General features: G+C 46.1%; 78 protein-coding genes (1 of these 78 only partly in view). 36 read left to right on the forward strand and 42 right to left on the reverse strand.

The genetic code is table 11. The features are described 5' to 3' along the window. The 21 genes from ACYVE4_RS33650 to ACYVE4_RS33750 all read left to right on the forward strand — a co-directional run. Positions 1-784, forward strand: the 3' portion of a protein-coding gene (locus tag ACYVE4_RS33650) for a cytochrome c3 family protein (RefSeq protein WP_461044811.1). 467 nt of this gene lie to the left of the window's left edge; 784 of the gene's 1,251 nt are visible here — the last part of the coding sequence; the start codon falls outside the window, past its left edge; it ends in the stop codon at positions 782-784. 57 nt (positions 785-841) lie between these two features. Then, on the forward strand, positions 842-3,952 hold the full coding sequence (locus ACYVE4_RS33655; protein ID WP_461044812.1) for a TAT-variant-translocated molybdopterin oxidoreductase: 3,111 nt from the start codon (positions 842-844) through the stop codon (positions 3,950-3,952). Between the two features lie 68 nt (positions 3,953-4,020). After that, positions 4,021-5,451 carry an NrfD/PsrC family molybdoenzyme membrane anchor subunit gene (gene nrfD, locus ACYVE4_RS33660; RefSeq protein ID WP_461044813.1) on the forward strand — a complete coding sequence of 477 codons (1,431 nt, stop codon included), beginning with the start codon at positions 4,021-4,023 and terminating at the stop codon, positions 5,449-5,451. Positions 5,452-5,522: 71 nt separating this feature from the next. After that, a complete protein-coding gene (locus ACYVE4_RS33665; RefSeq protein WP_461044814.1) occupies positions 5,523-6,056 on the forward strand; it encodes a DUF3341 domain-containing protein in 534 nt (177 codons plus the stop codon). A 14-nt stretch (positions 6,057-6,070) separates the two neighbouring features. Continuing rightward, a complete protein-coding gene (locus tag ACYVE4_RS33670; RefSeq protein WP_461044815.1) occupies positions 6,071-6,676 on the forward strand; it encodes a c-type cytochrome in 606 nt (201 codons plus the stop codon). A gap of 91 nt (positions 6,677-6,767) precedes the next feature. Continuing rightward, complete coding sequence (locus tag ACYVE4_RS33675) at positions 6,768-8,078, forward strand: quinol:cytochrome C oxidoreductase (RefSeq protein WP_461044816.1); 1,311 nt, start codon at positions 6,768-6,770, stop codon at positions 8,076-8,078. Between the two features lie 19 nt (positions 8,079-8,097). After that, complete coding sequence (locus ACYVE4_RS33680; protein ID WP_461044817.1) at positions 8,098-9,216, forward strand: cytochrome c oxidase subunit II; 1,119 nt, start codon at positions 8,098-8,100, stop codon at positions 9,214-9,216. Positions 9,217-9,244: 28 nt separating this feature from the next. Continuing rightward, entirely contained in the window at positions 9,245-11,128 is a 1,884-nt protein-coding gene (locus ACYVE4_RS33685) for a cytochrome c oxidase subunit I (protein WP_461044818.1), read from the forward strand. Further along, a complete protein-coding gene (locus ACYVE4_RS33690) occupies positions 11,103-12,122 on the forward strand; it encodes a COX15/CtaA family protein (protein ID WP_461044819.1) in 1,020 nt (339 codons plus the stop codon). The genes ACYVE4_RS33685 and ACYVE4_RS33690 overlap by 26 nt, the downstream gene beginning before the upstream one ends. Beyond that, on the forward strand, positions 12,115-13,002 hold the full coding sequence (cyoE, locus tag ACYVE4_RS33695; protein WP_461044820.1) for a heme o synthase: 888 nt from the start codon (positions 12,115-12,117) through the stop codon (positions 13,000-13,002). The genes ACYVE4_RS33690 and cyoE overlap by 8 nt, the downstream gene beginning before the upstream one ends. A 9-nt stretch (positions 13,003-13,011) precedes the next feature. Continuing rightward, a complete protein-coding gene (locus ACYVE4_RS33700; RefSeq protein ID WP_461044821.1) occupies positions 13,012-13,602 on the forward strand; it encodes a cytochrome c oxidase subunit 3 in 591 nt (196 codons plus the stop codon). Between the two features lie 15 nt (positions 13,603-13,617). Then, on the forward strand, positions 13,618-14,415 hold the full coding sequence (locus ACYVE4_RS33705) for a cytochrome c oxidase subunit 3 (protein WP_461044822.1): 798 nt from the start codon (positions 13,618-13,620) through the stop codon (positions 14,413-14,415). 16 nt (positions 14,416-14,431) lie between these two features. Next, entirely contained in the window at positions 14,432-14,761 is a 330-nt protein-coding gene (locus ACYVE4_RS33710; RefSeq protein WP_461044823.1) for a cytochrome C oxidase subunit IV family protein, read from the forward strand. A 3-nt stretch (positions 14,762-14,764) separates the two neighbouring features. Continuing rightward, positions 14,765-15,481, forward strand: a complete 717-nt coding sequence (locus ACYVE4_RS33715) for an SCO family protein (RefSeq protein ID WP_461044824.1) — start codon at positions 14,765-14,767, stop codon at positions 15,479-15,481. 2 nt (positions 15,482-15,483) lie between these two features. Further along, positions 15,484-16,026, forward strand: a complete 543-nt coding sequence (locus tag ACYVE4_RS33720) for a DUF420 domain-containing protein (protein WP_461044825.1) — start codon at positions 15,484-15,486, stop codon at positions 16,024-16,026. Between the two features lie 13 nt (positions 16,027-16,039). Next, the gene (locus ACYVE4_RS33725) at positions 16,040-16,321 is read left to right on the forward strand and encodes a hypothetical protein (RefSeq protein WP_461044826.1); all 282 of its coding nucleotides are present in this window, start codon (positions 16,040-16,042) and stop codon (positions 16,319-16,321) included. Between the two features lie 52 nt (positions 16,322-16,373). Then, positions 16,374-16,643 carry a DUF983 domain-containing protein gene (locus tag ACYVE4_RS33730; protein WP_461044827.1) on the forward strand — a complete coding sequence of 90 codons (270 nt, stop codon included), beginning with the start codon at positions 16,374-16,376 and terminating at the stop codon, positions 16,641-16,643. A 269-nt stretch (positions 16,644-16,912) separates the two neighbouring features. Beyond that, positions 16,913-17,533 (forward strand): RNA polymerase sigma factor, encoded by a 621-nt coding sequence (locus tag ACYVE4_RS33735; protein WP_461044828.1) that lies wholly within the window; start codon positions 16,913-16,915, stop codon positions 17,531-17,533. Next, a complete protein-coding gene (locus ACYVE4_RS33740; RefSeq protein ID WP_461044829.1) occupies positions 17,502-18,425 on the forward strand; it encodes a hypothetical protein in 924 nt (307 codons plus the stop codon). Before ACYVE4_RS33735 ends, ACYVE4_RS33740 begins: the two co-directional genes overlap by 32 nt. Continuing rightward, entirely contained in the window at positions 18,422-19,429 is a 1,008-nt protein-coding gene (locus ACYVE4_RS33745) for an outer membrane beta-barrel protein (protein WP_461044830.1), read from the forward strand. The genes ACYVE4_RS33740 and ACYVE4_RS33745 overlap by 4 nt, the downstream gene beginning before the upstream one ends. 3 nt (positions 19,430-19,432) lie before the next feature. Then, entirely contained in the window at positions 19,433-20,266 is an 834-nt protein-coding gene (locus ACYVE4_RS33750) for a Rossmann-fold NAD(P)-binding domain-containing protein (protein WP_461044831.1), read from the forward strand. On the opposite strand, the gene ACYVE4_RS33755 is transcribed toward ACYVE4_RS33750, so the two are convergent. Together ACYVE4_RS33755 and ACYVE4_RS33760 are read right to left on the reverse strand one after the other, a co-directional pair. Further along, positions 20,261-21,409 (reverse strand): glycosyltransferase family protein, encoded by a 1,149-nt coding sequence (locus ACYVE4_RS33755; RefSeq protein WP_461044832.1) that lies wholly within the window; start codon positions 21,407-21,409, stop codon positions 20,261-20,263. The two genes, ACYVE4_RS33750 and ACYVE4_RS33755, sit on opposite strands and share 6 nt — an antisense overlap. Positions 21,410-21,509: 100 nt before the next feature. Further along, positions 21,510-22,328 (reverse strand): UDP-2,3-diacylglucosamine diphosphatase, encoded by an 819-nt coding sequence (locus tag ACYVE4_RS33760; RefSeq protein ID WP_461044833.1) that lies wholly within the window; start codon positions 22,326-22,328, stop codon positions 21,510-21,512. Positions 22,329-22,440: 112 nt separating this feature from the next. On the opposite strand from ACYVE4_RS33760, the gene ACYVE4_RS33765 reads away from it, so the two are divergent. After that, the gene (locus tag ACYVE4_RS33765; RefSeq protein ID WP_461044834.1) at positions 22,441-23,073 is read left to right on the forward strand and encodes an acetyltransferase; all 633 of its coding nucleotides are present in this window, start codon (positions 22,441-22,443) and stop codon (positions 23,071-23,073) included. A 74-nt stretch (positions 23,074-23,147) separates the two neighbouring features. Here ACYVE4_RS33765 and fcl read toward each other — a convergent pair whose 3' ends face one another. After that, positions 23,148-24,089 carry a GDP-L-fucose synthase gene (gene fcl, locus ACYVE4_RS33770; protein ID WP_461044835.1) on the reverse strand — a complete coding sequence of 314 codons (942 nt, stop codon included), beginning with the start codon at positions 24,087-24,089 and terminating at the stop codon, positions 23,148-23,150. A gap of 115 nt (positions 24,090-24,204) precedes the next feature. On the opposite strand from fcl, the gene ACYVE4_RS33775 reads away from it, so the two are divergent. Further along, entirely contained in the window at positions 24,205-25,227 is a 1,023-nt protein-coding gene (locus ACYVE4_RS33775; protein ID WP_461044836.1) for a toxin-antitoxin system YwqK family antitoxin, read from the forward strand. A gap of 15 nt (positions 25,228-25,242) precedes the next feature. On the opposite strand, the gene ACYVE4_RS33780 is transcribed toward ACYVE4_RS33775, so the two are convergent. The 3 genes from ACYVE4_RS33780 to ACYVE4_RS33790 form a co-directional block, all read right to left on the reverse strand. Next, positions 25,243-26,037, reverse strand: coding sequence for a tetratricopeptide repeat protein (locus tag ACYVE4_RS33780; protein WP_461044837.1), 795 nt, complete (start codon positions 26,035-26,037; stop codon positions 25,243-25,245). Positions 26,038-26,113: 76 nt separating this feature from the next. After that, entirely contained in the window at positions 26,114-27,541 is a 1,428-nt protein-coding gene (locus tag ACYVE4_RS33785; protein WP_461044838.1) for a DEAD/DEAH box helicase, read from the reverse strand. Between the two features lie 84 nt (positions 27,542-27,625). Continuing rightward, the gene (locus ACYVE4_RS33790) at positions 27,626-28,516 is read right to left on the reverse strand and encodes a fructosamine kinase family protein (RefSeq protein WP_461044839.1); all 891 of its coding nucleotides are present in this window, start codon (positions 28,514-28,516) and stop codon (positions 27,626-27,628) included. Between the two features lie 54 nt (positions 28,517-28,570). On the opposite strand from ACYVE4_RS33790, the gene ACYVE4_RS33795 reads away from it, so the two are divergent. Next, the gene (locus ACYVE4_RS33795) at positions 28,571-29,767 is read left to right on the forward strand and encodes an anhydro-N-acetylmuramic acid kinase (protein WP_461044840.1); all 1,197 of its coding nucleotides are present in this window, start codon (positions 28,571-28,573) and stop codon (positions 29,765-29,767) included. An 8-nt stretch (positions 29,768-29,775) separates the two neighbouring features. On the opposite strand, the gene mog is transcribed toward ACYVE4_RS33795, so the two are convergent. The 5 genes from mog to ACYVE4_RS33820 all read right to left on the reverse strand — a co-directional run bounded on the left by mog (position 29,776) and on the right by ACYVE4_RS33820 (position 33,922). Further along, entirely contained in the window at positions 29,776-30,300 is a 525-nt protein-coding gene (gene mog, locus ACYVE4_RS33800; protein ID WP_461044841.1) for a molybdopterin adenylyltransferase, read from the reverse strand. A gap of 16 nt (positions 30,301-30,316) precedes the next feature. After that, on the reverse strand, positions 30,317-30,514 hold the full coding sequence (locus ACYVE4_RS33805; protein ID WP_461044842.1) for a hypothetical protein: 198 nt from the start codon (positions 30,512-30,514) through the stop codon (positions 30,317-30,319). 7 nt (positions 30,515-30,521) lie between these two features. Next, positions 30,522-31,013 (reverse strand): DUF6932 family protein, encoded by a 492-nt coding sequence (locus tag ACYVE4_RS33810; protein ID WP_461044843.1) that lies wholly within the window; start codon positions 31,011-31,013, stop codon positions 30,522-30,524. A gap of 2 nt (positions 31,014-31,015) precedes the next feature. Next, complete coding sequence (locus ACYVE4_RS33815) at positions 31,016-32,836, reverse strand: glycosyltransferase (protein ID WP_461044844.1); 1,821 nt, start codon at positions 32,834-32,836, stop codon at positions 31,016-31,018. 90 nt (positions 32,837-32,926) lie between these two features. Next, the gene (locus tag ACYVE4_RS33820; protein WP_461044845.1) at positions 32,927-33,922 is read right to left on the reverse strand and encodes an isoaspartyl peptidase/L-asparaginase family protein; all 996 of its coding nucleotides are present in this window, start codon (positions 33,920-33,922) and stop codon (positions 32,927-32,929) included. Between the two features lie 80 nt (positions 33,923-34,002). On the opposite strand from ACYVE4_RS33820, the gene purU reads away from it, so the two are divergent. Then, entirely contained in the window at positions 34,003-34,866 is an 864-nt protein-coding gene (gene purU / locus ACYVE4_RS33825) for a formyltetrahydrofolate deformylase (protein ID WP_461044846.1), read from the forward strand. A 4-nt stretch (positions 34,867-34,870) separates the two neighbouring features. On the opposite strand, the gene ACYVE4_RS33830 is transcribed toward purU, so the two are convergent. Next, the gene (locus tag ACYVE4_RS33830; protein WP_461044847.1) at positions 34,871-35,614 is read right to left on the reverse strand and encodes a copper homeostasis protein CutC; all 744 of its coding nucleotides are present in this window, start codon (positions 35,612-35,614) and stop codon (positions 34,871-34,873) included. A 356-nt stretch (positions 35,615-35,970) separates the two neighbouring features. Here ACYVE4_RS33830 and ACYVE4_RS33835 point away from each other — a divergent pair, with 356 nt between their 5' ends. Further along, positions 35,971-37,419, forward strand: coding sequence for a tetratricopeptide repeat protein (locus tag ACYVE4_RS33835; protein ID WP_461044848.1), 1,449 nt, complete (start codon positions 35,971-35,973; stop codon positions 37,417-37,419). 154 nt (positions 37,420-37,573) lie between these two features. Here ACYVE4_RS33835 and ACYVE4_RS33840 read toward each other — a convergent pair whose 3' ends face one another. The 3 genes from ACYVE4_RS33840 to ACYVE4_RS33850 all read right to left on the reverse strand — a co-directional run bounded on the left by ACYVE4_RS33840 (position 37,574) and on the right by ACYVE4_RS33850 (position 43,256). Next, positions 37,574-38,425 carry an FkbM family methyltransferase gene (locus ACYVE4_RS33840; protein ID WP_461044849.1) on the reverse strand — a complete coding sequence of 284 codons (852 nt, stop codon included), beginning with the start codon at positions 38,423-38,425 and terminating at the stop codon, positions 37,574-37,576. An 87-nt stretch (positions 38,426-38,512) separates the two neighbouring features. Further along, positions 38,513-39,829 carry a glycoside hydrolase family 2 TIM barrel-domain containing protein gene (locus ACYVE4_RS33845; protein WP_461044850.1) on the reverse strand — a complete coding sequence of 439 codons (1,317 nt, stop codon included), beginning with the start codon at positions 39,827-39,829 and terminating at the stop codon, positions 38,513-38,515. A 229-nt stretch (positions 39,830-40,058) separates the two neighbouring features. Next, positions 40,059-43,256, reverse strand: coding sequence for a TonB-dependent receptor (locus ACYVE4_RS33850; protein ID WP_461044851.1), 3,198 nt, complete (start codon positions 43,254-43,256; stop codon positions 40,059-40,061). 443 nt (positions 43,257-43,699) lie between these two features. Here ACYVE4_RS33850 and ACYVE4_RS33855 point away from each other — a divergent pair, with 443 nt between their 5' ends. Continuing rightward, positions 43,700-44,566: a porin family protein gene (locus tag ACYVE4_RS33855; protein WP_461044852.1), complete on the forward strand. Its 867-nt coding sequence runs from the start codon at positions 43,700-43,702 to the stop codon at positions 44,564-44,566. 418 nt (positions 44,567-44,984) lie between these two features. Here the strand turns inward: ACYVE4_RS33855 and ACYVE4_RS33860 are convergent, their stop codons facing one another. Further along, positions 44,985-46,604: a hypothetical protein gene (locus ACYVE4_RS33860; RefSeq protein WP_461044853.1), complete on the reverse strand. Its 1,620-nt coding sequence runs from the start codon at positions 46,602-46,604 to the stop codon at positions 44,985-44,987. A gap of 198 nt (positions 46,605-46,802) precedes the next feature. On the opposite strand from ACYVE4_RS33860, the gene ACYVE4_RS33865 reads away from it, so the two are divergent. Beyond that, positions 46,803-50,015: a ligand-binding sensor domain-containing protein gene (locus ACYVE4_RS33865; protein ID WP_461044854.1), complete on the forward strand. Its 3,213-nt coding sequence runs from the start codon at positions 46,803-46,805 to the stop codon at positions 50,013-50,015. 63 nt (positions 50,016-50,078) lie between these two features. Here the strand turns inward: ACYVE4_RS33865 and ACYVE4_RS33870 are convergent, their stop codons facing one another. Continuing rightward, a complete protein-coding gene (locus ACYVE4_RS33870) occupies positions 50,079-50,540 on the reverse strand; it encodes an Lrp/AsnC family transcriptional regulator (protein ID WP_461044855.1) in 462 nt (153 codons plus the stop codon). Positions 50,541-50,713: 173 nt separating this feature from the next. Between ACYVE4_RS33870 and metE the strand changes: the two genes are divergently transcribed. After that, entirely contained in the window at positions 50,714-53,014 is a 2,301-nt protein-coding gene (gene metE / locus ACYVE4_RS33875) for a 5-methyltetrahydropteroyltriglutamate--homocysteine S-methyltransferase (protein WP_461044856.1), read from the forward strand. 152 nt (positions 53,015-53,166) lie between these two features. Continuing rightward, positions 53,167-54,156: a methylenetetrahydrofolate reductase gene (locus ACYVE4_RS33880; protein WP_461044857.1), complete on the forward strand. Its 990-nt coding sequence runs from the start codon at positions 53,167-53,169 to the stop codon at positions 54,154-54,156. A 10-nt stretch (positions 54,157-54,166) separates the two neighbouring features. Here the strand turns inward: ACYVE4_RS33880 and ACYVE4_RS33885 are convergent, their stop codons facing one another. Both ACYVE4_RS33885 and ACYVE4_RS33890 read right to left on the reverse strand, forming a co-directional pair. Then, positions 54,167-54,556 carry a hypothetical protein gene (locus tag ACYVE4_RS33885; RefSeq protein WP_461044858.1) on the reverse strand — a complete coding sequence of 130 codons (390 nt, stop codon included), beginning with the start codon at positions 54,554-54,556 and terminating at the stop codon, positions 54,167-54,169. Between the two features lie 12 nt (positions 54,557-54,568). Continuing rightward, entirely contained in the window at positions 54,569-54,757 is a 189-nt protein-coding gene (locus tag ACYVE4_RS33890) for a hypothetical protein (RefSeq protein WP_461044859.1), read from the reverse strand. A 382-nt stretch (positions 54,758-55,139) separates the two neighbouring features. Between ACYVE4_RS33890 and ACYVE4_RS33895 the strand changes: the two genes are divergently transcribed. Beyond that, positions 55,140-55,478 carry a PadR family transcriptional regulator gene (locus ACYVE4_RS33895; RefSeq protein ID WP_461044860.1) on the forward strand — a complete coding sequence of 113 codons (339 nt, stop codon included), beginning with the start codon at positions 55,140-55,142 and terminating at the stop codon, positions 55,476-55,478. A 13-nt stretch (positions 55,479-55,491) separates the two neighbouring features. Next, complete coding sequence (locus ACYVE4_RS33900) at positions 55,492-58,191, forward strand: ABC transporter permease (RefSeq protein ID WP_461044861.1); 2,700 nt, start codon at positions 55,492-55,494, stop codon at positions 58,189-58,191. 34 nt (positions 58,192-58,225) lie between these two features. On the opposite strand, the gene ACYVE4_RS33905 is transcribed toward ACYVE4_RS33900, so the two are convergent. From ACYVE4_RS33905 to ACYVE4_RS33985, 17 genes are all read right to left on the reverse strand, one after another. Further along, a complete protein-coding gene (locus ACYVE4_RS33905; RefSeq protein ID WP_461044862.1) occupies positions 58,226-60,403 on the reverse strand; it encodes a beta-N-acetylhexosaminidase family protein in 2,178 nt (725 codons plus the stop codon). Between the two features lie 188 nt (positions 60,404-60,591). Beyond that, a complete protein-coding gene (locus ACYVE4_RS33910; protein WP_461044863.1) occupies positions 60,592-63,387 on the reverse strand; it encodes a PQQ-dependent sugar dehydrogenase in 2,796 nt (931 codons plus the stop codon). Between the two features lie 140 nt (positions 63,388-63,527). After that, positions 63,528-65,420, reverse strand: a complete 1,893-nt coding sequence (locus tag ACYVE4_RS33915; RefSeq protein ID WP_461044864.1) for a malate synthase — start codon at positions 65,418-65,420, stop codon at positions 63,528-63,530. 196 nt (positions 65,421-65,616) lie between these two features. Next, complete coding sequence (locus tag ACYVE4_RS33920; RefSeq protein ID WP_461044865.1) at positions 65,617-66,201, reverse strand: LutC/YkgG family protein; 585 nt, start codon at positions 66,199-66,201, stop codon at positions 65,617-65,619. Next, positions 66,201-67,589, reverse strand: a complete 1,389-nt coding sequence (locus ACYVE4_RS33925) for a lactate utilization protein B (protein ID WP_461044866.1) — start codon at positions 67,587-67,589, stop codon at positions 66,201-66,203. The genes ACYVE4_RS33920 and ACYVE4_RS33925 overlap by 1 nt, the downstream gene beginning before the upstream one ends. Next, positions 67,589-68,326 (reverse strand): (Fe-S)-binding protein, encoded by a 738-nt coding sequence (locus ACYVE4_RS33930; RefSeq protein ID WP_461044867.1) that lies wholly within the window; start codon positions 68,324-68,326, stop codon positions 67,589-67,591. Before ACYVE4_RS33930 ends, ACYVE4_RS33925 begins: the two co-directional genes overlap by 1 nt. 208 nt (positions 68,327-68,534) lie before the next feature. Beyond that, a complete protein-coding gene (locus tag ACYVE4_RS33935) occupies positions 68,535-69,794 on the reverse strand; it encodes an MFS transporter (RefSeq protein WP_461044868.1) in 1,260 nt (419 codons plus the stop codon). A 140-nt stretch (positions 69,795-69,934) separates the two neighbouring features. Further along, positions 69,935-71,407: an NAD-dependent succinate-semialdehyde dehydrogenase gene (locus ACYVE4_RS33940; protein ID WP_461044869.1), complete on the reverse strand. Its 1,473-nt coding sequence runs from the start codon at positions 71,405-71,407 to the stop codon at positions 69,935-69,937. A 2-nt stretch (positions 71,408-71,409) separates the two neighbouring features. Beyond that, a complete protein-coding gene (locus ACYVE4_RS33945; protein WP_461044870.1) occupies positions 71,410-72,537 on the reverse strand; it encodes a zinc-dependent alcohol dehydrogenase family protein in 1,128 nt (375 codons plus the stop codon). A 139-nt stretch (positions 72,538-72,676) separates the two neighbouring features. Next, on the reverse strand, positions 72,677-73,624 hold the full coding sequence (locus ACYVE4_RS33950) for a D-2-hydroxyacid dehydrogenase (RefSeq protein ID WP_461044871.1): 948 nt from the start codon (positions 73,622-73,624) through the stop codon (positions 72,677-72,679). A 94-nt stretch (positions 73,625-73,718) separates the two neighbouring features. Next, a complete protein-coding gene (locus tag ACYVE4_RS33955; protein WP_461044872.1) occupies positions 73,719-74,348 on the reverse strand; it encodes a NanQ anomerase/TabA/YiaL family protein in 630 nt (209 codons plus the stop codon). A gap of 231 nt (positions 74,349-74,579) precedes the next feature. Further along, positions 74,580-75,779, reverse strand: coding sequence for a YncE family protein (locus tag ACYVE4_RS33960; protein WP_461044873.1), 1,200 nt, complete (start codon positions 75,777-75,779; stop codon positions 74,580-74,582). Positions 75,780-75,974: 195 nt separating this feature from the next. Further along, entirely contained in the window at positions 75,975-77,417 is a 1,443-nt protein-coding gene (locus tag ACYVE4_RS33965; protein WP_461044874.1) for a RagB/SusD family nutrient uptake outer membrane protein, read from the reverse strand. 14 nt (positions 77,418-77,431) lie between these two features. Continuing rightward, entirely contained in the window at positions 77,432-80,956 is a 3,525-nt protein-coding gene (locus ACYVE4_RS33970; RefSeq protein ID WP_461044875.1) for a SusC/RagA family TonB-linked outer membrane protein, read from the reverse strand. A 578-nt stretch (positions 80,957-81,534) separates the two neighbouring features. Beyond that, a complete protein-coding gene (locus ACYVE4_RS33975; RefSeq protein WP_461044876.1) occupies positions 81,535-81,825 on the reverse strand; it encodes a hypothetical protein in 291 nt (96 codons plus the stop codon). 389 nt (positions 81,826-82,214) lie between these two features. Next, a complete protein-coding gene (locus ACYVE4_RS33980; protein ID WP_461044877.1) occupies positions 82,215-82,607 on the reverse strand; it encodes a hypothetical protein in 393 nt (130 codons plus the stop codon). A 495-nt stretch (positions 82,608-83,102) separates the two neighbouring features. Next, positions 83,103-84,422 carry a Gfo/Idh/MocA family protein gene (locus tag ACYVE4_RS33985; RefSeq protein ID WP_461044878.1) on the reverse strand — a complete coding sequence of 440 codons (1,320 nt, stop codon included), beginning with the start codon at positions 84,420-84,422 and terminating at the stop codon, positions 83,103-83,105. A 296-nt stretch (positions 84,423-84,718) separates the two neighbouring features. On the opposite strand from ACYVE4_RS33985, the gene ACYVE4_RS33990 reads away from it, so the two are divergent. Both ACYVE4_RS33990 and ACYVE4_RS33995 read left to right on the forward strand, forming a co-directional pair. Continuing rightward, the gene (locus ACYVE4_RS33990) at positions 84,719-85,054 is read left to right on the forward strand and encodes a hypothetical protein (RefSeq protein WP_461044879.1); all 336 of its coding nucleotides are present in this window, start codon (positions 84,719-84,721) and stop codon (positions 85,052-85,054) included. Then, positions 85,051-86,097: a radical SAM protein gene (locus ACYVE4_RS33995; RefSeq protein ID WP_461044880.1), complete on the forward strand. Its 1,047-nt coding sequence runs from the start codon at positions 85,051-85,053 to the stop codon at positions 86,095-86,097. The genes ACYVE4_RS33990 and ACYVE4_RS33995 overlap by 4 nt, the downstream gene beginning before the upstream one ends. Here the strand turns inward: ACYVE4_RS33995 and ACYVE4_RS34000 are convergent. The 5 genes from ACYVE4_RS34000 to ACYVE4_RS34020 form a co-directional block, all read right to left on the reverse strand. Continuing rightward, entirely contained in the window at positions 86,094-87,401 is a 1,308-nt protein-coding gene (locus tag ACYVE4_RS34000; RefSeq protein WP_461044881.1) for a Gfo/Idh/MocA family protein, read from the reverse strand. The genes ACYVE4_RS33995 and ACYVE4_RS34000 overlap by 4 nt on opposite strands. A gap of 82 nt (positions 87,402-87,483) precedes the next feature. Then, positions 87,484-88,254 carry a hypothetical protein gene (locus ACYVE4_RS34005; RefSeq protein ID WP_461044882.1) on the reverse strand — a complete coding sequence of 257 codons (771 nt, stop codon included), beginning with the start codon at positions 88,252-88,254 and terminating at the stop codon, positions 87,484-87,486. 358 nt (positions 88,255-88,612) lie between these two features. Then, on the reverse strand, positions 88,613-89,044 hold the full coding sequence (locus tag ACYVE4_RS34010; protein ID WP_461044883.1) for an ABA4-like family protein: 432 nt from the start codon (positions 89,042-89,044) through the stop codon (positions 88,613-88,615). Between the two features lie 54 nt (positions 89,045-89,098). Then, positions 89,099-89,476, reverse strand: coding sequence for a hypothetical protein (locus ACYVE4_RS34015; protein WP_461044884.1), 378 nt, complete (start codon positions 89,474-89,476; stop codon positions 89,099-89,101). Between the two features lie 4 nt (positions 89,477-89,480). Then, positions 89,481-90,689, reverse strand: coding sequence for a dipeptidase (locus ACYVE4_RS34020; protein WP_461044885.1), 1,209 nt, complete (start codon positions 90,687-90,689; stop codon positions 89,481-89,483). A 194-nt stretch (positions 90,690-90,883) separates the two neighbouring features. Between ACYVE4_RS34020 and ubiE the strand changes: the two genes are divergently transcribed. After that, the gene (gene ubiE / locus ACYVE4_RS34025; protein WP_461044886.1) at positions 90,884-91,612 is read left to right on the forward strand and encodes a bifunctional demethylmenaquinone methyltransferase/2-methoxy-6-polyprenyl-1,4-benzoquinol methylase UbiE; all 729 of its coding nucleotides are present in this window, start codon (positions 90,884-90,886) and stop codon (positions 91,610-91,612) included. Further along, positions 91,555-92,343 carry a type IX secretion/gliding motility protein PorT/SprT gene (porT, locus tag ACYVE4_RS34030; RefSeq protein WP_461044887.1) on the forward strand — a complete coding sequence of 263 codons (789 nt, stop codon included), beginning with the start codon at positions 91,555-91,557 and terminating at the stop codon, positions 92,341-92,343. The genes ubiE and porT overlap by 58 nt, the downstream gene beginning before the upstream one ends. Positions 92,344-92,433: 90 nt before the next feature. Here the strand turns inward: porT and ACYVE4_RS34035 are convergent, their stop codons facing one another. Further along, the gene (locus ACYVE4_RS34035; protein ID WP_461044888.1) at positions 92,434-94,179 is read right to left on the reverse strand and encodes a RagB/SusD family nutrient uptake outer membrane protein; all 1,746 of its coding nucleotides are present in this window, start codon (positions 94,177-94,179) and stop codon (positions 92,434-92,436) included. Positions 94,180-94,322 lie beyond the last annotated feature (143 nt).

A 94,322-nucleotide genomic window follows, 5' to 3' on the forward strand; every position in this document is an offset into this window, starting at 1 on the left:
AGAATTGTTCACCTTTGTACTGATTGCCTTATTAGTAGTTATGCTACTGGTATTGGGTGTCCTCCTCGTTATTGTAACGATCTTATCAAAGGCTGTTTCTCCTGCTACTACAGCAGAGGGAGTTGAAGCACCTTCGGCATTTGGACAACGGCTTAAAGCAGGTTTGTCGAGTGCGTTTAACAATCCAACGCTTCGTTCAATTGTTATCTGGTTGTTTTTATTAGTAGCTGCTAAAGAAACAATTGATGGTGCTTACGGCGTCGGTATCCAACAAGGCTATGCCCCTAAGCAACCGATCGCTTACTCGCACAAACTCCACGCTGGTCAGTATAAAATTGATTGTAACTACTGCCACACAGGAGCACAGAAAGGTAAGAATGCAACTATCCCTGCTGCGAACATCTGTATGAACTGCCATGGCGTTATCAAGAAAGAGTCGCCAGAGATTCAGAAGATTTATAAGGCCATTGAAGAAAATCGGCCTATCGAATGGATTCGGGTTCACAACCTGCCTGATCTGGCTTACTTCAACCACGCACAGCACGCCAATGTAGGTAACGTAGCGTGCCAGACCTGCCACGGAGAAATTGAGAAAATGGAAGTCGTAGAAGCACGTTCGTCGCTGACGATGGGCTGGTGTATCGATTGCCACCGGCGGACAGACGTCAATACGAAAGACAACGCGTACTATGACAAGCTCGTTGCCCTGCATAAGAAAGAAAGCAAAGAACCGCTGAAGGTAGCTAATATCGGTGGTCTGGAATGCTCTAAATGTCACTACTAATCCGCCGGGCCGTATAGGCCAGCTCAACCAATAGGGTACTTACCGCATACAACACGCATGGAAAATACATCTAAACGGTATTGGAAAGGGGTTGAAGAGTTACGTAACGACGCTTCATTTGTCAAAAACGCAAACAGCGAATTTGCTAACCCTGATCTGAGCGAATCGTCGAATGACCTGGAAGGTCTGCTCGGTGGCTCAAATACCCAACGCCGTGACTTCCTTAAAGTAATGGGCTTTGGCATGGCTGCCGTATCATTGGCAGCCTGCGAAACACCGGTTCATAAAGCCATTCCTTACATTAACAAACCGGAATTTACATTTCCTTCAATATCTGATTATTACGCATCTACATTCAGTGAAGGCGGAGATTACGCTGCGATTCTGGTAGAAACCCGTGAGGGTCGGCCTATTAAAATTGAAGGCAACCCATCATCGAGCGTATCGAAAGGAGGAACAACTCCCCGATCGCAGGCATCGGTTCTGTCGCTTTACGATATTGATAAACTGAAAGGTCCAAAACGGGGTGAAGCTGACATCGATTGGGATACTGCCGATAAAGAAATTCTAGCTCAACTCAGTTCAGTAGCGGCTAAAGGCGGAGCCATTCGGATTGTTACCTCAACGATTCTTAGCCCATCAACAAAAGCCGTTATCGCTGATTTCGTTGCAAAATACCCAACAGCGAGCCACGTTACTTACGATGCTAATTCAGTATTTGGTATTGTTCAGGCAAACCAGGCTTCTTTCGGTAAAGCAGTTATTCCTACTTACGATTTCAGCAAAGCGCAAACGATTGTTGGGATTGGCGCTGACTTCTTAGGAACGTGGGTTGCTCCTATTGAATACATGGGCGCTTATGTAAAAGGTCGTCAGATTGGTGCAATCGGCGGTGGTAAAAAAACCATGTCGCGGCACTATCAATTCGAGACTGGTCTTTCGCTTACGGGTGCAAATGCAGATTATCGTTCGGCTATTAAACCCTCACAAGAAGGTTTAATTGTTACCGCTCTGTATAATAAAGTAGCCGCTAAAATCGGTGGCGGTGCTATTAGCACTCCCTCTGTTGACGTTCCTCATCTGGATAAAGCAGCCACCGATCTAGCTAACTCAAGAGGAAAAGCATTAGTCGTATCAGGATCGAATGATCCGAACGTACAAACGGTTGTTAATGCACTTAACAATCTGTTAGGTAGCTACGGTACAACGATCGACATCAATGCGCCGGTTAATTACCGTCAGGGGAATGATCAGCAAATGAATGCCTTTATTGATGAGGCTAAAGGAGGTCGTGTTGGTGCAGTTCTATTCTTTGCTTGTAACCCAGTTTACGATCACCCTCGTGGAGCTGAATTAGCTGAGGCATTACCAAAAGCTCAGTTATCGGTTTCCTTTGCTGATCGCGCTGATGAAACAGCTTCTCTAGCGAAATACATTACACCAGCTCCTCATTTCCTTGAGTGCTGGGGCGATGCGGAACCTAAACCAGGTTTCTATAGTCTGGCTCAGCCCGCGATTACGCATATATTCAAAACTCGTCAGTTCCAGTCTAGCCTCTTGAAGTGGTCTGGAAAATCGAGTGATTTCCAGGCATACCTGAAAAATTACTGGCGGACAACGCAGTACCCAAAAGCATCTGGTTTTTCTTCGTTCGATGCGTTCTGGGTAAAATGTCTGAATGACGGTGTATTTGAGCCGGGTAAGGGAGCAGCCTCTGCGGGTGGTGCTTCGTTTACAGGTAATGTTGCTCAAGCAGCTTCCGCCATCGCTCAACGCTATAAGCCAACTACAGGCATGGAATTGGCTATCTATGAGAAAATTGGTGTAGGTACGGGCGCAATGGCTAACAACCCCTGGCTCCAAGAATTGCCAGATCCGATCTCTAAGGCATGTTGGGATAACTACGCAGCTATCTCGCAAAAGACAGCCAAAGACATGAAACTAGCCCAGAATGATCTGGTTACAGTGACAGTCAATGGCAAATCGGTTGAATTGCCAGTTCTGGTTCAGCCAGGTCAAGCGGATAATACTGTATCGATCGCGATTGGTTATGGTCGTGAAAAAGGCGGCAAATCAGCCAATGGCGTTGGTAAAAGTGTCTACCCATTCGTCAGTCTGGTAGGTGGTTATATTACCTTTTCCGCATTCAATGCTACAGTAGCCAAGGCTAGCGGTTCGCACGAGATTGCACAAACGCAAACGCACGATACCGTAATGGGTCGTAAAGCGGTTCTGCAAGAGTCAGTTTTAGCCGAATACCAAAAGAATCCGAAAGCAGGCCGTTATGAGCCTCGTGTTCAAACCTCGAAAGGTCCTGTTGATCCAAACGACATTACCCTTTGGAATGGTTACGGCAAGCCTACTCACTCGTGGGGTATGGTCATTGACCTGAACTCCTGCCTGGGTTGCGGAACATGTATTGTCGCTTGTAACGCTGAAAATAACATTCAGGTAGTTGGCCGGAAAGAAGTTATCCGGCGTCGTGAGATGCACTGGCTGCGGATTGACCGTTACTACAGCAGCGATGCGGATGTTGAGAACTATTCGGAACTAGAAGTTGCTTCGGCCAATCCTGAAGTAACCTTCCAGCCAATGCTTTGCCAGCATTGCAGCAATGCTCCTTGTGAAACGGTTTGTCCGGTACTGGCAACAACCCACAGCACAGAGGGGCTGAACCAAATGACGTACAACCGTTGTATTGGTACCCGTTATTGCGCCAACAACTGCCCGTATAAAGTCCGTCGCTTCAACTGGTTTAAGTACTTTGATAATGATAATTTTGATTATCATTTTAACAATGACCTTGGTAAAATGGTCATTAATCCAGATGTAACGGTGCGTTCACGGGGTGTCATTGAAAAATGCTCATTCTGTGTACAACGGATTCAGGAAAGCAAACTGACGGCCAAGAAAGAGCGTCGTACGTTAGCTCCTGATGAAGTGCAGACAGCTTGCTCGCAAGCTTGTTCGACCGGAGCGATTATCTTTGGCGACATGAACAATCCAGAAAGCACCATTTCGAAAGTGTTGATGGAAGAACAGGAAGGACGCGCTTTCCACGTACTGGAAGAAATCAATGTGAGACCACAAATCTCATACTTGACCAAAATCCGGAACAAGGACGCAGAGCCTAAAAAAGAGGACGCGACTAAAGAATCACACGCATAAAGTCAATTACGATTTGCGATAGTTAACTTCGTAAATCGTGTATCATAAATCGTAAATACAGTAACTATATGTCGCATGTTACATCAGCTGTAAGAACTCCTCTTATTACCGGCGGTAAAACCTATGCCGATATTACAGAGGACATCAGCAAACAGGTTGAAGGTAATCCAACACGTGAATGGACTATTGCCTTTATCATTGCGGTGGTGGTACTCATCTACGGAACAGCTTGTCTTTTCTGGACATGGTGGGAAGGTCTAGGCGTATGGGGTTTGAATAAAACCGTTGGTTGGGCCTGGGATATTACCAACTTCGTATGGTGGGTAGGTATCGGGCACGCGGGTACGCTGATTTCAGCAATTTTGTTGCTATTCCGTCAAAAATGGCGGACGGCTGTTAACCGGGCTGCTGAAGCCATGACGATCTTCGCCGTTATTTGCGCAGCCAGCTTCATTATGATGCACGCTGGTCGTCCCTGGGTTGCTTACTGGTGTTTGCCGCTTCCGAATACATTAGGATCGCTTTGGGTAAACTTCAAATCGCCACTGGTTTGGGACGTATTCGCGATCAGTACATACTTCACCGTATCGCTGGTGTTCTGGTACATGGGCTTAATTCCCGATTTAGCGACCATTCGCGACCGGGCAAAAAGCAAAGTATCTCGGTATATCTACGGTGCTTTCTCGATGGGATGGAACGGTTCGGCCAAAACTTGGGCTCGTTACGAATACATGAGCTTGATTCTGGCGGGTCTTTCTACACCGCTTGTACTTTCTGTACACACGATTGTAAGTATGGACTTTGCCACGTCAGTAATTCCAGGTTGGCACACGACGATCTTCCCTCCTTACTTCGTTGCGGGTGCTATCTTCTCAGGTTTCGCGATGGTTCAAAACTTGGTTCTAATTATTCGGGTTGTGTTCAAACTGGAAGATTACATCACCGTTGAACACATCGAATCGATGAACAAAGTCATTACGCTGACAGGTTCGATTGTAGGGGTAGCTTACTTGACTGAGTTTTTCATTGCCTGGTATTCGGGCGTTGAATTTGAAAGTTATGCCTTTATCAACCGGGCAACTGGTCCTTACTGGTGGGCATACTGGGCCATGATGACCTGTAACGTTATTACGCCACAGCTGTTCTGGTCACGGGCGATTCGCCGGAGCGTTGTCTGGACGTTCGTACTGTCTGTAGTCGTAAACATCGGTATGTGGTTTGAGCGTTTTGTAATTATCGTAACCTCACTACATCGCGATTATCTGCCTTCAAGCTGGGCCATGTTCCACCCAACCCTGTTTGATATCAGTGACTATATTTTCTCTTTCGGCCTTTTCTTCACGCTCTTCCTGCTGTTCTCGAAATTCCTGCCAGTAGTGAACATGGCTGAAGTAAAAACAATTGTTAAATCTTCATCCGAAAAATTACCGATTTCGGTATCGGGTGTTGCCAAAGGAGAACGTGTTGCTAACCCAACGTTTAATAAAAACGCAGAATAATAGACAGTATTCGGTTTACGGTTTTCAGTAAGGCTACTGACGTAAACTGCAAACCGTAAACTACACAAAGTATGTCAGACGCACACGATAGCAGTAAATTCCTAGTCGGCATTTTTGATGATGACGATGTGGTATTACACGCCGTTAAAGAAGTAAAACAAGCTGGTGTTCGGATTCATGAAGTCTATACACCATTTCCAATTCACGGATTAGATGTAGCACTTGGGCATCCACGCAGTCGGCTGGGCATAGCAGCCTTCTTGTTTGCCTTTTCAGGTACGCTAACCGCCTTGTCGCTAACATTCTATACCGAAAGCTTCGACTGGCCAATGATCGTTGGTGGTAAAGATTCTTACTCACCCGTCATTTACGTACCAGTTATTTTTGAGTTGACGGTATTATTCTGTGCATTGGGCATGGTTGGCACGTTCCTCGTGTCAAACGGCCTGGGACCAACGGTAAAACCGTTAATGTACGATCTACGAACAACCGACAATAAGTTTGCGATGGCGATTGACCTGAGCAAAAACAGCATCGGTGAGAGTGATATTGAGCAGATTCTGAAAAAATCAGGCGCTGCTGAAGTAAACGTAAAGCAGTTCTAATTGTCAGGATGGGAATGATTACTAAACATACGAGTGTAACGGCACTAGCGATTGTCGGACTGCTGTTTGCAGGTACATCCTGTAAGAGAGGTCACGACAACACAGGTGTTGAATATGCACCTCAGATGTACGACGCGGTAGGTTATGAACCCTATCGTCAGATTAAGCCAAATACGATAAATCCCCAAGGGCTCAACATGCGTCTGCCAGCCCGAGGTACGGTTGCGCGCCCAAATTACCACACCAAATTTGGTGAAGGGGCTGAGGCTAAAACCGATTTGATGATCTATAATATTCCGGCTGACAGTATTGGCATTGCTGAGCGTGTTTTAATAAACCCGATTCCGCAAACCGAAAAATCGCTGGCAGAGGGGCAACTTCTCTACACCCGTTATTGCAGCCATTGTCACGGTGCTGATGGGAAAGGAGATGGTCCTGTAGGTAAAGAATATAAAGGGGTACCTAATTATTCTTCTGACGCCCTAAAAACGCTGAATGACGGCCATATTTTCCACGTGATTACGAATGGCAAAGGCCGTATGTGGCCTCATGGTTCTCAAATCACCCCAGAAGATCGGTGGAAGATTGTACAATACGTGCATAAATTACAACAAGGATAATTTACGTTCTCAGCGAATGATTTTCGATTTCACTAGAAAATTGGAAAGCTGAAACTGATTACGGGAAAACTGAAAACTGAAAATTCTTAGAATGGCATCGGCTCACGCAATACCGTCCTTAGACGAAGAATTTGAATTTACTGCGGAATCCAAGCGTCGCATATTTATCGGCCTCGGAGTGGGTGTCGCGCTGGTAGCAATTGGCGCGTACTTGCTGGCATCAGGTGCTGGTTCGCACGAAGCTCATGGAGCAGCTCATGCGGCTGGTGCTCATGAAGCTCACGGAGGTGGTCATCATGAATACAAATGGACCAACCGACTTTGGGCGAATATTTGGCTGAATGCTATCTACTTTACGGGTGCTTCGGTTATAGGTATGTTCTTCCTATCGTATAACTATTTAGCACAGGCAGGCTGGTCAGTTGCTTTCAAACGTATTCCTGAAGCAATGCCAGCTTTTTTACCTGTTACGGGCATTGCCGTATTGCTCGTATTCTTCCTGGCTGGTCATGATCTTTTTCACTGGACACATCCCGGTCTATATGATAAAGCTAGTCCTGAATTTGATCCAATCATAAATGGTAAAAAAGGGTTTCTAAATACGCCTTTCTACCTGACTCGCGTTATTCTATATTTCGTATTGTGGTACGGTCTATGGCGGGTATTACGTAATTATTCCTTACAGGAAGACTTGCACGGTGGTACCGATTATTACGAGAAAAGCATCAAGTTAGGAACCGGATTTCTATTGGTATTCGGTGTTACGTCATCAACATCAGCCTGGGATTTTGTCATGTCGATCGACACGCACTGGTTTAGTACGATGTTTGGCTGGTACACACTGGCAAGCTGGCATGTAACGGGTCTTGCTATTATTACGCTGACCGTAGTAACGTTGAAAGAGCGTGGTTATATGCAGTGGGTCAATGAAAGCCATCTGCACGATCTGGGCAAATTTATGTTTGCGTTCACGATCTTCTGGACGTATGTATGGTTCGCTCAGTTTATGCTGATCTACTACGCTAACTTACCTGAAGAAACCATTTACTACCGCGAACGTTTTAGTGGATACGGTGGGATTTATAGAATTCCATTTTTCGTAAACATATTCTTGTGCTTTGTGGCTCCCTTCCTCATTCTGATGACACGGGATGCAAAACGGACGTATGTAATTCTGAAACTGGCTGCTTGGTGCATTATTATTGGGCATTACTTTGACTTTTATAACAATATTATGCCTGGAACTGTAGGTGAACATGGAGGTTTTGGCCCAATGGAGTTTGGCATGATTCTAATTTTTGCCTCAGGCTTCGTTTATTCTCTGTATTCACAGCTATCGAAAGCGAACTTGATTCCCAAAAATCACCCAATGCTGGAAGAAACGCTCCACCATGATATTTAATTAATAACTGCACAGAACAATGATATATATAGTCGTTTTGTTATCGGTAATCTTTCTAGGACTAGCTGCAGTAGTGGTGTCCCGGATGGCCGCCGTTGTTAAAACGGCCAATGGTCCTGTTGAAGAAGGGCATATTGGCATGAGTAATCGTCTTAATGCAGCCATGATGATCGTCTTCTTTGTTTTAGGGATGATTGGAGCGGCATGGTCATTTTTGTATGCAAAGCAATTTTTCCTTCCAGAAGCAGCTACTCCTCATGGACGTCACACAGACTTTCTGTTCTGGCTAGGGATGGGTATTATTACAGTTGCTTTTGTGGTAACTAACGCTTTGTTATTCTTTTTTGCCTGGAAGTATCAGCATAAGGAAGGACATAGAGCTGCTTATTATCCAGAAAACCACAAACTAGAGTTAATCTGGACAGTTATCCCAGCAGTAGTGATGGCCGTACTCGTATTCACAGGCTGGCGCGCTTGGCGTGATATTATGGCTGAAGCACCAGAAAATGCGCAGGTATTTGAGATCGTTGGTAAGCAATTTAACTGGATTGCCCGTTACCCAGGTATCGATAATAATAAGCTAGGTGCATTCAACTATAAGTTAATTGACAACAACAACGAAACAGGTATTGACTATACAGATGAAGCATCTTTTGATGATTTCGTCTCAACATCAGAATTACACATTCCTGTCAATAAGCCTATTTTATTGAAAATACGTGCTCGTGACGTATTACACAGCGTATTCATTCCTCATTTGAGAGTTAAGATGGACGCTGTGCCAGGTATGCCTACCCGGTTTCAGTTCACCGCTGACAAAACCACGGATGAGATGAAAAACATAACAGGCAATCCTAATTTTACGTATGAAATTGCCTGTACTGAGGTTTGTGGTCAAGGCCACTTCTCTATGCGTATCCGGCTAATCGTTGAAAGTGAGGAGTCTTATTTGGCTTGGTGCAGAACGCAACTACCACTGCTTACTTCAACACCTGAATTAGCTTCTCGCATTCCAGCTAAATTGAAAGATAAAGCGGCTAGATATTTGCCTGTAGAAGAAACTCCTGCGCCCGCCGATACGGCATCAGCAGCAATTGTTAAACGTGGAGTACCTGTAGCCGTTGCTACACTTCGTTAATTTCTAAACTTACAAGAAACCAAATACTATGGCGACTGTATCAGCTAATCCGGCAACCGTGGCACATGCAGCAGAGCATGATCACCATGAGCCGCAAAGTTTTTGGCGCACATACATTTTCTCGGAAGATCACAAGACGATTGCTAAGCAATATCTGATTTCGGGTATTATCTGGTCAATCATTGGGATTAGTATGTCGGTGATATTCCGACTTCAGTTAGGATTTCCAAGCCTGAAAATGGATTTCCTACGCCCAATTCTGGGAAACTGGATTGATGCAACGGGTAAACTTGATCCTGATTTCTATCTGGCTTTAGTTACCATGCACGGAACCATCATGGTATTCTTCGTGCTAACAGCTGGTTTGAGCGGTACGTTCTCAAACTTCCTGATTCCTTTACAGGTAGGTGCTCGTGACATGGCTTCAGGCTTCCTGAATATGTTATCATACTGGTTCTTCTTCCTGGCTAGTATGCTTATGCTTGGGTCGCTGTTCGTTGAAACCGGTCCTGCTGCTGGTGGTTGGGTGATTTACCCGCCATTAAGTGCCCTACCACAAGCTCACAAAGGGTCAGAATTCGGTATGACACTGTGGTTAATCAGCATGGCGTTATTTATCGTGTCTCAGTTGTTGGGTGGTATTAACTACATTACTACGGTTATTAATCTACGTACACGCGGTATGTCGTTCAGCAAACTACCGCTGACGATCTGGGCATTCTTCCTAACCGCTGTACTTGGGCTGATTTCGTTCCCAGTATTATTATCGGCAGCACTGTTGCTCATTTTCGACCGTAGCTTTGGCACAAGTTTCTACTTGTCTGAAATTTATATCAAAGGTGAAGCTCTGCCAAACGTCGGTGGTAGCCCGATTCTGTTCCAACACTTATTCTGGTTCTTAGGACACCCTGAAGTATACATCGTATTACTTCCTGCCTTGGGTATGACTTCGGAAATCATTGCGACGAACTCACGTAAGCCAATTTTCGGCTACCGCGCCATGATTGCCTCCATGATGGGTATTGCCTTTCTGGCGTTTATCGTATGGGCGCACCATATGTTCGTAACCGGAATGAACCCATTCCTGGGATCGATATTCATGTTCCTGACGCTGATCATTGCTGTTCCATCAGCTGTAAAAGCGTTCAACTACATCACGACGCTGTGGAGAGGAAACATTCGGTTTACGCCAGCGATGTTGTTCTCGATCGGTCTGGTTTCCTTCTTTATTTCGGGTGGATTGACCGGTATTATCTTGGGTAACTCCGCGTTGGATATTCAATTACACGATACCTATTTCGTAGTTGCTCACTTCCACTTGGTGATGGGAGCTGCTTCTGCCTTCGGTTTATTAGCAGGTGTTTATCACTGGTTCCCGAAAATGTTTGGCAAGTTGATGAATGAGAAATTGGGCTATATCCATTTCTGGCTAACCTTTATCGGTATTTATCTGGTATTCTTCCCAATGCACTACATTGGTATTGCTGGATTCCCACGTCGATACTATGCGTTCACCAGCTACGATTTCACGAAGAACATCTTCGCTGATATGAACGCCTTCATTAGCTTGGCAGCTATTTTCACGTTCTCAGCTCAGTGGATATTCATCTATAACTTCGTTCATAGCCTGATTAAAGGGCGTAAGTCACCACAAAATCCGTGGAAATCGAATACGCTTGAGTGGACTGCACCTATCAATCCTGGCCACGGAAACTGGCCTGGTGAAATCCCCGCTGTATATCGTTGGGCTTATGATTATAGCAAGCCCGGCGCTAAGGATGATTTCATTCCTCAAAACGTGCCATATTCGCAAACACCAGAATCTAATTTGCCTCATGAAAATGAGCTAATCGGTCTGGAAAAAGAAATCGAGGCACAAAACCTGAATGACCAGTTCAATCAGCCTCACTAATAAACAAGAACAGCACTTCCAGAGTCTGACTTTACTGACAATAATTGTTATCTACCTGGTTATTTTAGCAGGAGGTATTGTCAGAGGGACAGGCTCTGGAATGGGCTGTCCTGATTGGCCAAGGTGTTTCGGTCGCTGGATTCCTCCAACAGAACTTTCACAACTACCGGCCAATTATCAGGAGATTTACGGGGCGAAATTGAAAGGCGAAGTCGAGTTTAACCCCGTTAAAACCTGGATCGAGTACGTCAACCGGTTAGTAGGCGTTCTATCTGGTTTTTTCGTCTTTGCCACACTGATCGCTTCTCTGGCTTACCGACGAAAAGATAAGTCAATTGTTTGGGGAAGTTTCGCAGCCTTCCTATTAATTGGAGCAAATGGCTGGCTTGGCTCACGAGTGGTAGCGACTGAATTGGCCCAGTATATGATCACACTACATATGCTGCTGGCAATTTTGGTTGTGTTCGCTTTACTGTTTGTCTGGGTTCGATCAAAAGCTAACCAACAAGCGTTGAAGCTGACAAGTCAAAAAACAGCAGGATTGCGCTGGTTGTTAATTGGTGTAATGCTTCTAACACTAGGGCAGATTGTTTTAGGGACCCAGGTTCGAAGTGCGCTGGACTTAGTGGTCAAACAAATCGGATATAGCCATCGCGATAATTGGATAAGCAGCCTTGACTGGAGTTTTTATATCCACCGCTCATTTTCAATAGTCGTACTAGTTGTTCATTTGATTGTCATTAATCGACTTCGCAAACTGAATACAACAGGGTGGCTTCAAAATATACCAATAGCTCTATTAGCATTGGTGGTGCTTGAAATCGCAACAGGCGTGATAATGGCTTACCTAAATGTACCTGCCATTGCACAACCCATACATTTAGCATTAGCGATCTTAATGATTGGGGCACAATTTGCCGCACTATTAGCGCTAAACCCAATGGAAAGACTATCTAGCGGGATAACAAGAGAATCGAAACTAGTAAATGCATAACGAAGGAAAAACTCTGGCACTGTCGACAATCAATGTAAAGGCTAGAGCTTACATCGAGTTAATGAAACTAAAACTCACGCTGGCAGTCGTATTCTCCGGCGTGTTTGGGTATTGTCTGGCTATTGATCAGATTAATTGGTGGAAGATAGCTGCTTTAGTGATTGCCTCTATCAGTATTACCGGCGCAGCAAATATCATTAACCAGATTATTGAAAAAGACTCAGATAAGTTGATGAAACGTACGTCAGTTCGTCCCTTACCAACAGGACGACTAAGCGTACAGGAGGCCGCCGTTTTTGCTTTTATTTTATTCAGCATTGCCTGCTACTTATTCGTTGAAGTTTTCAATATACGAGCAGCAGCTTTGGCGGTTCTGTCATTATTACTTTACGGATTTGTCTATACCCCACTCAAACGGAAAGGACAGATTGCTGTGTTCGTAGGTGCCCTTCCAGGTGCATTCCCTCCTATGATTGGTTGGGTTGCAGCTACAAATCATTTTGGCTGGGCGCCGGGTATTTTATTCGCCATACAGTTTTTCTGGCAGTTTCCCCACTTCTGGGCAATTGGCTGGTTAGCGTTTGACGAGTATAAAAAAGCAGGAATTCAGATGATGCCAGGCGATGGCAAAACAACCGAAACCGCTTTTCGCATTATGATCTATACGCTGTTCTTGATTCCAATTGGCTGGCTCCCCTATCTGATGGGCGTCACCGGGATTAATTCGGCGTTAGTCGCCATGATTGGCGGAATCTTGTTTCTGGCACAAACGTTTCACTTGATGAGAACCTGTACTGACAAAGCGGCTTTGCAAATGATGTTCGGATCATTGTTATACCTGCCTGTCGTACAGATCGTTTATTTATTAGACAAAGTATAACGACAAATCATGAGTGAATTAGTCAACGATATTTCAATTGTCGAAGAGCCGCAGGAAACGCTCTCAATGAACCCCCGTAAGTTTATTCTTTGGTTGTTCATTGTAAGTATTATCATGCTTTTTGCCGCAATGACCAGTGCGTACCTGGTTCGGCGGGCAGAAGGGAACTGGCTGGAATATAATATTCCATCGATCTTTAGTTATAGTTCAATTGTGCTGATTGCCAGCAGCCTGACGATGCACTGGGCTTACCTGGCTGCAAAAAAAGACAACTTCGGCAATCTGAAAATTGCGATAACTATTACTTTTGCACTTGGAGTTGTTTTTCTGTACATGCAATTCCAGGGATGGGTTGAACTGGTCAACGAAAATGTATTTTTTGTTGGTAATCCGGCTGGTTCATTCATGTACATTTTTACAGGATTACACGGTTTTCACTTAATATCCGGACTAATTGTTCTGGTTGTTGCGCTGATTGCCGCTTTCCGACTCCGAATACATGCCAAAAACCTCAATCAGATCGAAATTGCGGCTACCTATTGGCATTTTTTAGACATTTTGTGGTTGTATTTGTTTTTCTTTTTAGTCTATTTTCATTGATAATCTCTTAGGCGCATGGCGGCTACTGTAACACACGATACCCTAACAACCGACTCGGACGCAGTTTTTGACAAGAAAACATGGATGGGTGGTGTTGAACCAATGAAGGTGAGCTACGGCAAGCTGATGATGTGGTTCTTCCTGATCTCAGATACGTTTACGTTCTCAGCTTTGCTGGTAACCTACGGCCTGATCCGATATAGTTACCCAGCTTGGGACCCAGCCGTTTACGGTGAAGTCTTCAAGTTTTCGAACCTGTACTGGCCAACGCCCGAAATGGTGTATGCTTCCCTTCCTTTTTTGCATGGCGTACACGCTCCGTTGATTTTCGTTGGTATCATGACGTTTATTCTGATTTTCAGTAGCGTAACCATGGTACTAGCCGTTGAAGCTGGACATCGGATGGATCAGGCAGATGTAGAGAAATACATGCTTTGGACAATCCTTGGTGGATTTACTTTCTTAGGAAGCCAGGCTTGGGAATGGTCTCACTTTATCCACGGTAGCGAAACAGGTACTACAATTAGTGAGATTGTAAATGGACAAACGATCCAGCGTACTATTTTCGGAGCGAATCTGGTGGAAAACCAATACGGTCCTCCTGCCTTCGCTGACTTATTTTTCTTCATCACAGGTTTCCACGGGACGCACGTATTCAGTGGTGTTGTCCTTAACATTCTGATTTTTTATCGCGCAGCAACGGGACTATATGCTCGTCGTGGTCACTATGAAATGGTTGAGAAAGTGGGCCTTTACTGGCACTTTGTAGACCTTGTTTGGGTATTCGTTTTCACATTCTTCTACCTCGTCTAATAATCGCTTTATACAAATGTCTGATCACACACACGGAACCCACGAAGTAGGGGAAATTCCACCAGCAAATACAGGCGTTATCTGGCGTACTTTCTGGATTCTGTTAGGAATCACAATGGTTGAATTTACGCTGGCTTATTTGATGAAAGCAGGTGGTCTACGGACGTCTATTTTCGTCATTATGACCTTGGTAAAAGCTTTCTATATCGTCGGCGAATTCATGCACTTGAAGCATGAGGTTAAGAGCCTGATTTGGTCTATCGTTATCCCAATAGTTTTTATCATCTGGCTGCTAGTTGCGTTAATGACTGAAGGGGCCTGGATAGGTATCTCTGTTTTTGGTTGATATATGACTATTACACAAAAAGCCGGGATCCTGCTCGCTACGCTGCTGGTCCCGGCTTTGCTGTATTTATTCCTCAGGTTTGGTACGCAAAACCATTTCGTTTTACCACGTTACCTGCCCAAAATCGACTCAACGAAAGGAGAGCCATTAATGGGTAAAGTGCGCTTGCAGGATGGAAGCGAAGTTATAGATACGATTTACAACCGCATTCCACCATTCAAGCTAATTGATCAGGACAGCCAAATCGTTGATCAGTCCATAGTTAAGAATAAGATTTACGTTGCTAGTTTCTTCTTCACGCGCTGCGGTACAATCTGTCCACGCATCTCATCCCAACTAACCCGCGTACAGGACATTTTCAGAAATAATCCTAGCATTGTTTTTGTATCACATACGGTAGATCCTGAACATGACCGTCCGACGCAGTTGAAAGCCTATGCTAAGAAGTACGAAGCCATTCCGGGTAAGTGGTATTTTCTAACAGGAAGTAAAGCTGATATTTATAATCTGGCGATGCATGGCTACTATTTACCAACGGTCGATGCAGGGCTTAAGGAAGGGAATCCGGACGAAACTTTTATCCACAGCGAAAAGTTGGTACTGGTAGATAAAGAGGGGATTGTCAGGGGTTTCTACGACGGAACGGACAAGGAAGATGTGGATCGACTGGTGCTTGAGACCCGGGTTCTTCTGGATATTTACAATAAGAATAAAGACTAATTATGGAGGTTTTACAACCAGCCGAAGAGCAGAAAGCAAATCGGATTATTACAATTCTGGCATTGGCGATTCCAATTGCTGTAGCTGTATTATTAGGCATCCGCCAGAAAGTTGATCTGGGTAGCTGGACAACTTATTTGCCCCACCTTAATGGCATTATCAACTCCATTACGACTGTACTGCTGTTGATGGGTTACTATTTTATCAAGCAAAAGAATATTGTGGCCCATAAGCGAACAATGTTAATGGCTTTTGCACTCGGCTCAGTATTTCTGGTTAGCTATGTATTATATCATTTAACGAATGAATCGACACCATTTGGTGGAGAAGGCTGGATTCGTCCCGTTTATTACTTCTTGCTGATTTCGCATATAGTACTCTCCGTAGTGGTTGTCTGGTTTGTGTTGCGCGCTGTCTATTTTGCGCTCAGCGGACAGATTTTAAAGCACAAGCAAACGGTAAAATATGCGTTCCCGATCTGGCTTTACGTTAGTACTACGGGCGTAATTGTGTATCTGATGATTAAGCCATATTATCTTCATTAACCTGCGAAACATCATGAAAAGCCGTAATGTGTGGTTTGTCATCGCTTTCTTGTTGCTTAGTGTGCCTGATTTAATGGCGCAATGCGCTATGTGCCGGGGAACCGTTGAAAGCACAGTTAGTAATGGGCGAAGCGTCGTAGCTTCTGACCTGAATTTTGGTATCTTATATTTATTACTGGCTCCATACCTGATCGTCGCATCAATCGGCTATTTATGGTATCGGAACAGTAGACGAGAGTATGACCGACGTCTCGAAATTGCAGGCCGCGTTAAACGGGCTATGTCCCAGGTGTAGAAAAGGGAAAATCTTCAAATACCCCTTCTACTCGCCCAATGGCTTCGACGTAATGCATGAACACTGCCCACACTGTGGATTACGTTTTGAAATTGAGCCAGGGTATTTCGTTGGCGCAATGTATGTTAGTTACGCGATTTCAGGTGGAGTTGCTTTACTGGCAGGCTTTCTCTTATTCTATTTTGGTGGCGACCCGGAAGGCTGGATATATGCAACTATCGTTACTCCATTAATGATCGTCATAGCCCCCATTAATTTTCGAATATCACGAGTAATCTGGCTGTATTATGTTGCCGGAATCAAGTATGTGAAAGGGCTCTAAGGCCCTTTTTTAGTTTAGTATATAAGCAAAACACAAGTAAATGATTGAGTCCCTTGTCATTCTGAGGAACTAAGAAACATTAAGATTCTTCGTTCCTCAGAATGACAAAAGGCATTCTTAACTTCTCCTGGAAGCCCTAAACAGATCCATAAGGAAATACCTTACAAACAGAATCTTAAAGAAAAATTCAAAATTCTTGACGAATTATTTTAGTAGTGATGCAACCTCTTACCCATTACTTTGCATCTTCTCAACGAACCTGAACAAGTATGCTTAAACTAATACCATTTTTTATAACGGAATCGCAGTTGATAGCTGCCTTAAAGCGTGGTGAAAGCCGCGCCCATAAGGTTGTTTATGAACGGTTTTCGGGTAAAATGATGGCCGTTTGCACACGTTATTGTGCTAACCGGGATGATGCCGAAGAAGTGATGCTAGACGGGTTTATGCGAGTATTTGAAAAAATCGACCAGTTTCGGGAAGATGGCAGTTTTGAGGGGTGGATACGACGGGTTATGGTAACGGAATCGCTGATGTTTTTGCGAAAAAATAAGCAGTGGCGACAGGAAATTCCAATTGAAGAGGTAACGGTTGAACCCGATTATGCGTGGGCAGACACGGCCGTAAATGAAGCTGACTTAATGCGGATCGTGAATCAATTACCCGACGGCTATCGTACTGTATTTAACCTCTACGCTATTGAAGGATATAGTCACGCTGAAATTGCAGAATCATTGGGGATATCCGAAGGTACGTCAAAATCGCAGTTGAGTCGGGCAAGAGTATTATTACAATCCAACTTGAAAAAATTAGAACAGGAGTCAGGGCACAAGCCGTTGACAAACCAATATGGATATTATGAAAAAACAGCCAGAAAAACAGCCTATTGATGACTTATTCGCCCGCAAGTTGGGCAATATGTCATTACCGCCAAGGGGTGGAGGTTTTGAACGGTTACAGGCAAAAATGGGTCAGGGCAAGCCAGAAGCGAAGATGGTATTTTGGCGTAATCCTGAAATACAACGCTATATGGCCGCAGCGGCCTGCCTGGTATTAGTATGCCTATTTGGCTGGCTTTACTGGCCATCTGGCATGACAACAGATCAAAAAGGAGCCGAAGTAGCGGTTAATAAAAACCCTAAATCTCAACCGAAAGAATCAAATATTGATCCAGTAAAATCACCCTCAACAAAGGCAAATCCAAATACAGTAATGCCCATCGAAGCGAATGAGCCGATGATGGAAAAACAACTGGCTAAGGTTGACCAAGCACCAGCCAATTCGAGTCACCATAATCATACGTCTACCTCTTCGATTACTACTCCTGCTCCTAAGTCAATTGTTCAGCCAGCCCCTTCCGTTGATCATGAACCCGTTCTGGCACAGGTAAAACCTGAGGAAACGGCAAGTCAGAATAAATCGGAGGGTATTACACCTGTAGCACCAATTGCTCAAACGACTCCTGAGTGGGTTGCCGAGAACAAAACAACCGTTAAACCCGCCCCTGTAACTGAACGAGGTTTGGTCGTAACAATTGCTGAACCCGAATCGCTGGTAGCCGCTCAACAGGCCGCCAAATCGGCCGTAGAAGAAAAAACAGCTGTATCCGTAAATGATACTCCTGAGAAAGCAGGTAGTCTATGGCAGCGGGTAAAACGTTTTAAGCAGGGCGAGCAATTTGCAAGACATGACAATCCCGCCAATGAAGATAGGGGATTACTAAGCCGGGCATACAGCGGCTTAAAACAAAGTCTCGATAAAGATAAATCGACGAAGCAATGAGCAGACTTTTTAGTGTAGTTGCTTTGGTAACTGCCTATTTTATAACAACTATTTCGCAGGCCAGAGCACTTAGCCCTACCGATTCGCTCGTGATTCGGTTTGCAAACCGAACTCGGCTGGTTATTTATGCTCCCGATAAAGCCGGTATTCAGGCATTGTCCAACTATGATTTGAACAAAATCGTGCGGGAAATGAGCATGAAACTTGATTCTGTACCGGGCGGAGAAATAGCGGTTTCCAGTCAAAATGGCGACCGTTTTTTGAAGGATACGGTATTAGTCGTTACCAAGAAAAAAGATGGTGTGACAGTCGTTATCAGTGGTGATAAAGATTCAGGTCAAACTGAATCAAAACGCGAAAAAGACCGCGATTACGAACGGGAAAAACGCCGAAATCGGGATAGAGATCGAGGGAGCTTTGATTATAACGTGAGCGTTGGACTAAATACGTTTATCCCTCAAAACTCATCAGTAATCTATCCCGAACTACAGCCAATAGGTTCTCGTTACATCTCTTTAGCCGTAGGAGCGCTACCAACTATCATTCGAGGAAAATATGCATCTTTAAAGCTATACTACGGAGTTGAAGTTGCTTGGAACAACTTCATGTTCGAAGAGAATATTATAGCCGAAAAAGGGCCTACAACCGTGAATTTTATTGATGCAGGACGTGATTTGCAGAAAAGTAAATTAACAGTTTGTACGATTGGTATACCCGTAGTACCACGTTTAACCTTCTATAATACGAATGGACGAAAAACTTGTCATATAGGTTTAGGAGGCTATATTAATTATCGGCTCGATAGCTATCGGAAAATCAAAGAAGCAGATGGCGGTAAGGATCGTCGCCATTCCGACTTTTACCTCAATAATTTTCGGTATGGAGCCGTCGCTCACTTAGGCATCCGAAGCCTGGATTTCTTTGTAAAATACGACATGAGCCCACTCTGGATGCCCGACAAAGGCCCCGATGTCCGTACGCTTACCTTTGGTATTGGTTTTTAAAGAATGTCCGATAAAACTGTTTCTATAATTGGCTTGGGCTGGCTGGGGTTGCCACTGGCCGAACGCTTACAGGCTGAAAACGTTGCTGTAAAAGGCAGCACAACTTCTTCTGACAAAGCTGCGACTTTAAGCAAAACAGGTATTGAAGTTTACCAGCTTGAGTTAAAGCCAGAACCTGTTGGCGATCTTGCTCCTCTCTTACTGGCCGACACACTCGTTGTTAACGTACCACCTAAAGCGGGAAAACTTGGCGACGATTTCCATCCTAAGCAAATCAGCCATTTAGCCGACACCATCCGATCATCGTCTGTAAAGCACATTATTTACGTCAGTTCCACGTCTATCTACCCAGATTTAAATCGAGAAATGGTAGAAGGCGATGTAGTAGATCCTGAACAATCAGCGTCTCCCGCATTCGTTCATGCAGAACAAACTATACAATCTCTTACCTCCATGCCAAACCGCCCGGTAATTACCATTTTACGCTGTGGGGGATTGCTAGGCTACGAGCGTATTCCGGGAAAGTATGTAGCTGGACGAACGATTGACACCGGCTCATTGCCTGTTAATTACATCCATCGTGATGATGCTGTAGGCATTCTGGCAGAGTTGATTACGAAAAGGGTAGGGGGTACGTTTAATGCTATCATCCCTTTACATCCTACGCGAGAATCCGTTTACCGGAAAAACTGCGCTGATTTTGGCTTTCCATTGCCAACGTTTGTTGAGCCAGCCGAGCCGATTCCTTATAAGATTATTAGCCCGGAAAAATTGATTCGGGCAATAAAGTATACATTTCGCTATCCTGATCCACTGGAGTTTTACTACCAGTTATGATCGGAGTAGATGCCGCATACGTGTCCAGAAAAAACCACCCGATGGCCGACCGCTGGCTGGTGAAGTAGCTCGATGCAGAGCGGCCATAAACATAAAATATCCTTGTGCATGCCAGGCTCTGAAACGTTCGCTAACCTGGGGATCATGATTCGGTAAATAGGCTAATAATCGATCCAGGTTAAAGCGATCGGACGCCGTTCCAACGCCCGCCCGTTGGCCATCAATAGCGTTACAGGCCTGCTCAAAGTGATTGACTTGTGGAATTAAAAGAGAGGGCTTTCCAAGATAAGCTGCTTCGCAAACGGACTCGAAGCCCGCTGTTGTCACAATAGCTTTACAACGCGCCATAAATTCCAGAAAACGTTGACCATCAATGGCATGGAATGTTAGCGTATCGTCGATTACCTGATCCGGCATATTCGTTCCTGAGTGAAAGCCATCCATTCGAATTTCAGGATGTTGCTCGTGGGCCTTCATCAAGTCAACTTTCAGGCCGGGCTGCGTGACGTAAGCCAATAAAAAATCTCCCTCTGATGACTTTAATTCTGTTACTTCCTGACGAAGTAAAGGCGGCACAATACGTACTCGTCTACGAGGCTCATCGGGTTGTTTATCGAACGAAAGCGCTAGTAGTTCATTCGCGCCAAAACAGGTAAGCTGGGTATTGATTTTAAACGCTTGCCGGTAAAACCACTGGCCTTTGGGGCGCTGAAATTTCGAATGAAAAGCCATGTATTGGTGAGCAATACAAATCATCGGCACCGACGGACGAAATAACGCATACGTCATCCCGCCCAGCATTTCGTAAAAATTAACAACTACATCCGGTTTTTCCCGCTCAATGATGTCGCGTACTTGTTTCAAACTCTTCCAGAAAGGCAGTATGGATTGAATAGCCTTTACCGTTGTTTTAAACGGTTCAAGCGAATTCGTACCCGCATTATAGACTAAACCAGGGCTAAAAATAGGCGTAATCGGTGCTTTAAAGGCAGTACTGAAGAAGGCAGGCACATTGCGTTCGGCAGTCACACCAACTATAGCGCCAATAACTGTATGACCCGCCTGATGCAACATCTGGCCCAGCGATAAAGCCTGTGTCAAATGTCCTCGTCCTTCTCCTTGTATTAAAAATAAAACGCGCATGTAGTCTAATTACGATTTACGATGGACGAATTTTGAATTGCTATGGTCTGATTTACAGATATTTACAATTTTGTCTGTTCTGATTGGATTGGCATTTCGCCTAAACTGAGGCTGGTGTAAATTGCTCGGTAGGTTTGGTAGCTTCAGACACTGGTTCATCGTTGTCATCGGCCAGATCGGACGTGTAATAGATTAGGCTCCAATTACCGTCATGATCTTCGACCAAGGCGCTTAATGACTCAACCCAGTCCCCGGAGTTCATGTAAATGATTCCGTCTAACTCACGAATAGCGGGTTGGTGGATATGACCGCAAATGACTCCGTCGCAGTTTCGGGCGCGAGCCAATTCTGTAAGCTTTTGCTCGTAGTCGGAGATGTAACTGACGGCTTTCTTGATTCGGGATTTGATCTGCTGAGAGAGCGAGTAATAAGGCAACCCGCGCCAGGTACGATAGTGATTATAAAACTTATTGACCCAAAGCAGAAAAGTATAGCCAAGATCGCCCAGGTAGGCTAGCCATTTCATTTGTGAGGTAATCGAATCGAACACATCACCGTGCGTAACGTAGAACTTTTTAGTGCCGGAAGCTATCGTATAATCTTTACGGATCGAGAAGTTTTTTCCCACTTTCAGAGGCATCACCTGATCGAGGAAGTCGTCGTGATTACCACGCAGATAAACAACTTTCGTATTATAGTGAACGATTTGTTTTAAAACCGTTTTAAAGAAAGCAGTGTGTTTTTTCTTCCAGGTGCCGTACTGTTTCAGCTGCCAGCCGTCGATAATGTCGCCATTAAGGATTAGCTTCTGGCAAGAGTAATTTCGCAAAAACTCAGTAGCTTCCTTCGCTTTCGACCCGGCAGTACCCAGGTGAATATCGGACAGTACAATCGTGCGGAATTGCGTACGTAATTGCATGAACGAAACTACATGTCACTTGTGAAGTAGAATTTAACCCATTGTTACCAAATTGATAAGATCGTTGCTATGAAATTATATAGCTTCATATTGACTTAACAAACCACGAAAAATGGAGAATCCTGTGCTCATTTTTGGAGCAGGAAGCCTGGGCGTAACGGCCTTAGACCTGTTTCAGCGGAATAACGTGATCGTCTACGGCCTGCTAGACGATAATAAAGAATTACATGGTAAAGAATTTGGCGATGTATCGGTGCTAGGCGAAACAGATGATGACGGTTTTCTAAAACTAATTGGTCATAAATGCGAAGCCTTCGTCGCCATTGGGGATGCACGTGTGCGCAAACGCCTGGTGAAACTTCTAAATGAACGGCGGAAAGTTCAGCCCGTAAATGCAGTTCACGACACAGCTATAGTGTCTACGCTGGCAACGATTGGTCATGGTAATCTGATTGCTGCCCGAGCAGTCGTCAATCCGTATGCTGAGGTTGGTCAGCATTGTATTATTCAGTCAGGAGTCGTTATTGAAAGTCAGGCCAAACTGGGCGATTATGTTCAGGTCGGAACTGGAAGTGTTATTAATAGTGGAGTGACGATTGGCGATGGAGCTTTTATCGGAACCGGTGCAACGATAGTAGCGGGTATCACAATTGGCAAAAATGCTCGTATTGGCGCTGGCTCTGTTGTGGTAGAAGATGTTGATGCCGGAAAAACGGTATTCGGTAATCCAGCTAAAGTGCTTTAATCCAGATACCTATTAACAAATAAGGGTCTGCGGTAGCTACCGCAGACCCTTATTTGTTAATGAACAGCTATCGACTACTCAACGTATAATACTTCATTAGCTAGGAAATCCTGGTAGGTAAGCTCGATGCCTTCTTTTAGTTCGGTTTTGTGTTTCCAGCCCATTGCATGAAGCCGCGAAACATCCATCAATTTACGAGGAGTGCCATCCGGCTTATCCGTGTTCCAGCGAAGTTCTCCCTCAAAGCCAACCGTTTCCTTCACCAGTTCGGCTAATTCCTTAATCGTTACATCTTCGCCTGTTCCAATGTTGACAAATAGCTCGTCGCTATAATGCTCCATTAGGAAGAAACACGCATCAGCCAGATCATCAGCGTGCAGGAATTCGCGCATGGGTGAGCCCGTTCCCCAGATTTCGACCGTTGGCTGATTGTTGATTTTGGCCTCGTGGAATTTCCGAATTAATGCAGGGAGAACGTGCGAGCCTTGCAGGTCATAATTATCATTAGGGCCATACAGGTTTGTAGGCATAGCCGAAATAAAATTGCAGCCATACTGACTACGATAGGCTTCACACAACTTGATACCCGTGATTTTAGCAATTGCGTAAGGTTCATTCGTAGGCTCCAGAAAACCACTTAGCAGGTATTCTTCTTTGAGCGGCTGTGGAGCCATTTTTGGATAGATACACGATGAGCCAAGGAACAACAATTTCTTTACGCCTGTTGTATAGGCACTATGAATAATGTTCGATTCAATCAATAGATTATCGTACAAAAATTCGGCACGATAGATGTTGTTAGCCAGAATACCACCCACCTTTGCCGCTGCCAGAAACACGTATTCAGGACGTTCCTGATTAAAAAAATCGGCTACGGCGGCCTGGTTGCGAAGGTCTAATTCGGCTGATGTACGGGTGATCAGATTGGTATACCCTTCTTTTTGTAGTTTACGAACAAGAGCAGAGCCGACCATTCCCCGGTGGCCAGCCACATAAATACGAGATGCTTTTTCCACGATTTTTTTCAATAGATAACCACCGGAAGGTCTGGTGGACAGGTTGATAAAATATTGTAACTTAATCAATCGTTGCAAAACTAACAAACTTTAGGCTCCAATCCGTTTCATCGCCATGGTTGCGAATAGATTTACACTAAGTCTGATCGGTCTGCTCATATCGGTAGCAACTAGCTCTTCTGTATGGGCGCAAACAACTGAGTCAGGCCCTTCGTCATTAACAACAGCGTCAAAGCCAGTACTGGCTCCGTCTGGCGCTCCTGCTTCGCCGTTTGCTCCTTTTTCTTCAGTACCGTCTTCCTTGACAACGCTCGGCTTGCCAACTATGTCGTCGTTGAAAGAACAAAAAGATGCGTATATATCAGGTATTGTACCTGATTTAGGATTAAAGGTTAAGCAATTAAAAAAGATGAAAGCTGACCTGAAATCGAAAAATAAGCAGTCAAAGACGGAATACGAAGGTCTGTCGATGGTGAAGGCATATACCAAATTCGGCAGTGGCGACCGAACCATCGTAGAAGAGTTTCATATTTTGCGCGATAATGATGCTGTTAAACCGCTGCCTTACGTACGGGAAATCTTCCGGTATTATCAGAAATCAGCGCGTGTAACGAGTTCGATTGTTCGGGATGAAGGTGCAGGTTTATTACTTCATGGGCCTTACAAACGCTATCAGAACGGCGATCTGGTTGAAGAAGGGTATTATTATGCAGGTATGAAAGATGGTCGCTGGGAAAAGTACGATAGCAAATTTATGCTCATCGATAAAACCCGTTGGCATCAGGGCGTTCCAGCTGAATCGCAGTTAGTATATTATGATTCAACTCATCGGAAGATTAAAGAAATAATTCCGAAAGAGTATGGTAAAGTAAAAGGAACGTACATGGCTTTTCACGAAAATGGCTTACTCGCCGAAGAAGGCAAATACGACAACGGCGTGAAAGTGGGCCGCTGGACCGAATATTACCCCGTCAATCCGGGTGGCCGACGGATGCGCCGAAAACTTACGCAATACGCCAGCGATCAGTGGGACACTGAATTTGAATCGTATATCCTTACAGAATGGGACGAAAAAGGTAAAGTGACCTACGAGCGGGCGAAGGAAAAAGTCATTCAGGAAGACGAAACGGAAAACTAGTCGATAGCTTCGACTTTATTTAAATACCCCTTTAGGATCGGGTTGTTTGGCGAGCAGTTCGTTCAGGTAGCTTATATCGAGCGCTGAACTATCGAGTGTCCAGGCCTGGTGAAAATATTCCCAGGCTTTCGCATAGCTTGCTTTCAAAAAATAGACAACTGAAAGTTTCTGGAATGATAAGGCATTGGGATTAATCGTTACCGCTTGTTGCAGGTGACCTTCCGCATCGTTAATTATCTCCTCATTTGGCTTGGTCTGATAATGCTTAATCTCGACGGTTGCCAGGTCGGTTAGCAAAACAGTATTTTTATCATCTACTGCAACGCCTTTTTTCATCATCCGAATAGCGTCCGTAAAGCTATTCTTCTGATAACAGACGACGCCCAAGCCCCAATAGGCATCTACATTTTTATCGTTCAATAACCAGGATAAGTTGAAGCGGTGAGCCGCTGTATCCAATTGGCCTTTGCCAACGTAATCCCAACCCCGATCGGCAAAGAAATTACTAGCTTCGGTACGGCTGGCAAAATTACGATCGCACTCGTTCAGGAAATGGATTTCTTCACTAATCTGTTCGGCAGTTTTAGTGCGTTCACCAAACAGAGGCATAGTATTCACTGATCCTCCTTCCGTAGTGGTTGCAGCAGATTCGATGGTATGCGCAATTGTTTCCGAAGCATCGTGCTCCGGCTTGGCTGGCCGAACTGTATCGCCCGAACGGGCCGATGTAATGAACTGTTTAGGCTGGGCTGCCGCTAAAAAAGGCAATCCAAACAAAGTCCATTGAATCAGCTTAATGCGAACGCTCATAGAAAGCATGTACTACACGCAGGTATATGTTTCGATACAACGAAAGGGGAATCCAAGTTAGTACATTTCGGTCAAATTAACGACGCCCATTTCGCGATCCAGATCGCTTTGTGGCTCCCGCTTTATTGCCAACCGAGCTCCCGATTTTACGTTGTACTCCACTGGTACTCTGATTTTTGGAGGCCGTAGTTGGCTTTTTGCCACCAGCTGCACGAGCTTTGCCTGTTAACTTAGATTTACTACTCGGCAAATTCTTCGCTTTTTTCTCATGAAAAGCGCCTAGAAACGTAGGATCTTCTTTTCTGCGCTGCTCATCGATCTCCCGAAGCATTGCCTGCTGCTCATCAAAAGGCGTTTCAGCAACTTCTACCAAGGATGGCAATGGTTGCCGGGGAATAGTCATCCGAATGATTTTTTCAATCTTCTGAACATGATATTCCTCTGCTATTGTCAAAAACGTAATTGCTTCGCCCGTCCGATTTGCCCGACCCGTACGTCCAATGCGATGTACATAATCTTCGTAAATCAGTGGCAGATCGAAATTAATTACGTGACTTACGTTAGCTACATCAATACCCCGCGCGGCTACGTCGGTTGCCACGAGTACTTTAATAGAGCCTTCTTTAAAGGCATCCATTGCGTTAATACGCGTGTTCTGACCTTTATTGGCGTGAATAACCCGAATCTGATCGGACTCAATCACTTTACGTGCCAGAAATTTATAAATGTTCTCAGCGGTGCCTTTTGTCCGGGCGAAGATGATTACTCGTTGGAATGTATCCTTGCTGATGAGGTAATCCAGTAAATTGATTTTCGTACGAAAGTTGGGAACTTCATAAAGCACCTGATTCACCATATCGGCCGTAGATGCCTGTGGGGTTACCTCCACTTTGACTGGTGCTTCCAGAAACTCACTCGATAAACGCTCGACGCGCCCACCAAACGTAGCCGAAAACAACAGATTCTGACGCTTAGTCGGAATAACTTCCAGAATGGATCGAATCTGCGGCATAAAACCCATATCCATCATTTTGTCGGCTTCGTCGAGAACCATCGTGCGAATATCTTTCGTCACAATCTCACCCAGACGATAGAGATCCATAAATCGCCCTGGCGTGGCAACCAGCAAATCGACCCCTTTCTGTAGCGTTTCGATTTGTGTTTTAGGGCCTAATCCACCATATAAAGCCAGATGGCGCAATCCTGTATATTTCCCTAACTCACTAACCGCCTGATTAATCTGGATAACCAATTCACGCGTTGGTGCCAGAATTAGGGCTCGTGGATTCGTACCCTGCGGATACTTAATTTTCATGAGCAGTGGCAACAGATAGGCCGCCGTTTTTCCCGTCCCGGTTTGGGCAATACCCAGTACATCATGATTGCCTAAACTTAATGGGATTGTTTTCTGCTGAATCGGTGTCGGTTCAGTATAGCCAAGATCGGCCACAGCATTCAACAATTGCCGATTTAAGTCAAACTGCTCAAAAGAAGTGATTTCCATGGAAGTCGATAGTCGACAGTCAATAATCGATAATGATGGTAAAAGCTAGTTTATAGGCTTACGCGTAACTATCGACCGACGACTTTAAAACTGTTTCAATATTCGTTCTACGCCACTAACGTAACCCGAGCCAAACAGATTCACATGAACAAGTAGCGGATACAAATTATAGATGCCTATGCGGTCATTAAAACCGCTCTCAAGTGGGAAAGCTTCATCGTATGCGTCATAAAATCGCTCATCGAAGCCCGCAAAAAGTTTCGTAAAAGCGAGTTCGGCTTCCCGAAATCCGTAATAAACGGCCGGATCGATCAGTACAGGAAACCCATCTTCATTAACCAACACGTTGCCCGACCATAAATCGCCATGGAGGAACGCTGGCTGTTCATTGGGAATTAGGCCTGGGAGATGATCGCGAAGCCTCAAAAGCGCGTCGTAGGTTTGCCTGGAAATGAGTTCTTTATAAAAAGCTAATCCGGCCTGTGGCAACAGCCGATGCTCAAAAAAGAACTGATATCCATTGTCGGTCAGTGGATTAGCCTGAGGTAAGGAACCAATGTAGTTATTAAACGTCAGCCCAAATTTTGGCTGGGTATTTCGATGAAGCCCTGCCAGCGACTGACCGAGCGTTTCCCAGTAATTTTTTGGTCGTTTCCCAAAATCGACGTATTCCAGAATTAAATAGGCTTTATCGAGATGGTGACCGTGACTAACGACCTGGGGTACCTGGAAGGTGTTCGTTTCACGAAGCAGATCGAGTCCTTTGGCTTCCGTTTCGAACATATCCATTTCTAAATGCCCATCTGGCTGGTTCCATTTAACGAAGAAAACGCCCTCTGTTGAAAAAACACGGGCAGCCGTATTAATATTACCTCCCGATAAAAACTGGGTTTCCATAACATCGACCGGCTGGCCTAATGCCGCAAATAGAATGCTTTCGAAGAACGTAAATTGCTCGTTACCCCAGAAATCCATTTATTAACAGTCGTTCGTTAGGAATTAATAATTTTGCCGAATCTTCAACTCGTCATGAACTCACAAATTCAGCACCTCTATACGATTGCGCAAAAACCCGAACGCCGAATCATCGGCCTTATGTCAGGAACTTCGCTCGATGGGCTTGATGTAGCTCTTTGCCGAATCTCAGGTAGCGGTCCTGATACCAAAGTTAATCTGGAACGATTTGCTACCGTTCCGTATGATGACGCCTTGAAGGTCGATATTCGAACGATATTTGCCAAACAGTTAATTGATTTTGAACAGCTTTGTCTACTGAATCCATACATCGGACGACTACATGGTCAGCTTATTCTCAACTGTCTATACGATTGGAACATCGATCCTCAGGCTGTTGATATTGTTGCCAGTCACGGCCAAACGGTTTATCACGCGCCCAAAAGTCAGCATCGTCGGGATAAGTTCCCTAATGCGACGCTTCAGATTGGCGATGGTGATCATATAGCGGCTGTAACAGGCATCATTACCTTCAGCGATTTCCGTCAGAAGCACATTGCGCACGGTGGCGAAGGGGCGCCCTTGGCTGTGTACGGGGATTATTTTATCTTCTCACAAGCGGGCGAGAACCGGATTTTACTCAATATGGGCGGTATTGCCAATTTTACATACCTACCGTCGGATGGCAATGCTGATGCTGTGTTTACTACGGATACAGGACCTGGCAATACCCTTTTAGATGCCTACGCTCGAAAGTTCCTGAATAAGCCTTATGATGAGGATGGCCGTTTAGCCGCTCAGGGTCAAGTAAATATAGATCTACTGAAGTCACTAAAAACGAATCCATTCTTCGACGCTCCATTTCCTAAAACGACTGGGCCTGAGGTTTTTAATCCAACGTATGTAGAAGAAGCGCAAACGCGTAGCCAAACAATCGATATTTCGGGTGCCGATATGATGGCAACGCTCGTTCAATTCAGCGCCGAAACGATTGTTGATTCAATTCGGCGGGTGCTGAAGCAGGGTGAAACTTACCACGTTTATATGAGTGGTGGCGGTATGCACAATCCAGTACTAACGGCTATACTTCAAAAGCTGCTACCAACTTTTACTTTCGGGCGAACCGACGATCTGGGAATTAATGGCGATGCAAAAGAAGCCGTTCTGTTTGCCGTGTTAGCCAATGAAAGCCTGGCTGGTGGGCGTACCTCGTTTGGCGATCGACAAGGCGTTCCGAGCGTTACGATGGGAAAAGTAAGCTTTCCGGAATAGCTTTACTATCAACTTTTTGGTCGAAACACGCTCATTTTTTCTTCATCCGTTGTCAAGAACGGGCCGCCAATTAGATCGATACAGTAAGGAATAGCCGGAAAAACGACAGATAGGCATTGACCAATTGCCTTAGGCTTACCAGGTAAATTCAGAATGAGCGTCTGGTTTCGAATACCTGCCGTTTGGCGGGATAAGATGGCTGTTGGCACGTATTTCAGGCTTTCCTGCCGCATCAGTTCACCAAAACCGGGCATCATTTTCTGGCAAACCGCTTCAGTAGCCTCGGGCGTCACATCGCGTGGTGCCGGCCCCGTTCCGCCCGTTGTGACAACTAAACAGCAACCTTCTGCATCTGCCAACTCGATCATCGTTGCTTCGAGTTGATCCTGCTCGTCGGGTATGATCCGATAAACCGGCTCCCAGGGAGAGGTCAGCCATTCGGTAAGCAAACTTACAACTGCCTTACCCGGAATGTCTTCGTAAACTCCTGCACTTGCCCGGTCTGAGACGTTAATAATACCAATTTTGGTCATAAAAGAAGTTGCTCGGCTAGGCCGCAGCTAATCGTACTGTAAGATGCAATGATTGTAGAGCCGTTTCCAATTCAGCAATAAGTTCGTCGCGCTTACAAGCATATTGGCGAATCATTGATTGATTGTCTGACATACTTTGATGTAGAGCAATCATACTATTGGTTTTTTCAATTTGCTCTGATAATTCAGCAATACGAATGTATTTCTCGTCCATCACATCGTTAGTCGATATTTATGCTTATAAAACCTTTAGCGAATCGTTTTCGGTTCCGATTATAGCGAGTATGGCCAAACCAATCTTGCCAATAAGCAAAATCAGCTAAAAATAAAGTAGAGTAATTATGCTCGTTTGGGTAAGTCCAGACCGTAAAAGCATCTAAACCAGTATAGTATTGTTTCACTCTCCATTTACTAAATCGCTCATCTATTTCCTGCTCCTTGATCTGATAAGTTTCATGATCAATAAAGCTTATCAGATCAATATCATTAGGGCTGTGCGTATTTGATGTAAAACTGCCATTTATCCATTGATAGAATGGACGTTCAAGTATTCTACGTAAATCGACTGTATACCGTTTGTATTCTTCGAACAGCACATGGCGTGTAGAGGTCGAATCGAAAGAATTGACAAAAAACTGTTCGATCTCTAACTGCGATAATATTACGAGCGAATTTGCCTGAAGGTTACCTCGGATATCAAATAAAACAGACATCCTTATGGTTTCTTCCGTTTTAAAGCTAAATCGTGCGCAGTGTCGTAGTAAGATCGTAAACTGCTCCAGTCGAATACATCGGCGATACTTTCAACCAGGTTACGCTGTTTGATACGGTCGCGTTGGGCCATTTTGACGAATCGGTAGAGAACGTCAGCCAATTGATCGGCGGCTTCGTTGAACGACTGCGTTCGGCGATTGATGACGTAAATACCCCGGTTTTCGTAATCACGCATAATCTGCATGATGAAATCACCGAAACCTGACTGATCGCTCGTGACCGTTGGAATTCCCCGGACAACGCACTCCAGCGGTGTGTAGCCCCAAGGTTCATAATAACTTGGGAAAACGCCGAGGTGACAGCCCCGAACAAATTGGCTATAATCCAGACCAAAGAGTGGATTGGTTGATGCAATAAAATCGGGGTGATAAACGATTTTAACCCGGTCATATTCATTGTTGACCAGATTAGCCTGCCGAATAAAGCGGGTCATATCATCTTCCTGAACCAAATTGTGCGTGACGAAAGGCGGCAAATGCTTGGTTTTCCAGCTCTGCACAGTACGTCGAAGGCGAAGGCGCCAGTATTCGTCCACAAAATTATTTAAATCGGGTAGAGCCGTACTTTGTGTATTGGAGGCTGCCGCATGGAATAGCCGTTCTCCGACCTGTTTTTCAATGCTTTCGCACGTTTCCTGAATTTCGTCGAGTAGTGCGCGTGAATGAAGTACGTCGGGATTGATGGATGTATAAGGCTGTTTGGTTACCATAAACATCACAACTGTCATGTCCATATTGGCCTGACGCATTCGGTAATTCAATCGAGCTAATGCTTCAAGCGTGAGATCGTAGCCTTTATTGGTGAACTCAAAACGACCTGATGTGAAGAAATACAGGGTTTTTTCCAGATCGAAGGAATAGCTCTGGAAAAAGTGCCCCATCACAAACTCATGAATCTTTTGTTTGTAGCGAACGTGCAGATTCTGAAACTCGTGGACGGCGGCAAATCGAGTGACGTTCAAGCCATTGGGCAAAACAAGATCAGGATTGCGGCCCAGGAAAACTTCACACTCACGAGCCGTTACATCGCTGACCGTCGTAAAAACGTGCGATTGCAACGCGGCCAGCCGCTCAATGGTAGCCTGAGTTTCAATTCCGTAATGTTGCGCTTCTCGTTTCCAGTCGAAGAAGGGAAGTTTGCCGTAAAAACCAGCTTCGTTTTGGGCCAGATACCGGCCTAGCATCGTAGCGTGTGTCGTAAAGACAGTGGCTACTTTCACATTGTCACGACGCAAATCCGGAAGGCCAGTACTCGCCATCCATTCGTGGAAATGAGCAACAAAATCAACGCGTTTGGAATGTCCTTCGGCTAATAGCGTGATAAATTGACGTACCATTTCGCCGAAGATAATTGTCTGGTTCACCAGATCTTCAACGTTCAGCGTTGAGAGCTGATGCTTTAGCCAAAGCTGCGTTTTTATCTCATTCAGTTGATCACCACTGATACTATTCAGGTCAAAAAGAACGACCCGTGGGCGACCCGTTACGAGCCAGTATCCATATTCAACACGGTAGCCTAATTCCCGCATTTTACGGACAGTTTGCCCGATTTCAGTTTCATCAGATTCGGTAATCGGTTCAAATTCGGCGGCTGATCGTTGCGGGAAATAAGGACCTAACGCTACGTAATTGTCATCCCATTTCTCGACCATCGCTGGCACTTTCGACCGGATAACCGTATAAATTCCACCTACCTGATTACAAACCTCCCAGGCTATTTCGAGTAGGAGTTTCCGCTTCGTTGTTGAAAATACCGATTCCAATGTATTTCTGAATTTTAATAAGTTTAGTATGGGTAATTGCCGCGTTTAAGGCAGCAATTAAATACTATAAACAATAAAAGAAAAACTTGTTTATTTCAAATAGGATTTTGCATCCGTTACCTGCGTTTTTTGATTACGTGACAAGGTGTAGTTAAAGCCAGGTTGTATACTATAAGCGCCGAATTCCCCTTTTTTGTTAACTGCCAGAAAGCCAACCTGTATGTCCTTGTAATTCTGCTTCTTGATAATTCGCATAGCGGCTTCTTCACAGGCTTGTTGTGGCGTATGACCTTGCCGCATAAGTTCAACCAATAAAAATGAACCACAGGTCCGCATTACTAACTCACCAAGGCCGGTAGCGCAACCTCCACCAATTTCATTATCCACAAACAGACCCGCGCCGATAATCGGTGAATCGCCTACACGGCCGCTCATTTTGTAGGCCAGGCCGCTGGTGGTGCAGGCGCCTGATATATTTCCGCGATTGTCAATAGCAAGCATACCAATTGTATCGTGTCGTTCGATGTTGGCAATGGGCTTATACTTGGCTGTCTTTACCCATTCCCGCCATTCTTTTTCTGCTTTTGGTGTAAGCAGATTCTGTTTTTTAAACCCCTGAGCCAACGCAAAGTTTAGTGCACCTTCACCACTGAGCATGACGTGAGGAGTTTTTTCCATAACAGCCCTTGCCACAGAAATAGGGTGCATGATATGTTCCAGAAACGTAACCGAACCCGCATTTCCTTTTTCGTCCATAATACAGGCATCGAGCGTAACGTGTCCGTCTCGATCAGGTCGGCCACCGTAACCAACGCTCATGTCGTTAGGATCAGCTTCAGGCACCCGGACACCAGCCTCAACGGCATCCAGCGCCCGCCCGTTTCTATCCAGCACGGCTTGGGCCGCAGCGTTTGCCTTGGGTTGTTTCCAGGTCGAAATAACCATCGAATTGCTTTTCGGAGGAACGACATCTAACGATTCACTAGATACGTCAGTGTGGATAGCAAACTTTTTGGATTCGAATGCGAAGGAGGGAATTAGCCCAGCTAATGAGCTGAGGGTTAGAAAACGTCGTCGATTTACCATAGAGAGGGGGCTTATAGTCCAAAATAAAGGAATAAACGGTTGGCATTTGCTACTTTTAACCAATTTATTCAAAACCCTCTATGGCGTCTCCTGATAAACACGTCTTACTTATGGATGGGCCCGACAGTAAAGGCCTGATTTATCATGTAACAGGTATACTATTTCGTCACAATCTGAACATTATCCACAACGATGAATATGTGAGTCCATCCGGGCAGTTTTTCATGCGAACTGAGTTTGAAGCAGGACAGAATGCGTTCGATTCGACCGCTTTACTGCACGAATTAAAGACGACGTTACCCGATTCGTCGAACCAGCAGGCCATTACATTTCGACTAAATCCGAAGCGCAAAAAATCAATTGTGGTCTTGGTCACGAAAGAACATCATTGCCTGGGGGAATTACTGATCCGATACGCGTTTGACGAGTTAGATGCTGATATTCTGGCAGTTGTGAGTAATTACAATGTGCTACAACCGTTGGTCAGTAAGTTTGGGATTCCGTTTCACTATATCTCACACGAGGGTAAAACTCGGGAGGAACATGAACAGGCGATTTTGCGAACATTAGCAATTTATGAGCCTGAATATCTGGTGCTTGCTAAGTATATGCGAGTACTAACTCCCGATTTCGTCAACCATTTCCCGAATCGGATTATCAATATTCACCATTCGTTTTTACCCGCCTTTATTGGTGCCAATCCTTATCGACAGGCTTACGAACGGGGAGTAAAAATTATTGGCGCTACAGCTCATTTTGTCAATAATGATCTGGATGAAGGCCCCATCATTGCTCAGGATGTGAAAGAAGTCAATCACCGGCAAACGGCGGCCGATATGGCTACAGAAGGGAAAGATGTGGAGAAGATTGTATTATCGCAGGCACTAAAATTAGTGTTCAACGATCGGGTCTTTATTTCGGGCAATAGGGCGATTGTGCTATAATAGCTTATTTCTGCGCCAATGAACTTTGTTTAACTACGGCTCGAATTTTTTCTTCATTCGCTTCGATATACTCATATTCACCTGGAGTAGACGATGCCATCGAAACAGATGGTTGTCGATAAACCATATAACTATCTTCCCGCTGAGAACCGCTGAGGTGGAGCGCATTTACTCCGGCATCCAACAGCGATTGGGCATTCTGTGCATTAACCCCGGCACCAGCCATAATTTCAATCCGACCAGCAGCCTGTTCGGTCAGTTGACGAAGTATCGGTAATCCATCCGTGACTGTCTGGCGTTGTCCAGACGTAAGAATCCGAACAGCACCGGTACGAATGACTGCTTCGAGGGCTTCCAAGGGATCGCGAGTCATATCAAAAGCGCGATGAAAAGTCACTGGCAAAGGACTCGCTAAATCAACCAATTCCTTTGTTCGGACTTCGTCAACGGTGCCATCGGCTTGTAGAACACCCAGCACAACACCAGCGGCCCCGGCTGTTTTAGCCATCTGAATATCGACCCTCATAACGGCTAATTCAGATTCGGTGTATAAAAAATCTCCCCCTCTTGGCCGGATCATGACGTACAGATCAATCTGTACATGCTGACGAGCTAATTGAATCAGACCAGCGCTGGGGGTAATCCCTCCTTCAGCCATTCCTGCACATAATTCAATGCGATTCGCACCAGCTTGCTGGGCCGTCAAACAGGATGCCAATGAGTAGGCACAAACTTCAATAGTTGACATTAGAGTAACAGATACCGATAAAACAATAAAGCCGAAAATTAGGAAAAATGCCCCTGAAAAATAGCAGTCTGGCGAGAATTTTGCGGAGATTTTTTGATGTATAATTCACCTGTATATATACTGGATATCAGCTTATTAGCTACCTAAAAAGCCGACCTTCTAATCAATAAAAAAGCAGTTAATATTCCTTTCGTCTAGCTTAGTAATACAAAAGTAAGATTTGCTATACACTTGGTAACTGGATTAGTAAATATAGCAGATAAAAAGTCGCTGGATGGCATAGTTTTCGCTACTTACTTAAGGTTAAGTTTTGCCAAAATCTTTCCTCAGCACTGTTCATTATTAACCCAGTTAGCATGAAAAATTTTTCCCAGACTGTACTGCTCTTCGTTTCTTGTTCAATTACTCAATTGGCTAATGCTCAACTCACTGCCCCCGCCCAGTTGGCAGCCCCCTCGCAACTGGCGGTACCGAATCCGTCAACGTTGCCTGCTCAACCCACCGCAATGGATTATTATAATGAGGGAATTCAAAAAAGCAACGCCAAAGACTATCCCGGAGCCTTACAGGCGTTTTCAGCAGCAATCATTATGAATCCTGAGCATGCGCCCAGCTATTACCATCGGGCGTTAGCCAAGATCAATGTAAACGACATTCAGGGATCTAACCTGGATCTGGATATTGCCCTTGAACTGAATCCTGGCGATGTAAATTCGTATCTGTATCGAGGATTAAATCGGACCAAACAGGAAGATTTTCGGGGCGCTATGCAGGATTTTAATCGCGCCGTTGAACTGAGCCCAAATGATGCGCAATTGTATTACCAGCGAGGGTTATGTCGATTGCAGGTCAATTATACGAATAGCGCTCTGGCCGATTTCAACAAAGCAGCGTCGTTGGCGCCAACTGATGTCAATATCCTAACGGCCCGTGGCAACTGCAAAACCCAATTAAATGATTTTAAAGGAGCGATGGCCGATTATGGGCTGGCGATTGAAAAAGCGCCTACTAAAACGCAGGCGTTGGCCGGACGTGGATACGCTCGTTTTAAGTTGGAAGATTACAAAGGAGCCACGGCCGATTTTAACCGTGCGATTGAGTTAAGTAAAGACGAAGCCGATTTGTATTATCGACGAGGTCTGGTGAAGACCCGGTTGGGCGAGTATGAAAACGCGATAGTGGATTTTGACAAAACCGTTCAGCTAAGTCCCGATCATTATAAGGCATTATTTAGTCGTGGCTTCTGCAAAAGTCGTATAAATAGCTCAAAACAGGCCATTTCCGATATCGACAAAGCCATTGAAATGGGCAATGCGACTACGCAGAGCAAAGCTTATTACAGCGAGTTTATTACGACCAGTACCTTGCCCTTGCTGGGGACAGTGGTGCAGAATCGCTATAAAGTAACGGAATTGTCGGACGACCGTGCAGATGCCTTTTTGGTTCGGGGCATTCTGAAAAATTCTAACGGCGATGGTAAGCTGGCCTTACAGGACCTGAATCGGGCCGTTGAGTTGAATCCAACTAATGCCGAAACGTATTTTATCCGGGGCATTGTCCGGTCGTCGCTTGGTGATCAGAAAGGGGCGCAAATTGATTGCAACAGTACACTCAAGCTGAATCCGCGCCATGCCGAAGCATACTATTTACGGGGTATTATCCGATACGATGCTGGCGACGAATCAAATGCCTGTATTGATATGAGTCGGGCGGGGGAATTGGGGTATGCACAGGCTTACAAGATTATTAGCACGAAATGTAATCGTACGCCGACACAACGTCAGATGACAGCACGAGCAAAATAAGGGTTGTTGGGAGAATAGTTAAAAAGCTTGCCAGAATTTTCTCTGGCAAGCTTTTTCTTTTGTATTTTTTGTTATTCTGACGGTAGGAAGAATTTTAAAGATAATTAATAGGGAAGTTGAAGATTCTTCCTACCGTCAGAATGACAAAAATGTATTATGAATTTCTAACCAACGCGGGTGAGATTCCGTAATGTTTTTCCGATTTTGGAATAGAAACCTGATGCTCTTTCATTTTTAGTGATTGATACACATCTTCGCGGATAAATGTGCGCTTCATATTATGTGTTGAATGCACCAATACATAGCCTGCTTTTTTTAATTTTTTGCAGGTATTTTTTATACGAAGATGGAATAACTTTCCATTGGTATTATGTACTTCGTCGAATTCAACCAGAATTATTTTAACGTCTAATTTATCCTCGAGAATCGTATCGATCACTTTATATTCGGCGCCTTCGATCTCCAGTTTTACAACGTCGACTGACGTATGGCCCAGCATAGTCATCAGATTGCCTAATCGATCAACCGGAGCTTCTATATAGTCGCCGGAATCCTGGAATAAATAAAGAGAGTGCGACGCATAATCATCGCGATTTGGGGCAAAAAACTTCAATTTCCCCTTATGGTCCCATACGCCCGTCTCAACAAAGGTAATGGTATCCAACTGTTCATGATTAATTCGATACGTAAAAGGTACGGTGGGTTCAATCGTTAATGGTTTCCGATTTGCCGTGTATTCTTTCAGCTTTTCAAAATGCTTAATTCCCTCGGGCATAGGATCGAATATGAATACATTGGAATCGAATAGAACTTTTAGTTCTGTATCGAACGAAATATCTTCGCCAGCACCAACGCAATAGCAAATAGAATCGCTTGTTAGAAAATTTTTTGGCAAATGATAACCATGATAATGCGATCCTACATGGACCAGATTCGTTAATGGCTTAACGCCCTGTTGCGGATGGATACCGACCAATTTTTTGACGAGACTAGCAAGATTAAGCATGCAATACGGATAAAAAATTAAAACTTATTTGATGAATAAAAAATCAATAGTTTTAAAGTTGGATAACAAATAAATATCTATCTGAAATTATTGAGTTACTGACTCTTTAGCTCTGACTTCAAAAGCAAAATTTGCTGATGCAACATGCTTATGATTATCATACGCATACGCAAATAATCGGTAGGCGCCCGGCTTAGTCGGCAGCTTAAATGAGATTGAGGGCTGCGTCGGGTTTTCGATCAGGCCTTTTAGCGCTGGCATGGATGCTCCCGAATAATCGGCCGTAAACTGGGCCCGGCGTTTAATTTCCCAGAAATAGGTTAGTGAATCTTTCTCCGGGTCGCTACTAATCATACGGGCCTGATGAAGCACTTCACCCGACGCATACGACTGATGCGTAGATAGTTTTCCATCTATTTCTATACCTTGAATATCCGGTGCTTTGTTGGGCGATTCTTTCCCGGACCAGAGCAATTTCATGACCTCAACGAGCAGCGTTTCACGGCCTTCTTCGTCAAATACATTAAACCACGTATGCGTTTCTTCCTGCTTAAAACCCCAATAAAACAGATAGGCACCCAGGCAATTCGGAGGACGAGAACCGATATAACGATTATAGAAATTTGTTACATACTTATACTTCTCTTGGCTGGTCGGTTCGAGCGGTGTTTTCCAGGGGGCTACTGGCGTTTCCCAATACGCTTGCACACCATATTCTGAAATTAGATAGGGTTTATCCCAACCGCCTTTTTTTAGGAATTGGGGTAGTTTTTCTGTCAATCCATACGAGTTTAGCCCCAACACATCCAGAGCTGGGCAACGTTCCTGAACAAGCCATATTGCCCGCTCGCTATCGGGCGAAATCACAGTGGCAACCGGATGATCAGGGTCTAGCTCATGTACCAGCTCGGCAAGTCGATTCACTTCATCATATACCTGGAAATTACTCGCTTCCATGGCCCATTCATTGCCCACACACCACATCAACAAGGCCGGATGATTACGGTACTTGGTTACGATTTTACGGATGCGCTCGTATTGTTTGTCGACTTCGGTTTTGTTGTTATAATCGAAACCTTCCAGCTCGCGCTCTACCCAGAGGCCAAAAAATACAGTTAGCCCTAACTTTTGCGCTTCATCCAGAATAGCACTGGCGTCGAGGTCGTCCCAGATGCGAACGGAATTACCTCCGCAGTCTTTTAATTGTGTTAGATGACTTACACCCCCTGCTCCCTTGATAAAATACGGTTTCCCATACCGCAGCAACTGGTGAGATTTCCCGTCAAAATGAATGGAAGTTGGTTTGGGTTCTGTGGAAGATGAAGCATTAGATTTGGTTGTTTCAGTACAACTTGTATTGAACAGGCTAACGACTAAAAACACCAAAACGGAACAAAATCGCATTGAGACTATATGGGTTGTATCTTCTCAATGTTGACTAATCGATTAACTATTAGTCACTGTTGTACGCGTTTAACCCGTCCTTTATTTAGAATAAATATATTAAATGGTATTTTCGGCATTTCTCAGATGCCGTTTTAGGTAGCGAAACAATATACCCTTACAAAAAACAATCGCCTTTATTTATGATTCTCCGTCATAAATAAAGGCGATTGAGCTTGCTGAAGCGTTTCTAGAAACTATAACGAGCGCCTAATTGAATTTGGAAGGGATCGCCTGATGGCGTAACAGCACCTGTTGCATTTACACGGTAAGTAAACTGCTGAGTGGTTTGACTGAAAGCAGGAATGGCCGCGTTGCCTCCAGAGGCTGGAATACCTAGTGCATACAATGCCTGGTTGCCCAGCGACAGATTGGTTCCTTTGTTTCGATTTAGCATGTTTGCCACGTTGAATGCATCCACCGATATGTCGAGGAACTGTCTTTTCTTAAACAGCGAAAACCGCTTGCTGGCCCGGAGATCAAAAACACCATAGAATCCGTTGATACCACCATTTCGTTCGGCAATCTTACTTGAAGAAGCATTGATATAACCCTTAAGGCTCTGACTGGCTGTTGGACTATCCAGCAAGGTCTGTAAACCAGTCCGTACATTTGCGGCTGTCTCGCCACTATTCCGGTCGAAAACAAAAGCCAGATCATTAGTTGTCACAAAGTCGCCATTGTTATTAGCACCCGACAACAGCGAATACCGCGTACCGCCAATACCCGAATAGCGGAACCCAACTGAAATACCGTAGAACGAAGGCAGCGTACCGTAAACGACCAATTTATTCCGGAACTGATTATCAGAATACGTCATCCGGCTCAGGTCGCGTGGATCGTCTTTCACTAATTGGACCAGCGTGGCTGTATTGGCTACGTTACCATTGAACGACGTATTGTCTTTGGTATCGTTCCAGGTGTAGCTGGCCGAGATTTCGCCATCCCGGAAATACTGGTAAGTTCCATCAAGCACAACCGCAAACTGATTGACTTTTCCCTGACTGCCTAGTTCCAATACCCGGCCCAATCGTTGGCTGATACGTCCTTGCTGCCAATCGCCCGCGCCATTAGCAGGCATTGAATTTAGGGGTACATAAACGCCCCGGTTGGCTTCGTTGGCTAACCGGAAAAATGGCTCTGCCACAATATTCCGATCAACATAGGTGTAGTTATGGCGAGCTAGTGATGCATATCCAGTCAGGCTAACTTTAAATTTGTCAGTAAGGTATCGGGTATACGACAAGTTCGCTTTGTAGAGTACCGGTGTCCGCGCATCAGCGCCTGTCATGTTGATCGTAGGTAATTGGAACGCTGCCAATGATGGAATGCTGTTGTAATTGGCCCGATAGGCAGCGAAATCCGGTGTCGGTATGTTCGGAGCCCGTACGTCGACGGTGCCGTAATGCTTTCCATCGAAGGTAAGATTGTTGATAATGACGTAGTTGTTGATGTCAGAAGCAAAAATGCCCGCACCAAAACGGATGAAATCTTTATGCTCCTCGTTTACATCCCACGTTAACTGCAATCGGGGCTGGGCTACAAATGATTTAAGCTGGTTGTCAGTCCGTAATTTCAGGTCATCAAAAACCACTTGGTTGAAAGCCGCTCTTGGGTATACGGCATAGTCGAATCGCAAACCGGCGGTCATATCTATGCCCGGAGCTAGCTTCGTACTCATCTGGCCATATAAACCGACGTTAAGCGTATTGCCGACAACCGTTGGATCTGCTACCAGAGGTACTTCCCGGAAATAGCGGTAAGGTTGCAGCCGCTCAAACTTATCCAGAGCCGACAGACTGCCATCTACTGTGTAATGGAAACGTCCGTTGACTTCACTGCCATACAACGATTTAGCATGGGTGTACATCAGATCGACGCCAAATGTATACTGGGCTTTGTTGGTGTTATAATACAGATTGTCAACCAGTTGAATCACATTGTTCGTGAATCCTTCCTGTGCAAAGCGGTGGCCTCCCATCTGAATGTTTGTTGCCCGGCTGTTTCCGTCGATGGTTGACGCTACGTTTTCTACGATGTTACGGGGAATATTGGCGGCCGGTAGCTGATCGCCGGGGGCGCTTTTTTGATAAGTATATAAGTGCTGGACTTTTAATTCGTTGGTAATCTGAGAATTGAGCGATGTGCGCAATGTGGCCAGCAGGCTATTGTCTACGTTGAAATCGTTACCGTACGATTCGTAGATATTGATCGCTGTGTTGTCGGCCAGCCCAAGTTTATTGCGGTCGTTGGTGTAGTTATTGCGAATCGTGAGCAGGTTTTTCTCATTTAACTGCCAGTCGAGACGGGCAAAGGCTGCATCAGAACCCCGGACTTTATCGAATGTACCGTACTGGGGTGTATTGGCCGTACCATATTGTGCGCGGGCAATGCTCACAAATCGGTCAAGAGTAGCTCGGGTAACCAGAAAACGGCTTTCGTCGGCAGGAGTCTGAACGTCGGCAATAATCAACGGACGCGAATCCTGCTGGTGATCCCAGACGACAAAGAAGTGCAGTTTGTCTTTGATGATCGGACCGCCCAGCGAAAAGCCAAACTGATTGGTCGAAAAGGGCACATTCCGTTCGTTACCCCGAATGTCGTATCGGCTCGATAACCAATTGGCGCGGGTGTAGTTGAAAACGCTACCCGATAATTTGTTGGTCCCGGCTTTCGTTACCGCACTAATCGTACCCCCACCGCTCCGACCATAAATAACATCGTACTGGTTGGTAACCACTTTAAATTCACGAACAGCTTCGATGGAAATCGAGTAAGGCGCTCCGCTCCGGCTTGTTGTGGGGCCAGCTGAGGTTGGGTTCTTAGCCGTTGTACCGTCGATCGTAAAATTCGTTGATGAACCAAGTTGTCCTGATAAATTGGTACCCCGGCTTAATGGAGATAGATCCGTTAAGGACGTAAAATTTCGACCATTGACTGGAAGTGCCGCGATTGACTTGGCTGATATTGTTGTGGCGGCTCCGAGATACTCTGTTTTATTTTTCAAGCCGGATGCCACCACCTGCACCACTTCGAGCGATTGACCACTATCCTCCATGCTCAGGTTTAGCCGGATGGCATCGCCCTGATTCAGGGTGTAGCCGGTTCGTTGTTGATCGCCGAAGCCAACAAACGTAACCCGGATGGTGTATGGCCCACCCAGTGGCAATTCTTTGAAAAGATAGTCGCCCTGAGCATTGGTCACCGTTCCCGTCGTAAAACCCGTCGATTCGTTACGAACCTGAACCGTAGCGCCCGGCAGTGGTGATTTCCTGTTGTCTGAAATGATCCCCGAAATGGATGCCTGAGTTGTTTGCGCTTCGGCGGAGTTTACAATGAAACCAGCAAAAAGAAGAAGGATGAAGCTAATAAATAGATGATTTTTCATGCAGCATGGGTGTAAAATTTACGGCTGCAAAGAGAGTGGAACTACTTATTTTTTATGTTATTTTAATATTATCAAATCATCATCTTTATATTTCCTGCGAATCGTCTTCTCAATTAATGCTCAGTAAATAAGCGATTTACGTACAGCCCTACCGCCTAATTAATATGTTTACTAGTTGTACGATTTTATGACAATCTTGCTTTTGAATTTGCTCAAAGACATTTGAGTCAAATTCAAGTTACACGATACTTTGGAAATGCCGATTCTAATTGGGGTCGGCATTTTTTGTTGCCAGCTGATCCGGTTTATAGACGTTTTTAAACACTCCAAAAGTCATTTCTTTCAGTTGATTCCATCAAAATGGCAGTTCAGGCAATTCGGTACTGGCCATGCTCATGCGCTCCTCTATTTTTGGTCCCATAAACAACAAAAAACGATGAACCATGAAATACTCTGTATGTATTATTGCCCTGGCTGTTATGCCATTTAGTCTATTCGCCCAGACCAAAACTGCTGTCCGAAAACCAGCTTCGTCCGTTAGCCGACCTGCACAGACAGCTGTTAAACCCGTTACGACAGCATCTACGAAAGAGGTAGCAGCACCCGTTAAAGTGGCTCCAAGTCAGCCCGTTGCTGAGGCACCCGCAGCACCTGTAGCTGTAGTACAGTCTGCTCCAGTTGAAGTAGCACCAGTGGCTACTACTAATACGACGAAACCTGCGTCTCCCAAAGCTGTTAAGGAAAGTAACTTTCGGGTTGGTTTTCGGGTAGGGGGGAATTCGAGCACGATTGGTGGAGTTGATCCTTCCTCATTAGGCATTGGCCTTCAACTGGCCCGGGTAACCGGCTTTCATGGTGGAGTCATCTTCAACATCGGTGGCCCTACTTTTTCGGTTCAGCCCGAAGTTCTTTACTCGCAATATGGTGTTAAGTTCGCGTATGGCTCTGATTATTTGCAGCTTAAATACAATGTAGTGGAAGTGCCTGTACTGTTAAAGGTTTCGTTTGGTCAGCCTAATCTTCGCTTCTTTGTCAACGCCGGTCCAATCGGTAGCTATGCGCTAAGTGGAACAATCTCTGTGAAGGAAGGTGGCCAAAGCGATTCGCAAAGTGTTGATATGGGCCAGGAAGGCCGATTCTCTTACGGGGCAACGGGCGGTCTAGGCGTTGCGCTGAAAGCCGGTCCAGGATCAGTATTGCTGGAAGGCCGATACAATTATCTGATGGTCAATCAGGAGGACGGCTCTACAACGAAACCACAGAATGCCATGGTATCTGTTGGGTATCTGATCCCACTGGGAGGTCGCTAATCAATAATCAAACCTTACAAAGAAGCCCGGACTGATCCGGGCTTCTTTATTTTATGAGTTTATCTATTTACAACTAACTCGTTATGTAACAGTAATTAAGGCAACCGTTAATATAAGCAGACGAACCGCTACCTCATTAAAGCTTGTAACCGTCTATTTACATAAGTATCTTGTGGCCGAATTGATAGTCTATCTGGCTATCAATGGTGTGGATAGAACCCGAAACGTCGGTCCTTTTAGGGTCGACGTTTCTTGTTGCCAGACCTCGTGTATCCAGGGAGTCATGTCAAGGCTACCTGTTACTTTCCTTACCACGATCCGTCTCAAACGGGCGTTTGAAATCCGAGCCCATAGACCACCGTACGATTCGATGAATAGAAAAGCCCCATCTAACAGAAGGGGCTTTTCGTTTGAGCTTTTACCGGCAAAAAATATCGGCACGAATGGTGAGCGTCCAGTCCGATTTATCGACCCGGTAATTATCCTGACGCAATAGCCAGCTCGCTCCTCCATCGATACTCGCCCGAAAATCGTATGATTGCCCTACCTGTAATTTATAGGAAGTTGTGGTACGTTGCTTGCGCGTAACTGTTGCCAGGTCCTTCCATTGTCCCTTCCCAACTTCACTGTATTGAATTTTTACCAGGGCTGGTATCAACGCTTCGTTTAAGGTTGTCCCGTTCGGACAGGCATATTCGATAGCCAATGTCATATCGGGTGGTACTTCCAGTGCCGTCAGATTGATAACGATGGGGTTAGGATCGCACGTTTGCCCCGGTGTTGATTCGGAAATCAACCCTCTTGGACCTTTCACGCCCGTATCGGTTTCATCGAATACCTGTAACTTCAGTCGCAGGTTTTTAGGCTGATTTCGAATTGTAATAATAGAGCCATTATTAATATTCGCATAGAAGGAAGATATCTGTTGATTGGTCGATACATTAATTAATTTACACAGGTAGTTTACATCGACGCTAGCCAACTGGCTGTTCACTTTGAACACGGGACCAATATCACAAATTGATTCCGCCCAGCCCGCAACATAGGTAGCCGCCAGGCGTGCATTCGCTCGACATTCTAATCGATTGGTTTGTGCATTACGAACGACTACACCTGGTGTTTCTGCCTGCCATCGATCGGCAAACTCGTCATAACTGAAAAGAGGAATGGAGTCTCCTTCCTGAACAGCCCGGCCTTTGCTGAAATTAGACAAGGCCGGATTGAGATCCATCGTCCAGGGAATTGGCTGCGAAAAGGAGTTTGCCAACGCGTACTGATTAGTATAGAGTTGAATCGCTAGAGAGCCTGCCAGCGATAATACCCGGAGCGTTCCCAGCGAAGCACCGCCGTTCCGTCCAGCTACGTTCGACATGGCTCCTTCGCCGGGAATGTAGCGGGTGGCATCACTGGTTCGGGCGTTGGTATGAATGACGGCCAGAGTCAGTTCATTACTGACAGGTTGCCCATTTCGATCTACCACTTTAGTACCCGCTGGCACCGTTACTAAAGACCGATCAGCATCATTGGTTGATTGGGTTGTTGTGACACCAAAGGCATTCGCTACGATTCCATCCGTACCAGCGCGTCCATTCGCCCGATTAGCGGCTACAGTGCTCGGTGGTTTGGTCAAATTAATCCGACGAACCGTACGAACCTGTTGCTCCAGACTGGTCTGAGTAATTGGCAGAATAACCGTCAGATAATCCGGCGATTCCACAACAACGGTATAGCGAAGGGGGTTTTTATCGGATACTTTCGCGGAAGGAGAAGGAGCGATCAACAGATGGCCGTCGCTGTTGACTTTAAAGCTTCTGGTGTTAAGCGTCGTAACGATCTGATCGGCGTTTGGCCCCGCGATGGTTACCTGATTTTGCTGCGGGAGCGGATTTTGTGCCGGATCGTAAAGCCGAATTTCAATTACCCCATCCTGTAAAGGGTCTTTCAACGCAAGCGTAACATCTTCGAGTGGATTGCGGCAAGCCTCAAAGGCGATTACACAAATCAGGATGCTATAGAGGAGATAACGGAGGTTCTTCATGTTGAGTCGTTGTCTTAAAGCCTGATTCCTATTAGGAAGACAATTAACTCACAGAAGAGTTAACTGAATTTTATTTTTCGGCTCCTTTTTGTATTCAAATACGGCAAATGGTATCTTATTAGCGTAAATCCTTACCAGGAGTTTCTTTAAGACTAGGTCGACTATAAAACGTTTATTTTGCTGTTCGATTGAAAAGTCATGTCGAATTCCTCCTTGCCTGTACTTGACATATTCTTATATAAGCGAATTTGGCGAATTTGGTTAGTCCTGATCAGTTTTCCCTGGTTAGGATGGTCGCAGTCTAGTGGCCATCCTCCGGCCGTTTCCGAAACTTCGAATTTTTTCTTTAGTCAGCTGACAACTAAAAATGGCTTATCGTATAATCTGATCAATTGCCTGCATCAGGATCGGCAAGGCTTCATCTGGGTAGGTACTTTTAATGGGCTGAACCGTTTCGACGGTACTCATTTTATTCCGTTTAAGCATAACCGAACGCAGCCAAATACAATTGCGCATAATACAATTCTGGATATATGCGAAGACAAATCCGGAACTATTTGGGTCGCTACGGTGAATGGGGTTAGTCGTTATGTAAAAGAGCAAAACACGTTTGTCAACTATTTACTGGAAGCAAATTCGCCGGAAGCCTTCAGTAATAACGTTGTAAATAATATTCTCTGTGATCGGACTGGAACAATCTGGGCTACATCGCTGGGAGGATTATTTGAGTTTCTTCCTGATCAGAATCGCTTCAAAGCGTACCAACATGATCCTGCCAACCCGGCGAGCCTTAGCTCAAATCTAATCAATCGCAATTCGCTGGTTGAGGACCCCACTCAACCTCGGCTATGGATGGGGTCAAGTAAGGGATTGAACTGTTTCGATCTTAACAAGAAGATCTTTTACAATTACCGACATAATCCCCAACAGATCGCTGCTTTTACCGACCACCGAATTTATCCACTCGCTTTCGATCGACTCGGACAATTATTATTTGTCGATGATCAACAGCATCAATTCATTACTTACAATCAAAAGACGAATCAGGCAACCAATATAAGCCCGTCGCTGCGGAACAGTAAACTGGTTGCAATGCCTTCTCTTTCGTCAATTTTTGTCGATAAGGAGAATAATATCTGGCTGAGTAGCTGGAACAATCAAATTCTACATCGAAATACAGCGACTAATACCTGGATACAGCTCAGGCATGATGATGCCGATCAGAACAGTATTAATTCCAATTTTTTCTGGGATGCTCTCCTGACCCGCGATGGCGCTATCTTCATTGGCGGGCTATATGGACTATCCATTTATAAACCGACCGATGCTTATTCTACTATTTTTAATCCTGCTGATGCTTTTCTCCAGTTGGCCTCTACATCGACAATATCGGCTTTAGCTGAAGATGATGCCGGGAAGATCTGGATTGCCTCTCATTGGGAAGCATTGATTGCCTACGACCTGATAAAGCATACCTATACGGCCTATCCCGTAGCGGGTCATGCAAAGCAGCCTCTTTCGGTAAATGGAGTTTATTTTTTACGCTTCATCGAGGGAGAGCTATGGATCTGTACGGGGAAAGGTATTCAGATTTTTAATCCTGTTACGCGCCAATACAGACCATTTACGGGGATACCCGCATCCGAAAAACTCCAGGAATCCTACGTCGGATGGGTTTTTCAGGATAGCCACAAAACAATCTGGTTCAATGCTGCGTCCAGATGGCTGATTCAGTATAATCCTCAAACGAAAGCATATAAACGGCATAATCTGGATCGCTTATCGGGCTCCGTAGATATAACAAATGCGACTTCAGTCGCAGAGGATAAGCAGGGGAATGTTTGGTTTGGTACGTATTTGGGCCGACTGTATCAATATGATGTTGCCAGACAAACGTTTACCGTTCACGTCCCGAATTCAAATCAGTCGCCCCGCGTATTGCAACAACCAATTAATGATCTCTGGATAGACCCGAAAGACAATATTTGGATAGCCTCAGAAGGAGGGGGACTGATCCGCTATGATCCGCGAAAGAATCAATTTAAATCCTGGATGGAAAGTGATGGGTTGTTGATGGATGTATGCAAGCGGTTGCTCGTTGACCGTCAGGGAAAACTATGGGTAGGTTCCTACGAAGGGCACACGATCTTTGATCCGGTAAATGAGCGGGTAATAATTCCTCGGGTTGGCTACGGGCAGCGGGAAAATAATTTCTTTTCAGATGCGCAGTACCGACTCAAAAATGGCGACTTGCTGATAGCCAATGCAAGTAATCTGATACGAGTGGATATGGATAGAATTAGCCGATCCCAACCGGCTCCTAAACCCGTTATCAGTAATCTGGCTGTATTCGAAAAATCCCGACCGCTTTATGCCAACACGCCACCTATTGAGCTTACCTATAAAGAGAACTTTTTTACGTTTTCGTTTTCGTCGCTTGCGGCTCCTGGTGGTACACCCATCGAGTATTCGTATCGATTGACAAACTATGATCCGGAGTGGGTATTCAGCGGAAATCGAACGTTTGCAACGTATACGGGCGTAAAAGGCGGGCATTATACCTTTGAGGTGAGAGCACGCACTCAACAGGGAAACTGGAGTTCTTCCCAGACATTACCTGTTTACATTCGCCCTCCTTTCTGGCAAACGGGCTGGTTTCAGATTACTCTGATTGGTGTCGTACTCGGCCTGATTGTTCTGGCGGCTCGAAGCCGGGAGAAAAAGCTGATACTTCAACAGGCTGAGCAAAGTGAGTTTCGGGAGCGTCTGGCCGCGATGGAAATGAAGGCACTTCGTTCGCAGATGAACCCGCATTTTCTCTACAATTCGTTGAACGCCATTCGGCTCTTTGTTCTACAGAACGACAGTGATAATGCCGACAAATATCTGGTTAAATTTTCCCGACTCATGCGATTGATTCTGGATAATTCGCGGCAGGAATGGGTAACCCTAGCCAGCGAACTGGAGCAGCTTCAATTGTATTTGGAACTGGAGCAACTCCGCTTTGATCAAAAATTCAACTTTCTCATCGAAACCAGCCCCGATCTCAAATCGGATACCTTGCTGATTCCACCGATGATTATCCAGCCCTATATTGAAAATGCGATCCTTCACGGTATAGCGCACAAAAAAGAGCAAGGTATGATTTGGGTACGCATAAAACCGACGGACGATTATCTGGAATGTATTGTTGAGGATGATGGAATTGGCCGTCAGAAAGCGGCTGAATTGAAGAGTAAAACCCCAACGTCGCACAAAAGCGTTGGGCTGAAAGTAACCGCTGAACGACTTCAGTTGATTGGCCAGCGGAATGGGAAACAAACCCGAGTTGTCGTGATTGATAAGGAAGATGATGATCATCAGGCGCTTGGTACCCAAATAATCATTGAGCTACCGTTTATGACCGCGTAAACTCTGATTAACAAATAGCTACTGTGCCCAGGTTTTGAACGTGGTTATCCGAAACGTAATCAGTTAAAAGTTAACGTTATAGGTGTTTTTGTTCTCGCACATAACGAATGTGCTATGTGTGCTGCCAATGCTCGTTACTGAACCAAGTTTATTGAATACAAAATCCTGATAGTGTTTCATGTCTTTCGCATATACTTTCAGAAGAAAGTCGAAATCCCCGGAGATATTATAGCATTCAACGACTTCTTCTAACCGAAGAATATCGGTTACAAACTCATGTCCAATGTTTTTATCGTGCTGCTTGAGCTTGATATTACAAAACACAATCAATCCATAATTGAGCTTTTCAGCATCGATCAAGGCAATATATTTTTTGATGTACCCGCTCGACTCCAATCGTTTTACCCGTTCAAAAACAGGCGTGTGCGATAGGCTTACCTTATCCGCTAATTCTTTAATGGTCACGTTCGAGTTTTCTCCCAGCAGTTTGAGTAACTGTAGGTCTGTCTGATCCAGTTTTTCCATAGACTATTTTTCTTTTATTGATCGAGTTCTCTCTTCTGGTAGAATAATTGTCTGCAAATTTGGTGATTGTAGATTTATTTTTTGAAATATATTCAATAAAGTAGAGAATAAATCTCAATATATAGTTTTGTGTAGTTTTTTATTCTATTTCAGATTTTTACTTTGTAGAGAAAATGCTGACGCAAAACCTGGGCTACCCTCGAATTGGTGGACAAAGACAACTTAAAAAAGCTTGTGAACAGTATTGGGCAGGCAAGATTGACCTGGAAGAATTGACACAGGTTGCTCATCGAATCAAAGAAGAAAACTGGCGAACCCAATTAGAAGCTGGTCTCGATATAATTCCCTGTAATGATTTTAGTTTTTATGATCAGACGCTGGATATGAGCCTGTTGTTGGGCGTAATTCCACAGCGTTACTCACCCGTGTTATCGCAGGTAAAAGACAACCGTGCCATTGATCTCTATTTCGCTATGGCCCGTGGCTATCAGAAGAATGGCCTTGATATAACAGCCATGGAAATGACCAAGTGGCTGGATACCAATTACCATTATATCGTACCCGAATTTACAGCCAATCAGGCGTTTCGCATTTTTCAGGAAAGCGTGTTTGCTGAATACGATAGCGCCAGACAATTGCTCGGACAGAAAGCCAAACCTGTACTGGTTGGTCCAGTCAGTTATCTGCTGCTGGGCAAAGAAAAAGAACCCGGATTTGACCGCATCGACCTGATCCAGAAATTAGTCCCGGTTTATGTGGATATTATTAATCGCCTGAGCCGATCAGGTGCTGAATGGATTCAGTTAGACGAACCTTGTCTCGTACTTGATCTTACTAAAAAAGAGAAAGATGCCTTCGACTTTGCTTATCGCAGCATTGCCAGCCAGGTAAGTGATGTTAAGTTGTTGGTCGCTACCTATTTCGACGCTTTGCTGGACAACACGCACGTAGCGGTCAATCTTCCGGTGGCTGCGTTGCACATCGACCTAGTTCGTGCGCCGGAGCAGTTAGATGAAGTACTTGCCCTGATTCCCGCCAATCTGAAGCTTTCCTTAGGTGTGGTAGATGGACGTAATGTATGGAAAAACGATTACCAAAAATCGCTAAACCTGATCCATAAAGCGGTTGAAAAACTGGGTACCGACAGAGTGATCGTTGCCCCATCCTGCTCGCTGCTACATAGCCCGATCGATCTTGAGCTGGAAACCACACTCGATCCGGAGATCAAAAACTGGATGGCATTTGCTAAACAAAAACTAAAGGAAATTAGTGAACTCAGGCAGATTGCTCTGGGCAACCAGGCTTTGCTGGAAGCCAACAGAAAAGCGTTCGAAAGCCGTCGGGCATCGCAAAAAGTACACAGACAGGCAGTGAAAGATCGGGTGGCCTCCATCACCGAGGCCAACGCAACTCGTGTCAGTGCTTTCCCCGTTCGTCAGCGACTACAGCACGAGCGTTTCAACTTACCTTCATTTCCGACCACCACGATCGGGTCATTCCCGCAAACGGATGATATTCGTCAGTTGCGCGCCAAATTAAAGAAAGGGCAACTACCAATTGAGCAGTACGAAGCGTCGATTGAGCAGGCTACCATCGATGCGATTCGCTGGCAGGAATCAATCGGAATCGATGTGTTGGTTCATGGTGAATTTGAGCGGAACGACATGGTGGAATATTTCGGTGAGCAGCTCGATGGATTCCTTTTTACCGAAAATGGCTGGGTACAAAGTTATGGGAGCCGCTGCGTGAAACCGCCCGTGATCTATGGAGATATAAGCCGACCGAAGGACATGACCGTACGCTGGAGCAAATTTGCGGCTGCACAGACCCAGAAGCCGATGAAAGGCATGTTGACCGGCCCGGTAACGATCCTGCAATGGTCATTTGTGCGCGACGATCAGCCACGAGAGGTCACTACTAACCAGATTGCTTTGGCAATCCGTGATGAAGTGTTGGCGCTGGAGGCAGCCGGTATCGGGATTGTTCAGATCGACGAGGCCGCTATCCGTGAAGGATTGCCGTTGCGCAAGGCCAAGCGTCCTCACTACCTGAATTGGGCCGTAAAGGCGTTTCGAATTACGGCAGGTGGCGTTGCCGATCAGACGCAGATACATACCCATATGTGTTACAGTGAATTTAACGATATCATTGAACACATAGCAGCTATGGATGCTGATGTAATCACGATAGAAACTTCGCGTTCGCAGATGGAGTTACTACAGGCCTTTGCCCATTTTAACTATCCCAATGAAATCGGTCCCGGTGTCTACGATATCCATTCGCCACGTGTTCCAGGCACAGACGAAATGGTGGCACTTTTGCTGAAAGCCGCAGACCTGTTGCCAGCACAAAACGTATGGGTAAATCCCGATTGCGGTTTGAAGACTCGTAAATGGCCAGAAACCAAAGCGGCTTTAGAGAATATGGTAGCTGCCGCCCGGCAAGCACGGGAACAGATCAACGTAGAAGCATAATTTACGAAAAGGGCGTTATTTTGCACCCAGTTAGGCCGCCTGTCCGTTTACTCTCCGACGTATTCGGTAGCGTAAACGAACAGGCGAGTAGTAAGAAGATGCGTTTATTTTTGAACAGGAAAGAAGTCTGAATTCGTAGTTTAAGTACCACAATGTTTCTAGAAAAGATCAAATCCGGTGAATCAGGCGTATTGCTTTACGGCATTACTCCTCCAAAATCCAGTACTCCCTCTGAACGAGTTGCCGAGATTGCCCAAAAAACAATTGAACGACTCTCTACCCTGGATATTGATGCACTTGTGGTATATGACGTTCAGGATGAATCCGCTCGGACAACAGAAGAAAGACCCTTTCCGTTTTTAACGGCCCTTGATCCGCTCATATTTGCTTCTGGCTATCTGGGAGAATTACCCATCCCGAAAATAATCTACCGACCTGCCGGTAAATTTTCTCCTGTAGAGCTATCCGATTGGCTGGAAGAGCTGCACGATCATAAATTCTATCCCGTTTTTGTTGGCGTTCCGGCGCCGGACTTCCCGGTCAAAACGAGCCTGCCGGAGGCTTACCAGATCTGGAGTAAGCACCAGACCACTTCTGTTATCGGGGCTGTGACCATCCCGGAAAGGCATAACATGCTGAATGATGAAGATGTCAGAATGCTGGATAAGATGAGTTGCGGGGTATCGTACTTTATTTCCCAATGCATTTTTAATCTTGATTACGCCAAACAGGTTATTGACGATCTGATGCTCCGCTGTCGGGGGGAGAATAAAACCCCTCCGACTGTTATTTTCACCATTACGGCCTGCGGATCAGCCAAGACACTGCATTTTATGGAGTGGTTAGGCATTCACGTACCCGATGAACTGAAAGAAGAACTTAAAAAATCGGAGGATATACTTGAAAAATCAGTACAGATATGCCTCGACATTGCCTCCGCTCTGACTACATTCTGTATGGAACGCTCAATTCCGTTCGGCTTCAATATCGAAAGCGTCGCTATTCGCAAAGCAGAGATCGAAGCGTCGATCTACCTGGCGAATGGGATAGGTCAGATGTTGAAGGATAAAGGGGTAAGAAAGCCATCAGAAGATAAAGATGGTGAGATCTTACCTGAACGGTACCGTATACGACAGTCCTAAAACTATTTTTCTATTTAACCAATCCAAACCTTTTCCGAATACGTAAGTACGTCAAATTCTTATGTATAGAATGGATTAGGTTCCACAAACACCCGGCCAGATGAGCCGGGTTGTTTTTTGCCGTAAATTCTCTGGAGAGTAGAAAAGTTCTCCCGGCTATCGTACGAATAGTGCCAAAATTGGCTACCTGCACCAATCGTTGCAGGACATCGTTTCGTTCGGCAATATCGGCTTTATCGAACCGTTTGTAGGTACTTAAATCGACGTAAGCGGTATTACTGTTGATCGCCAGAAATCCACTACAGGCAAACGGCTGAGTGTCTAGCTCAGGTAGATGAACAACCCTTAAGCCACCTGAATGGGCGCTATATTGGGCATAACGTATTGGGGTAAGTTTCATACTTATTCGAACTTATTCAGAGTCTCGCTGGGCTAGTCGCCAGGCTTCCCGAATACGTTGAAACTTAATATTAGATGATGTCCCTCTGCCGTTCCAATTAATCACCAGATTGCAGAATTGTTCCAGAAGGGTAGGATCGATTGCTTGCTCCGCTTCAACGATAAAAGCGTTTTCGGAGGCCATTGAATTTGTTGTATTCATGTTAGTTAGTAGGGGGTGCTTTAACCTGTTGAGTATGTAATTTGCATTTTAGACTGCTCAACCAGATTTTGGACACTTTTAGGGGCTTTTATACACGTCCAACCACCCTACGGAACAAAGTGTTTATAGGCCATTTGCTTACTTATTGAATGGAGTATCCATTTAATAAAAATACAATTATTCGCAATAGGCTGGTCCCTCACCGGTCTACACTCTCGCAATTATGGATCAATGAGTCCTGTCCAATCGTGGACAACGATTCGTCCGTTTCTGGACAAGGCTTCCGCTTTAATTGAGGCTATAACCGCACTGAAGCTATATTTTACGGCTGGCATGGCATTTGATTTAAAATATTGTATCTAATAAGTTCACTTACGTATTGATGAAAAAAACCATACTGGGAGAGTTGGAAGAGTTGGTGTTGCTGGTAGTGGCTGCGAGTGCTGAAGAAGTCTATGGGGTTCCGGTTATGGAGCAGCTACAAGCCCAAACGGGCCGAAACTTTACGATTAGCGCGGTACACACAACCCTGTATAGACTCGAAGAAAAGGGTTTCCTGTCATCCTCGGTAGGGGGTGCGACGGCCGAACGCGGGGGGCGAAGTAAGCGCTTGTTTGCGCTGACGACTGAAGGAGGACGGGTGCTGATGGAAATTCAGCAAATGCGAACTCGGTTGTGGGAGGCAATCCCTCAGGGCAAACTCCAATTATTAGGCCTTTAAGCCAACTGAAGTCATGAGTCAAAAGCAATCTTCTCCTCAACCTGACCGCCAGTCACCCCAAATTGTCGGGCCGCCCCGTTGGGCTGACAGGTTATTGGAATGGTTTGTCGCCCCTCATTTGCTGGAGTATGTTCAGGGTGACTTGCATGAAGACTTCCATAAGCAGGTTGCTCGAGTTGGCCTTGCCCGCGCCCGACGTGCCTATATATGGGCGGTGCTGCATTGCCTGACCCCCTTTTTTGCAAAGAGACCAACCCCCGAACCGTTCTACAACTCTAACAACGAATACCCTAAACTGCTATTTACCGATATGCTCTCAAACTATCTAACCATCGCTTTTCGAAATCTGTGGCGGCATAAAGCGTTTACGGCCATTAATATTGTTGGCTTAGCTGTGGGACTGGCCACCTGCCTGCTGATTGTTCTCTTCGTTCTGCACGAACTGAGCTATGACCGCTACCATGCCAATGCCGACCGGCTATATCGTATGACGCTGAATAGCCGATTAGGGGAATCCGATTTCCATTACGCGTATACGAGCGAACCGGCCGGAAAAGCGTTATTGGATGAATGTCCGGCTGTCGAGACGGTTACTCGTCTGCGCGACGACGGTGATATGCTGGTTAAACATGATCACGACACGTTTAAAGAAGAAAGAGTAGCCTTTGTTGATTCAAATTTCTTTTCATTTTTCACAATTCCTTTGAGAAAAGGCAACGTGGCGAATGCGCTCGTTGAGCCCAAAACAGTGGTTCTTACCGAAACGACGGCCCGGAAGTATTTTGGCGAGGCTGACCCTATCGGAAAGACGCTGTCGATGGGTAATCTGGGGCTGTTTCGGGTGACTGGCATCTGTGCCGACATTCCGTCAAACACTCATTTTCATTACGATATGTTTGGCTCGTTTTCGTCTGTTAATCAGGGCGCCAAATGGGTGGCCAGTGGTGCGTATGTTTATCTGATGATACGGGAAGGGGCCACTATCCGGCAGGTAGAAGCGCAAAGTCAGGGGTTTGTTCGTAAATACGTAGCGCCCGAAATCAAGGAGTTTCTCGGGCTTAGCCTGCCTGAGTTCCTGCAGAAAGGCAACCGATTGAGCTTTGATTTCCAACCCGTAACGGGCATTCATTTGTACTCCGACTTGGATAATGAACTAGAACCGAACAGCAGCATTAACTATGTGTACGTCTTCTCCGCGATTGCCTTATTTATCCTGCTATTGGCCTGCATTAACTTCATGAATCTATCCACCGCCGGATCAGCCGGACGCTCTAAAGAGGTTGGTATCCGTAAAGTGATGGGCTCTGTTCGTAAGCAACTGGTCAGTCAGTTTCTGGCCGAATCGGTCCTGCTGACCATGCTGGCCTTACTGTTGGCTCTGGGGCTTGTCTTGCTGTTATTACCCGGCTTTAATGCATTAGCTGGAAAGCAGTTTAGCCTCGGTGACATTTTCAACAGTCAGATCTTGTCTGGCGTCTTGTTGACCTGTCTGATAATCGGCTTGTTGGCCGGAAGTTACCCGGCCTTTGTACTGTCGTCGTTCAAACCCATTACGGTGCTAAATGGAAAAGCGCAGGCTAGCTTACGTAGCGGCTGGCTGCGTAATACGTTAGTAACGGGTCAGTTTGTGGTATCAATCGGTATGATTATCGCTACAATTGTTGCGAATCAACAAGTCCGGTTTATACAAAATAAGAAGGTTGGTTTCGACAAGGAACAGGTGTTGGTTTTACACGATACGCAGGTACTGGGGTCAAAACTGACTGCCTTTAGAGATGAGTTAGCTAAGTTGTCGCCTGTGGTTCGGGTGGCATTGGCCGGTTTTTTACCCGCCGGCCCATCGCGTCAGAGTCAGGATGGTATTAAGTTTCGGGATGGCGCTGGAACCGGTAATCACCTGTCAAAAACCTATTTCGTCGACGAAGATTACCTGCCTACATTAGGAATACAACTGACGCAGGGACGCAACTTTTCGAAGGCATTTTCCTCCGATCATTCAGCAGCCCTTATCAACGAAGCGGCCGTTCGAGCGTATGGCTTCAAAAAGCCTATCGGTCAGCAGTTGTCTACGGTGGGCGATGGGCGACGTACGTACACGGTGGTTGGCGTGGTGAAGGACTTCCATTTCGAATCCATGCATCAGCGTATTGCTCCGCTAATTTTATTTTATGGGGGCGATAATGGTCAACTGGCTCTACGGATACAGACAGACGATATTCCCAGCCTTCTACAGACCATCGAACAGCGGTGGAAGGCAGAGACCGACAGCCCGTTTGTATATTCATTCTTAAACGAACGATTCAACACCATGTACCAGTCTGACCAGCGAACTGGTCGATTGGTTGGCGTTTTTGCCGGGTTAGCAGTGTTGATTGCCTGCCTGGGCTTGTTCGGATTGGCAGCGCTCACAACGCATCAACGCACGAAGGAAATCGGCGTTCGAAAAGTCCTGGGAGCATCCGTTGCCAGCATCGTCACGCTGTTGCTGACTAATTATCTGAAGCTGATTTTTATTGCTCTGGCGATTGCTTCGCCCATTGCCGGATACGCCATGAGCCAGTGGCTAGGAGATTTTGCCTATAAGATTGACTTATCATGGTGGATTTTTGTCCTGGCCGGTGGGCTGGCTATTGCCATCGCTATTTTAACGGTTAGTTATCAAGCCATAAAAGCGGCTTTGGTCAATCCCGTCAAAAGCTTACGAACCGAATAACTTTCGTGAAATAAAAGCAGTTAAGCCCAATCAATCACTTCCCGGCGATTGGTTGGGCTTTTTCAGCGATCCCGATATCCTTTGCTACGTCGGGCCGGAGTTTTTCCCAATGGAACCGGAGCTTATTATTTTCCTCCCAGGAATGACCTTTTTCCTCGGTAAGATGAACCAGTGGCATATCATTATAGAGCGGGCGGGTAATAGCAATAACTGCATCCCAATAGTGAAGCGTAGCTTTCAGGTGCTGGATGGCAGTCTGTTTCTGGGCTTCCTGACCTGTGGTTCGATAGGTTTGTAAAGCGACGGCAGCTTTTAGTTTTTCGGCAAAATGTAATCCCAGATTAGCCCAAACTTTTACGTCAGCAACTTCATAAAGCAGCGAGCGATCTTTTGAGGTATTAATCGACTGAACAAGTTGTAACGCTTTTCGACAATCGGTTTCGAGCATTTTCGCCAGAATCGGTGGGGTAATTTTTTCAGCGCCAAACGAACCGCCACTCGCTGTTGCTTTCACGTAATCAGCAACCGATACGTAGTTTGGATCTAAAGTCGGTTGCGTAATTTGCTGGTTAACAGAAATGTACGAAACATTCTTGGCCGCATCGAACGCCATCATCCCTTCGCTATACAGCGAGAAATCCCAGGTAAAATCCACGGCAGACGCTAGCCGTAAAGCCGTCGATGAGGAAAGCGCATACGCTTCCAGTAGGGGAGCGGATGACGCGCCATACCGACGAACAAATTCAGCCTTAAAAATGGCATCCGGCGTAGCGGGGTTGTATAATAGTCGCCCCCAAAGTTTATAGAATAGCCATTGCCGCTCAAAGGCATATTTCCAGTTTACAGGTCCGCCAGGAGTCGTAAAGTAATCTTTAGCCGGAATGTACGTTTCGGAACCCAGAAAATAACCGCCGACATACGATTGATTGTTCGCTGCAATGTGCGCCCGGATAAAATCAGGAACGCCCCAGCGCAGGCAAAAGAAATCCTCATTCCGAACCGTCCAGGTGATTTTATAGGCCGTGGGGTCGGGTTTAAAATAGGTATCATACAACTTGCCGCCATGTACTTTCACCAGCGTAGGTGTCGAATGGGCGTGCGACCAGTTGTACTTTAAATCAGCCCAGATTGGCCCTTCGATAAAATCTAGTTCGCCTTCTTTTTCAATGGATTTACGAGTCAGCTTTTCTGTGTCGATGCTGGTAACGCCCAACGAACCGGTGGTACTGGAAAACGGAATTCGGTGAATGAGTTTGGTTTTACGGCCACACAATCGCATGCCTTCGATAATGGTTGCTTTCATCCAGTCTTCACGTTGCTGGGGCGTCATCCCGCCCATCGCTTCGCCCAATGTCAAACCGAAACCTGTCAGTTCGGGATATTCCTTAAGCACTTGGGTGACGCACTCGCGGGTGTAGCGTTTAACAATTTCAGATGTATCGCCATCAATAAAATGGTGATGCGTCAGGTTGTTTAGTTTGGGATTGATGTTGTACGCTTTCGAGAATTCGGGGCTAGTGAAAATGTTAAACGGCACCAGATACGTGTCAATAGCCCGTTCATGCGCCATCCGAAAAATGGCATGGAACAACGTTTGCCACTCTTTCAATTGCTGATCGTTGAACGGCGTTGAGGCTGGGAAATTGGTTGGCCGAATCATATAGGTGTACGGATGCAAATTCCACAAGCTCAGCGCATTGAATCGATTCGCGACCATCATATCCAGAAACGCTTTCCAATAGAGCGTATCCCGACAGGTATTATAATGCAAATCCAGCGCGTAACTATGCCGATACGTATCCCACGGCAAATCGAATTTGATAGCGCGCAACGGTAAATGCGGCTTCTCCTGACGAACACTTAGCTTCTGGAGTGAAACCCCGTTTTGAATATCCTCCGCCAGTGATAGGCATCCATAAATCAACCCTCGATTATCACCTCCCGTCACGATGATCTGCGTTCCCTGCCGATCAATCGTAAACGCTTCCTGGCCAAGCTGCTGCTTATTTGCGGCTAACAAAATTGTATAATCAGGGGCTCCAGCCTTTTGCAATACTTTATAGTTGCGGGCGAGTAAGGCTTTAGTAAATTGGCCAGTCGCATACTGGCTTTGTGGAGATGGCGTAAGTTGCTGAATCAACACGCGCTGCGCAAATCCGTTGACCAGACTTCCAATTAAAAGAAGGAGTACACTTAATCGTTTCATGGTCATGGATTTCTGTAGTGCTTCTTGATGATTGGTTAATCCCAATACTAGTTAACGTTGATTATGGCTACTCGACTTGCCATTTTTTGTCATCCTGACGCCAGGAAGGATCTTAAAGTATCCTTATTTGAGGATCATTAAATCTTGAGATCCTTCCTGGCGTCAGGATGACAAAAAATGAGCTATGACCCCAACTATTTAGTCGATAATTCCGTCGGTTTGAAAGCAATGGATGTTACCTGCATCAAGACTTGATTCGGTCGTGCATCCGCATTTTTAAAGACGAAATAAACGTCATGCATACCCGTTGTTTCGGTCAGTGTAGCGGTAATACCGGGCGTCCGGCGTCTCACTGATGACCCGTCAGCGGTGGATGGTATTGGCGCTCGATTGGTTAGCCTCGGGGTCTCACCGATTAACTTGCCTGTTGGCGAATCCAGACGAATCTCAACGCTACCACCTGCCGCATCAGCCCGAACGGGAGCTTGAGCCATAATATCAATTTGGGTAATCCCGGTTAAATCAATTGCTGAATAGCCTAAATACGAACCAGAACCAACCATGTAAAATTGCCGATTCTGGGCGGTAGTCAATTCGGTACCTTTGGTAGTATCTGCCTGTTCTGGCAACACAACCGGACTGCGTAGGATAATGACTTTTTCAGCCGTAATGGGTGGAAGGGAAAACGTTCCTCTGTCCGTATAGGCCGCTCGCAGGATGAAAGTGCCTTTACCTGCCTGACTTTCAGGCGTTACGAACGTATAGGTGCCCGAAACCGGCATAGATTGAGCCGCTTTTGTTTCGCCTGATAAACTGAGAATGTAGCGCACAAGGGTCGATGCATCAGCCATAGATAGCTGAGGATGAGAAAGCATAGTCGCTTCGCCCCAAACACCACGCCCGCCACTAATGACTTTCTTCGCCAATCGCTCGACTGCCGTTTGGTCGCCTTTGTATTTCTGGGCAATTCGTTGATAAGGCGGACCCACCGATTGCCGATCTACAGTATGACAGGCACGACAATCCGTTGTCGCAATCAGTCGCTCGGCAGCGGCCTCATTAACGGATTCATCAACACTCCGATGGCTCATCGCTACCGCCACCTGATCAAAACTTTCGGGTTGATGATCTAGGCTAACGGCTACCTGATTGGGAGTAATCTGTCTTGAAGTTAGACCCGAATTCGCCAGGCTCCCGTCTTCCTGATCGGTTACCTGAACGGCGTAGCTAATGGATCGCTTCGGGAAGAAAAAGGTTTTGTTGCCCTGAAGATTGATCGTCACGACAGGTGGTTCGTTTCCTGCTTTTATGTCCAGAGTTTTGCTGTTCGTGGCTCCCTTAACATCTGTCACGGTCAACTGAGCTGTATACAGTCCGGGTTTATCGAACACAACGGTTGGATTCGCTGTCGTAAACGTTTGCACAGAGCCGCCATCTTTCGGGATAATCTGCCATTGATACGTAAGTGGGTCATGATCAAAATCAGTAGAGCCCGCTGACGAAAATACTACGTTGAGCGGAACCGCTCCCGCCGTTTTATTGGCAGACGCTTGTACGACTGGTTTGCGATTGCCACTATTATATTCGATGCGCACCAGGCGAGCATTATCGTTGCCTTTGAACCAAGCACTTCCATATTCCAATAGGTATAAATCACCGCTGGCGGCAAACTTCATATCAATCGGGCTATCGAAGCGCTCGTGGGGCAGGAATCGCTCCATCGATACGTAATTGCTTTGCTCGTCTAATGTTACGGCCATAATCCAGCCCCGCATAAAATCGGTGATCAGCCATTTCCCTTCGTAATAATCAGGGAATGGCCGCTCAGCCTGCTTAAAATCAGCTCGGTGATAGATCGGGCCACCTACTGCGCTACGGCCTCCATTGCCCATCAACGGAAACTCGTTTGATGCGGTATACGAATACCAAACCAGGGCTTTCTGCGCGGGTGGTAGCTTAAGTAAGCCTGTATTGTTCGGTGAATCGTTTATGAGTTTATCTGGATTGAATTGCTTACCCGCTTTGCCCGTTGCGTAATCCCGATCCCAATAAGTGGCATTGTTGCCTACCACGTACGGCCAACCGAAATTGCCCGCTTTTCGAGCCTGATTAAATTCATCGTACCCATACGGTCCTAATCCAACCGAATCTTTCATATCTGGCCCGACTTCGCCCCAATACAGAAAACCCGTTCGACTATCACGAGAGAGCCGCCAGGGATTTCGTAGGCCCATGCCATAGATTTCTGGACGGGTTTTAGCCGTTCCCTGAGCAAATAAATTGCCTTTAGGAATCGTGTAGGTTCCGTCGGGTTCAGGGTGAATGCGAATCAGTTTGCCGCGTAGATCCGCTGTGTTCGATGCCGATTTCTGCGCATCCCACGGACTGCGATTCGGGCGTTCGTCAATGGGCGCATACCCAGAAACCAAACTGCTAAATGGACTTGTATTATCGCCTGTCAGCAAACACAAATTGCCTTGTAGATCGAATACCATGCCACCGCCCGTATGGCAACACTCTTCGCGCTGAGTCGGAATTTCCAGCAGGATTTTTTTCGAATCCATTAGCAATGTATCACCCTGCATCTCGTAGCGGGCAATCACATTCTGCGCCGTTGACCCTTCCTGCGCGTAATACAAATACAGCCAATGATTCTGATCGAAGTGAGGATCAGGAACAATGCCCATCAGACCATCTTCTGCTTCGCGCACCTTGCCCTCCCGATTGGTATATGTTGTACTTACGGGAATCGTAGTAATGACTTTTTGCTGATTTGTTGAGGGATCAAATAGATGAATGGCTCCCTTACGTTCGATGAATAGTACCCGTCCATCTTCCAGCGGAGCCAATGCCATGGGTTCATTCAGTTTCTCGGCTAAGACAACCCGCGTAAACCGATTATCCTCCGGTTTATCCGCAAAAGGCAGCCGGGTCATCGAGAGAAAACCCGCTATACCTATTACAATAGCGATCAGCCTTATTAGTACCATAAATAAGCCGGGATTTACGTAAAATCCAACCTGAATTGCATTTCAAAACCCCGTGTCTGTGTCCTCACAGACACTCTTCCGGATGGTAAGCGTTGCTGACGCATAGGTGTCTGTGAGGACACAGACACGGGGAATGCAGTTTAGCTTATTGCTACAAAATCAAGATTTTCGGTGATGCGCTTGCCTTCGTTGACGAGCGTATCCATATACAACCGAATTCGATCTTTAGCTTCGCCCAGATCGGTATTGTTGAGGTTGATGTTTAGCAAATCGATAAACCAGGGCGCTTTTACATCGCTCAAGACATACACGGTGGCAATCTCTTTCGAAATCGGTAGCGTTGTGGTTTTTGAGGCATCGAAGACGTCTTTATTGCTGGCTTTCAGTAATTTGTTGTATTCCTGTTCGAGCAGGGTTTTGTATATTTCTTCCGAAAAAACATCACCCGCTTTGACGCCCGTTTCGGCATCGGCTTCTGTTAAAATAGCGCCTTTGTGCAGCCATTCCCACAAGATGCTGAGCCGGATTTCGCCCGTAGCCATATCCTCCATCAGATATAAAATATCATCGTTTCCGAAGAAATCAGCAGCTTTGAGCGCAGCCGCCTGCATGCCCTGACCAAACGCGTTGCCATATTGTATTGCCACACTCAGTAGGTTCCGAGCACCCCGAATATCGGTTGGTGCTGGCTCCAACTGGATCAGGCCATCAGCATCTTGTTGCGTATAGGTTAATCGAGGGAATTCGCGGCCGAGTTGATTGGCTTGCCCAACTTTCTCCCAGACGGGCCGGACAATATGTACCATTTTCCAGTGAGCAACCCATTTTCCGCTGGCTCCTTCGCGTTGCTCGCGTTCGGCACCCGCTACGGCTTTCTGCATACTGGCGGCTACACCAGCCTCAGAACCGACTGGAATATTAGGTTCCATACCGCCTTGCCACAAGGCGAAATTGCCGTTTATATCGGGCGTGTTAACTGTCCGTCGAACGCGGTCTTCATAATTCCGCATGTAGCCGTAGGTCATCGTAATGGCTTCGATATTTGGATTGACGAAGGTTTTGTCCCAGGCCATCGCATCGGATACGCTGTTAATATAATCCCAACGACCAGTATTGAAGCCTACAAAATGCTTACCCAAAACGGCCCGAATTTCAATAAGCTGATGCGTCGCTTCCAACTGTTCAACCAGCACATATACTTTTATCGTCCCTTCGGCTAAGTCAAGATGGTTTTCGAGAGCGCTGATCAACGAGTTCCAGACGCCCGCTTCTTCTGCTGTCTGAATTTTAGGCAGATACAGCACAATCGACGAACCTGCTTTTTGCAGTGCCTGATAATTGTTGACCACGTAGAGCGTTAAATCAACAATAGACGCAGCCATCGCTACGCCGTCTGCATCGCGGATATGACGGTCATCCAAATGAAGTCCACGTGCCCGGAAGATCTTCGTCGTGAAATTCAGTTGTTCTTCCCAGTTACTGATTGTAGCGTGCCCTAAAAACGACTCGGCCCAGCGATTCATTTCCGTTGCGACCTGTTCCGCAACGTTCAGGAAGATTGGGTCTTTGTGAATCGCCAGTTTCAGATTACGCTGGTTGTCGAGCGACATCGTCGTAATCTGCCCCAATGCATCTTCACCATCAAACATCCAGCCGTCAGCTCCCGAAAGTAGTGCATAGGCCACATTCCGAATGCTACTTTCGACGGGCGTATTGGGCTTCGCTGCCGGGCCGGTTCCCTGTATCCACTGACGCTGTAAATCAGGCGGAATAATGGCTCCTTCAAACTTACCGTCGCGCGCATCCTGAACGTTAATTCCTGTTCCGGGAATGGTGCTTTCCGGATCGAGGAAACTGATTCTGCTTTTGGTTTGCTGACGAGAAGCCCGGCGTTTCATTCGCGCGTCCATCACTTCTTTGATCCGCTTGTTGAACGGAGCCATTGCTTCGAGGGCAGAAAGCGCTTCGGGTGTATACACATCAGGGTACTCCTCTTTCAGATTATCGCGGATACTAATCGAATCGGTAAGCATAGGGGTAGGGTAAAAGTTGAAAATGGGTTTTAAGTTTCAGGCTACCTATTAATTGTTTCTACAATAGATTAGATCGTCTACTGCCTTCCCGTGTCTGTGTCCTCACAGATACTTTTCCGGTAAGCCAATCTTTGCTGACGCATAGGTATCTGTGAGGACACAGATACGGGATAGTGTAAAAACCTGAAACATTAAACTAGTTCAGAATAAATACGGTCATCGAAATGGGGCCGTGGGCACCCAAGACCAATGCTTGTTCAATATCGGCTGTTTTGGATGGGCCACCAATGAAGGCGCCAAAGCCATAATCGCCCTCGCCAATTTTGCCGTAGGCTTCGTGCAGGGTCGGAACAGTGCGTTCCGTATCGACTACTACGGCAAGATGTTGGCAGATGTAGGGGACAATGCGTTGTCCCATCCGTTGTTCGGGGAGCCAAACGGCACCATTTTCCGCAACCGCCAATTCGGCCCGAATCAAAGCCAACTCAACATTGTCGAGTGTGTGCGGATCAGCTTCGGGGTCGAGCAATTCAAATGAGTCTTTCAACTCGGGTAATGTGGTGATCATACGAAGTGTAGAATCGAAATTGTCACGAATCAGGCTCGTGATTTGATCCAGACTTTCAACCACAAACACCTGTCCGCCAATGCCTTTAAACACTTCAGCGTAAGTCTCGATGATGCCTTCATCAGTGCCCTGAAACGCACTAATATCTGGCAAAGGACTGGCTGGCGGCTGGTTCCGTAAAACGGCCGCCAATATGCTTTCTTTTGTTGTCATTATTTCTTCTCTTCTTTCGACCCGTTTTTAGCGTACCATTCGCCGAAGGATTCTTTAGGGCCTTCGGGCATTTCGCGTTGTTTGTACCAGGGGTTGAACTTGTTATTGACCGCAAACGGAATGTTATTCAACACCCATCGACCCGCTTTCCCGATCGTTGAATACGAAGAGGGCGATGAAAACGTCCAGGCCATAGCTTTGATACCCAATACTTTGGTGTTTGCCGCATAGCCTTCTTGTACGATCACTTGTCGCCATTTGTACAACTGCTCGTGGATGTTGATTTTAACTGGACAAACGTTGGAGCAGGAACCACAAAGAGTCGACGCAAACGGTAAATCCGCGTGCTTTTTCATATCCAGATTGGGGGCCAGAATCGCGCCGATTGGACCAGAAACCGTATTATGGTAGCTGAGTCCGCCACTTTTTCGGTAAACCGGACACGTATTCATGCAACTGCCGCAACGAATGCACTTTAAAGAATCCCGAAAGTCGGGCCGTCCCAACTGACGACTTCGGCCAAAATCGACCAGAATCAGGTGCATTTCCTGTCCTTTGCGCGGCTTCTTGAAATGGCTGGAATAGATTGTAATCGGTTGTCCGGTGGCGCTTCGAGCTAGCAATCGAAGGAATATGCCGAGGTGAGCCTTCTTCGGAATGATTTTTTCAAGACCCATCGACGAAATCTGTACTTCGGACAAATGTGCGCCCATATCAGCGTTTCCTTCATTCGTACAGACCACGTATTCACCTGTTTCGGCCACAGCGAAATTCACGCCCGTGAGCGCGGCTCGTCGGGTAATGAATACATTGCGAAGGTGCCGGCGGGCAAATCGGGTAAGGGTGGTCGGGTCAGAGACGCCTTTTTCGGTGCCTAGATGTTCGTGGAAAATCTCGCCGATTTCTTCTTTCCGCTTGTGAATGCAGGGCAACACAATGTGGCTAGGCGGCTCATTATCCAATTGCTGGATGTATTCACCCAAATCGGAATTGATCACGTCGATGCCCCGCTCGATCAGGTATTCGTTCAAGTGACATTCTTCGGTGAGCATAGATTTGCTCTTGACCATCTGCTCGATACCTTTCTCTTTCAGGATCGAATAGACAATGGCGTTATGTTCTGCCGCGTCGGCAGCCCAGTGTACTTTGATGCCGTTTTTCGTCGCGTTGGCTTCAAATTCCAGTAAATAATCGTGCAGGTTCGAGAGCACATTACTTTTGATCTGGGAGGCAGCTTCGCGCAGGGCTTCCCATTCGGGAATGTTTTTGGCGGCCATATCCCGCTTTTGCCGAATCCACCACAAAGCCCCGTCGTGCCAGTTGACGCGCTCTTCATCTTCAATAAACTTCTCGGCTAAAGTCGCGTGATCTTGAGTTCCTTTTTCCATCACAAGGTTGCGTTTAGAATTTCGGCGATGTGTACGGCTTTCACAGCACTTTTTCTCCGTTGTAAAATTCCTTCCAAATGCATCAGACAGGAAAGATCAACGGAAGTAATGTATTCAGCACCATTGCGTTCGTGATCGAGCACGCGGTCTTTGCCCATTTTGACGGATACAGCTTCTTCGGCTACGCAAAACGTTCCCCCAAATCCACAACATTCATCCGCCCGATCCAGCGTAACCAGTTCCAAATCATCGACCATATTTAGAAGACGAACGGGTTTCGAAAATGGTAACGCATTGAGTTCGCTCATTTGCGCCAGATGGAGCCCGCGTAATCCATGACAACTCTGGTGAATACCAACTTTATGCGGAAAGCGCGCATTCAGATTTTCAACGTGTAAAACATCCGTCAGAAACTCAACCAGTTCGTAAACTCTCGACCGGACACGTTCGGCTTTTTCTGGATCGGCAGGTGAATGCAAATGGTCTTTTACGTGAAGGACGCAACTGGCTGAAGGCGCTACGATATAATCGAATTGGCCAAAGTTATCCAGAAACAGATTGTTGCACTCCTGCGTCAGGTGCTCAAAGCCTGAATTGGCCATTGGCTGCCCGCAACAGGTTTGTTTGGGTGGGTAGACGACGTCGACACCCAGTTTTCTCAGCAACTGCAACGTAGCAATGGCTGCTTGAGGGTAAAACTGGTTGACGTAACAGGGTATGAAAAGTCCGACAGTCATAGGGTAAAGGGGTTGCTGAGAATTTACTCATGCAAAGGCTAAAATCCTGTGAATTTTACTAGTTAGTGATTGACACAGCCAACCTTTTTGTCATGCTGACGAAGGAAGCATCTTAAACTATTCTAGCTAGCGAATTAGGATGCCTTAAGATGCTTCCTTCGTCAGCATGACAAAAAATCAGATAGATTAAGTGTTTGCCACTTGTCAATTACTTCTCCAGAAAATCGAGGTCTTTTCCGAAGGTTTCTTCCATCTTCCAGAGTCCCATATAAGCAATCAGGATAGTTAAAGCCCCCAGTAAAAAAGCTCCGTTTACAATCCCCAGTTCAGCTCTAAAAAACAGGAACAGCGGTGTCATGATGTTGATACTTCCCCGGACGAAATTCGGTACGGTCGTCGCGACGGTGGCCCGGAGGTTGGTGCCGAATTGCTCGGCGGCAATGGTGACAAACAAAGCCCAGTAGCCAACCCCAAATCCCAATCCGACACAAATGGCGTAGAACACGCTTGCCGAGTGAAAAGGTACGTATAAATAGACTACTATCAATGCGGCCGTAATCATCAGAAACATCCCCAATACCCGTTTTCGGCTGTTCAGATATTGGCTGAAAACTCCGCTGGACAGATCGCCAATAGACAGACCGATGTACTCCCACATGACCGCTTTCCCGGCTACAATCGGTTCATCCAGTCCTAGTGCTTTCCCGAATTCGGGGGAGAAAGTCATCAGAATTCCGGCAACGAACCAGACAGGTAAACCAATTAGAATGCAGCGGAAGTATTTGAGAAATTGTTTCCCCGAGGAGAATAGCTTTAAAAAGTTACCTCTGGAGACTGTCTCTTTTTCTTTAATATGGGTAAAAATGCCCGACTCGACTACGCTTACCCGCATTAGCAACAGCAATAGCCCCAAACCGCCCCCGATGAAATAAGCGTTTCGCCAGGCAAACATGTCGGCAATGAAATAGGCCAATACGGCTCCCAAAAGCCCAACAGAAGCCACTAAGGAAGTACCATAACCCCGAATTTCTTTCGGCAGAATTTCAGCTACTAGTGTAATGCCTGCTCCTAATTCACCCGCCAGCCCAACACCCGCAATGAAGCGAAGGAGGGCGTATTGATTAACCGACGTAACGGCCCCGTTGGCAATATTGGCTAATGAGTAAATCAAAATAGAGCCGAACAGGACGGATAAGCGACCACGTTTATCGCCCAGTATGCCCCAGATTATACCACCGACCAGCAACCCAGTCATTTGCATATTAATCAGGTAGACGCCCTGAGGGAGCATACCAGCATCCGAAACGCCTAAATCTTTCAGACTTTGTACGCGAACAATACTGAATAACAGCAGATCGTAGATATCGACAAAGTAGCCCAGAGCCGCTATTATGACCGGAATCTGCAACAATTGGCGTAGCAGAGAAGGAGATACCGTAGGTTTGGGTTTAGTAGCGGGTTCGAGCATAAAAAGTTAGGATTTAGGAAAAGCAATTTAATAACACTCCGGTTGCTGTGTCCTCACAGCAATTTATGCATCAGCAATGAGTATCTCTACCTGCCGGATAGGTTGCTGTGAGGACACAGCAACGGGAAGTCAGGCTTTTATCAATGTAGTCCGCCGAAGCACATGTACTTGACTTCGGTGTAATATTCCATGCCATATTTGGAGCCTTCGCGCCCGACGCCCGATTCTTTGACACCGCCAAACGGAGCGACTTCGGTAGAAATCATGCCATCGTTGATGCCAACCATACCATAATCTAAGGCTTCAGCAACGCGCCAGCAACGATTAATGTCTTTACTGTAGAAATACGAAGCCAGTCCATACGGCGTATCATTGGCCATGGCAATGACTTCGGATTCGTCCGTAAATCGGAAAACGGGCGCTACGGGGCCAAATACTTCGTCGTTGGCAATGATCATATCCGACGTTGCGTCAGTCAGGATAGTAGGTTGAAAAAATAGTCCTTCCAGTTCGTGTCCGCCGACAAGCACTTTCGCTCCTTTTGATAGTGCATCAGCCAAATGGCGCTTCACTTTATCTACACCTTTTTCGTTGATCAGCGGGCCAATTTGTACATCATTGTCCAGCCCATTCCCGACTCGAAGCGCTTTTACGGCTTTCGATAATTTGTCTACAAACTCGTCATAAACTTTGTCGTGTATATACAATCGGTTGACACATACGCAGGTCTGTCCGCTGTTTCGAAACTTCGATGCCATTGCTCCTTTGACAGCCGCATCAATGTCGGCATCGTCAAAGACGATAAACGGCGCATTTCCACCTAGTTCGAGCGAAATTTTTTTCAGGTTCGACGAGCATTGTTTCATCAGCAGCTTTCCAGTAGCTGTCGAACCCGTGAAAGAGAGTTTTCGAACCTTGCTGTTTTCGCACAATTCCAGACCGACTTCCGCATTTTTAGACGTCGTAATCGTATTGTAAACGCCCAGTGGGAAACCAGCTTTTTCGGCTAGATAAGAGACCGCTAATGCCGTAAGTGGCGTTTCGGAGGGTGGTTTTACAATGACCGGACAACCTGCGGCTAAAGCCGGACCGACTTTACGGGTAATCATCGCCAGCGGAAAATTCCAGGGTGTAATAGTCGCTGTTACGCCGATCGATTGCTTGATGATGACGATTCGCTTGTCTTTGGTATTCGCCGGAATTACGTCGCCGTAGGTACGCCGGGCTTCTTCGGCAAACCACTCGATAAACGAAGCTCCATAATCGACTTCACCCCGGCTTTCGGTCAACACTTTTCCGCACTCCATGGTCATAAGTCGGGCCAGTTCGTCCTTATTTTCCATGATTAGGGCATACCACTTTTTGAGCAACGTAGCGCGCTCTTTTGCGGTTTTGTCGCGGTAGGAAGGCCAGGCTTCGTGGGCTGCGTCGATGGCTTTTCGCACATCGGTCTGGTCCATATCGGTGACCGTTGCAATGGTTTCGCCGGTTGCGGGATTGATCACATCAAAGGTGTCTCCGCTGGTGGCACTCACCCATTGCCCGGCTACATACGCCTGAGTTCGGATGAGCGAATTTGATTCGGTACGTTCCTGCGTGCTGATTGAATTCATGATTAGAAAGTGATTATCTGGCGGATGGCATCGCCTTTAGCCAGTCGTTCAAACCCTTCGTTTACATCATCCAAACGCAGCTTGTGCGTCATCAGTTTATCGACCGGCAATCGACCCGCCTGATAGAGCGCGATATAAGCCGGAATATCGCGTACTGGAACGCAGCTTCCAATGTAAGAACCCTGTAAGGTCCGCTCGTCGGCCACTAGCTTCGTTGGCGATAATTGGAACATTTTGCTGGGGTGGGGGAGACCCGCCGTAACGGTTTTACCACCTCGACCGGTAGCATTATACGTAAATTCCAGTGCCTGTACTACACCCGCAAACTCGAATCCAATATCGACACCGCCACGGGTCAGGTCTTTCACTTGCTCGACCGCATCCGGCTGCGATGAATCGATCACGGCATGAGCGCCCAATTCCAGGGCTTTGTCCAATTTATCTTTGTTGACATCGGCGACGATAATTTTACTGGCTCCTCCGGCTAGTGCGCCCAGCAACGCTGCGAACCCAATACCACCCATCCCTGTAATCAGCACCGTTTGCCCCAGCGATAATTTAGCCGTATTAATCACAGCTCCCACTCCCGTCATAATCGCGCAGCCAAACAAAGCCGCAATTTCAAACGGCAACGTCGGATCAATTTTAACGACGGATTTTCGGGAAACGACACTGTATTCGGCAAATCCCGACACGCCCATATGATGATGAACTACCTGTTGATGGCTGTCGTGCAAACGTAATCCTCCCCCCATTAATTCGCCCCGATTGTTGGCGGCTAATCCATTTTCGCAAAGGGCCGGACGACCCGTCATGCAGGGCATACACTGATTGCAAATGGGCAGAAAGGAAAACACAATATGATCGCCAACGGCCAGGTCGTTTACGCCCGGACCAAGTTCAACGATTTCGCCAGCCGCTTCGTGACCTAACGCCATGGGCATTTGCCGGGGACGATTTCCATCAATAACTGACAGATCGGAATGACAAAGGCCAGCCGCCCTGATTTTGACCAATACTTCACCCGCCTGTGGTGGCTGTAAGTCAAGTTCCTCAATAGTAAGCGGTTTGCTACTGGTGTATGGGCGCTCTTTGCCCATCTCGTGTAATACAGCTGCCCTGATTTTCATGCTACTATTAGCTGATAAAACCTCTGAAATATGTTAATTCACTTATGATTTACCCCTAAATCCCCTGAAGGGAACTTTACTAGCAAATTGACAAAGTCCCCTTCAGGGGATTTAGGGGTAAATCATGAGTGAGAGTTAGTTAGATTAAGTGTTCGGTTTTCAAAAACTCCTCAATATTCTGCCCTACTTTTTCCATGAGTAGTGTCCGGGCTTCAATGCTAGCCCAGGTTACGTGAGGAGTAAGCGCCAGCCTTTCTTTGTGTTTGATGTGTAATAGTGGATTTTCTGGACTGATGGGCTCTTTCGTGAATACATCCATCCCGGCTGCGGCAATCAATCCTTCGTCCAGTGCTTTTGCTAAATCGGCTTCGTTGACAATCCCACCTCTACCCACATTGATCAGGATTGCCGATTTTTTCATGCGGCTTAATCGATCATAGTTGATGAAATTAGATGTGTTTTCATTGAGTGGCGCGTGAATGGAAACGACGTCGCAGGTGCGTAAAAACTCATCCAATTCCAGACGCTGATAGGGTTGCTGGTTATTTTGGCCCGACGTTGAATAATAGACAACTTCTGCTCCAAACGCATCTGCAATTTTAGCTACCTGACGACCAATATTACCCAGTCCGACGATACCGAATCGTTTCCCCGCTAATTCCCAGAATCCTTTGCCGAAGTGGGTAAATATGTCTGTTTTGGAGTAATCACCACCTTTCACGTACTGATCGAAGTAAGGAATATCGACCAGCAGATGTAGCAGAATGGCGAATGTTCCTTGTGCCACGCTTTGAGTGGAATAATCCATTGCGTTCTTCACCGGAATACCTCGCTTTTCAGCGGCCGCTTTATCCACATTATTGGTTCCCGTAGCTGCGATGCAAATCAATTTCAGGTTCGTAGCCTGTTCAATGGTCGTCTGATCCAAAACTACTTTATTCGAGATGACGATATCCGCGTTTTTGATTCGCTCCAGCGTTTGGCCGGGTTGCGTTGTTTCGTAATACGTTACCTGGCCATACTTTTCCAGTAGGCTCAAATTGGGGATATTGCCAATGGTTTTCGTATCTAAAAACACTAATTGCATAAGTACTTAGTAGTGATGAGTGATAAACGATGAACGATGAGTAATTAGTGATAATAGTAGTGTTCCTTATTCATCGCTTATCACTCATCGTTCATCACTGATTTGTTACTCTGACTTTGACGACTACTTTTTTTACCCCGTCGTAACCGTCTACTTTGTTGGCTGGATTATGCGCTTCGGTTGGGGTGACGATGTAAAAAAGTCCCGGCTCCGCTACGTAAAATTTCCCTTCATCAGTTGTATAAAAAGCGATGTCTTTATCGGCACTGTATTCCTGATTCACCGCCGATTTTAGCCTCTCAACGGGAATGATTCCGATCTTTTCTTTGCCCTTTACTACGAAATGAATATCCGTATAATTTAGGTGTGCTTCCCATTTTGTATTGGAAATTTCACGCGGTGGTCCTTCGGAAATCGTTGCATATACCTGTTCATCGTCAATCGGGTATTTGCCGGGACGAAGTCGGGTGAAATCCGTGTTTTTCAAAAACGCGAACGCTTTATCCCAGGCGGCTTTGTTGGCGTGATACCGCTTGGCAAATTCCTCCTTGTTGATCGTTTCGGAAGGTTTGGCGGGTAATCCGTTTAGCCATTCCATTTTGTTGTACCATTGCTCGGCCTTTTTGCCTGTCCACTCGCTGTCCGATTGGGCGAATAGTGGAGTACCGAACAGACAGGTTACCAGCAGGGAAAGGCAGGATAACGAGTTGCGTATTTTCTTCATATTGCTTTTACTAACAATGCTTTACTAAGCTTTTAGTCCACTGCTAATTGATTTGACGTGAGTAATCGCCGGGTTCCCGTGTCTATGTCCTCACAGACACCCGCGCGTCAGCCAGTGCTATCCTCCGGTTAGGGGCCTGTGGGGACACAGGCCTTGGAAAAGGCTGTGTTCGTCTGGCGCTTTATTTCTTCAAACCAATTAGCAGTGGGCTGGAAATCGCCTTCTACTATATTAATTCTTCATCGGTTTTCTCACCTGACCGAGACCAAATTGATCGCCAGCCGCAACGGGTTTACCGTCTTTGAAATGGATTTCCACCATTTTTTCGCTTTGCACATCGTTGTGGTCCTGATCTTCCAGATTGGCTACGATTTTGCGCGTTTTTACGTCGATGACTTCACCGGTTGCGGGGTACGCATACTTACCATCGAGGCTAAATGTGATCCAGCCGGGCATATCCTTTAGGGCAATCGTCGTTTTCTGGACCGGCGGCATCACTGTGTTGTCAAAGACGTGCAGACGGAGATTATGACCGTCGCATACCCAGAGTTCTTTTTCGTCGGGCGTCAGGCCAATGCCGTGACTAGGGCAACTATGGCGTCGTACTTCACCAACATTCCAGCCTTGAACCACCACACGATGCAGGAATTTCCCGGTCACTAAATCGGCAACTTCAAAGCCAAGTAATCCGTTGACATTCACGTATACGAGCGTTTGCGAACCATTGACGGTGAAGGGACGAATTTCGGCACCGAACGGACCAACCTGTCTGGAAACAGTATGGGTTTTGGTATCGGCGACGTTCAGCATAGTTGATTTCAGACCGGCCATATAGACTTCTTTCCCATCGACTCCATAGATCGTATTATGGGCTCCAGAGTTGGTGACAATTTTGGTAATCATATCCCCCGTTTTAGCATCCACGACATTCCAATGCCCTTTTTCGAGTGATGGCGCATAGATGATTTTTCCATCAGGCGAAATCGAAATGCGGTCAACCCCGCCTTCATATTCTTTTTCCCACAGCGTTTTTTCGGTAACCAGATCGATACATTGAATGGCTTCCAGTGTGCTGATATAAATGCAGTTGGTGGCCAGACTCACATCAACGCCCTTTACATTCGATGGAATACCTTTTTCCATCTTACCCGTAGGGGAGGGCGTTTCTTTTCGCAATAAACCACCTGGGGTCTTAATGAACTTCACAAACTTGTGATTATTGTCGATGTCGAATACCTGTATCCCATGACCACCGTAACCCAGGTAGTTTCGAATACCCGGCGTTGCTACATAAAGCAATCGCTGTACTTTGGGTGCTGGCTTCGGCGCTTTCGTGGTTAGTTTATTGCCAGAGGAGGTTATCCAGGCCGTTGCTGATATAAAGAGTATGCCACACAAAAGCAGCAGAAAGGTCTTTTTGATTGTCTTCATGATGTATGGTTTGGTTAAGCTGGTTTGTGGTTAATGAAATAAGGCATATGATTAAGTAGGTTGAAAACAATTAGCTTTTTTGTCATGCTGACGAAGGAAGCATCTTCAATTACCCTAGCTAGCGAATTAAGATGCCTTAAAATGCTTCCTTCGTCAGCATGACAAATTGGTTTTTGTATTCTTAAACTTAGCTAATCAATCATACCCCGGATTTTGGGGGAAAATTGTGCGGTTGTTAATTAACTGAATCTGAGCCAGTGGAATGGGGAATACCGTATGATGTGCCTTCATTCCGTATTTCTGCATGACCGTAAACGCTTGTCCGGTACGTACCAAATCGAACCAGCGATGCCCTTCAAAAGCCAGCTCCCGGCGACGTTCCAGAACGATCTGATCGCGCAGGGCGGTTTGAGTTATTCCAGTTGCCAGCGCATCGATACCAGCGCGCGTTCGAACCTGATTCAGATAAGGCAAGGCCGTTGCAGTTTTACCGTTCTCATTTAAGGCTTCGGCATACATCAGCAAAACATCGGCATATCGGATTACTTTCCAGTTGGCCGGGCTATCATTCGCTGTACTGATTTTAACAATGTATTTTCGGGTGTAAGCCGACATATTGTTAGACGATACCAGCAGAGGAATGAACTTGCCTGTTGCGTCGGTATAGCCTCTGGCAGCCGTTATGTCTTTCCGTTTATCCTTGGCTTCAAATAAGTCGAACAATACCTGATGGGGTGTATTCTGATCGTCAACTGAACCTGCGATGCCATAAAATGCGATCATCGACGTGACTTTGGGTGTAAAGCGATTGGTATAAATGCTGCCTTCTCCCCCTAATCCCTGCTCATATTCGATGTCGTAGATGTATTCGCTGTGGTGCTCGTTTTTGGTATAATCCCAAAGGTCGGCCCAGTTGGGGAGCAGCGCGTAGCCCATTGTAGTCACTTCCTGTAGCTTCGCTTCGGCTTTAGTGAAATCTTTCCGGGTCAGATACACTTTTCCCAACAAGGCTCTGGCCGCTCCTTTCGTTGCCCGACCTACCTCGGAACCGGCATAGCTGGTGGGTAGTTTGGCTTCGGCATCCAGTAAATCCTTGATGATTACTTCGTCGTAAATTTTGTCAACTTTTTCGCGCGGTGTTGCGTAGGATTCCGCAATACTTAATGACTTGGTCACCATCGGGACATCGCCAAAAATTCGGACCAGATCAAAATAAGCCAGTGCTCGCAGAAATTCGGCTTCGCCAATGTGCCGGTTTTTATTAGTGATGGACGCATCGGCTGTGGCAATGCGTTCCAGTACTGTATTGGCGCGCGTAATGGCTTTGTAATAATTTCGCCAGGTATTGATGAGCAATCCATCGTCATTCGCTAATGTAAAATTGTCGACTGCACCTGCCGTTCCTTTTACTAGTTCATCCCATACGTCATCACCCCGTATATCGCCGAAGTTGTACATATTGGCGTACTGATCCTGATAGATGCCGTAGATACCGACAATCGCATCCTGATAATCTTTATCAGTTTTGTATAACACATCGACCGTTACGGTATCGACAGGTAGAATTTCGATAAAATCCTTTCGGCAGGAGGTCATTACCAATAGGACCATTGCCACTATAGAAATTGTCTTTTTCATGGACAGAAGAAGGGTTAGAAGCCAATGTTGATGCCAAACAAAATACTTTTCGAGGTCGGATAGTCGTATCGTTCGTTGCCGGGTGTCAGTGGGCTATCTGTCCGGCTAACATCGGGGTTGAAGCCAATGAACTTGGTAAACAGGAATGGATTGTTGGCGGTAACCGACAAGCGTACTGAGCTCAATCGGGCCTTTTTCGCAATGTCTTCAGGCAGCGCATAACCAAGAACGATGTTGTTGATTCTCAGGTAAGAGCCGTTGTCCAGCCAGCGTTGGCTATAGGTACCTCTAAAGTTTCCGGTTGGTACGTCGTTCGGGCGAACGGAATAACCATCACCGGGTTCAGATTCCGACTTCCAGTAATTATTCATGAATGCATACTGGCGGAATCGGGCGCGGTCGTTGGCTAATTGTTCGCGCGATAAAGCCAGTACACTATTGCCCTGTACGCCCTGCAAACTGACGCTCAGACTCAGATTCTTATACGAAAAACTATTGGTCATGCCGTAGTAGAAATCAGGATAGGGCGAACCCATAATGGTTTTGTCGAAACTGTTAATAATCCCGTCGGGTACGCCATTGGGCCCACTTACATCAACAAACCGAACATCACCTACGCGCGAAGCATCCCGGCCACCCGGATTCCAGAGGGGGCCTTTGTCCAGTTCTGCTTTGGTTTTAAAGATGCCGTCGGTTAGCCAGCCGTAGAACATGCCAATAGGCTGGCCAATCATGGTGATGTTACCGCCCTGAGATGCAATAATGGGGTCGCCGGAGGGACCAAGACGGGTAACTTTATTTTGGTAGGCTGAAAAATTAAGCGACGTCTGCCATTTGAAGGCTCCTTGCGTATTCACCGTATTCAGGGAGATTTCCCATCCGGTATTTTGCACTTCGCCAATATTCTGCAAGGCCGTATTGAAACCCGTGATGTCCGGAATGTTTACGTTTAGCAGCAAGTCGGAGTTTTTCGACCGGAAATGGTCCAGTGTCAGCGCCAGCCGATTGCTAAGGAAGCTAAGGTCTACCCCAATATTGACCTGCTGTTGCGTTTCCCAAGTGAGGTTCGGATTAGAGAGTCTTCCCGGCGAATAGCCACCAACACCCGTTCCGCCCAGTACGTATTTTTCGTAGTTGATCGTTGCCAGATGGTCGTAATTCCCGATGTTGTTATTCCCGGTTTTCCCGTAGCTGGCTCGTAATTTCAGTTCATTGACGAACCGCACATCCTTCATGAAATTTTCGTCGGAAACCCGCCAGGCTAAGGCAACCGATGGGAAAAGACCGTATTTATTTTGTTCGCCAAAACGGGATGAGCCGTCTGTTCGGACAGAAGCTGTTGCGTAATACTTGCTGTTGTAGTTATAGTTAATTCGGCCTAGATATGAGAGCAACGACCACTCCGCTATGTTTGATGAACCGCCTGTCAGAATACCACTCACCGCACTCAACGTAGGGACCAGGTTGTTCGGATAACGGTTACTGGTCAGCGTGTTGGATTCGTAGGTTTCCTTCTGCGTGGTATATCCGACTAATCCGGTAAAGTTGTGTTTGCCAACACTCTTTGTGTAGTTTACAGTTGTTTCCGTAATCCAGTTTAATCGCTGAGAGGCATTATCGGTTCCCGACGCCAGTTCATTTAAAAAGGCGGCCATTTGCGGTTTAAAATAGCTTCCTTTAATGCTCATCAGGTTGATGCCCAGCATAACATTCACCTTCAGATTGTTCAGGATCGAGTATTCGATGAACGTATTGCCAAGAAAGCCAATTCCTTTCTGTCGGGCTTTCACTTCGTTGGCCAGCGCCAGTGGGTTTTTACTGGTTACGACCGCATCCAGCCCGTTGCCAAACGGATAATAGCTACCGTCAGGATTGTATAATGATTGATAGGTTGGAATGACCAGTGCATTATACAGGGGGTTGTTCGTGATATCGGAGAACGTGGCTAAGTCTTCAGCATTTACTCCCCCAACATTGAATTTGTCGGTATACGAAGGGTTCAGATTAACTTTCAGCGATAGTTTTGGCGATAGTTTGGCATCGAAGTTGGCCCGTACCGAATACCGTTTGAAATTGGTATTGAGAATAATCCCATCCTGATTTAAATATTCGCCACTGACCGCATATCGGATGTTTTCGGTTCCACCTGTAGCACTTAACTGATATTGCTGTTGAGGGCCTGTGCGTAGAATGGCATCCAGCGGATCTTCGTTGGTCGTTATTTTTCCCGAAAGCACATCCAGAATAGTTTGTGGGACAGGTGCTTTCCACTTGAGTGGATCACCCGATACATCGTTGCCTTCGTCGAGGTTCCGATTTCGAACGCCATCGAAATAGTGCTGGGCTTCTTCCAGTCCAGATTGTAAGGCCGGCCGTTTGGCAATTTTCTGGAACCCAAACTGATAGCTGAAGTTAATCGCTGCTTTGCCTGATTTACCACGTTTTGTATTAATAATAACAACCCCGTTGGCACCCCGCGATCCGTAAATGGCAGTAGCCGAGGCATCTTTCAGGACGTCAATTGTTTCGACGTCGTTCGGGTTTAGGGTTTGTATGCTGGAAATCGGGAAGCCGTCGACCACGTAAAGCGGACCCGCTCCAGCCGAAATACTGCCCACACCCCGTATTCTAATTTGTGGAGCTGCTCCAGGTTCGCCCGAAACGGGTTTCACCTGAACGCCCGCAATTTTTCCCATCAACGCCTGATCAACTCGAGGTACGGCCACTTCCTGAATGGATTTGCTCCCGACCGACGCAACTGATCCGGTCAAATCTTTCTTTTCAATGGAGCCATACCCGATCACAACAATCTCACTCAGTGTCTTATTATCAATTTCCAACGTTACATTGAGCGTTGTCCGATTGCCAACGACTATCTCCTGAGAAACATAGCCGACAAAGCTGAAAATCAGCGTAGAAGCTGCGGTTGGAACATCCAGTTTATAGCGGCCATTGGCGTCGGTAGTCGCTCCTTTCTGGGTCCCTTTGAGTAGAATGCTCACGCCCGGTAACCCTTCACCTTTTTCGTCGGATACTGTACCCTGAACCGAAATGTCGGCTATGCGCACTTTCTCCGTTAATACAGCTGTGGGTTCGGTCGTCGCAGCCTGCCGGCTCTCTGGTTCAGTTGCAGCTAGTTCTAACGGAGTAGGTACGGGAGCAATCAGACGAGCGCTGTTGAGTTCGGCTTTCCCATTCGATTCTTTCGCAATGATCACGTAAACGCCATTTTTTGCCTTTTTATAGCGCAGGCCCAATGGCTTTAAAATCGTATTCAGATTGTCGTCAATTTTCGTATCCAGATGAATGGCATCGGTGCGAACGGTCAATCCATCAACACTCCGGTCGAAGAATAGAATGTCCGTGGCGTAATGATCCTGCAATGTTTTGAGGACATCTTTTAGCCTACGAATTGCAGGGGCTGCGAATACTTCTTTCGATTGATTGTGTTGGGCTCTGGCTAGTGTTTGCGAAAAGCCAGGGTGTACTCCTCCCAGCGCTACTCCCAGAAGGAGTAGAATACGTACTGATTTTTCCATATAGTTAAGGGTTCGTTTAGTTAATGCTCCGGGATTTTAAAAAGTATTTGCATCCGACGCCGGGACAGGAACTAGGTGTATGTGGAATTACTGAACGTTATAGTCGTTGAGTGAGCTGCTCGTGTATAAAGACGATTAAGGTTTACAAAAACACTTAGTCGTTTTTTAATTATTTTTTTGAAAAATTGAATTATATAAGTAATTATGCTTATCCTGCTGACAAAGAGCTATGTATAGTCAAACTGATCAGGAGTTGTATGGATGTAGAGAAAAAAAGCAATGGCTGCAAAAGAGGACAGCAATAGGATGGATTATTGATGGTACTAAGCTGAAATGACTAAACGTAAGCTGTTGATTAAAAGAGGCAAAAGAAAATATAAACCCTATTGTTACTATTGCCAGATAGTAGAGTCTTAAGTGTACATTCACCGTAACTAGCCCATTAAGAGATAGAAAGACAAAGCCCCAACCGGATAGGAAGGGGCTTTTCTATTAAAAATATGTTTAGATCAGACTATACGTAATTTCAATGCACTGTAAATCAGCGCATTTTTCCAGTGGTAGCTTTGTACTGTCGGCTAAACCAGAACTTCTTCCGGAGTTTCGCTAGGTTGCGACTCTTCGTTCGACACTGTCGTTTCAGGAGTAACTTTTTCAGCCTTATTATCGGCCTGTGGTAACAATTCGGCAGCATCGGCTTTCTGTTCGTATCGCTTATAAAGCCATATAAAACCAGCCACATCGATAGCCGCTGCCAATAAATAAGCCCAGATCAAATTGATATGAGCCAGGGTGCAGATGAAATAACAACAGCCTCCGATCAGGACGCCAGCAAGTAATCCAACTAATGTCATTCCTGCGATTTTCATATCTGTTATAGGTTTGCCTAACTCATTCACTATCAAATACCCGGCCAATTTTTATTAAGTATATATAGGCATTCTCTTACTGCTTTATTTGTTATTATTCTGGTAAAATTTGACTACAAACTGCCACCCCGTACTTAGATCTGAAAGTTCTCCTCAACTGATATCCAGATGAAAACAAAAAACGTCAGTGTAGGCGCACTGACGTTTTTTGCTGACAAACCTGTTTAAACTTTTGGGAAAACGTTACAAATGCGTGCTTTTGTCCTTCTGATACCGTATCATCACTCATAAATAAGGATATCTCCAGCTTCTTCCTGCGTCAGAAGGACAAAAACCACCTTCGACTTACACTATTGAATACACGTGTTTTTGCTTGGTAGGCTGAGTACTCAGTTTTCGGTCATTGCCGCTACCAGATTCATTTTCCGGGCTTCCTCATTAAGTCGATGTAACATGCGAGTATGAGCAATTAACTTTCGGCAAAACTGACTCGTAACGGGCACATGATCAGAGTCTACAACATCCATATCATGTAATAGATGTTTCAACGCAGTTCGCATTTTACTAAGAAATTTTCGCAATTGGCTAACGGTACACTGGCAATGAAGATGGCGATTGATCAGGCGGATTTTCTGTGGAACCAGCGCTTGATTGACATACGGAGCTAACTGTTTGTAATAAAGATAGAAAGTGGCTGTTTCCTCCAGCCAGTTGTTCAAACTAGCTTCGTAAGAATAGGGAATAGCTGCTTTATTGGCGTTTGGATAGATAGTGTTTTTCATAGCACATACCTTATTTAACTATAGAATAACTATTTTAACAAGTTATTAATTCTTCGGTTCATTATTTAAATATTCCTATATTATATTTTATTATTTGGTAGTTAAGTCAACTCTAAGTATCGTTAAAACTGTGTAAAAAAGATATTGTTCAGGGAGGTAGCCTTAATAAACGTATTATAGAAGTATAGCGATGAGCCATAAAGCCATCAACAAATCTGAAAGACAGCTAGTCCATTCGGACTGAAATCCACAGCGTAATGGTCTTAACGAATCCATAATGTTCATCGCTTGTACATTTTTTTACATTCCATTCACCAGCAACGATTATGCTATTCGATGTGAGTCGTGAATTGCCCAGAATGGCCGAAATTATGGTATATTCCTTCCATGGATTGCCAGTGCCTTTACAGTAATAATAAGCTATCATTCGTTAATTAGCTGGTCCAGGGATACAGATGTACGGGCAGCGCGTTCCAGTTTGAACGTTGTACATCTTCAGGATAACTTCGGCAGAACCCAAGGGGAACGATAGTGCGCTTTTACTAATGTCTGAGCGTTTGTATCGCCAGCGACAACCCCCTGATTGGCGTCCCAAACAAGTTTATGCCCCGTTCGGTAGGCAATATTGCCCAGATGTGAATGCAAGGCTACATTGCGTCCGGCTTCGGCAGGACAGTTTGGTTGATTTCGGGAGCGAATGCAATCCAGGAAATTACGAGTGTGATTGTCCAGATCTTTGCCGTTTCCATATTGTAAAGGTTGTGCTGGAACCAGATAACGACCCTGGTCAACTTCGGGTAAAACCTCCCACTTCCCCCGATCAATTACCACCGTTCCCAGATTCCCGATGAACGCTACGCCATGATCGCGATCATACGGGCCGCGCATGGTGCCTAATGACTGTTCCCACAACACCGAAAACTTGTCGTACTCATAAACGACCTGCATAGTATCAGGCGTATCGCCGTCTTGATCCGGAAAACCAAATTTGCCGCCCGTGGCCACGACCGAGTTGGGGGCTGATACATTCATTCCCCAGAGTGCAATGTCAATCATGTGAGCCCCCCAGTCGGTCATTAATCCACCCGCATAATCCCAGTAATAGCGGAAAGTACCGTGAAAGCGATTGCGATTAAAGGGTCGGCTAGGAGCGGGGCCAAGCCACATCTCATAATCGACACCAGCCGGAACAGGCTCGTCGGGACGACGCGGAAATTCTTTGCCGTACGCCATAAACGCCCAAGTTTTCACGGAACGAACGGTACCAATTTTACCCGATTGAACATAATTCAGCGCCGTTTTCCAGTGCTCACCGCTACGTTGCCATTGGCCGACCTGAATGATGCGGTTGTAGCGTTTGGCTGCCGCTACCATCAAATTACATTCTTCAATAGTTGTGGCAAGCGGCTTCTCCACGTACACGTCTTTACCCGCCTGGCAAGCGTATACAGCAGGCAAACAATGCCAATGATCGGGTGTACCAATGATCACAGCGTCGACCGATTTATCCTCGATAAGCTTTCGAAAATCACTGTAAAGCGTAACTTTTTTGCCCGTTTTCTTTTCCAGTTCATCGGCCCGTTTTTTCAGCACATTGCTATCAACATCACACAAAGCAACACAAACGGCGTCGGAATTTTTAAGCATCGACGTTAAATCGGCCCAACCCATGTTATTCACACCGATCAGCCCAACACGAATAGTATCGGAAGGAGCAACGTGCTGTTTGGCCGACGTAGGTAACGTAGCCGTCAGGCTCATTCCGGCCGCTACCTGCGTGGATTGAAAAAGAAAATCTCGTCTGGACGAAGGCATAGGTGTAAGGGTATCTACGTGATCAGATTGTGTGAAAAGACTCCGAAAATCAGAAACTACTAGACGTAAAATACGTAGGTAGTCGCGCCAAAACTAGTTCCGATCAGTACTATATGCGGAGGGCAGACTACGTATCTGGGTCGTGAAATTACCTCACGACGTTCTCTCGGATAATCAGTGATTTATGCATTTGCAAAAGCAGGGTTTTAACGCTAAAAAGCACCGTCTGCTTAGAAGACATTTGCCAAGTCGTTGATAAGAACGGCTTCAATCGTTCACATTAATCTGTCCAAACAATGGAAACTAAAGTTGATCATGCTTCATTCGAACAGGCACTGCTCAGGAAATTGAGCAGTGCTAACGTCAAAAAAGATGAGCTGAAAGCCATCTCAACAAGTCTGAAGCCCTTTCTGGACGAAGGCGTTCTGCTGGAACGCTGGAAATGGCGCGGCATTCCGTTCCCCGATACGCTTGTTATTACGGGTAGAGTGCCGCTGGACAAAATGAGTTTGCTCAATCGAATGACGGTTCAGCAGATGATTGAGGAAATGATTTTGCGGAAGATCGGCGTTGTTGCGATCAACCAGGTTGAGTTCGATGCGCACATTGCTCTCAATGCACAAGTAGGATGACGACGAACTGCCAATTCCAAACGGATTCAGCTGTCGAAGGTGCCGCCCCAACCCGGCGGCACCACATCATTCAGATTCACCCGACGCTGGCCTGTAATCTGACGTGTCTGCATTGCTATTCACACTCGGCACCCGGTTATAAACAGGAACTGAATTTTGATGATCTGACCGCTTTTTTAGTAGACGCTCGGAAGGAACAATATGATGTCATGAGTGTGTCGGGTGGTGAGCCATTTTTGTATAGACGACTGGAGGATTTACTCCAGTTTAGCCGTTCGGTTGGTTTTACAAATGCTTTAGTAACCAATGGAATGCTCTTGAAATCAGCCTACAATCGTCAGTTGTTGTCATTGACGGATTTGGTAGCGATAAGTGTGGATGGTCCGCCGGAATTACACAATTATGTACGCAACTCGCCGAAAGCTTTTGAGAAAATGGCCGAAGGTGTTCAGATTGTTCGGCAGGAAGTTGCCCGAATGGGTATTATCCATTCGGTGAGCCGGCGAAGCTGGGAGTCGTTATTATGGCTGGGCGATTGGGCGAATTCGCATCAGGCCGATCTGTTGCAGTTACATTTACTTGAAGAAACGGGCCGGGCCGAAACCGATATGATTGGCCAAAGTATCGACGATTTGATGCGTCATAAAGTATTTATCCTGACCACGTATCTGAAGCAGAAGTACGAACCGAAGATGCAGTTGCAACTGGATATGATTACCCGGCAAAGCTTGCTTCGCGCATCAGGCGAACAGGGCGAAGGATTGCTAAATAGTTTTCTGAGTGAGATAGTGATCGACGAACGCGGCAACATCTTGCCGTTCTCCTATGGATTTTCAGACGACTTCCTCATCGGCAATATCAGTGAACGCTTACCCCTCCGAACCATGCTCGAACGCTTCGCCGATCAACAGGGCGACGCTTTATTAGCACTCGTTCAAAAAGTACAACACCAATTACTTACCAATGAGGAAGACGATTTTATCAATTGGGGCGAATACCTCATCAAAATGTCTTACGAATCCGATCGAATGGTAGTGGTTTAAACCGGATACTGCCACTCACCGCGATACGCGCGACTTAAGAGTTTATTGGCTTCGGGGTCGTTCTTGATTTGGCTACCGTCCCATTCAACACTGCGGCCGAGTTTCATCGACAGCATGCCTAACAGCGCCATGTTTGTGGAACGGTGGCCGATTTCAATATCGCAGACTGGATTTTTATTGTCTTTGATACTTTGCAGGAAATTAGCCCAGAGCAAGGCAATGTTCTGATCGTCAGGCTTGTCAAGTTGGGCGTCCTGGTGAATGACTGGTTTTTTCGGATCGGATGGGTAGAATGTCCAGCCGTCGAGCCAGCCCATATGGAACGTTCCTTCCGTACCGTAGAAATAAACACCTACAGCCTGCCCTGGATGCGTTTTTTCAGCGTTGTTCGCGGCAAAATTTCGCTGCTCCCATACCGCAGTAAAACCTTCAAATTCAAATGTCGCTACCTGATGATCGGGCGCATCGGTGCTATCCCGGCGAATGGGTCGTCCGCCGGTAGAGTATACTTTGCGGGGGTGTTTTTCGTCGGTCCACCACAGAATTTGATCCATCCAGTGAATGCCCCAATCGCCGAGGGTGCCATTGGCGTAGTCTAGAAAATTGCGCCACCCTCTGGGGTGCATGGCTGGATTGTAGGCTCGTAGTGGAGCGGGACCGCACCACATGTTCCAGTCCATTTCTTTAGGCGCTTCGGTGTCGGGCGTTGGCTGACCGGCACCACCACCGTAGTACACAAATGCCCGCGCCATTCCAATTTTGCCTGCTTTCCCCGACTTCAAAAACTCCATCCCTGATACGTTGTGGGGCGACACCCGTCGGTGCATACCAACCTGACAAATACGACCCGTTTGCCGAGCCGTTTTCACCATAGCTTTGCCCTCGTTGATGGTATGGCTAATGGGTTTTTCTACGTACACGTGTGCCCCCGCTTTCATAGCCGCAATCGCTGCGAGCGGGTGCCAGTGGTCGGGCGTGGCAACAATCACAATATCAGGTTTCTCAGTTGCCAGCATTTCCCGGTAATCCCGGTATAATTTTGGTTTATCCGTGGTGAGTTTATTCAACTCTTCGCTCGTTTTTTGGAGTTGTCGCGTGTCAACATCACAAAGCCCTACAATTTTCGATTCACCCGCCTGAACAGCGCACCGCAGAATATTATTCCCCCACCAACCTGCACCGATGAGTGCCGTACGGTATTTTTCGGCGGGCCGACGGGTAATAAATGCCCGAACCTGAGTCGGGTCGGTGATGAGTGTAGCACTGGCAAGAGCGGATGTTTTCAGAAAATCGGAGCGGTTCATCGAGAAATAGAAGTATGACGTTGATACCTGCCGAACAGGTTTTCTTTGTAAAGATGAACGCAGCGCTTTTTTACCGTCAATTTCATACACCAGACAGCAAAGGTTTTCCCATAAAAGCCTCTACAAGCAGAAGTGTGACGACACTAACGTACACAAGAGAAAATAAAATGACCTGAAATGGGCGTCGGGCAACGTAATAACCAAACAAGGGAATTAGTTGTAAGGCATGCATTCCGAAGAAGTGGGCAACGCGTAGATCGCCATACTGTGTACTCCAGTTTAAGGCAGGTAAGCCAGGACCACCATCGGGCGCCCCGATGGTATGTGCCAATCGAACCGCCATGGCGAATCCTTCAAACGCAAATAAAACGAATCCAACAATGCCAAGTCGAATACTCCACAGATAGGCGGGCTTTATGGCCGTTGGTGGATACTTGAAGAACAGATAACCAATGTAAATGGTCCAGCAGGTTGCTATTGTAATAGCCAGCCCCATTACATCGAAAAGTCGGGCGTTCCAGAAAGAACTGATATTAAAGTGCGATAATTTCCCCTGAGCAGCCTGGCCGGTAATAATCACAAGTTCAATAAGCATGGCCACGACAATTACCCAACTATAGATCGTCACTTTTCGCCTTTGAGGAAGTAAACCGGTAAACCATCCCATCGTCCAGCAGAACAGAGCAATCGATATGAAAAATTTGGCGGGTTTTATGAAGGCATTAATACCTAAAACCTGCGTATGCGTAAAAAAAGATACTACAACGCATATGACTGTACCAACAAGACATAGCCAACCAGTACCGTAAAGGATAGGGTTTCGACGTTGAAGTGTGTTGAAGAAGGTCCTCATTTCTAGTTCATTTTATTGATTTGACTTAATCGTCGAACAGAAAACTTATCAGCCTACTGCTTTAGCTGTGAGTATGGAAGAAAATAGGTGATACCGTTTCCGAGGTCTGTGTCCTCACAGACCCCTTACCGGAGGGTAGCGTTGGCTGACGCATAGGTGTCTGTGAGGACACAGACACGGGGAGTTCGGCGGTTAGTTACGTCAACGTAATTAACTAGAGTTCTTAAAAAAAGTATCTTCCTAATGTTAACCAACTGTAGAAACCGTTTTGGCATTACCTATTTTCTTCCATACCCACAGCTAAAGCAGTAGGCTGATAAGTTTTCTGTTCGACGATTAAGTCAAATCAATAAACGAATCAAGCGGATAAACTGCGCGTGCGAGCGAATCGAATCAACCAGTAGAGCAGCAGCCCAACTGGTCCAAGCATAAAGCAGAAGAACAACGGTATAATCACAAACCAATGCGGAATTGACTTTTCCTGCGCGTCGCGGACAATCACCGAACCCGCTATCAGGTCGAAGGCGAGATAGTGTACCCATCCGGCTAGCATGACCCCATCAACGCTGTTGGCAAATAGATTTTTAACACCAGGCAATGTACCAAACGCATTAAAGTCAATCAGGCCACCACTAAACAGGTAGATGATGTAAATGACACCCATAATGACCGGAATTGCATACGTATTCATCAGCCATCGTGTTACGATCCAACGCGGAGCAAAGGCCATCAGCAACCATTGAGGTAGCACGAGCGCACTCGCCAATTTGAAAACAGCTTCGGGAGACATAAAAATGGTTTACTAACGAAAACGTTAACTTTTTAGACTGAGCGACTAGTGGATTTACAGCAATAGCGGGAGTGTAAATAGCAAAGCTCCCAGCATAAACAGACTAGTTAGAATATAAATAAAAGCCTGATTATAAGGTAAAAAGATAGCCTGTTCTATCGTTCGTCCAAACCAGAATAACGCCATACCTGCCAGAAAAATCTGGCCGACTTTCGTGCTAACTAACTCGCTGGGTACCCAGAAACATAGTACGGCGCTGAGCAGAAAAATGTGAATCAGCCGCAGGTTTGAAATCTGGATAATGGCTCTGGTTGGTAGGCTACTTGTTTTTAAATCGGTTTTCCAATTAAAAATCTTCCAGAAAAACGCATGAAAAATTGCGAACCCGAGGCTGTGCACACCACACAAATACACAATCCCGATTGAGTCCATGCCCTTAATTCTTCACTTTTGCCTGGCCTAAAACGCGTAACAAATTCCCTCCCCAAATTTTGGCAATATCCGCTTCTGTGTATTTTCGACGGACAAGTTCAGCGGTCAGGTTTTCGATCTGGCTGACATCTTCCAGGCCATTTACACCACCACCGCCGTCGAAATCAGAACCAATACCCACGTGATCGATACCGGCAATTTTGACAATGTGATCGATGTGGTCGGCAATGTCGGATAAGCTGGCTCGTTCGTTGGTGTACATCTTTGAAACGGAATCACTCATGGCCTGGATACGAGCTTCCATTTGGGGAGTCGATACTTTACCCACCCGCGACATACGGATTTTAGTTTTAGCCGCCCGGTGCGCATCCGAGGGCTTTTTGAGGTAATCGCTCACAAAATTCACTTGTACAACGCCCCCTTTGGCCGCAATCGCTTTGATCATGTCGTCGGTCATATTACGCGGAAAATCGCAGATGGCGCGACAGTTCGAGTGCGAAGCAATTAGTGGCGCTTTTGATAAAGCTAACGCATCATAAAATGTGCTGTCAGCTACGTGCGATACGTCGATCAAAATGCCTAGTCGATTCATTTCCGGTACGACCTGTTTGCCGAAATCACTTAAGCCGCCATACATTGGTCCGTCGGGATCGGTCGATGAATCGCCGATGAGATTGTTCGCAAAATGAGTCAGCGTCATGTAGCGGCAGCCGAGATCGTAATACGTTTTGAGCATCGACAAATCTTTGCCAACCGGATAGCCATTCTCCATGCCGATGAAAACCGCTCGTTTGCCGAGTTTCTGAATCCGATACGCATCGGCTGGCGTTGTCGCTAGTTCGGCCTGATCAGCATGTTTTTTCAATGCCTTATGAATTAAATCGAACTGGTTCAGTGCATTCCGTTTTGCTTCAGCATGACCTGAATCCGTCCGAGGACCTTGTGACGTGTATACGGCAAAAAACATCGCATCCATGTTACCCTGCTTCATCCGAGGAAAATCAATCTGCGACTCGTCGCGCTTGGTATCGTGCGTCATACCTACATCGAAACCTGGCTTTTGCATCATAATAGGCGCATCGGCATGGGTATCGAGTGTCAGGATACGCTGGTGGAGTTGATGCACTTTTTTAGGATCCGGGTCGTCCTTACCTGGAAGCTGTGTTAGTAAAGATTGGATTGCCAGAAGGGTTGAAAAAAAGAAAGGAAGCATAGTCAATCAAGTTGTAGATAAGCGAACGGGATTGCATCTAAACTAGACATTCCCTATCAAAATGACAAACTTTCACCCAAAACCTCCCGTTATGGCACTACCTTTGTGAATGATTGAATGATAGAATTGTTGAATGATTGAATGTTATCGAAAAATTCTATCATTCAGTCATTCAACAATTCTATCATTGAGTTATGGCAGTCGTTCCTTATAAAGATAAAGACACCTCCAAACGTGAACAGGTCGCTGAAATGTTTGATAGCATTTCGCCGAAATACGACCTGCTGAATCACGTATTGAGTGGCGGTATTGATATTCTCTGGCGCAAACGGGCGATTCGTGAATTGAAACCGTACGCTCCGAAAACCATTCTCGACATTGCAACGGGTACGGGCGATTTCGCTCTTGAAGCACTGTCGTTAAAACCTGAAAAAATCATCGGCGTCGATATTTCGGAAGGCATGCTGGCTATCGGGCGCGAAAAAATAAAGAAGCGCGGTCTCGATTCCATTATTGAACTTCGGTCGGGAGATTCCGAACGTTTGCCGTTTTCAGACAATGAATTCGATGCTGTCATCGTTTCGTTTGGGGTGCGTAACTTCGAGAATTTACTGAAAGGATTGACTGATATGAACCGGGTGACGCGCCCTGGAGGTATGTGTGTGGTGCTGGAATTTTCGAATCCACGTCAGACGCCTTTTAAACAACTATATACGTTTTATTCTCGAACGATTCTGCCGCTCATTGGGCGCGTGGTAAGCAAAGACGCATCGGCCTATACCTACCTGCCCGAATCGGTGCAGGCTTTCCCCGACGGTCCCGACTTTCTGCGGATTTATGAAGCAGCCGGATTTACAAATACTAAATGGATACCGCTCACTTTCGGAATTGCCTCAATTTACATAGGTCACAAACCGGCTTAACCCTAACGAGTCAGCAAATTCGGTTCATAGGATCGCGTGGTATCGCTATTCTAGTTCTGCTGATTTTTCTAGTTCAGTTTCAGAGCCAGGCGCAAACATCCTATAAATACGTTCGGAAACACCTTGAACTCTACGATGATAAAGAAATCCACTACGGCTTTTTCTTTGCAGCACCCGTCACTCGTTTTAGTGTTGGCTATAGTCCTGCGTTTCTGACAGCTGACTCCGCCTATCGGATTCACTCGCCCAATAAAGTTGCGTTTCGGGTAGGAGGGGTAGTGAATCTGTATTTGAATGAACGGTATGATTTACGATTTACGCCATCCGTATCGCTTTTTAGCCGGGAAGTCCATTACGATTATCCGGGAGGCACAAATAAAATTGAAACGCGGGAATCAACCTGGGTTGATTTTCCCCTGTTGCTCAAGTACAAATCGGAACGACGCAACAACACCAGAATGTATTTACTGGCAGGAGCCACATTTAGTATCGAAAGTAATGTGCGTCGGAAAGAGCTTCAGGGAGCGAGTCGACTAAGTACAAAGACCAAAGATGTTGCTATTGAATATGGGATTGGCTTCGAGCAATTTTTTGAGTATTTTAAACTAGCGCCTGAATTACGGTTCTCACACGGCCTCATTAATCTATTCAATCCGACAAATAATGTAGCAGGTGTAGGCATTAACAAATTAACTACGCACTCGATAACGTTAGTCCTGAATTTTGAATAGCATTCATTGAAAACTAATTCATACTAGTCGACATTAAAAAAGCCCGACCTGTTAAACAGGTCGGGCTTTTTTAATGGAATGCAAATGGGCTTAGTAGCCAGGATTCTGCTTCAGCACCGTCTTGCCTTGCAGGTCAATCTGGTTCTGCGGAATGGGCAGATACTCATCCCGACCGGCCGTAAACTTAGCACCCGCATAACCTACTGGCAGTTTGCTACCTTCATACGCAACAAACGCATTCAGCACGGTAGCGGCTGTGCCCCAACGTACCAGATCGAAGAAGCGGTGACCTTCGCCCGATAACTCCAGCTTGCGCTCAAATTGCACTGCTGCACGAGCTCCATCTTTCGTAGCAAACTGAGAAGCCGGATAGGGAGCAATTACGTAGTTGGCCGCATTCGCGCCAGCCGATGTCTTCACCCAATAGTCTGATTTAGCGGCCCGGTTACGAACCATATTCACGTAGGTGCGAGCAGTTTCTAAGCTCCCGACTTCTACTTCACACTCAGCCGCCATCAACAATACATCCGCAAACCGGATAAAGTTGACGTTCAGGGCCATATAGCCATCCGTCCACGAGCTACCATCCGTCAGCACCTTATCCTGCGATTTGTAGAAGATGAACTTCTTGGGTGAATATGGACCCGCAAAGCCCTGATCCCGAATCCAGTCCTGACCAGGGTGAACCTGCCAATCCAGATAGGGAATACCCCGACGACCCACTGACCAGTCCAGGCGAGGATCGACTGGACCCGCATCGGGCGTGAAAGCCGCAGCCGTAGCAACGCCTTGATCCGTCTTGAGTTGGTTAGCCGCACTGTTGTACGATCCATCCAGCAACGGTAATCCTGTAGCCGTTACCCGGAATGAGTTGGCCAATTCGAAGCTGGGCGGGAAGAAGCCGCAGCAGCCCGCTGGACCGTTCGAACCTGTGTTGTAGGGGAAGTTCAGGTTCAGGTTGGGGTTGGCGTTATCCGAGCTACCCGCGTTGGCCGCTGCCTGATCGGCAAATACCGACTCCGAGTTGTTCTCCTTGGCGGCATTGAAGATATCCGTGTAACTATCGACCAGGGCATATTTGGTGCCTGTCGATGTCGTCCCATTGGCGATGACCTGGTCGAAGAGGGCTTTGGCATCAGCGTATTTCTTCTGATACAGATAGGTTTTGGCCAGATAAGCGGTAGCGGCCCATTTATTGGCTCGTCCAACGGCACCGGGAGCACCGGCCAGGTTATCCGCGGCAAACTTGAAGTCAGCTTCGATTTTAGGCCACAGATCAGCATCATTCGTCACTTTCTCAACGCCGGTGCCGTAATCGACCGATTCATCGACGTAAGGGGTATTGTTGAACTGCCGCTTGAGCCAGAAATAATAGTGACCACGCAGGAAGCGAGCTTCGGCCTGAATCCGGGTTTTATCAGCCGCCGTTACATCAGCCGATGCTTGTGCCAGCATACGTAAGACCATGTTAGAGCGGCTAACTCCTTCGTATAACGCCAGCCATTTCTGTTCAACATCTCCTGCTGTTGTCTGGAGTTGGTAGGTCATAAAGGGGGTCAGCGAGTTAAAGTCTCCTGAGTTGGAGCCTTTGTTGCCGTCGCCACCCGATACCGAACCACGCACCCAGTCCAGCGAAGCGGCTGCCTGGTTATAGCCGCGTCCATTCAGCTGGGAATACGCTGAGATCAGCAGCCCATCCAGTCCTGCCCGCGATGTGAGCTGAGTACTGGTTAAAGCCCCAGTGGCTGGGGTTTCCAGAAAACTTTCTGAACAGGCGAAGGTGATCAGCGAACACATTGCTGTCAAAATAACGCCTTTGAACATTGGTTTTTTCATGAGTTTATATCTATCGAAAAATTAGAAACCAAAACTTAGACCTACGTTGTAGCCCCGTTGCACTGGATAGTTACCAATATCAATACCAAAGTTGGTATCCGCCGAACCACCCACCGCTGGATCCAGACCTGTGTATTTGCTGA

This window comes from Spirosoma harenae, assembly GCF_054776975.1.

Excerpts from the sequence above, each read along its gene's own strand:
- ACYVE4_RS34020 (WP_461044885.1), bottom strand. The coding sequence starts at position 90,689 with ATGCTTCCTTTCTTTTTTTCAACCCTTCTGGCAATCCAATCTTTACTA.
- ACYVE4_RS33715 (WP_461044824.1), top strand. The coding sequence starts at position 14,765 with ATGACTATTACACAAAAAGCCGGGATCCTGCTCGCTACGCTGCTGGTC.
- ACYVE4_RS33790 (WP_461044839.1), bottom strand. The coding sequence starts at position 28,516 with ATGGATTTCTGGGGTAACGAGCAATTTACGTTCTTCGAAAGCATTCTA.
- ACYVE4_RS33890 (WP_461044859.1), bottom strand. The coding sequence starts at position 54,757 with ATGAATACAACAAATTCAATGGCCTCCGAAAACGCTTTTATCGTTGAA.
- metE (WP_461044856.1), top strand. The coding sequence starts at position 50,714 with ATGCTGACGCAAAACCTGGGCTACCCTCGAATTGGTGGACAAAGACAA.
- ACYVE4_RS33785 (WP_461044838.1), bottom strand. The coding sequence starts at position 27,541 with ATGGAAATCACTTCTTTTGAGCAGTTTGACTTAAATCGGCAATTGTTG.
- ACYVE4_RS33700 (WP_461044821.1), top strand. The coding sequence starts at position 13,012 with ATGAGTGAATTAGTCAACGATATTTCAATTGTCGAAGAGCCGCAGGAA.
- ACYVE4_RS33840 (WP_461044849.1), bottom strand. The coding sequence starts at position 38,425 with ATGCTTAATCTTGCTAGTCTCGTCAAAAAATTGGTCGGTATCCATCCG.
- ACYVE4_RS33720 (WP_461044825.1), top strand. The coding sequence starts at position 15,484 with ATGGAGGTTTTACAACCAGCCGAAGAGCAGAAAGCAAATCGGATTATT.
- ACYVE4_RS33930 (WP_461044867.1), bottom strand. The coding sequence starts at position 68,326 with ATGACTGTCGGACTTTTCATACCCTGTTACGTCAACCAGTTTTACCCT.
- ACYVE4_RS33705 (WP_461044822.1), top strand. The coding sequence starts at position 13,618 with ATGGCGGCTACTGTAACACACGATACCCTAACAACCGACTCGGACGCA.
- porT (WP_461044887.1), top strand. The coding sequence starts at position 91,555 with ATGGATACCGCTCACTTTCGGAATTGCCTCAATTTACATAGGTCACAA.
- ACYVE4_RS33915 (WP_461044864.1), bottom strand. The coding sequence starts at position 65,420 with ATGCTTACCGATTCGATTAGTATCCGCGATAATCTGAAAGAGGAGTAC.
- ACYVE4_RS33920 (WP_461044865.1), bottom strand. The coding sequence starts at position 66,201 with ATGACAACAAAAGAAAGCATATTGGCGGCCGTTTTACGGAACCAGCCG.
- ACYVE4_RS33860 (WP_461044853.1), bottom strand. The coding sequence starts at position 46,604 with ATGAAGAACCTCCGTTATCTCCTCTATAGCATCCTGATTTGTGTAATC.
- ACYVE4_RS33945 (WP_461044870.1), bottom strand. The coding sequence starts at position 72,537 with ATGAAAATCAGGGCAGCTGTATTACACGAGATGGGCAAAGAGCGCCCA.
- ACYVE4_RS33805 (WP_461044842.1), bottom strand. The coding sequence starts at position 30,514 with ATGGACGAGAAATACATTCGTATTGCTGAATTATCAGAGCAAATTGAA.
- ACYVE4_RS33885 (WP_461044858.1), bottom strand. The coding sequence starts at position 54,556 with ATGAAACTTACCCCAATACGTTATGCCCAATATAGCGCCCATTCAGGT.
- ACYVE4_RS33740 (WP_461044829.1), top strand. The coding sequence starts at position 17,502 with ATGAAAAAACAGCCAGAAAAACAGCCTATTGATGACTTATTCGCCCGC.
- ACYVE4_RS33725 (WP_461044826.1), top strand. The coding sequence starts at position 16,040 with ATGAAAAGCCGTAATGTGTGGTTTGTCATCGCTTTCTTGTTGCTTAGT.
- ACYVE4_RS34035 (WP_461044888.1), bottom strand. The coding sequence starts at position 94,179 with ATGAAAAAACCAATGTTCAAAGGCGTTATTTTGACAGCAATGTGTTCG.
- ACYVE4_RS33755 (WP_461044832.1), bottom strand. The coding sequence starts at position 21,409 with ATGCGCGTTTTATTTTTAATACAAGGAGAAGGACGAGGACATTTGACA.
- ACYVE4_RS33670 (WP_461044815.1), top strand. The coding sequence starts at position 6,071 with ATGATTACTAAACATACGAGTGTAACGGCACTAGCGATTGTCGGACTG.
- ACYVE4_RS33910 (WP_461044863.1), bottom strand. The coding sequence starts at position 63,387 with ATGGTACTAATAAGGCTGATCGCTATTGTAATAGGTATAGCGGGTTTT.
- ACYVE4_RS33685 (WP_461044818.1), top strand. The coding sequence starts at position 9,245 with ATGGCGACTGTATCAGCTAATCCGGCAACCGTGGCACATGCAGCAGAG.
- ACYVE4_RS33730 (WP_461044827.1), top strand. The coding sequence starts at position 16,374 with ATGCATGAACACTGCCCACACTGTGGATTACGTTTTGAAATTGAGCCA.
- mog (WP_461044841.1), bottom strand. The coding sequence starts at position 30,300 with ATGACCAAAATTGGTATTATTAACGTCTCAGACCGGGCAAGTGCAGGA.
- ACYVE4_RS33780 (WP_461044837.1), bottom strand. The coding sequence starts at position 26,037 with ATGAGCGTTCGCATTAAGCTGATTCAATGGACTTTGTTTGGATTGCCT.
- ACYVE4_RS33865 (WP_461044854.1), top strand. The coding sequence starts at position 46,803 with ATGTCGAATTCCTCCTTGCCTGTACTTGACATATTCTTATATAAGCGA.
- ACYVE4_RS33975 (WP_461044876.1), bottom strand. The coding sequence starts at position 81,825 with ATGAAAATCGCAGGAATGACATTAGTTGGATTACTTGCTGGCGTCCTG.
- purU (WP_461044846.1), top strand. The coding sequence starts at position 34,003 with ATGGCGTCTCCTGATAAACACGTCTTACTTATGGATGGGCCCGACAGT.
- ACYVE4_RS33655 (WP_461044812.1), top strand. The coding sequence starts at position 842 with ATGGAAAATACATCTAAACGGTATTGGAAAGGGGTTGAAGAGTTACGT.
- ACYVE4_RS33830 (WP_461044847.1), bottom strand. The coding sequence starts at position 35,614 with ATGTCAACTATTGAAGTTTGTGCCTACTCATTGGCATCCTGTTTGACG.
- ACYVE4_RS34000 (WP_461044881.1), bottom strand. The coding sequence starts at position 87,401 with ATGAACCGCTCCGATTTTCTGAAAACATCCGCTCTTGCCAGTGCTACA.
- ACYVE4_RS34010 (WP_461044883.1), bottom strand. The coding sequence starts at position 89,044 with ATGTCTCCCGAAGCTGTTTTCAAATTGGCGAGTGCGCTCGTGCTACCT.
- ACYVE4_RS33955 (WP_461044872.1), bottom strand. The coding sequence starts at position 74,348 with ATGAAGAAAATACGCAACTCGTTATCCTGCCTTTCCCTGCTGGTAACC.
- ACYVE4_RS33775 (WP_461044836.1), top strand. The coding sequence starts at position 24,205 with ATGGTTGCGAATAGATTTACACTAAGTCTGATCGGTCTGCTCATATCG.
- ACYVE4_RS33950 (WP_461044871.1), bottom strand. The coding sequence starts at position 73,624 with ATGCAATTAGTGTTTTTAGATACGAAAACCATTGGCAATATCCCCAAT.
- ACYVE4_RS34015 (WP_461044884.1), bottom strand. The coding sequence starts at position 89,476 with ATGGACTCAATCGGGATTGTGTATTTGTGTGGTGTGCACAGCCTCGGG.
- ACYVE4_RS34005 (WP_461044882.1), bottom strand. The coding sequence starts at position 88,254 with ATGAGGACCTTCTTCAACACACTTCAACGTCGAAACCCTATCCTTTAC.
- ACYVE4_RS33710 (WP_461044823.1), top strand. The coding sequence starts at position 14,432 with ATGTCTGATCACACACACGGAACCCACGAAGTAGGGGAAATTCCACCA.
- ACYVE4_RS33690 (WP_461044819.1), top strand. The coding sequence starts at position 11,103 with ATGACCAGTTCAATCAGCCTCACTAATAAACAAGAACAGCACTTCCAG.
- ACYVE4_RS33765 (WP_461044834.1), top strand. The coding sequence starts at position 22,441 with ATGGAGAATCCTGTGCTCATTTTTGGAGCAGGAAGCCTGGGCGTAACG.
- ACYVE4_RS33675 (WP_461044816.1), top strand. The coding sequence starts at position 6,768 with ATGGCATCGGCTCACGCAATACCGTCCTTAGACGAAGAATTTGAATTT.
- ACYVE4_RS33940 (WP_461044869.1), bottom strand. The coding sequence starts at position 71,407 with ATGAATTCAATCAGCACGCAGGAACGTACCGAATCAAATTCGCTCATC.
- ACYVE4_RS33835 (WP_461044848.1), top strand. The coding sequence starts at position 35,971 with ATGAAAAATTTTTCCCAGACTGTACTGCTCTTCGTTTCTTGTTCAATT.
- ACYVE4_RS33845 (WP_461044850.1), bottom strand. The coding sequence starts at position 39,829 with ATGCGATTTTGTTCCGTTTTGGTGTTTTTAGTCGTTAGCCTGTTCAAT.
- ACYVE4_RS33745 (WP_461044830.1), top strand. The coding sequence starts at position 18,422 with ATGAGCAGACTTTTTAGTGTAGTTGCTTTGGTAACTGCCTATTTTATA.
- ACYVE4_RS33760 (WP_461044833.1), bottom strand. The coding sequence starts at position 22,328 with ATGCAATTACGTACGCAATTCCGCACGATTGTACTGTCCGATATTCAC.
- ACYVE4_RS33855 (WP_461044852.1), top strand. The coding sequence starts at position 43,700 with ATGAAATACTCTGTATGTATTATTGCCCTGGCTGTTATGCCATTTAGT.
- nrfD (WP_461044813.1), top strand. The coding sequence starts at position 4,021 with ATGTCGCATGTTACATCAGCTGTAAGAACTCCTCTTATTACCGGCGGT.
- ACYVE4_RS33810 (WP_461044843.1), bottom strand. The coding sequence starts at position 31,013 with ATGTCTGTTTTATTTGATATCCGAGGTAACCTTCAGGCAAATTCGCTC.
- ACYVE4_RS33665 (WP_461044814.1), top strand. The coding sequence starts at position 5,523 with ATGTCAGACGCACACGATAGCAGTAAATTCCTAGTCGGCATTTTTGAT.
- ACYVE4_RS33965 (WP_461044874.1), bottom strand. The coding sequence starts at position 77,417 with ATGAAAAAGACAATTTCTATAGTGGCAATGGTCCTATTGGTAATGACC.
- ACYVE4_RS33870 (WP_461044855.1), bottom strand. The coding sequence starts at position 50,540 with ATGGAAAAACTGGATCAGACAGACCTACAGTTACTCAAACTGCTGGGA.
- ACYVE4_RS33925 (WP_461044866.1), bottom strand. The coding sequence starts at position 67,589 with ATGGAAAAAGGAACTCAAGATCACGCGACTTTAGCCGAGAAGTTTATT.
- ACYVE4_RS33895 (WP_461044860.1), top strand. The coding sequence starts at position 55,140 with ATGAAAAAAACCATACTGGGAGAGTTGGAAGAGTTGGTGTTGCTGGTA.
- ACYVE4_RS33985 (WP_461044878.1), bottom strand. The coding sequence starts at position 84,422 with ATGCCTTCGTCCAGACGAGATTTTCTTTTTCAATCCACGCAGGTAGCG.
- ACYVE4_RS33905 (WP_461044862.1), bottom strand. The coding sequence starts at position 60,403 with ATGACCATGAAACGATTAAGTGTACTCCTTCTTTTAATTGGAAGTCTG.
- ACYVE4_RS33935 (WP_461044868.1), bottom strand. The coding sequence starts at position 69,794 with ATGCTCGAACCCGCTACTAAACCCAAACCTACGGTATCTCCTTCTCTG.
- ACYVE4_RS33995 (WP_461044880.1), top strand. The coding sequence starts at position 85,051 with ATGACGACGAACTGCCAATTCCAAACGGATTCAGCTGTCGAAGGTGCC.
- ACYVE4_RS33820 (WP_461044845.1), bottom strand. The coding sequence starts at position 33,922 with ATGGTAAATCGACGACGTTTTCTAACCCTCAGCTCATTAGCTGGGCTA.
- ACYVE4_RS33735 (WP_461044828.1), top strand. The coding sequence starts at position 16,913 with ATGCTTAAACTAATACCATTTTTTATAACGGAATCGCAGTTGATAGCT.
- ACYVE4_RS33795 (WP_461044840.1), top strand. The coding sequence starts at position 28,571 with ATGAACTCACAAATTCAGCACCTCTATACGATTGCGCAAAAACCCGAA.
- ACYVE4_RS33970 (WP_461044875.1), bottom strand. The coding sequence starts at position 80,956 with ATGGAAAAATCAGTACGTATTCTACTCCTTCTGGGAGTAGCGCTGGGA.
- ACYVE4_RS33960 (WP_461044873.1), bottom strand. The coding sequence starts at position 75,779 with ATGAAGACAATCAAAAAGACCTTTCTGCTGCTTTTGTGTGGCATACTC.
- ACYVE4_RS33680 (WP_461044817.1), top strand. The coding sequence starts at position 8,098 with ATGATATATATAGTCGTTTTGTTATCGGTAATCTTTCTAGGACTAGCT.
- ACYVE4_RS33980 (WP_461044877.1), bottom strand. The coding sequence starts at position 82,607 with ATGAAAAACACTATCTATCCAAACGCCAATAAAGCAGCTATTCCCTAT.
- cyoE (WP_461044820.1), top strand. The coding sequence starts at position 12,115 with ATGCATAACGAAGGAAAAACTCTGGCACTGTCGACAATCAATGTAAAG.
- ACYVE4_RS33750 (WP_461044831.1), top strand. The coding sequence starts at position 19,433 with ATGTCCGATAAAACTGTTTCTATAATTGGCTTGGGCTGGCTGGGGTTG.
- ACYVE4_RS33880 (WP_461044857.1), top strand. The coding sequence starts at position 53,167 with ATGTTTCTAGAAAAGATCAAATCCGGTGAATCAGGCGTATTGCTTTAC.
- ACYVE4_RS33850 (WP_461044851.1), bottom strand. The coding sequence starts at position 43,256 with ATGAAAAATCATCTATTTATTAGCTTCATCCTTCTTCTTTTTGCTGGT.
- ACYVE4_RS33990 (WP_461044879.1), top strand. The coding sequence starts at position 84,719 with ATGGAAACTAAAGTTGATCATGCTTCATTCGAACAGGCACTGCTCAGG.
- ubiE (WP_461044886.1), top strand. The coding sequence starts at position 90,884 with ATGGCAGTCGTTCCTTATAAAGATAAAGACACCTCCAAACGTGAACAG.
- ACYVE4_RS33900 (WP_461044861.1), top strand. The coding sequence starts at position 55,492 with ATGAGTCAAAAGCAATCTTCTCCTCAACCTGACCGCCAGTCACCCCAA.